The following is a 115,343-nucleotide window of genomic DNA, read 5'->3' as shown; positions in this document are numbered from 1 at the left end:
AGAACAACAACACCCAGGTGCAGGCGACGAAGGTCTTCAACGACCAGCTCAACGCGTTCGGCATCCAGACCGAAATCAGCACGGTCAGCTCGACCGACTACTACCAGCGCCTCCAAACGTACGAGGCGGACATCTTCTGGATATGGCACGTCGCGAAGGCGCTGTGGCACCCGACGGCGTACTTCTCGAACAACTTCTACGGCATCGAGGTCGGTGACCCCTCCAGTGGAAACGAGACCGGCCCGACGGGCAAGCCCTTTACGACGACCATCCCGAGCGAGGTCGGCGCGACCGAAATCTCCGGCAGCGGCAAAGAGATTCAGCCCGCACAGCTGATGAACGACCTGCCGAACTCCGAGTCCGCAGAGCAGGTCAGAGAGCGGACCCGCGACCTCGTCCAGTGGTTCAACTACGCGCTTCCCGACTTCGTCTTCGTCGAGGAGGACTCCGGCTACTGGGGCGACACGCAGGACTTCTCCATGCCGACGGGCGACGACTACGAACTCAACACGAACCGACCGGGCGAGTTCTCCTTCAAAAACGGATGGATTAGCTCCAACTCGCAGTGAGGTGAGACGGCAGCCTCGACGGGCTTAACCACCACAATTAAGCTCTCTCACGCTAGAAGCCAAACTATTAATAATGACACCAAAGTATTTGTTGAAGCGTCTCGGGCAAGCGATACTGACGTTTTTCGTCACGATGACGGTCTCGTTTCTGCTGTACCAGGCCATGCCCGGTGGCCCGACGGAAGCGATGCGGAGCGTGATCCTCTCGCAGAGCGGCGGGAGCGTCGATATCGACCGACTGAACAGGATGATACAGCTCTACACGAACGTGAACCCGGACCAGCCGATGCACGTACAGTATTTCAACTACGCGTCTGACGTGATTCTCCGGCAGGACCTCGGCACCTCGTTCTTCAAAAACGAGGAGGTCACGACGCTCATCATGCAGCGCATCCCGTGGTCGATGTTCATCAGCGTCTACGCGCTCGCGCTGGGCTACTCGCTGAGCATCTTCCTCGGCGTGATGACGGCCTACCGGGAGAAGTCGCGGTTCGACTCCACGGTGTCATCGCTCATCATCGGACTCAACTCGATTCCGTACTACATCGTCGGCGTCGTGCTCATCTACTTCCTCGCCATCCAGAACAACTACTTCCCGACCGGCGGCCGAATCGGCTCGGGCATCGCCGCGGGGTACAATCCGGAGTTCATGCTCAGTCTCGTGCAACACGCGGCGCTCCCGGCGATTTCGATGGGCGCGCTCGCGACCTCCGGCGCGCTCGCCATGCGCGGGAACGCGGTTCGCGTCCTCGGCGAGGACTACATCCGCGTGGCGCAACTCCGCGGGCTCCGCGAGACCCGCATCGCCACGCAGTACCTCGGGCACAACTCCATCCTCCCGATGTACACGCAGTTCATGATCGGCATCGCCGGCGTCTTCAGCAGCGCCGTCATCGTCGAGGAGGTGTTCGCGTACCCGGGCATGGGCCTCCTGATGTTCGAGGCGGTCAAGACGCAGGACTACCCGCTGTTGATGGGCACGCTCCTCGTGTTCACGGCGATTTCGCTGACCGCTATCTTCATCGCGGACCTCACGTACACGCTCATCGACCCGCGCATCTCGGTGGGTGAGGAGTAACCATGAGTGAAGCACATTCCGACACGTTCGACCTGAAAGACCTCTACGAGGAGGACATCGACCCGGACCCCGAATCGGGTGCCGACCGCGCAAAGCGATTCCTCGAAATGAACGTTATCGCACCCGCGCGCATCGCGGCCGACGACTGGCGCGCGCTCGTCGGCGGCGCGATTCTCGCCTTTTTCCTCCTCATGGGCACCGTCGGCGTCTGGCTCGTCGAGCGACCGACGAGCGGTGACGCGCCCGTCCTCGCCGCGCCGTTCGAATCGCTGGCGTACCCGCTCGGCACCGACGTGTTCGGCCAGCCGATTCACGCCCAGCTCATCCACGCGACGCCGGGCATGTTCAAGATGATATTCGCGGGCGCGGTCGTGAGCGTCGGCTTCGCCGCTCTCGTGGGCGTCGTCGCCGGCTTCGAACACGGCACGCGCATCGACTCGTTCCTGATGACCGTCACCGACGTGGTCATCACGATTCCGGGTCTGCCGCTCATCATCGTCATCACGGCCATCTTCCAGCCCGAGAACCCCTACATCGTCGGGGTCTTCCTCGGCATCGACAACTGGCCGGGGCTGGCGCGGACCGTCCGCTCGCAGGTGCTGAGCATCCGCGAGGAGTCCTACGTCGAGGCGTCCGAAATCATGGGCATCCCGCTGTCGTCGATTCTCCGTCGGGACATCCTCTCGCAGCTCATGCCGTACGTGATGATAAACGGGGCGCTCACCTCGCGGCGCATCATCTTCGAGTCCGTGGGCCTGTACTTCCTCGGCATCCTGCCGTTCACCACGTTCAACTGGGGCGTCATGATGAACCTCGCGTACGAGGGCAACGCGCTCACCCGCCCGGACATGCTCCCGTGGATGGTCGCGCCCATGGTCTGTATCTTCCTGCTGTCGTTCGGGCTCGTCCTCCTGTCGCAGGGGCTCGACAGCCTGTTCAACGTCCGCCTCCGGGCGCGCCACGCGAACACCTCGAAGAAAGGCACCTCGAAGAACAACCAATCGCAGGCGACCGGCGGGGACTGACCCCGTGCCAACACCTATAACCAGACGATGACTACCAACCAAGCAATGCGAACGTCGAATCAGAACGACTCGGACCCCGACCAAGACGTCGTGTTCGAAGTCCGCGACCTGGAGGTCACTTTCGGGACCAACCGAGGCGAATCGAGAGTCGTCCGCAACGTCGACTTCGACATCTACCGCAACGAGACGCTCGGGATGGTCGGCGAAAGCGGCAGCGGCAAGTCCATGACCTCGTCCGCGTTGATGAACGCGGTCGTCAGCCCGGGGGAGACCTCCGGCGAAGTTACCTACTACCCGCCCGACGGCGGCGAGCCGATTTCCGTGCTCGACCTCGACGAGGAAGAGCTGCGGAAGTTCCGCTGGGGCGAAGTCGCCATGGTGTTCCAAGGCGCGATGAGCTCGTTCAACCCCGTCAAGAAGGTCCGCGGCCACTTCAGGGAGACCCTCGAAGACCACAACCGCGACGTGGAGGCGGGGCTCGACCGCGCCCGCAAGATTCTGGGCGACCTCTACTTAGACCCCGACCGCGTCCTCGACTCGTACCCCTACGAGCTCTCGGGCGGGATGAAACAGCGCGCGCTCGTCGCGCTCGCGCTCATCCTCGAACCGGAGGTGCTCGTGATGGACGAGCCGACCGCCGCGCTCGACCTCCTGATGCAGCGCTCTATCGTCTCGCTGCTCAAGGAGCTCAAAGCGGAGTACGACCTGACGATTATCTTCATCACCCACGACCTGCCGCTTCTCACCAAGCTCGCGGACCGGCTCGTCGTGATGTACGCGTTCGACATCGTCGAAATCGGCTCGACCGAGGAGATACTGTACGACGCCGCGCACCCCTACACGCGGTCGCTCCTCAACGCGACGCCGGACCTGAACGCCCCCATCGAGGAGATGCAGTCCATCTCGGGGTCGAAGCCCGACCCGGTGACCAACATCCCCGGCTGTTCGTACCGGCCGCGGTGCCCGATGGCCGACGAGTCTTGCGCGGAGGCGGAGCCACCGATGGCGGACCGCGGCGGCGGCCACCGAACCGCGTGTTTCTACCACGACGACGTGTCCGACGAGATTCCGATTCCCGCGATGGAAGCGGCCGAAGAGGGCGGTGAGGCCGAATGAGCGTCGATAACTCCATCCTCTCGGTGGACGACGTATCGGTCCACTTCACGGACAGCAGCGGCTTCCTCGGCCTGTTCGGCGAGCGACAGACGGTCCGCGCCGTCGACGGCATCTCGCTCGACATCGGGGAAAACGACGTGGTCACGCTCATCGGCGAGTCCGGCTGCGGTAAGTCGACGCTCGGAAAGGCCATCATCGGCGCGCAGGAGCCGACCCACGGCTCGATTACCTACCGCGGACAGGATATCTGGGAGGCGAAAAACAGCCGCGACCCGGACATCCCGTTCTCGGAGATTCGGCGGTCGCTCCAGATTATCCACCAGGACCCCGGCAGCGCGCTGAATCCGAACCAGCGCATCCTCACCTCGCTGATGCTCCCCCTGAAAAAGTGGAACCCGAACCTCGGCGAGGAGGAGCGCCGAAAGCGCATCTACGCGCTCCTCGAACGCGTCGGGCTCACGCCCGCCGAGGACTTCGTCGAGCGGTTCCCCCACCAGCTCTCGGGCGGCGAGAAACAGCGCGTCGTGTTGGTTCGGTCGCTGCTTTTGAACCCGGACGTCATCCTCGCCGACGAGGCCATCAGCGCCCTCGACGTGAGCCTCCGGGTGGAGATGATGGACCTGATGCTCGAACTGCAAGACCTGTTCAACACCTCCTACGTCTTCATCAGCCACGACCTCTCGAACGCCCGGTACATCGCCGAGAAGTCCGGCGGCCGCATCGCCGTCATGTACCTCGGCCGCATCGTCGAAGTCGGGCCGATAGAGCAGGTCATCGGTGACCCTCAGCACCCCTACACGCAGGCGCTGAAGTGGGCGACCCCGAACCTCTACGAAGGAGACGAGGACGACGACCTTCCGATTCGGAAAATCGACATCCCCGACCCGACGAACCGGCCCAGCGGCTGTCACTTCCACCCGCGCTGTCCGAAGGCGCGCGAGGTCTGTGAGACGAACGACCCGGGCGCGTTCGAAGACGAGACCGGCCACGCCGCGCGGTGTTTCCGCGCCGACGAAGACCACGAGTACTGGGACAGTCCGAGCATCGTCGACGACTGAACCGGGGTCGCGGACGCCGTGCGCGGCCAACTATCGACCGCCGACCACCGACCGCTGACCGTCAGCCGCTTTCCAGCACCACGTTTTCGCCCCGCAGAGCCGTCCGAGCCGGTCGAACGACCTCCGAGCGAGCAGTATCTATTTGTGTGCGGAGAGCGACCGTGTGGGTACGTATGTCAGTCAACGCATCGCGCGTGCCTTCGCTCCGGAAGGCCGCGGCGTCGAACCGGAACTTCATTATGACCGCGCTCGCCGGCGTCTGCATGATTCTCCTCGCGCGTTTCGTCCTCGACGGGACGATTGCAGGAATGTTCGGCGTCTGGGGCATCTCGCTCGTCGGCGTCGCCGTCGGCGGCTATCTGTTGCTCCGACTCTGGGGCGCGTACAATTGACCTCCGAGACTCGGCCACCGACCGGAACGGCGAACTGAATCACCACTCGGAAAAACGGGGATAGCGTTTCGCGAGCGACCGCCGTCGCGTCGTCGTTCTCTCTCTCGTCGCACCCGGGGTCGTTCCGTCCCGCCCGCCGAGGCAGTTACGCGACGCGGTTGGCGTCGATGTAGTCCCAGTCGAACGCGTAGCCGAGGCCGGGCGTCTGCGGCAGTTCGACCACGCCGTTGTCGTCGATTTCGTCCGGCGGGTGTTCGAGACCGGGGAAGTACGTCTCGTAGTCGTGCTTCGGGTGCAGGAGGCCGCGCTCGTAGTACCGGCCGGGGAACGCCATCGTCCCGAGTAGTTGGAGGTTCGGCGCGTCGCGGCCGTGAATCTCGCACTCGATGTTGAACGACTCGCAGAGGCCGACCGCCTTCAGCGCCGGCGTGAGGCCGCCAACGTCGTAGACGCCGACGCGGATGATATCTGCGATGTCCCGCTTAATCCACTCGGCGCGGGTGTGCATCCGACCTTCGGCGGTCTCGGGGCCGACGACGGCGATATCGAGTTCGTTCGAGAGCCACTCGTAGGAGGACATCGAGTGTTCGTCCATCGGCTCTTCTATCCAGCGGAAGTCGAGGTCTTCGAGCGCCTTCCCGATTTTCTTGGCCTCGCTCCGGCTGTAAAAGTGGTGGGCGTCGAGCATGAGGTCGATGTCGTCGCCGACGCGCTCGCGGACCGCCCGGCAGGCGGCGATGTCCTGTTCGGGGTCGTCACCGAACGGCGGCATCCACGTGTGGAGTTTGACGGCCTGATACCCCTCCGCGACGAGTTCCTCGGCGAAGTCTGCGTACGCCTCGGGCGAGCCGAGTCCGTCGGGGTCGTCGTCACCGACCATCGTACTGCCGTACGCCGGGACCGAGTCACGGGCCGCGCCGATGAGTTGGTAGACCGGGAGGCCGGCGTCCTTGCCGGCGATGTCCCAGAGCGCGCAGTCGATGGGCGCGACGCGCTTGTCAGTGAGCGTTCCCTTGTTCAGTCGCTCGGCCCGACAGAGCAGTTGCCAGAGCTTCTCGCGGTACAGCGGGTTCTCGCCGACGAGGTGCTTCTTGGCGAACTCGTTGGCCGCCTCGTGGCCGCCGCGGCAGTAGCCGTCGGGGCCGCCGTCGACGACGACGTGGGTGATGGTCCGCGTCGACTCCCTCGGCTCGCCGGGGTGGCCGTGACCCTTCTCGTCGGGGTCGATGTGGGACGCACAGCTGAACCGGATGGTACGGATGTCGCTGATCTCCATTCGTGGTAGTCGGTTACGCGGAACGGTCATAAAAGTACGGCGGGAGCGACGATTTCGGGGACCGGACGGCGGGGAGAGCAGGGGGGAGAACCCGGCGACGCCGGGCCGTCAGTCCAGCACGTCCGCCGGCTCCTCGGGGTACGGCTCGCGGACGAGCCGACCCATGTCGATTTCCTGGTACGGCGCGCGTCGGAGCGTCCCGTTCTCGACGAACTCGTCCGCGCCCGCGTCGGTCAGCTTCGCCGCCAGCGCGTCGCGGAGTTCGGCGACGACCTCGGGGTTGTCGGCGGCGCACTCGTCGAGTTCGTTCGGGTCGGCCGCGAGGTCGAACAGCTGTTCGCGGCCGCCGTTGCGCATGAACACGTACTTCCAGCGACCCTCGCGGACCATTCCGGTGAAGTTCGGTGGGAGCCGCGGCGTCCGGTGGTAGCCGAACAGCCGCTCTCTCGGCTCCGCGTCGCCCCGAATCGTCCCGAGCACGTCGACGCCATCTCGGAGTTCCTGGTCGCCCGCGGCGGTCGTCGCGATACCGAACAGGTCGGTGAGTGCCACGAGGTCGTCGCGGCGGTCGCCGGCCGGAAGCTCCGCGGGCCAACTCACGAGAAACGGGACGCGACACGACGACTCGAAGAACGACGACTTCTCCCAGCCGCGGTGGTCACCGAGGAGTTCGCCGTGGTCCGAGAAGAAGCAGATGAGGGTGTTGTCGGCGTCGTCGCGGGCCTCGACCGCGTCGAGCAGGCGACCGATTCGGCGGTCGACCTCCGAAATCATCCCGTAGTAGTACGCCTTGATGACCCGGACGGTGGTGTCGTCGATGCCGCCCTCGCGGGTCGTCCAGAAGTGGTGGTTCTGGGCGGGAATCTTCTCGTCCATGTGGTCGGTTTCGAGGTCACCTTTCACCGGGTTTCCGAGCCGCTCGGGGTCGTACATCCGGTCGAAGGGCGGCGACGGCGCGAACGGCGGGTGCGGCGGTTCGTACGAGACGAGGCCGAAAAACGGCTCGTCGGTGTCGCGGCCGACGAGATCCACCGCGCGGTCGGTCATCCACGCCTCGTAGTTGTCGTCCGGCGGGAGTCGGTTCTGCTGGGGGAGATGGACCATCGCGCCCTGCCGGGCGGTCGTCTTGACCTCGTGGCCGGTCTCCTCGCGGAACGCCTCGAAACTCAGGTGGTGGTCGTAGCCGAGGTCGATGTCGCGCGGGTGGGCGTGGTACTTTCCGACGAGGAACGTCCGGTAGCCCCGCTCGCGCATGCTCCGGGCGAGGAAGGGGCCGCACCGGTCTTCGAGGTGTCGCGCGTCGCGCTTTTCGTTCCCGAGGTAGCCCGTCGAGACGGCCTCACAGCCGGTTCGAATCGTGTGCCGCGCCGGGATGCAGATCGGGTCCGGCGAGTAGGCGTTGGTGAACGAGACGCCGCGGTCGACGAGTCGGTCGATGTTCGGGGTGTGGATTCGACTGTTTCCGAGCGCCTGAATCGTGTCCGACCGCTGCTGGTCAGTCATCACGAACAGGACGTTTGGGCGAGCATCACTCACGGCCGAACTCCGACCACCAGTAGTATAAAGATAGGTCACCGCGACGGTACGGGTACATGCCACCCGCAGCGAGTGCCTTCGACGTGACAGCCTACGCCGACGAGACGGACGACCTCCAGACCGAGGCGTTTCAGACGGCCATCGACGACTGCTCGGAGTCCGGCGGCGGGACCGTCACCGTCCCCAGCGGGACGTACACCGTCGGAACCGTCCACCTCCGAAGCGACGTGACGCTCTATCTGGAAGCCGGCGCGGTCGTCAGCCCCGCGAAAGACGAATCCGAATACACGGACAAGTTCATCGGCCCCGACAACGAGCGCATCTTCTTCCTCGCCGAGGACGTGGAGAACGTCACCATCGCCGGCGAGGGCGAGTTCGACGGCCTCGGGACCGAGTTCATGCGGATGGACACGCCCATTCAGGGCCACTCCAACGAGAGCGCGTCGCACCCGCTCATCTCGAACGGCCCCCACGAGGCGCGGCAGGGCGACGCCTACCTCTCGCGGACTGAGGGGACGGACGGCTGGCCCGTCGCCAAGCCCGACTTCCGGCCCGGGCCGATGTTCCGGTTCAACAACTGTACGAACGTCCGCGTCCGCGACGTGACCATCCGCGACATGCCCGCGTGGACGCTGTCGTTCCACGGGACCGAGGAGGTCGATATCCGCGGCGTCGACATCCTCAACCACCTGCTCATCCCGAACTGCGACGGCATCGCGCTCGGCGACACGAAGAACGTCCACATCTCCGACTGCACCATCCAGTCGTGCGACGACAGCATCACCTTCGGCGCGCGCCCCGACGAGCCGGTGACCTGCGAGGGCATCGTCGTGACGAACTGCACGCTCCGGTCGAGCGCCTGCGCCATCAAGTTCGGCTCGGGCACCGACGACACGATTCGCGACTGCCTGTTCCAGAACATCGTCGTGCAGGAATCGAACCGCGGCCTCGGTATCCAGCACCGCGACTCGGGCGTCGTCGAGAACGTGCTTTTCACCGACATCGTCGTCAACTCCAACATGCTCCCCGGCCCGTGGTGGGGCAAAGGCGAGCCCATCTACGTCACGTCGGTCCCGCGGGACGGCGACACCGACCTCGGCGGGATTCGGAACGTGCGCTTTTCGAACATCGTCGCGCGCAGCGAGAACGGCGCGCTCGTCTACGGCTCCGCGGACGCCGATATCGAGACCATCGAGTTCGACAACGTCCGCATCGACCTCGCCGGAAGCGAGCACGCCGACGAGGTGGGCGGCAACTTCGACCTCCAGCCGAGTTCGGTCGTCACGCCCATCTTCGCCAACGACATCGCCGGCGTCCACGTCGAGAACGCCCGCGACGTGACGATGCGCGACGTGACCGTCGAGTGGGACGACGACGGCGACCTGCCCGACTACTACCGGAGCGGACTGGCCTGCGAGGACGTGGACGGCCTGCTGGTCGACGGCTTCGTCGGCCGACAGGCCCACCGCGACGACGACGCGGCGGCGATTTCGCTCTCCGACACGACGGACATCACGGTTCGGAACTCGCGGGCGACCGAGGGAACGGGAACGTTCCTCTCGCTGTCGGACACGGCCGACGAGCGCCTGTTCGTCAACAACGACCTCATCGACGCCGCCGACGCCGGCGACGTGGCGTCGTTCGAGCGGTCGGGGAACGCCCTCCCGCGGTAACCCGTACGTTCAAGCCGACGCGACGACGACAGGGGAACGCGAACGCGAACACGCGCAGTCGAGTCCGCAGCGTTCGATTCGGTTCGAATAGCCGCATCGCCGTCTGTGGCCGTTCCGGCGGCGGTTCTCCCCGTGAGCGGTGGATTTTTGCTCCGAGCCGCCGACGGTCGAGTCGATGGTACAAGAGCTGACGCTAGCCGAAGCCAAGACGATTCTCGACGCGATGGAGGAGAAAGCCGAGGAACTCGGCGTTCCGCTGAACCTCGCGGTGACGAACAGCGAGGGGAACCTCCTCGGCTTTCGCCGGATGGACGGCGCGAAGCTCGTCGCGAGCAACATCGCACAGAACAAGGCCTACACCGCGGCCGCGGTGAAGAAGCCCACCCACGAACTGAAGGAAGGAGCCGAACCCGGCGGCGACGTGTACGGCCTCCACACCACCGATAACGGTCGCGTCGTCGTCTTCGGCGGCGGGTTCCCGGTCGAACACGACGGCGTCGTCGTCGGCGCGGTCGGCGCGAGCGGCGGCGCGGTGTCCGAAGACATGGAAGCGTCCCAAGCGGGGCTCGACGCGTTCGAACCGCTCCGCTGAGACGCCCGCGTCGGAGTCGCCGCGGTCGGGGTCGATTCCGACGACAGCCACTCCAGCGTCTCTGTCCTCGCGGTCCCGTTTCGGTCAGAAGCGAACGTACGCCGAGCGGTCGGTCTCGGCCGCGTAGAGGCTGCCCGTCATGTCCGCGACGTAGAGCGTCGAGCCGTCCGGCCCGCCGAGCGTGCAGTTCGTCGGGCGGTTCTCGGGGAACGGGTGACGTTCGAGCACCTCGCCCTCCGGGGAGAACACGTATATCGACGGTCCCGGGCCGCCTTTCTCCCAGCCGGCGCAGGCGACGATGTCGCCCGACTCCGTGAGCGTCATGCCGTCGATACCGCGATGGTCACCGAAGTCGTGCAGTATCTCGCGGGGGCCGAGCGACCCGTCGTCGCGAATCGGATAGGCCCGCAGGTCGGTCTCTTGGTCCGGGCCGTAGGTGCATTCTGCGACGTACAGTCGCGACTCGTCCGGCGAGAGGAGGATGCCGTTCGGTCGGTCCATCTCGTCTGTGAGGCGGACAAGTCGCCAGCCGTCGCTCGCGTCCGCATCCACCCGCTCGGCGCGGAAGACGGAGGTGTGACCGAGCAGCCCCCGGTCTTTGTCGTCGGGGTCGGTGAACCAGATATCCCCGTCGCGGTCGATTTCGAGGTCGTTCGGCCCGTTGAGCGGCGTCCCCTCGAACTCGTCGACGACGACCGACGCGGATTCACCCGGTGTCAACGCGGCGATGCGGTGGCCCTCGGCCTCGCAGGCGTACAGTTCGCCGTCGCGTCCCTCGTGGAGGCCGACCGCGCCGGCGGTCGAGTCGATGTAGACGCACGTCTCTCCCGTCTCCGGGTCGTATTCGAGGACCTGATGCTCCTTTATCTCCGTGAATCGAACCGCGTCGCCGGTCCAAATCGGGCCCTCGGTGGCCCGAAACGGACCCGCGACCCGCTCGAACTCCCATGCCATCGAGTGGTCGTTCTCCCCGCGGGGACTTAAGCGTCGTCCGAGTCACTCCACGTGCCAAATTGTCAACTAGATTTCCGATTTCAGAATCACTTCTGCGAGATGGAACGGGGCGAACGAGTCGGGTGCAACCAAGCCGGAGAGACGGTTCGGAACAGCGTCTTGTGTGAGGACATAAAAAGTAAATAAACACATAGTCTTCTTAAAATATAGGATTTCAGATATATAGGCAATCAGTTGTCGAGTCACAATGATTAATAAGTATCCCGTGGTAAGGGTATAAAACCGATATTATAGCCATAAATAGGCGTTTTAGAATCCGTTTTATGAATTTATGTTAGAAATCTTATGAGACCGGGATAAATTTGTCAGGTTTCAAAATATCATTGTATTCTTATAATAATCCGTCTCGAACGACCGAGAACTGTATAGTCGGGAACGGACTCTCGTCGCAGTAGCGGGGAGAGCGCGGGCGCGAGCGGCGAGCGAGCGCCAGCGGGCGGAAAACTAATACTTCCAATCGTCCACGACAGCCGGTGACGTGCTTCGGACGGTCGTGCAGTCCGTCGATTACGGAGACACGACTAGACGTGTGGCAGACGACAGACAGCCACATTGTTCCATATTGTTCACCAAGTATTCCGTTTTGAACCAGGAATATTGTTTTAGGTTACTATACGGTATCTTTATGTTCCATTGCACCTCTGTGAGAATGAGTAACGTATGTCGAGAAAAGACATCACACAGATGCGGTCGCAGGTGGGTTCGGCGTCGGAGTCGGTCCGCGCTCGGTTCGGAGACGCGGCGAGTCGGCGGAACTTCCTCAAGGCGCTCGGGACGGCCGGAATCGCCGGTCTCGCGGGCTGTTCCGGCGGCGGCGAGAGCTACGACGGCCAAGAACAGACCACGGCCTCGGGCGGCGACGACGAGGAGACAGAGACGGAGTCGTCGTCCGGCGGCGACTCGGGCAGTTCGACGCTCCGCATGAGCGCGACCCAGCGCTTCGGGACCGTCGACCCCGCGAAGGGGACCGACTACACGCAGGTGCTCGCGTTGGTCAACCTCTACGACCCGCTCGTGTTCCCCGATACGGAGGGGAATTTGCAGGGGCACCTCGCGGAGGACTGGACCGTCTCGGACGACAACCAGACCTACACGTTCACGCTCCGCGAGGGCGCGACGTTCCACAGCGGCAACCCCGTTACGGCGGAGGACGTGCAGTTCTCGGCCGAACGCTTCCTCGATATCAACCAAGGCTACTCGTCGCTGCTCGGGAACGTGCTCTCGAAGGAGAACGTGACCGTGGAAGACGAGCGGACCGTGTCGTTCACGCTCGACCGCGTCCACTCGCCGTTCCTCGCGACGCTCGTGCTCCTGTTCGTCGTGGACAAACAACTGGTCCTCGACAACGCCGCAGACGGCGACTTCGGTGACCGCGGCGACTACGGCCAGTCGTTCCTCAACGACAACGACGCCGGCTCCGGTCCGTACGAACTCGCGGGCTTCGAGCGGCAGGCGCAGATTTCGTTCAGCCGCTACGCCGACTACTGGGGGTCGTTCAAAGACGGCGCGTACGACAACGTCACCGTCCAAATCATCACCAACGACCCGACCGTCCGCTCGCTGATGAAGACGGGCGAACTCGACATGTCGAGCCAGTACCAAAGCGAGGAGACCTACGAGGCGCTCGCTGCCGAAGACGACATCCGCGTCGAGTCGGTGCCGACGGTGACGACGTTCTACTTCAAAATCAACACCCAGAAGGCCCCGACCGACGACCCCGCGGTCCGCGAGGCGATGGCCTACGGCTTCGACTACGAGACGGCACGCAACGAAATCGCGCCGGGGTCGCTCCCCGCGCAGGGCCCGCTCCCGTCGTCGTTCGGCGTCCACAACGACGACATCGTCCAGCCGACCTACGACCCCGAGCGGGCGCGGCAGATTCTCGCCGACGCCGGCTACGAGGAGGGCGACATCACCGTCCAGAACACCTACGTGAAGGACTACGGCCTCGAAGAGAAGATGGGGCTGCTGTTCCAGCAGAACATGGACGAAATCGGCATCGACGTCGAGTTGAACCCCCAGACGTGGGGGACGATGACCGAACTCGCCACGAGCGTCGAGGACACGCCGCACATCAATCAGGTGTTCTACGGGCCGGTGTACCCCTCGCCCGACACGGTGTTTTACAACCAGTACCACTCCGAGGCCGCCTCGACGTGGATGAGCATGGAACACCTCGAAGACGAGAACGTCGATTCCCTCATCGACGAGGCGCGCTCGACGGTCGACGCCGACGCCCGCGCCGAACTGTACGCCGAGGTGCAAGAACGCATCGCGAACCAGTACCCCGACCTGTTCATCTTCGTCCAGTCGAAGAAACACGCCTTCGCCGCCGACGTGGCGGGCTACACCTTCCGGCCGTCGATGAGCTTCGACTACTGGTTCCCCGACTTCTACCAAGAATGAAGTACTGGCAGTATCTCGTGCGCCGGCTCGCGGGCATCCTCGTGAGTCTCATCGGCCTGTCGATAATCATCTTCACCACGTCACGAGTGCTCCCCGGGAACCCCGCGCGAATGGCCCTCGGCGCGCTCGCGTCCGAAGAGCAGGTGCAGGCACTCGCCGCCGAGATGGGCCTGAACAAGCCGATTCCGTTGCAGTACCTCGACTACATGCGGGGCCTGCTCGTCGGAGACCTCGGCACGAGCCTCGAAACGAAGCGCGCGGTCAGCACCGACATCGTCTACTACCTGCCGGCGACGCTCGAACTCATCACGGTGTCGATGTTCCTCACCGTCGTCATCGGCATCCCGCTGGGCGTCATCGCCGCGCAGAACAAAGACGGGCTCGCCGACAACGCGACGCGGCTCGTCGCGTTCTTCAGCGTGAGCGTGCCCGGCTTCTTCATCGCAATCATGTTCCAGCTGATATTCGGCTACCTGCTCGAATGGCTCCCCATCACGGGGCGGCTCGGCTCGGAGTTCGGCTCGGGCGTCTCGCGGTTCACGGGCTTCCTGCTCGTGGACACCCTGCTGTCGGGGAACCTCGCGGCCCACGTCGACGCGTGGGCGCACATCATCCTCCCGGCGCTCGCGCTCTCGCTCGCCGGCATCGGTCAGGTGATGCGCATCACCCGGTCGAGCATGATTGACGTGAAAGACCAAGACTACGTCGAGGCCGAACGCGGCTTCGGCCTCCCCTCGTGGCTCGTCACGTACAAGTACACGCTCAAGAACGCGTTCATCCCGACGCTCACGATTCTGGGGCTGCTGTACGCCTCGCTTCTGGGCAACGCGTTCCTCATCGAACTCGTCTACTCGTGGCCCGGCCTCGCGTCCTACGGCGTCACCGCGGTGCTGAACAACGACTTCAACGCCGTCGTCGGCGTCACGATGACCATCGGCGTCGCGTTCGTGAGCATCAACTTCCTCGTCGACGTGCTGTTGGGTCGCGTCGACCCGCGCATCAGACTGGCGATGGAGGAGGCGACATGAGCGCCGAGTCAGCGAGCGTCCTCGACCGGGTCGTCTCGGCCGAGCGCCGCGAACTCTGGCAACGGTCGTGGAAGCGCTTTACCAGCAGGCCGATGAGCGTCGTCGGTCTCGGCATCATCATCGCCATCGTCCTGCTCGCCGTCTTCGCGCCCGTCGTCGCGCCGTACCCCGAACACGCCGGGAAGTTCACCGACTTCTCGAACACGCTTCAGCCGCCGAGCGTCGACCACCCGCTGGGGACCGACCACGTCGGCCGCGACGTGCTCTCGCGCATCCTCTTCGGCTACCGGCTGTCGCTCATGCTCGTGGCCGTCGTCCTCGGCTTCGGCGTCCCCGTGGGCGTGCTGCTCGGCCTCGTCGCCGGCTACTACGGCGGCTGGACCGAGACGATTATCATGCGGGCGACCGACACGGCGCTCGCCTTACCGCCGCTCGTGATGGCGTTGGCAATCACGTCGGCCTTGGAACCGACGCTGACGAACGCGATGATAGCCATCGCGGCGCTGTGGTGGACGTGGCACGCCCGCCTCGTCCAGAGCATCGTCGCCAGCGAGCGCAGCGAGGAGTACGTGCAGGCCGCGAAGCTCGCCGGCGCGAGCACGCCGCACATCCTCTTTCGAGAGATTCTCCCGAACACGCTGTCGCCGATTCTGGTCAAGGTGACCCTCGACGCGGGCTTCGTCATCCTCATCGGCGCGGGGCTGTCGTTCATCGGCGTCGGCGTCCAGCCGCCCCAACCCGGGCTCGGTACGATGGTCAGCCAAGGAACGTCGTACCTGCCCGACTCGTGGTGGGTGAGCGTCTTCTCCGGCCTCGCCATCTTCGTCCTCGTGATGGGGTTCAACATGCTCGGTGACGGCCTCCGTGACCTGTTCGACGTGGAGGTGAACCGATGAGACTCGACGAGCCGGTCGCCGAGAACCCGCTTTTGACCGTCGAGAACCTCGAAGTCGGCTTCGAGTCGTTCGACGGCCTCGCGGAGGTCATCGACGGCGTCAATCTCTCTATCGGCAAAGGCGAGGTCGTCACCATCGCCGGCGAGACCGGCTGTGGTAAGTCGGTGACGATGAAGTCCATCCTCCGCCTCCTGAATCAGCCGCCGGCCCGCGTCAGCGGCGACATCACGTTCGACGGGACGGAACTGCTGTCGCTTTCGGACCGCGAGTTCGAGCGCGTCAAGGGCCAACGGATGAGCCTCGTCTTCCAGGACCCGATGTCGAGTCTGAACCCGACGTTCACCATCGGGGAACAGCTCACCGACACCGCACAGTTCGGCGGCGACAGCGACACGGGCGTCGTGGAGTTCTTCCGCCGCCGCTTCAGCGGCGAGCGCGACGAGGCGCGCAAGCGCGTCGTGGAGATGCTCCGCGAGGTTCAGATGCCGGACCCCGAGAACATCATGGACTCGTACCCGTCGCAGCTGTCCGGCGGGATGCGCCAGCGCGCGCTCATCGCGCAGGCCCTGCTGAACGAGCCGGACCTGCTCATCGCCGACGAAATCGGCACCGCGCTGGACGTGACGATTCACGACCAGATTCTCGACCTGCTCGCGGACCTCATCGAGAACCACGACCTGAGCGTCCTGATGATTACCCACAACCTCGGCGTCGCCCGGCAGGTGAGCGACCGCGTGTACGTCATGTACGGCGGCCGCATCGTCGAGACCGCGCCGACAGACGAGCTGTTCGAGAACCCGAAACACCCCTACACCCAGGGGCTCATCGCGTCGATTCCGCGCCTGACGGGCGACGAGATGGCGACCGGCATCGACGGCTCGATTCCCGAGTATCTCGACCCGCCGCCGGGCTGTCGGTTCGCGCCGCGGTGTCCCTACGCCACCGCCGAGTGCGAGGAGGCCCGCCCGGAGATGTACGAGCGCGGCCCCCAGACCGGCGTCGAGTGCGTCCTCTACGACGAGGCCGTCCCGGCGTCCGAGCGGCCGACCGTCGAGGAGACGCGGAGTCACATGACCCGCAGGCCGGGCAAGCAGACGGGGGGTGACTGACGTGTCCGAACCCCTGCTCGACGTCGACGACCTCGAGAAGTACTTCCCCGTCAAAAGCGGCATCATCAAGCGCACGTCCGATTACGTGAAAGCGGTCGACGGCGTCTCGTTCGACATCGAGCGCGGGGAGACCCTCGCGCTCATCGGCGAGTCCGGCTCCGGAAAAAGCACCGTCGCGCGGACGATTATCGGCCTGACCGGCGCGACCGGCGGGACCGTCAGATTCGACGGCGAGGACATCACGAACGCGACCGACGAGCAACTGGCTCGCCTCCGGTCGCGCGTCCAGATGGTGTTCCAGGACCCCACGTCGAGTCTGAATCCCCGACGAACCATCGGCAAGTCGCTCGCGGTCCCGTTGAAGGCCCGCGGCGTGCCGACGTCCGACCTCAGAGAGCGCGTGGTCGACCTGCTCGAACGCGTCGAACTGAACGACGAGTACTGGAACAAGTACCCCCACGAACTCTCCGGCGGGCAGAAACAGCGGGTGAACATCGCCCGCGCGCTCGCGGTCGAGCCGGAACTGCTCTTGCTCGACGAGCCGACGAGCGCCCTCGACGTGAGCGTGCAGGCGAAGATTATCGCGCTCCTCGAGGACTTACAGGCGGAGTTCGGCCTCACCTACCTGTTCATCACCCACGACCTCTCTCTGGTCCGCAACTTCGCCGACGAGACGGCCGTGATGTACCTCGGCGAGATTCAGGAGCGCGGCCCCACGCAGGAGGTCTTCCAGCGGCCGCGACACCCCTACTCCCGGGCGCTTCTGTCCGCGATTCCCGTCACGACCGACGAGGAAGAGGCGTACAAGCCGCGGCACGAACCGCTCCGGGGCGAAATTCCGAGTCCGCGGGACGTGCCCACGGGCTGTCGGTTCCACACGCGGTGTCCCTACGCGACCGACGCGTGTTCGGCCGACGAACCGGCGTTCGTCGCGGTCGACGCCGGCCCCAGCGTCCGGTGTCACATCTACGACGAGGCGTACGCCGACGCGTTCGACGACGCGCCCGAGGTGGCCGTCGCGGCGGTCGCCGACGAGGGGGTCGCATCGAACCAAGAGCCATGAAGATAACCACAGACAACATCGACGACTTCGCCACCGGCGCGACCGTCCTCGGGACGGGCGGCGGGGGCGACCCCTACATCGGGAAGCTGATGGCACAGCAGGCAATCGAAGAGCACGGTCCCGTCGACCTCATCGACCCGCGAGACGTGCCCGACGACGCGCTCGTCATCCCGAGCGCGATGCTCGGCGCGCCGACCGTGATGGTCGAGAAGATGCCGAAGGGAACCGAGGCGTTGGCCGCCTTCGAGGCGCTCGAAACGCACCTCGGACAGGAGGCCTACGCGACGATGAGTATCGAGGCGGGCGGGCTGAACAGCACCGTCCCCATCGCCGTCGCCGCCGCGCTCGGGCTTCCCCTCGTGGACGCCGACGGCATGGGCCGGGCGTTCCCCGAGGTGCAGATGGTGACGCTCACGATGGGCGGCGTCAGCGCGACCCCGATGAGCATCGCCGACGAGAAGGGCAACTCGCTTCTCGTGAACACCGTCAGCAACGAGTACGCCGAGGCGTTCGCCCGCGTGACGAGCATCGAGATGGGCGGCGCGTGCATGATAGGCACCTACGCGCTCTCCGGCGCGGAAGTCCGCGAGCACGCGATTCTCGACTCGATGTCGCTCGCCCACGACATCGGCGAGGCGATTCGCACCGCCAAGCACCGCTCGCGTGACCCCGTCGAGTCGGTCCTCGACCTCACCGACGGCTACGAGCTGTTCGCGGGGAAGATAACCGACGTGGAGCGCCGGACCCAAGGCGGCTTCGCCGTCGGTGAGGCGACCCTCGACGGCATCGACGACTGCGAGGGCCGGACGTTCGCCCTCGACTTCCAAAACGAGAACCTCGTCGCCCGCGACTCAGAGCGCGGCGTCGTGGCGAGCACCCCCGACCTGATTACGGTCGTGGACGCCGAGACGGGCGACCCCGTCACCACCGAGCGACTCGCCTACGGCCACCGGGTGCGGGTCATCGGGATGCCGTGTTCACCGAAGTGGCGGACCGAGGAGGGACTCGACCTCGTCGGCCCGGCGTACTTCGATTACAGCATCGACTACGAACCAATCGAAACTCTCCAGCAACCCAGACATGACTGACTACCGAATCGGAATCGACGTCGGCGGCACCAACACGGACGCCGTCGTCATGGACGGCGACGACAACCTCCTCGCGAAGACGAAGACCCCCACGACAGAAGACATCACCTCGGGCATCCTCAACGCCCTCGACGTGGTCCTCGACGACAGCGGCGTCTCCGAAAACGAACTCGACTACGTGATGCTCGGCACGACCCACGCGACGAACGCCATCACGGAGCGGCGCGGCCTCAACGAGGTCGGCGTCATCCGCATCGGCGCGCCCGCGACCCAGAGCATCCGCCCGCTCCTCGAATGGCCCGACGACCTCGCCGCGGCCATCGGCAACAACGTCGCCATCCTCGACGGCGGCCACGAGTTCGACGGCCGACTCCTCAACGACCTCGACGAGGAGCAGGTCAGAGCGCAGATTCGCGAGTTCTCCGACGTGGACGCCTTCGCCGTGACGAGCGTCTTCTCGCCCGTCCGCGACGACCACGAGACGCGGGTCGCGGAACTCATCCGCGAGGAGGTCGGTGACGACGTGCCCATCTCGGTCTCGAACGAAATCGGCAGCGTGGGCCTGCTCGAACGCGAGAACGCGACGGCGCTCAACGCCGCGCTCACGAGCGTCGCCTCGGAGGCCGCGAACGCCTTCGTCGAGGCGATGGACGAACGCGGCATCGACGCGAACCTCTACTTCGGCCAGAACGACGGGACGCTGATGAGCGTCGACTACGCCATCCGCTACCCCATCTTCACCGTCGCCAGCGGCCCCTCGAACTCGGTTCGCGGCGCGGCGTACCTCTCACAGGTCGAAAACGGCATCATCGTCGACGTCGGCGGTACGACGACCGACGTGGGCGCGGTCACCGAGGGCTTCCCCCGCGAGAGCAGCGTCGCCGTCGAAATCGGCGAGGTGAAGACCAACTTCCGGATGCCCGACATCATCGCCATCGGCATCGGCGGCGGCTCCATCGTCTCGACCGACGGCGGCGTCACCGTCGGCCCCCAGAGCGTCGGCTACAAGCTGACCGAGGAGGCGAGGTGTTTCGGCGGCGAGACGCTGACCGCGACCGACCTCGAAGTCGCCGCGGGCACCATCGACATCGGCTCCGAGACGCCGGCCGTCGACGATGAAATCGTCGAGGCCGCCCGCGAGTACGTCAGAGAGCGCGTCGAGCGCGAGGTCGACCGCATGAAGACGAGCGCCGACCCCGTCCCCGTGGTCATCGTCGGCGGCGGGAGCATCCTCGTCCCCGACGACATCGCGGGCGCGAGCGAGGTCCACAAGCCCGACCACTACGAGGTCGCGAACGCCGTCGGCGTCGCCATCGCGCAGGTCTCCGGCGAGGTCGACCGCATATACAGCCTCGACGAGATGGACCGCGAGGGAGCCATCCAACACGCGAAAGACGAGGCCACGGACAACGCGCTCGCGGCCGGCGCGGACCCCGACAGCGTGGACATCGTCGACATCGAGGAGGTCCCGCTTTCGTACCTGCCCGGCAACGCGGTGCGAATCAAGGTGAAGGCCGCCGGGGCGCTCGACCACTGATGACGGTCGAAATCGGCGTCGAGGAGATAGAGGACATCGCGCTCGGCGCGACCGTCCTCGGCACCGGCGGCGGGGGCGACCCCCACGTCGGCAAACTCGTCGCGAAGCAGGCCATCGAGGAGTTCGGCCCCGTCGAACTCATCCCCCCGGACGAGTTGGACGCCGAGGACTTCGTCGTCCCGACCGCCCAGATGGGCGCGCCCACCGTCTCGGTCGAAAAGCTCCCGAGCGGGCGGGAGGCCGTCACCTCGATGGAGCGCGTCGAGCGCGAAGTCGGGAAGACCGCCGACGCGACGATGCCAATCGAGTGCGGCGGCATCAACTCGACGTTCCCCTTCGCCGTCGCGGCCCGCCGCGGGCTCCCCGTGGTCGACGCCGACGGCATGGGTCGGGCGTTCCCCGAACTCCAACACGAGACGTTCAACATCTACGGCATCAGCGGGACGCCCGCGGCCGTCAGCGACGAGCGGGGAAACACCTGTCTCATCGAGACGGACGACAACGACCAGTTGGAGTGGCTGGCCCGCGGCGTCACGGTCAGGATGGGCGGCGTCGGCTACGTCTCCGACTACCCGATGACCGGCGCACAGGTCAAAGAGACGGCCATCCCCGGCACGATGTCGCTCGCCCGCGACCTCGGCCGCGCGCTCCGACTCGCCGAGGACGACGCGATGGACGCCGTCCGCGAGGTGACCCGCGAGTCGATATACGGCGAGGCGCGGTCGCTGTTCGAGGGGAAAATCGTCGACGTCCAGCGCCGCACCGAACGCGGCTTCGTCTTCGGCCACGTCGACATCGACGGCCTCGACGAAGACGCGGGGTCGGAGATGCGCATCGAGTTCCAAAACGAGAACCTCGGCGCGACCGTCGACGGGAGCTACGTGGCGACCGTCCCCGACCTCATCACCGTCCTCGACCGCGAGACGGGCGGGCCGATTCCGACCGAGAGCCTCCGGTACGGGGCGCGGGTCCGCGTCCTCGGCATCCGGACGCCCGAGATAATGCGGACGCCCGCCGCCCTCGACGTGTGGGGGCCGGGGGCGTTCGGCCTCGACGCGACCTACGAACCACTCGCGGACCACCCATGAGTTTCGACATCCCACACCTGACGGCGATAACGCTCGACGACCTCGAAGCGCTCGGCATCGGCGCGGGCATCCTCGGCACCGGCGGCGGCGGCAACCCCCGTCTCGGCCGCCTGCGCCTCCAGACGCTCCTCGAAGACGACGCCTACCCCGACGCGGTCGAACTGGTCGACCCGCGGGACCTGCCGGCCGACGCCACCGTGGCGAGCGTCGGCGGGATGGGCGCGCCCACCATCAGCGTCGAGAAGTTCGCCGGCGGCGACGAGGAGGTGCAGTCGCTTCGGGCCATCGAAGACCTCTCCGGCGAGACGGTCGACGCGCTCATCCCCGGCGAAATCGGCGGCGCGAACAGCATGGCCCCGCTGTGCGTGGCGGCGATGACCGACCTCCCCGTGGTCGACGCCGACGGCATGGGCCGGGCGTTCCCCGAACTCCAGATGGACACGTTCTTCATCTACGGCACGCCCGTGAACTACGCGGCGACGACCGACGAGCGCGGCAATCAGGTCGTCTACCGGGACATCGACTCGGCCAAGCGCCTCGAAGACCTCGCGCGGGCCATCACCGTCCAGATGGGCGGCCGCTCGGGCTACGCCTTCCCGCTCATGACCGGCGCGTTCGTCTCGGAGTACGCGGTTCCCCACACCGTCTCGCTCGCCACCGAACTCGGGCGGGCGGTCGAACGCGCCCGCGACGCCGGCACCGACCCGGTCGACGCCGGCCGCGAACTGCTCGGCGGCGAGGAGCTGTTCGCCGGGAAAATCGTGGACGTGCACCGCCGCAACCGCGACGGCTTCGCCCTCGGGAGCGTCACGCTCGCCGGGTTGGACGAGGACGCGACCCTCGAAATCGAGTTCCAAAACGAGTTCCTCGTCGCGCGGGACGACGACGGCGACCTCCGGACGACCGTGCCCGACCTCATCTGCCTCGTCGACACCGACACCGGCGCGCCGGTCACGACCGACGCCCTGCGGTACGGCCAGCGCGTCCGCGTCCTCGGCGTGCCCGCGCCCGAACTGCTCACGACGCCCGAAGCGCTCGACGTCATCGGCCCCGAAGCGTTCGGGTACGAGGTTCCGTACGACCCGCTACCGCGGGACGAGGCGGGGTGGTGACCCGGTGGTGACGCCTCGGTCGCGCCGGTGGCCTCGCCGCTGAACTGCCCTCGACGCCGCGTTTCGCGCGGCGTCCCACGACCGAATCGCTCGCCACCCACCACCCACCGTAAGCCGTGGACTAGCCAATTCGACACAACTATTGTGTCGTTTTGGTTCGTTTACGTCACCCGCAGTTTCAAATCGAACCCCACCAATACATCCGACCATGGAAAACCCCGACCTCACGTCCGCCGACGCGCCGCCCGACCCGAACACGCCGGAGGCGGTCCTCGAAAACTACCTCGACGAGCACGACTACGAGATATTCCGCGCGCTCAACGAGAACGGCCGCATCTCAGACACCGAACTCGCCGAGCGCGTCGGACTCTCCCGGACCGCGGTCCGTCGCCGCCGCGAGAAGCTTCAAGAGAGCGACGTGCTCGAAATCCTCGCGGTCATCGTCCTCCAGGAGGCTGACCTCGCCGACGCGCAGGTGCTCGTCTCGTTCGACCAGCACGTCTCCTCCGAGGTGCGGACCGAGTTCATCACGATGCTCATCGACGAGGGACTCGTCTACAACGCGAGTTCCTGTCTCGGCGAGTACGACCTCGTATTTAGCGCGTGGCACACCGACCTGAACACCTTGAAAGAGTACGTCTGGGACCTCTTCGACGGCGAGGAAATCGTCGACGACTACACCATCATCCCGCTTCTGAAGACGTGGAAGGCGTGGGACAAAGAGCTGGACCGCCCCTGAATCGAAGGGTCGGGTCACCCCCACGCAGCGGAGACCCCAGAACGTTAACTCGCCGGACGGCGTGATACCACACAATGGCTATCACCACGGAGTTCGTTCTTCGGTCGACTTCGCTTCCGCTGGTCAGCATTCCGACCGCGCTACGGCCGGACGAGGTCGAGTGCGTTCACGCACTCTGTCTGCAACCGGACGTGCAGATATTCACCGTGCAGTTCGAGCGGGAAGACGGCGTCACTAAGGCTGACCTCCTGACGCGCGACGAGGTCGTCGCGGCCGACGCAATCGGAGAGACCGCCGACAAGGACGTCTACAAGCTCACCGTCGAACTGGCGGAGTCGGTCTCGAAGGCGTTCGAGCCGGACTTCGGGGGCGCACAGCTCGAACCGACGGTCGTCACCGCCGACGGCTGGCACGAGACGAAAGTGTTCAAGGAGTACGAGGGGTTCAACGAGTTCCGAGAGAGCTGTGAGACCCACGGCATCTCGCTGGACCTCGTGTCCATCGCGTCGGAGGGGTCCGCGTCCGACGAACCGACGGACAGCCTCACCGACCGCCAGCGGGAGGCGCTGACGCTCGCCGTCTCGCGCGGCTACTACGAGAGTCCGCGACAGATTACGGCCGAGGAGCTGGCCGCCGAACTCGGCATCTCGCAACCGTCGCTGTCGAGTCTCCTCCGACGCGGCGAACGGGAACTGATTACCTCCTCGCTGGGCATGCAGGCGCGGATGCAACCGCCCACGCAGTGAACCGCCGCTGGGCCACGTGCCCACGCGGTCGGCTCGCTTCCCCGTGGACGAGCGGGACGGCCGCCCGGCCGCAGTTAAATGGACTGTTCATATAGCATCGCATCTATGCCCGCAAGGTCCGTACCTCACAGCGTACGTGAAATCAGCAGTCTATCGCGGTCCGGGCGACGTTCGCATCGAGGAAAAACCAGAACCGGAGCTTCAACAACCGACCGACGCGGTCATCCGCGTTACTCACACCGCCATCTGCGGGTCCGACCTCTGGTTCTACCGCGGTCACGAGGAACACGAGGAGGGCTCCGGGGTCGGCCACGAGCCGATGGGTATCGTCGAGGAAGTCGGTGAGGACGTCACGAGCGTCCAACCGGGCGACCGCGTGCTCGTCCCGTTCGCGTACAGCTGCGGGGAGTGCGAGTTCTGTCGCAAAGGCATCCACACCGCGTGTGTAGACGGCGGGTTCTTCGGTCCGCACGGCGACGAGACCGGCGGCGCACAGGCCGAGAAGGTCCGCGTCCCTCACGCCGACGGCACGGTCGTTCGGGTCCCCGAGCGGTACGCCGACGACGAAGAAACGCTCAAATCGCTCCTCCCGCTCACGGACGTGATGTCGACCGGCCACCACGCCGCCGTCTTGGCGGACCTCGAAGCCGGCGACACCGCGGTCGTCATCGGCGACGGCGCGGTCGGGCTGTGCGGCGTCCTCGCGGCGAAGCGCATCGGCGCAGAGCGAATCATCGCGGTCGGCCACCACGAGGACCGCTTGGAAGTCGCCCGCGAACTCGGCGCGACCGACACCGTCTCGTCCCGCGGCCAAGAGGCCGTCGAGGAAGTCCTCGAACTCACCCACGGCGGCGCGAACCACGTCCTCGAATGCGTCGGCGCGGCGTCGGCGCTCGAAACCGCCGCACAGGTCGCCCGTCCCGGCGGCTCCATCGGCGCCGTGGGCGTCCCGCACGTCGAGTCCGCCGACTTCCTCCAGCCGATATTCTACAAGAACCTCTCGTTCTCCGCCGGCGGCGCACCCGTCCGGAACTACATCGAGGAACTCATGGACGACGTGCTGCAGGGCACCCTCGACCCGTCGCCCATCCTGACGAAGACCGTCGACCTCGACGGCGTCCCGGAAGGCTATCAGGCGATGGACGACCGCGAGGCAATCAAGGTCATGGTGAAAGTCGACGAGTAAGACACACCCTGACCCAGACCGACGGTCGAGACGCGCTTCCGGCGGAGGCGGCCGTTTCAGCGGGGGCTATCCCTCCCCGGCACCAATCCACAACTATCACCACCGTAAGCCGCGAGACCGAGAGCAATCGAAACGAGGCCGTGAGCGGGTGTCGCGGTCGACGCAGGCGACTCAGGCCAGGTCGTCCAGCGCGGTTCGGAGCGCGTCGACGGCCTCGCCGAGCTGCGCCTGCGAAATCGTCAGCGGCGGCTGGAAGCGCATGACGTTCTTGTAGTAGCCGCCGACGCCCATGACGACGTTGGACTCCTCGCGGAGGTGCTCGCCGACCGCGGCCGCGAGTTCCTTGTCCGGGGCGGGCGCGACGTGCTGCGGGCCGGTCGTCTCGGGGTCCACGAGTTCGATGCCCTGCATCAGCCCGAGGCCGCGGGCCTCGCCGACCACGTCGTAGTCGGATTCGAGCGTGGCGAGTTCGGCCGAGAGCCACTCGCCGTTCTCGCGGGCGTTGTCGACGATACCGTTCTGGAGTTCCTCGATGGTCGCCAGCGCGGCCGCGCAGGCGACGGGGTTGCCGCCGAACGTCGAGAGGTGGTCGCCGGAGCCGAACGCGTCCGCGATGTCCGCGGGGGCCGTGAACGCGCCGAGGGGCAGGCCGTTGGCGATGCCCTTCGCCTGCGTCAGGATGTCCGGTTCGACGCCGAACTGCTCGCTGGCGAACAGTTCGCCGGTGCGGCCGTAGCCGGTCTGGACCTCGTCGGCGATGAGGAGCGCGCCGTGGTCGTGGGCGATGTCCCGAACACGCTTGAGCCACGCCTCCGAGGGAACGACGATGCCGGCCTCGCCCATGACGGGTTCGACGACGACCGCCGCGAGGTCGCCGCTGGTGTGCGAGCCGATGACCCGTTCGAGCGCGTCCGCGCAGTCCGCGCCGCAGGTGTCGCCGTCACAGCGGGGACAGCGGTAGGCGTACGGTGGCGCGGTGTGAGCCACGTCGTTGATGGTCGGAGCCATGTCCTGCTTGTAGGCCCGGTTGCCGGTGAGCGCGAGGCTCCCGAGGGTGCGGCCGTGGAAGCCCATCTCCAGCGAGATGACCTCCTTGGAGCCGGTGTACTTCCGGGCGAGTTTGATAGCTCCCTCGACGGCTTCGGTGCCGGAGTTACAGAAGAAGGTCTTCTGGAGGTCGCCCGGCGTCACCTCGGCGATGGTCTCGGCGAGGTCGGCCACCGGCCGGTTCGGATGGACGTACGAACAGCCGTGGACGAACTCCTCCAACTGCTCCGTGGCGGCCTCGACGACCGCCTCGTTGTTGTGTCCGACGTTCGTCACCGAGATGCCCGAGAACACGTCGAGATACTCGTTGCCGTCGAAGTCTTCGAGGGTACAGCCGGACGCCCGCTCGACCGGGACGTTCAGTGATTTCCAAATCGGCATGAGGTAGTCGTCGTACGCCGCCTCGACCGACGAGTTCGTCGTCCGTTCTCTCATGAACACAAGTTCTAAACTGAATCCTAATAAATTGTTCTGTGTGGAATATCATCCAGAACACTGCGGGTGTGTCGGGACGAGGGCGGTCGTTCCAGACTCGAACGCGCCTGGGAGCTCCGTACTCGACTGCGTTCGTCACCGACGCGCTTTGAACACAGTCCGAGTATTCTGCTTCGTCTGGAACATTTATCAACATATGGGACGACAGTGGGTCCAAGCGGGAGCGACGAGCGACCGCCGCGCTCCCGAGAGCCGACCATGAAATCCATCAACCCCGCGACCGAGGAGGTCATCGAGACGCACGAGGAACACGACGAAGCGACGGTCGACGCGCGATTGGACGCCGCGTGGGACCGGTTCGAATCGTGGCGCGAGACGCCGATTTCGCGGCGCGAGAAACTGCTCGCGGCCGCGGCCGACGTGCTGCGCGAACACAGCGAGGAGTACGCGACGCTGATGACCGAGGAGATGGGCAAACCCGTCGAGCAGGCGGTCTCCGAGGTCGAAAAGTGCGCGTGGGTCTGCGACTACTACGCCGAACACGCGTCGGAGTTCCTGCAGGACGAGCACATCGGAACCGTGCCGGGGTCGAAGACGTACGTCTCCTACGAGCCAATCGGCCCGGTGCTCGCGGTGATGCCGTGGAACTTCCCGTTCTGGCAGGTGTTCCGGTTCGCGGCCCCGCACATCACCGCCGGAAACGTCGCCGTGCTCAAGCACGCGCCGAACGTCTTCGGCTGCGCCGACGCAATCGCCTCCGTCTTCGAGCGGGCGGGCTACCCCGACGACGTGTTCACCTCGCTCCGGATTCCCGCCGAGCGCGTCGCCGGCGTCATCGAAGACGACCGAGTTCGGGGCGTCAGCCTGACGGGGAGCACCCGCGCCGGGCGGGCCGTCGCGGAGACGAGCGGCCGCGAACTCAAGCCGACGGTGCTCGAACTCGGCGGGAGCGACCCCTTCGTCGTCCTCGACGACGCGCCGCTCGAAGCGACCGCGAAGCGGGCCGCACGGGCGCGAACGCAGAACAACGGCCAGTCGTGTATCGCCGCGAAGCGCTTTCTCGTCCACGAGGCCGTCTACGACGAGTTCGTCGAGCGCTTCACCGAGGAGATGCGCGCACTGACCGTCGGCGACCCCACCGACCCCGAGACCGACGTGGGGCCGCAGGCGCGGGCGGACCTCATGGAGACGCTCCACGAGCAGGTCACGGCGTCCGTCGAGGCCGGCGCGACGCTCCGCCTCGGCGGCGAACCGCTGGACCGACCCGGCCACTACTACCCGCCGACGGTGCTGACCGACGTGCCCGAGGACGCGCCCGCGAGGACCGAGGAACTGTTCGGCCCCGTCGCCACCGTCATCAGAGTCGAAGACGAGGCGGAGGCGGTCCGCGTGGCGAACGACACGCCCTACGGCCTCGGCGCGAGCGTCTGGACGGCCGACGCCGAACGCGGCGAGGCGCTCACGACGAAGCTCACCGCGGGTAACGTCGCGGTCAATCACGTCGTCGCGTCTGACCCGCGGGTCCCGTTCAGCGGGACGAAGGACTCGGGCTACGGGACCGAACTCTCCCGGCACGGGATTCGGGAGTTCGTCAACACGAAGACGGTCTGGGTCGAGGACGCGCCCGCCGACGAGTAAGCGCGACGACGCCCGACCCAGCACCCGGAGCGACACCCAACGCGACACCGGGCGCGACGCCCGCGACGACGCCCGGAACGCGAATCGAGCGCGGACGCCGTTTCTTTCTGCTCGACGAGTTGACTACTATTCGAACCGACGGCCGTTTGGCGATTTTCCGGTGAATCGTCGCTCGATTTGTCGTCCCAGATGACGGATTACTATTGAACTGTGTTTCTAATAGAGACTAAAAATTGAACACAGTAAGATATATAGTGGGTAAGTTAGAATGTGGTGATGTCACTCATAACCATGACAGGAGAACTCTCACGCGTCCTCTCGAAGCGCGACGTGTTCGTGCTCGCACTCGGAGCGATGATCGGATGGGGTTGGATCGTGCAGACGGGGTACTTCATCGACCAAAGCGGCGTCACCGGCGCTATCTCGGCGTTCGTCCTCGGCGGGTTCATGGTGACCGTCGTCTCGCTCATCTACGGCGAACTCGCCTCCGCGATGCCGTTCGTCGGCGGCGAGCACGTTTACAGCATGCGGGCGTTGGGGCCGGCCGGCTCGTTCGCCTGTACGTGGGCGATAATCTTCGGCTACATCAGCGTCGTCGCGTTCGAGGCGGTCGCGCTGCCGAGCGCCCTCGCGTACATCGTCCCCGGCTTCAACGTGTTCGAACTCTGGACGGTCGCCGGCCAGCCGGTCTACGGTACGTGGGTCGCGACGGGCGTCATCGGCTCCGTGGTTATCACGTACCTCAATTATCGGGGTGTCCGGCCGGCGGCGCAGTTCCAGGCGATTCTCGCGCTCGTCATCACGCTGTCGGGGCTGACGCTCCTTCTCGGCGCGCTGTTCAACGGCACGTCGCCGTCGTCGCCGCCGCTCGCGGGAGCCGGCATCGGCGGCGTGTTCACGGTCGCCATCATGACGCCGTTCATGTTCGTCGGCTTCGACGTGATTCCGCAGGCCGCGGGCGAGGCCGACGTGTCACCGAAGCTCCTCGGCGGGCTCATCGGGCTCTCGGTCGCCTGCGCCGCCGCGTTCTACATCGCCGTCATCTGGGCGGCCGGGCAGGTCGCCACGGGCACGACGCTCGTCGAGAGTTCGCTCCCCGCCGCGACGGCGATGGAAATCGCGTTCGACAGCGTGACCATCGGCCGCATCATGGCGCTGGCCGGCCTCGCGGGCATCCTCACGAGCTGGAACGGGTTCGTCCTCGGAGCCAGCCGCGCGATTTACGCGATGGCCGACTCGCACATGCTCCCCGAGAAGCTCGCGACGATTCACGACGACCACGACACGCCGTCGACCGCAATCGTGCTCGTCGGCGGCCTCGCGGCGCTCGCGCCCCTGTTCGGCGAGCAGATGCTCGTGTGGGTCGTCAACGCCGGCGGGCTCGGCATGGTGACGGCGTGGCTTCTCGTCGTCGTTTCGTTCCTCGTGCTCCGGTACCGCGACCCCGATTTCGACCGGCCGTTCAAGCTGCCGGCGGGCTACGCGGTCGGCGCGCTCGGGCTGCTGTTGACCGTGTTCTTCGTCGGTCTCTACCTCCCCGGCTCGCCCTCGGCGCTGGCGTGGCCCTACGAGTGGGCGATGGTCGGCGGCTGGTGTCTGCTCGGCGTCGTCCTGCTGGCCGTCGCCGGCGGGCTGCCGACCCGGACGGAAGCGAAGGCGCACCTGAGCGCCCAGCAGCTCGAAGACTGATTCGCTTTCGCTTCCGGCGGTCGAAACGCGGTGCGGCGGGGTTCGTGCGGATACGGCACGGGCCGCGTCACGACACGTCGGGGAGAAGCGCCGCTTTCAGTTCTTCGAGTTCGTAGTCGTTCAGCGGGTTCGGCTCGTCCTTGATGGTCGTGATGACGAACGTCGAACTCGTCCGCGAAATCTCGTCTATCTCCTCGAACTCGGAGATGAGGTCCTCGACCATCGAGCGCGAGGCGAGATGCGAAATCAGGACGAAGTCGGTGTCGCCGAGCGTGAAGTACACCTCGTTGACGCCGGGCACCTCCCCGAGTTTGTCGCCGACCTCCTTGTGGTACTCCGAGCCGTACTCGGCCCAGACCTCGGTGATGAGCGTGAGGTTCAGCCCGGCCTTCTCGAAGTCGATATCGAAGATGTCGTTTTTGATGATGCCCTGCTCTTGGAGCCGTTCGAGGCGGTAGTGAACGGTCGACTTCGGGATGCCCGTCTCCTCGGTTATCCGGTCGGGACTCCCCGATTCGAGCGTCCCGATGGCCTTGAGGATTCGAAGGTCCTTCTCGTCCATGGACCGTAATCAGGTGTGCACCGATATTATTGTTCTGCGTTCAACCCCGCCCGCGTCGGGGAGGGAACGACAAGAGGCGGTGAGAACGGCGCGGCGCAGACACCGACGGTCGTCCCCGGGACGGTCAGTCGCGGGGTCGAACGCCGAGGTTCGACGCGTCGGGACCGAACTCCTCGGCCAACAGCGCCGGCACGTCGTCCGGGCGAACGTCCGAGTACCACCGGTTTCGGGGGTGGATGGCGACCGCGGCCCCGTCCGCACTACAGAGGCCGAGACAGCTCGTTTCTGCAACGTGGACCCGCGACCAGAAGACGCCACGGTCGCGCAACCACGAGGTCACCGCGTCGTACACCGCCGGGCCGTCGGCCTCGGCGCAGTCGGCGTACTCGGACTCGCGGCCGTTCGTACAGACCAACACGTGGTCGGTAAAGCCGTGCTCGCGGACCTCGTCGGTTCGGTCGCGCATCAGTCGGCCGCGGGAGCCGAGTCCCGGCCGGCGGTCGGAATCCCCGGTTCGGACTCGGACTCACTCGACGGCCGGAACCGCGCGTGCGCCGCCGCGAGGACCAGCCACAGGAGGACCTGTCCGAACGCGAACAGGCCGGTGAGCCCGGTTTCGAGCGCCGGCGACAGCGCCCCGCGAACCGCGTTTTCGGGGGCGACGACGGCCAGCACCGCGAGCAGGCCGAACGGGACGGCCGCGCCGACGAGAGCCGCACCGAGGCCCCGCGACTCGCGCAGGCGGGTGTAGACGTAGCCGGCCGAGAAGCAGGCGAGCGCCCCGGCGAGCATCATCCCGGCGTAGAGCGGGAGCCGCGTCGCCGTCGAGAGCGACTGTTCCGCCCCCGGCGCGACCGGCGGGAGCACCAACCACGGCGCGCCCGAAACGGTGACGAACCCCGCGAATCCCATCAGATAGCTCTTCGCGGCGTCGGGTCCGGGAATCGCCGGTTCGAGGAAGAAAAAGGCGACCCCGAAGAACGCGCCGCCGAGCACGACGCCCCACAGGCCGCCGGCCGCGACGCTCACGGCTTTCGTGACCGCCATCGACACCGCGGTGTCGTGATGGCCGCCGCTCTCGCCGGCGTGGGAGTCACCGGACTCGTGGCTGTGAGCCCCCTCGGCCTCGTGACTGTGGGCGCTTTCGGCCTCGTGAGTATGTCCGCTCTCCTCGACTGTCGCGTGGTTCAGGTCGTCCGCGTAGCCGACGAGCGGGTTGGCGACGACGGCCATGAACAGTCCGAACACCAGTCCGGCGACGACCCCCGCCTTCACTCCCCGCGTCAGGTACTCCCCGAACATCGTCAGTGGCAGGCGATGCCGGCCGCGTGGCGGAAGTTGTGCAGCGAGTCGTGGACGAGCGGGTCCTGCACGAACAGGAGCGTAAAGCCCAGCGCGACGATAAAGAGGGAACCGGCAGCCATCTGCGCGGGGGTCAGTTCCGTTCGTGCGCGTTCGATGCGACCGTTGACGGTGTTCGCCGTAGCCATGGTAAACTCGGATTGATGAAAACCAAGCACAGTTGTAAAACTTTCGAGAACAAGCGAGATTGTGTTTCAGCAATCTCGATTTAATAACTCGGGAGCGGATTTTATGAAACCCAGTTTGTGGTACAACAAGCACAATTGTTTTCAAACCGCGCCGGGATTGTCGAGTCGAATGTCACAGGTAACGCTCCCGCACGACGCCAAGGCGGGACCCACGAAACCGGAGGTAAGAGCGGTCACGCTCGATAAACTCGGCTTGCGGCCGACGGACCACTTCGTCGACGTCGGCTCCTGTACCGGCTCGGTCACCATCGAGGCGGCCCGGCGGGTCGAGCGCGTGACCGCCGTCGAGCGCAAGCCGGACCGACTGGACGTGACGCGGAAGAACCTCGCGGCGAACGACTACGACGCCGACGTGACGCTCCGCGAGGCGGAGGCTCCCGACGGTCTCCCGGCCGACGCCGACGCGATGTTCATCGGCGGCAGTCGGAACTTCGAAGCCGTGTTGGACCACGCCGTCGAGACCGGCGTCGACCGAATCGTCATGAACGTCTCGCGGGTCGAACCCGCCGGCGACGCCATCGAGGCGTTCCGCGAGCGCGGCCTGCTCTCGGCGGTCGTCCAGATGCAGGTGAGCCACGGCTACGAACTCGCCGGCGCGACGAGTTTCCGGTCGAACAACCCGGTGTACGTCGTCGTCGGCCGACGCGACGCGGAGGGGCTATGACCGTCTACGGCATCGGTCTCGGCCCGGGCGAGGCCGACCTCGTGACGGTCAAGGGGAAACGCCTGCTCGAATCGGCGGCGGTGGTTTACTCGCCCGGCCGCCTCTCGCGGACGGTCGCGCTGAACCACGTCCCCGAGGAGCGCATCGGTGACCTCGACTTCCCGATGACGCGCGACCCCGACGAACTCCGCCGCGCGTGGAAGGAGGCCGCCGCCGAGGTGGCCGCCCGCGCCGACTCCGAGGACGTGGCGTTCGTGACCCTCGGCGACCCCAACGTCTACTCGACGTTCGGCCACCTCCGCCGCACCCTCGACGCGTTCCACCCCGACATCGACCTCGAAGTCGTCCCCGGCGTGAGCGCGATGACGGCCTTCACGACCGCGCTCGGCGTCGAAATCGAATCCGGAACCGGGCTGGCGCTCCGCGAGGCCGCCAACGGTGCCGCGCCGACCGGCCCCGACCGCATGGTGCTGTTCAAGGTCACCGACGCGCCGGCGACCCACGAGAAGCTGACCGAAGCGGGCTACGACGTTCGCTTCGGCCGCCGCCTGTTCATGGAGCAGGGCGAGACGGTCGTCACCGACGACCCCGACGAACTCGCGGAGCGCGACTACTACACGCTGGCCTACGCCGAGCGCGAGGGCGTCGAGCGCGACGTGGCGACCGCCGAGTTCGACGGCGTCGAATCGGGGGGGTCGGCGTGAGCGCGGACGGCGAGGCGGACACCGGCTTCACCGACGAGGAGGGAATCCCCTTCGTCGGCGCGGGCCCGGGCGACCCGGACTTGCTCACCGTCGCCGGGCGGAAACTCGTCGAGGACGCCGACCTCGTGGTGCACGCGGGGTCGCTCGTCAACAGCGAACTGTTGGACGAGTTCTGCGCCGACGCCGAGCGGGTCAACAGCGTCGGCAAGGACCTCGAAGAGCTGATTCCGCTGATGGCCGACGCCTACGAGTCGGGCCGAACCGTCGTCAGACTCCACAGCGGCGACCCGGCGATTTACGGGGCCGCCTTGGAGCAGATGGACGCGCTGGCCGAGGCTGGCGTGCCGAGCTACCTCGTTCCCGGCGTCACCTCGGCGTTCGCCGCGAGCGCGACGCTCCGCACCCAGTTGACGCTCAACGAGGTCTCGAATCACGTCGTCTTCACCCGGCCGCGGGGCCGGACGCTCTCGGCCGAGGAGGACCACATCAGCGACTTCGTCGGCTTCGGTGACACCACGGTCTGTATCTACCTCGGCACCCACGCCGTGTCGGAGACGATGGACCGCCTGCTGGACGAGGGCCACGACCCAGACACGCCCGTCGCGGTCGTCTACCACGCCTCGTGGCCGGACGAAGACGTCATCGAGGGCACCATCGAGACCATCGGCGAGCGGGTCGAAGACGCGGGCTACCGCGCCTCGGCGCTCGTCATCATCGGCGAGGCGGTGAACGGCTCGGCGTACGAGCGGTCGTTCCTCTACGGCGACTGGGCCCGCGGCGGCGACGCACCGAACGACGAACCCGACACCGAAACACAGGAGCCAGACAATGAGTGACACAGACACCAACTCGGACACCGACTCCGGAAGCGGCCACTGTCAAACGCCAGACAGCGACGGCGAGGTTGCCGACGAAATCGCCATCGTCAGCTTCGAACGAAAGCTCGACACGGCCGAGGAAATCAAGCGCGACCTCGCGGACGACTACGACCGGATAGACGTCCTCACCTACCACGGCGACGTGTTCGCCGACCACTGGGGCGAGTACGACTGCTTCGTCGGCCTCATGGCCAGCGGCATCGCCATGCGGAAGACCGCCGGCCTCCTCGACGACAAGTGGGAGGACCCGGCGGTCGTCGTCGTCGACGAGGAACTGACGTGGGCGATTCCGCTCACCGGCGGCCACCACGGCGCGAATCAGGTCGCCCACGACCTCTCGAAGCTCGGGGCCGTCCCGGCGATGACGACCGCCTCTGAGGCCGCGGGCAAACAGGGCGTCGAGAGCAAGGCGAAGGCGCTCGACTCCCACGTCGTCAACGGCGATTCGACCGTGGCGACGAACCTCGCCGTCCTCAACGACGAACTCGGTCCCGTCGCCCGACTCGACGGCCCGAAGGCGGTCCTCGTCGACGACGACGTGACGGTCCTGAAGCGCAACGGCGACGACGGCGTCGTCCTCGGAACCGGGAGCGTCTCCGGCGCGAAGAAAGCGCAGTTCCTGACGGCGTGGGAGCAAGCGCTCGACGACGCCGACTGCGACTGGGACGACGTCGACTTCGTCGCGACCGGCACGCGAAAGGCAGACGAACCGGGGATGCTCGACGCGGCCGAGGAAATCGGCGCGGGCGTCGTCTACTTCGAAAAGGAGACGCTGACCGAGTTCGAAGGGCCGACCCCCTCGCGGTCGAAGGAACTCATCGGCTGGCCCGGCATCGCCGAGGCGAGCGCCATCGCCGGCGGCCGCGACCACGAACTCGTCGTCGAAAAGCAGCGCTACGACGACGCCGTGACCGTGGCGGTGGGACGATGAACGACGGTCGCGAGCCGACCGAACCGGCGACCGAGTCAGCGACTGAACCGGCGTCCGACGACCGCGACGAGGTCCCCGACGACTACGGGACGCTCTACGTCGTCGGCATCGGTCCCGGCCTCCCGGACCACATGACGAAGCAGGCGAAGGAACTCATTTCCACCTCGGACTGCGTCGTCGCCTCGAACCTCTATCAGGAGTTCCTCCGCGACGACGGAACCCTCCCGCCCGAGGGGAGCGACGACGGGCCGGAGGTCGTCCGCTCGTCGATGGGACAGCAGGTCGAACTGACCCGCGAGGCGTTCGAGCGCGTCCGCGACGGCGAGGACGTGGTCCACGTCTCCGGCGGCGACCCCAACGTCTACGGGAAGTCCGACCTCGTGTTCACGATGGCGAAAGGCGACGAGGCGACCGACGTGCCAATCGAAATCGTCCCCGGCGTCACCGCGGCGCTCGGCGGCGCGGCCATGATGGGCGCGCCGCTGTCGAACGACTTCTGTACGGTCTCGCTGTCCGACAAGTGGCGCGGCTGGGACGAAATCGAGGAGAAACTGCGCGCAGCCGCCATCAGCGGCTTCGTCATCGTCCTGTACAACTGCTGGCGCAACTACGAACGCGCCATCGACGTGGTCCGCGAGGAGCGGGCCGACGACGTGCCGGTCGGCATCTTCAACGACGCCGGCCGCGGCGAGGCCGGCCGGAATCTGGACGACGAGACGTTCTCGGTGACGACCCTCGGCGACGCGAAGGCCCACGACGACGACGTGGGCGGGATGGGAACCTCGATTCTCATCGGCACCCACGAGACCGAACCCTGGAGCAACGACTACCAAACGTACCTCGTCACGCCCCGCGGCGGGCGCGACGTCGACGACTTCTAACCCATGAGCGACTCAGACACGACAACCGAATCGAACTGCGGCGGTGCGACGACCGAATCGACTGAATCGACCGACACGACCAACTCAGAATCGAACTGCGGCGGGACGAAGACGGAGACCGAGACGGACACGACCTCGAACTGCGGCGCGTCGTCCTCGACGACGGACGACGACTCGGCGTCGAAGTGCGGCGGCAGTTCGGGCGGGTCGAAGAAGGAACAGACCGCAGAGAAGGTCGAAGCGACCATCGAGGACTTCGACGGCGAGCCGGGGCAGTTGGTCGCCGTCGGCCTCGGTCCCGGCCGCGCGAGCGAGATGACGACGCTGGCGAAAGACACGCTCCGCGAGGCCGACCACATCGTCGGCTACACGACCTACATCGAACTCCTCCCCGACGACGTCGTCGAGGGCGCAGAGGACATCTACTCGACGCCGATGTGCGGCGAGGTCTCCCGGACCGAGGAGGCGGTCGACCGGGCGCTCGCCGGCAACGACGTGGCCATCGTCGGCAGCGGCGACCCCAACGTCTACGCGCTGGCCGGACTCGCGCTCGAAATCCTCGAATCGAAGGGCGCGACCGCGAGCATGGTCGACTTCGACGTGGTCGCGGGCGTCCCGGCGGCGCAGTCCTGCGCGGCACGGTTGGGCGCGCCGCTCGTCAACGACACAGTGACCATCAGCCTCTCGGACCACCTAACCTCGATGCCGACCATCGAGTCGCGCCTCCACGCGGCCGCCAAGGAGGGCTTCACCATCGCCATCTACAACCCGTGGAGCCGCAAGCGCCGGTCGAACTACGAGAAGTGCTGCGAGATTCTCCTCGAACACCGCGCGCCAGACACGCCGGTCGGCATCGTCCACGGCGCGGGCCGCGACGACGAGGAGGTCGAAATCGTCGACCTCGGTGACCTGCCCGACCTCGGTGAGACCGACCTCGTGGACATGACGACGACGCTGCTCGTCGGCAACGAGGAGACGTACGTCTGGGACGACCGGATGGTGACGCCGCGGGGCTACGAGCAGAAGTACGAGTACTGAGATGTTCGAAATCGAAATCGACCGAGACGCCTGCGACGGCATCTTCGCCTGTCTCGCCCGCGACGGGCGGTTCGTCGAGGACGACGACGGACTCGCCACAATCGACCCCGACGCGGCCGGCGTCGTGCGCGTCGAGCAGACGGGCGGGCGCGTCGTCGCCGTCCTCGAAGGCGACGCGGAGTCGGACGACGACGCGACGCTCGCGGCCCGAGCCTGCCCGCCGGGCGCGATTTCGGTCCGGGAGGTGGACGCGTGAGCGACGCGAACGCCGGCGTCGCCCCCGCGGACGACCTCCTCGAAAGCGCGCCCGAGACGGCCTATCTCTGGGGCCACGTCGCCGGCGGCGGCCGAGTCGAGCGGGAGCAGTTCACCCTTTCGACGAGTGACGAGACCTGCGCGAACCGCCTCGCGGCCATCGCCGGCGGCGGCGAAATCGAGCGACGAGAGACGGAACGTGAATACGCCCACAACACCGCCGTCACCCGCGTCAAAGACGAGTACCGCGTGACGGTCGCAGGCGACGTGGTGCGAAGCGCGAGCGCCGCGTTCGGCCTCCCCGTCGGCGGCGACGCCGGCGGCTACCGCTTCGACGTGTTCGACGCCCGGCGAAAACAGCTCCTCCGCGGCCTGCTCGAATCCTGCGGGACGGTCTGTTTCAAATCCTCGTCGGGGACGGTCGGCATCTCGTTCGTCCACGACGACCGGGCGCTCCTCGAAACCGTTGACCGACTGCTCGACGCCTGCCCCGTTGACGCGCCGACCGGCGAGATTGGCGAGACCTCCTCTGGCGGCTACTGGTTCGGCATCGACGACGACGCGGCCGCCGGCTTCGGTGAGTGGGTCTACGAGGGGAGCGACGAGACGAACCTGTTCGCGCCGACGCGGCGTCGAAAGCTCGTCCGTAGCCTCGAAGAGGCGGAGAACGCATGAGCCTCGAACGACCCGACCCGGCGCTCGACGACGACGCGGTGCTCCTCGTCGGCCACGGCTCGCGCCGCGAGGAGTCGAACGAGCAGGTGCGGACCCTCGCCGCGAAACTGGAATCGCGGCTGTCGGTCCCGGTGGACGCGGCGTACATCGAACTCGCCGAGCCGTCGATAGACGACGCAATCGAGACGATGGCTCCGACCTGCCGGACGATGACCGTCGTTCCCCTCTCGCTTTTCGCCGCCAGCCACGTCAAAAACGACGTGCCGCTGGCGGTCCAGCGGGCCCGCGCGACCCACGACGACACCGAGTTCAGGTTCGGCTCACATCTCGGCATCCATCCCTCGCTCGTGGACCTGTTGGACGAGCGGGCGCGGGCGGTCGAATCCGACCTCGGCGTCGACCGCGAGGACGACGACGTGGCGGTCGTGCTCTGCGCCCGCGGGTCGAGCGACCCCGACTCGAACGGCGACGTGCACAAACTGGCGCGCCTGCTGTACGAGGGCCGCGAGTTCACCCGCGTCGAATCGGCGTTCATCGGCGTCACGACGCCCCGGCTTGAGGAGACGCTTCACACCGTCGCCAAGGACCGCCCGGACGCCGTCGTCGTCCTCCCGTACATGCTCGGTGACGGCGTGCTGACGGAACGAATCGTGGACACCGCCGAGACGTTCGACGAGGAGTACCCCTACGTCGACGCCGGCGCGTCGGGACCGCTCGGCACCGACGCCCGGGTGGTCGAGACGCTGGCCGACCGCTATCAAGAGGCGCGGTCGGGGAGCGTCGAGATGTCGTGCGACACCTGCAAGTACAAGGTCGAACTCGCCGGCTACGAGGACGACGAGGGCGGCGCTCGCGCGATGCTTCGCTCGCTCGTCCACCAGGCGGAACACGCCGACCGGAGCGACGTTGACGACGACCCGCACGTCCACGACGCCCCCGAGAAGCACGTCGCGGTCTGCACGAACCAGACCTGCGCCGCGAGCGGCGCGGCGACCGTCCTCGAACAACTCAGACAGGGCGTGCGCGACGCCGACGACTGCGATGTCCACGTCTCCCGGAGTTCGTGTCTCGGCCAGTGCGGCGACGGCCCAATCGTCGCCGTCTACCCCGACAGCGTCTGGTACGGCGGCGTGACGCCCGACGACACCGACCGCATCGTCTCGTCCCACCTCGAACGGGACCGCATCGTCTCGAACCTCGTCCACCAATCACTCTAATCATGGCCTGCGCAGAACTCGAAGCGCTCCGACTGGCGCTGTTGAACATCACCGGAACGACCGACGAACACGCGAAGCGACACGCCGAAGCCGAACTCGAAGACTACCTCGGCGACGCCGACCCCGGCCCGATTCAGGCGCTCGCGAACGCGACCACGCTCGACGAGGCCCAGCGACATCTCGACGCCGCGCTCGTCGACCTCGAATCGGAGGCGACGCGAATCGACGACGACGACCCGCAGGCCGGCTACCTCCGCGGCCGACTCGTCGCCGTCCGCGACGCCGAACGGTCGCTTCGCCGTCTCCGCGAGGGCACGGACGCGCTGCTCGACGACCTCGGAGAGGCCCACCACACGCTTCACGACGCCTTCCCCGTCGAGGACTGAACCGATGCCATCGGCTCCACTCTCGGCCCGCCGCGACCTCGGTGAAGTCGACCCCGCGAGCAGTCGCCACAACTGGACGCGCTCGGCGGTCGCCGCGACCGACGACGCCGTCTTCGTCGGAACCGCGGCCGGCCGCGTCGTCGCGCTGGAAGCCGCTGCCGACTCCGCATCCGACACCGACGACCGCTGGGAGGCGCGCGGCGACAACCTCGTCGTGTCGATGGCCGCCGCCGACGACTTCCTCGTCGTCGGCGAGCGCGGCGGCGACGGACTCGTTCGCGTCCTCGACGCCGAGACGGGCGACGCGCGCTGGACGTACGCGACGACCGACGACGTTGGCACCGCGGCGAGAGACTCGCTGTTCTTCCGACCCTACGTCGTCGACCTCGCGGTGACGGGCGACAGAGTCGTCGTCGCCGCCCGACGGTACGAACGCGACGGCGACGAGCGAGTCTGGCGGAGCGTCGTCCTCGGGTTCGGCCGCGACGGCCGGGTCGCGTGGCGCAGACGCGTCCACGCCTCGCCCATCGCGGTCGCCGCCGAGGGGGACCGCGTCGCCGTCGCGTACAACCGCTGTCCGAACCCCGAACAAGACGGCCTCGTGCTCCTCGACGCCCACACCGGAGGGCGAGTCGCGTCGTGGGACCCCGGCACCGACGGCGACCGGCGGGTCGGGGACGTGGCGTTCGCGGGCGACGCGCTGGCCGTCGCCAGCCACGGCGACAAACGCGGCTACCTCCTCGATTTCGAGGGGAGCGAGCGGTGGCGACTCGACCTCGCCACCGAGCGGCGCGTCGGCGACGAGACCGTCTACGCCTATCCGACCCACGTCTGCGTCGCCGGCGAAACCGCCGCCTTCGTCACGGGGAACACGTTCGCGGAGTCGACCCGCGACCCGGACGCGCGACATCCCGACGAACACACCGCGGTCGGCGTCTCCGTCGATGGGGGCGAGCGCCTGTGGACCCGCGACACCGGCGGGTTCGCGCGCGCCGCCGTCGCGGCCGGCTCGCGGGTCTTCGTGCCGTCCGCCCAGCACTTCCGGGAGCGAGAGGCCGACCGCCACGGCGTCCACACGTTCGGTGCGACGGCGGGGCACGTCCGGACCGACGACCTCCCCGGAATCCCGACCGCGGTCGCCGCGGGTGGGGGCGTCCTCGCGGTGGTCGAAGAGCCGGTCGAGTACCACGACGAGGGCGTCACGCGCGGAGCCTACCGACTCCGCACGCGACCGATTCGATAGAAGAAACCATGCGACACGAGACGAGCGATACCCCGCTACTGCCCGTCCGCGAAGCGCTCGGCCTCAGCGACCCGCTCGGCCGACAGGTCGGAAAGCGGGATGCGCCGCGCGTCCGTCTCGGAGACGAGGATGTCGGTCACGCCGATGCCGTCGTCGCCGGCGTCGACGACGACGACCGACGCGTCGGCGGTGGCGAGGCTCCGCGCCGCCGACCGGGTCTGTCCGGTGGGGCTGCCGTCCGCGACGGTAACCCGGCCGTCGGTGACGACGACGACGAGCGCGGCGTCGGCGTCCGAGCGGTCGATGACCCGGCGAGCGGCGTCCAACCCGGAGGGAAGCGGCGTCCGGTCGCCCGTCGGAAGCTCCTTCAGGTGCCGCGCCGCCAGCGTCACGCTGTCGGTCGGCGGGAGCAACACCTCGGCCTCGTCGCCCGCGACGGCGACGAACGCGACCTCGTCGCGTTGCTCGTAGGCGTCTTCGAGGAGCGACAGCACGGTTCCCTTCGCCTGCCGCATCGCGGCGCGCATCGACGCGCTCGCGTCCACGACGAACACGACGAGCGTCGCGGCCGACCCGCGGGAGACCGCGGTTCTGAGGTCCGACCGGGTGACGCGGGACCGGCCGGCCGAGGCGGCGACCCGGACCGACGCCGGCACGTCGATGTCGTCGGTCTCGGTCGCCGGTTCGGTTCGTACCCGCGAGCCTCGACCCTGACGCGACTCCCGAACCGCGGCGCGGCTGCCGTCACCCGGCGTCTCCGCGTCGAGGGCGGCGTCCTCGACCGGCGGGCGCTCGGCGTCGCCGACGGCGGCCCGGTTCTGACCGGGGAGAAGCGGCGTGGCCTCGTCGGGGTCGTCGCCGGAGCCGTCGGTATCGCCGTCTTCGGAATTTCCGCCTTCCGAATCACCGTTCTCGGGTCCGCGCTCGTCGGCTCCGCCGACCTCGCCGCCTCGGTCGTCATCCCCGGCGTCGTCGTCCCCGGCGTCAGAGTCGGGAGCCGCGCCGGGGGCGTCGCCGTCGGAATCGTCGGCGTCGGCGTCGCTGTCGCCTCCCTCGGCGCGTTCCTCGCCGTCGCTGGCGTCGCCGTCGTCACTCCCGCCGTCGTCGGCATCGCCCGCATCGTCACCCTCACCGTCCCCGTCGTTAGCGTCGCCGCCCCCGTCGTCGTCCCGGTCTTCGTCCTCGTCGAAGTGGTCGTCGAGCACGTCGTCGACGTCCGGGTCGTCGTCGAACGGGCGGCTCTGAAGTCGATGCGGGAGCGCGAGGGCGGCCGCTTCCCGCACGTCGCTTTCGAGCACCTTCGTCCGACCGTCGAGCGCCGCGAGGGTGCGGGCCGCGCGGGCGATGGCGATGTCGGCGCGGTGGCCCTCGACGCCGGCGTCGACGCAGAGTTCGGCGATATCGCGCTTGAACTCGGTCGGGAGGGCGACCGAGTCGAGGCGGGCCGTCGCCTCGCGGAGCGCGGTTTCGAGCGCCGCGGTCTCCTCGCGGTGGGCGTCGCCGGCCGTCGCCGGGTCGTCGCCGCCCGCCAGCGCCCGGTCGATAATCTCCACGCGGTCGTCGATGTCGCGGCTGCCGACGACGGTCGCCTGGAGGGCGAAGCGGTCCCGGAGCTGAGGGCGGAGGTCGCCCTCCTCGGGGTTCATCGTCCCGACGAGCGTGAACTCGGCGGGGTGTTCGACGCTCATCCCGTCGCGCTCGACGCGGTTGACGCCGCTCGCGGCCGCGTCCAAGAGCAGGTCGACGAGGTGGTCGTCGAGGAGGTTCACCTCGTCCACGTAGAGGATGCCGCGGTTCGCGCGGGCCAAGAGCCCGGGGTCGAACGACGCCTCGCCGTCCAGCGCGTCGGCGACGGAGAGCGTGCCCGCGACCCGGTCGCGGGTCGCGCCGAGCGGGAGCGTCACGAGCGGGACCGACCGGCGTTCGACCGCGGGGTCGTCGCGGGCCCGACACGAGTCGCACTGGCGGGCCGGGTCGTCCGGGTCCGGCGGGCAGCCGTACGGACAGTCCGCGACGACCGCCTGTTCGGGCAGGAGGTCCGAAAGCGCGCGGACCGCGGTCGACTTCGCGGTGCCCTTCTCGCCGCGGACGAGCAGGCCGTCGAGGTCGTCGTTGGCTCCGACCGCCAACAACGCCCGTTTCAGTTCGTCTTGCCCGACGATAGCCGAGAACGGAAGCGTCTGAGTCGTCATCGAATACGAAAACGTAGTTGCAGTAAGACAATAACACTTTATCAATGACACCGACAATCGGACTGTACACAGCGACCGAAAACGAGTTGGGCGCGGTCCAGCGGGCCGCGCGCCGACTCGACGGAATCGACCTCGTCGTCCGCTCCGCGAGCGACTTGGACGACGTGAGCGACGCGGACGCCTTCGTCGACGAGTTGGAGTCGACGACGGCGGCCGTCTTCTGGCTCCACGGGGCCGAAGACAGCATGCCCGGCTACGACCACGCGGTCGAACGACTCGAATCGGCGGGCGTGCCGCTCGTCGTCAAGGCCACGGGCGACGCCTTCGCTCGCCGGGACACGACCGTCGCCGACGCGGACCGCGAGCGCGTCTGCGAGTACCTCGACCGCGGCGGCGCGGTGAACGTCGAGAACCTCTGTCGGTTCCTCGCCGCCGAGTACGCCGGCGTCGAGACCGAGGTCGACGACCCTGTCGAACTCCCGACAGAGGGCGTCTACCACCCCGACTACCCCGGCGTCGAGTACGACGAACTGCTCGACACGCACGACCCGGACAAGCCGACCATCGGCGTCTGGTTCTACGAGTCCCACTGGACGCACGCGAACACCCGGTACGTGGACGCGCTCGTGGAGCGCCTCGAATCGCTCGGCGCGAACGTCCTCCCGGCGTTCTGCAACCCCGCGACCGACGAGGCCGGACAGGAGAACGCCGAGTGGGTCGCCCGGAACTGGTTTTCGGACGACGACGGCCCCGTCGTCGACGCCGTCGTCAGCTCCTTCATGTTCTCGCTGTCGATGAGCGAGCGGGGCCGCGACGCCGACGACGAGGGGTCGGCCGCCGAAGACGTGTTCCTCACCGAACTCGGCGTCCCCGTGTTGCAGGCCATCACGACCATGCGCTCTCGGAGCCGCTACGAGTCGAGCGACACGGGCGTGATGGGCTTCGAACTCGCGCTGTCGGTCGCGCTCCCCGAGTTCGACGGCAACGTCATCACCCACCCGATAAGCGGGAAAGAGCGGATGGAAGACGAGGCGGGCGTCGGGAGCGCGCCGAAACAGCACTTCCCCATCGAGGACCGCGTCGACCACGTCGCCCGCCTCGCGGTCAACTGGGCGCGGCTCCGCCACCTCCCGAACGACGAGAAGAACGTCGCGGTCGTCCTCCACAACTACCCGCCGAGCGACGACGGCATCGGGACCGCCTTCGGGATGGACAGCCCCGAGAGCACGGTCAACCTCCTGTCCGAACTCCGGGAGCGGGGCTACGCCGTCGGTGACCTCCCCGCGGACGGGCAGGCGCTCATCGACGACCTCACCTCGCAGTTGACGCTGGACGACCGCTGGGTCGCCCCCGAGGACGTGCGGGACCTGAGCGTCGACGTGGTGGCTCCCGACCAGTACGCCGACTGGTTCGAAGACGCCGACGACCGCTTCCGCGACAACGTCGTCGAGGAGTGGGGCGACCCGCCGGAGCGACCGTTTGCGATTCCGGGCGTCGAGTTCGAGAACGTCCTCGTGACCGTCCAGCCCCCGCGCGGCTTCGGGATGGACCCCTCGAAGGTGTACCACGATTCGGACCTCCAGCCGCCGCACGACTACGTGGCGTTCTACGCGTGGCTCCGCGAGTCGTTCGAGGCCGACGCCGTGGTCCACCTCGGCACCCACGGCAGCCTCGAATGGCTCCCCGGCAAGACCGTCGGGCTGAACGGCGAGAGCGCGCCGGACCAACTGGTTTCGGACCTCCCGAACGTCTACCCGTACATCATCAACAACCCCGGCGAGGGGACGCAGGCCAAGCGCCGGTCGTACGCGGCCATCGTGGACTACCTCACGCCGGTCATGCGCACCGCGGGAACCTACGACGACCTCGCGGACCTCGAAGAACTCGCCCGCGAGTACCGCGAGGCCGGCATGGACGAGGCCCGCCCCGAGCGCGGCGACCAACTCCGCGAACTCCTCGTCGACGCGGTCGACGACCTCGACCTCGCGGTCGAACTCGGGTTCGACGACGCCGAGGCCATCCGCGGCGCGGACGGCGATGTCGGCTCCGACGAGGCCGAAGTCGAGTTCGACGAACTCGTCGAGCGCGTCCACGAGTACCTGACCGACGTGAAGACGACGCAGATTCGGATGGGCCTCCACACGATGGGCGAACCGCCCGCAAACGACCGACTCGTGGAGTACCTCGTCGCGCTCACCCGCCTCCCGAACGCGGACACGCCGAGTCTCCGCGAGAGCGTCGCGGGCGTCATGGGCGTCGACTACGACCGGATGCGGGACGAGCCGGGGACGTACGACGACGACCTCGGGATGTATCTCTCGGAGGCCGCAGACCGCGTCTACGACCAGTGCGTCGAACTGGTCTCCGCACTCGCGGAACGCGACTTCGACGTGCCCGAGTCGGAGGTCGACGCCGGCCCCGACGACGAGGTGAACATGAACCTGCTCGTGGTCGATATCGACCAACTCGGCGACGCGCGGGCCAAGCGCGGCGCGCACGACGACCTCCGCGAGGTGCTGGCGTTCATCTGCGACGAGGCAGCCCCGCGAGTCGCGGCCGCGGAAGCCGAGATTCCGCAGACCGCCGACGCCCTCGACGGCGAGTACGTCCGCCCCGGTGGCTCCGGCGCGCCGACCCGCGGCGGGGTGGACCTGCTGCCGACCGGGCGGAACTTCTACACGCTCGACCCGCGGAAAGTCCCGGCCAAGCCGGCGTGGAGCGTCGGCGAGCGCGTCGCCGAGGGCGTCCTCGACCGCCACTACGACGACCACGGCGAGTATCCCGAGGAGTTCGGGGTCGTCGCGTGGGGGACGCCGACGGTCCGGACCCGCGGCGAGACCATCGCGCAGGTGCTCGCGTTCATGGGCGTCGAACCGGTGTGGACCGACGCGGGCCGCGTCGACGACGTGGAGCCGATTCCGCTGGACGAACTCGACCGGCCGCGAATCGACGTGACGACCCGCGTCTCGGGGCTGTTCCGCGACGCGTTCCCGCAGGCCGCGAGCGTCGTCAACGACGCCGTCGACGCGGTGGTCGAACTCGACGAACCCCACGAGCTGAACTACGTGAAAAAGCACGTCGAGGAGGACGCCGCCGAGTTCGAATCGGAGGGCGTGGACGCCGACGAGGCCGAGAGACTGGCCAAACACCGCGTGTTCACGACGACGCCCGGCGGCTACGGCGCGGGGACGAACAAGGCCGTCGACGAGGGCGAGTGGGACGACCGGAGCGACCTCGCGGACGTGTTCGTCCAGTGGGGCGGCTACGCCCTCGGGAGTCGCGGCAAGGTGACCGAGGCCCACGACGCCTTCGAGCGCCGCTTGAGCGGGGTCGAGGCGACCGTGAAAATCGAGGACACCGCCGAACAGGACGAGTTCGACTCCTCCGACTGGTACGCCTTCCACGGCGGGTTCGTCTCCGCGGTCGGTGAGATTTCCGGGAGCGACCCGGCGTCGTACGTCGGTGACTCCAGCGACCCCGACAACGTCAGCGTCTACACGAACGAGGAGAAAGTCCGCAAGGCGATGCGGGCGCGCGTCCTCAACCCCGACTGGCTCGACAGCATGGAGGAACACGGCTACAAGGGCGCGGGCGACCTCTCGACCACGGTCGACGTGGCACTCGGTTGGGACGCGACAACGGGCGTCGTCAGCGACACCCTCTGGGAGAACCTCGCGGACGCCTACGCCTTCGACGAGGACCGACAGGAGTGGCTGCGCGACGTGAACCCGTGGGCGCTCGAAAGCATCACCGCGACGTTCCTCGAAGCCATCGACCGCGACCTGTGGGACGCCGACGACGACGTGCGAGAGCGGTTGCAGGACATCAACCTCTCCGTCGAAGGCGACCTCGAATCGAACACGACGAACGCGATGACGCAGACCCAATCCAATGACTGAACGAGACGCCTACGCCGACCTCGGCGCGACGACGCAGGAAGCGATGGACATCGCGGAGACGAGCATGGACATCGTCCGGACGTTCGTCCCCGACGAGACGCTTAACGACCGACTCCGACAGAAGGCGGTCCACTCGACCGGCGACATCGAGTTCCAGCACCTCATCCGGTGCCAGAACGACCCGGTCGTCGCGGGCGCGAGGGCCGTCCTCGACGAGCGCCCCATCGTGACCGACATCACGATGGCGAAAGCTGGCATCACCGGCCGCGGCCACGACTGCCAGGTGCGGAAGGCAATCGGCAACGGAGCCGAACTCGCCGCCGAAACGGGCATGACCCGGACCGCGGCCGCGGTGCTCGAACTCGACAAGGAGGGCGTCTACGACGGCGCAATCGCGGTCGTCGGCAACGCGCCGACCGCCGCGTTGGCGCTCTGCGACTGCATCGAGAACGGAACCCGACCGGCGGCCGTCGTGGCGACGCCCGTCGGCTTCGTGAAGGCCGAAGAAAGCAGGAAGCGCGTCCGCGACGTAGCCGACGAGTACGGCGTGCCCGCGGTGACGAACGTCGGGAAACGAGGCGGGAGCGGCCTCGCGGCCGCGCTCACGAACGAGCTGATTCACGTCGCCAGCGACGTGCGAAACGGCGACGTAGACCTCGCAAATCATGAGTGAGGACGAGAGCGACCCGTACGACCTCGATTCGGGACCTGACCCGGCGGCGTTCGCCGCGGCCGCGCCCGAACCGAGCATCGACGAAACCGACGGGGGCGGCGAGGACGCCGACGGTACCGAGGACGCCGCCGCGCCGGTGTACGCGGTCGGCGTCGGCCCCGGGAATCTTGAGTATCTGACGCCCCGCGGGCGGCGGGCGATTCGAGAGGCCGACGTGGTCGTCGGCTTCGAGACGGTCGTCGACTTCGTCGCCGACGAGACCGACGCCGACCTGCTCACCTGCGGCTACGCCGACGAGGCCGACGCGCTGGCCGAGTTCGGGCGGCGCGTCGCGGCCGGCGACCGGGGGACGGCGGTGCTCATGGGCGACCCGAACCACTCGGGCTACCAGTTCCTCGGGAAGGTCCAGCGGGCCGTCGACCGGCCGGTGCGGGTGATTCCGGGCATCTCGTCGCTCCAGATAGCCGCGAGTCGCGCCCGGACGCCGATGGAGGACACGCGGTTCGTCACGCTCCACAAAAGCGGGTCGCTCGACGCCGACCTCGACCGATTGGCCGAGGCGGCCGGCGAGCGCCACCTGCTCGTCCTGCCGCGACCGTTCGACTGGATGCCGGGCGACATCGCCGGGTTCCTCCTCGATTCGGGCGCGGACGAGTCGCTGGACGCGCTCGTGCTCGAACGACTGACCCACGACGACGAGCGAATCACCCGGACCACGCTCGGCGGCCTGCGCGATTCGGCCGGCGGGAGCGGCCCCGACTCGACGCCGTACTCGGACCTCTCGGTGCTCGCTGTCAGAGCGCCCGTCGACGCGGCGGACTGAGCCGCCTCCTTCCCCCGCCCCGCGCGAAGGTAGTTAGGCTCGCCTAAATTCCGAAGACGTTTTAACCATTTAGGGAGGCCTAAAAGACATGGCAAACGACGGACAAAGCGGACGGGAATCGACGCGGCGCGAGTACCTCCAGTACGGCGGCGCGGTCATCGCAGGCGGCCTGCTCGCCGGCTGTACCGGCGGGAGCGGGTCGGAGACGACGACGACGGCGTCCGAGCCCGAGACGACCACGGCCGCGACGACCGAGGCGGCGACGGAGACCGAAACCGAGACAGAGACGACGACCGAGGCAGCGGAGTCCTACTCGGTGTCGATAGAGCCGGTCGGCGAGGTCACGTTCGACTCGGTCCCGGAGGCGTGGATTGCGAACAACGGCAGTTGGGCCGACATGGGCGTCGCGCTCGGGCTCGACGCGCCGATGGGCGTTTGGCTCCCCGGCCGGTACCACACGCAGTACTACGACGAGATTCCGGACGTGAGCGTCGACAAGTCGTCCATCCGCCAGCTGTGGGGAGACAGCGGCGTCGGCAAAGAGCAGTTCTACGAGCTGAACGCGGACGTGCACATCGCCGACCCGAACTTCCTCCTGAACCGCGGCCAGTGGAGCGAGGCCGACATCGAGGAAATCAGCACGCAGGTCGGGCCGTTCTTCGGCAACAGCATCTTCTCGCGCGGCTACGCGTGGCACGAGGACTACCGCTACTACACCCTCTACGAGGCGTTCGAGAAGTTCGCGCAGGTGTTCCAGCGCGAGGACCGCTTCGAGGCGTTCGAACAGGTCCACGAGGAGTTCCAGTCGAACCTCGCGCCGGTCGTCCCCGCGCAGGGCGAGCGACCCTCGGCCGCGGTCGTCTGGGCCGGCGGCGACGAGCCAGAGGAGTTCTACCCCTACGTCATCGACGAGGGGACGAGCTTCAAGCATCTCAACGACCTGAAAGTCAACGACGCGCTCGCGACGACCGAGGTGCGGGACTTCTACAGCAACCGCGGCGCGGTCGACTTCGAGACGCTGCTTGAGGTCGACCCCGAAGTGCTCCTCGTGCGCGGACAGGAGGCCAAGACACGCGAGGAGTTCCAGAACACCGTGGTCTCGTTCATGGAAAACCACGAGGTGGCGGGCGAACTCACCGCCGTCCAGAACGGCGACGTCTACCGCGCCGGCGCGCTCTATCAGGGCCCCATCACGAACCTCGTCGTGACGGACCGCCTCGCGCGGACCCTGTACGACGCCGACGAGCGCCTGTTCGACGCCCAGCGCGTCGCGGACATCGCCAACGGGAACCTGTAACTCGCCCCGGGTTCGCGGCCCCGCTTTCTCTCTTCGCCCACCCGTCGAGCGGCGCGTCCCGCCAGAACGCTTATCATATTTTAGGCTAGCCTAAAAAATATGGCAGTGAGCCAAGGTATGGGCGTGTCCCCGGCGGTCACCGCAGCGTGGTTCGTCGAGGGAGAACTCCCGCTCATGGAGGTGTTCCGCCGAGCGAAAGCGAGGTGAGTCCGCGACGGGGCGGGGTGGGGCGGGGCGGACCCCGGAACGCGACCGACCACCGACTCCGTCCGTCGGAAGAGCACCCAACTGGACCGTAGGACCGGTCGCCGCGAGTCGGTCGTCGCGGCCGACGAGCGGTTGCGCTGTCCCGAAATTTTTACTAAAAATTAGATTGCAGTAAACCTTTTGTGTTTTTAGGCCGGCCTAAAACACGCATGTTCGACAGCGATAGACTGACGACGAATCAACGGAGGGAAGCGCGATGACCGACCCGGCAGCCGGCAACGAGGCGTTGCTCGAACAGCAGGCCGCCCGCGAGTCGAGCGCGCGGACCTATCCCCGACACCTCCCGCACGCGATACGGGAGGCCTCGGGCGTCACCGTCACCGACATGGACGGCGAGGAGTACTACGACTGCCTCGCGGGGGCCGGCACGCTCGCGCTCGGACACAACCACCCGAGAGTGGTCGAGGCGATGGAACGCGTCCTCGCGGAGGACCGCCCGCTCCACACCCTCGACATCACGACGCCCGTCAAGGAGCGGTTCGTCGACACGCTGTTCGACAGCCTCCCCGACGAGTTCGCTGACAGCGCGCGGGTGCAGTTTTGTAGCCCCGCCGGGACCGACGCCGTCGAGGCCGCGCTCAAACTCGTCAAAACCGCGACGGGCAACCGGAGCGTTCTCGGGTTTCAGGGCGGCTACCACGGCATGACCAACGGCGCGCTGAGCCTGATGGGCGACACCGACCCGAAGGAGGACGTGCCCGGTCTGATGCCCGACGTACACCACCTTCCGTATCCGTACGAGTATCGGTGTCCGTTCGGCGTCGGCGGCGACGAGTGCCACGAACTCGCCGCCCGGTACGTCGAGCGCACCCTCGACGACCCCGAAAGCGGCATCACCGAGCCCGCGGGGATGGTGGTCGAACTCGTGCAGGGCGAGGGCGGCGCGATTCCCGCGCCCGACGACTGGACCCGCGAGATGCGGCGGATGACCCGCGAACGCGACATCCCGCTGGTCGTCGACGAGATTCAGACCGGTCTCGGCCGGACCGGCGAACTGTACGCCTTCGAGCACGCCGACATCGTCCCGGACGCGGTCACGCTCTCGAAGGCCATCGGCGGGTCGCTCCCGCTTTCGGTCGTCGTCTACGACGAGTCGCTCGACGTCTGGGAGCCGGGCGCGCACGCCGGCACCTTCCGGGGAAACCAGCTGGCGATGGCCGCCGGTATCGCCACCATCGAACACGTCCTCGAACACGACCTCGACGACCACGCCGCGCGCATGGGCGAGCGGCTCCGCGGCCACCTCGACGCGACCGAACGCGCCCACGACGCCGTCGGAGACGTGCGCGGTCGCGGGCTGATGCTCGGCGTCGAACTCGTCGACCCCGCGGGTGAATCCGACGCCTGCGGGCGCTACCCGGCGAATCCGGACCTCGCTGACGCCGTCCGCGAGGCGTGTTTCGACCGCGGCCTCATCGTCGAACTCGGCGGCCGCCACGGGAGCGTCGTCCGGTTCCTCCCGCCGCTCGTCGTCAGTCCGAGCGACGTGGACGCCGTCGGGAGCATCTTCGCGGACGCCGTCGAGGCCGCAATCGAGGACGCCGACGGCCGCCGGGAGGTCGCCGCATGAACGGCGTCGGCGATGTCGACGGCGCCGGCGAGCGCCGCGACCCGCGACCGGACGCCGCGAAGTGGTTCCTGAGCGGCGACGACGACGACCGGGCGCGTTACCGCGACGCGATGCGGCGGGCGTGCGACCTCGTCCTCGACGAGTTCGCCGCGGAGGCGACGCCGTACTCGGGGGCGACGCCCGAAGAAGTCGACGACGCGCTCGCCCGGTTCGAGATGCTGCCCCACGAGGGCGACGGCGTGGCCGCGGCGCTCGACCGCACCGAGCCGATTCTGCGAAACTCGGTCGGCGTCTCCGACCCGACCTGCATCGCGCACCTCCAGTGTCCGCCGACGATTCCGGCGCTCGCGGCCGAAGCGCTCCTGACGGCGACGAACCAATCGATGGACTCGTGGGACCAGAGCCCCGCCGCGACGCAGCTCGAACGGCGGTTCGTCGGGGAGCTGTGCGACCTGTTCGGCTACGAGGACGGCGACGGCGTGTTCACGAGCGGCGGCACGCAGTCGAACTTCGTCGGCCTGCTCCTCGCCCGCAACAAGGTCGTTTTGGAGGAGTACGGCGTCGACGTCCAGCGCGAGGGGCTGCCACCGGAGGCGCGGGACCTGCGCATCCTCTGTTCGGCCGACGCCCACTTCACCGCCACGCAGGCGGCCTCGCACCTCGGCCTCGGTGAGAACGCCGTCGTCACCGTCCCGACCGACGACGACCGCTGCCTGTCGATGGCGGCGTTCGACGAGGCGGTGGCGGACCTCCGCGAGCGCGGGAAACGCCCGTTCGCAATCGTCGCCACCGCCGGAACGACGGACTTCGGAAGCATCGACCCGTTAGGCCCGCTGGCCGAGCGCGCGGCCGAACTCGACTGCTGGTACCACGTCGACGCCGCGTGGGGCGGAGCGCTCGCCCTGAGCGACGACCACGCCGACAAACTCGCCGGCATCGAGGCCGCGGACTCCGTCGCGGTCGACTTCCACAAGCTGTTCTACCAACCGATTAGCTGCGGCGCGGTGCTCGTCCGCGACGCGTCGGCGTACGACCTCATCGACCGCAACGCGGCCTATCTGAACCCCGTGCGCGACGACGACGCGGGCGTGCCGAACCTCGTCTCGAAGTCGGTCCAGACCACCCGGCGATTCGACGCGCTCAAACCGTTCGTGACGATGCAGGCGCTCGGCCGCGAGGGGCTGGCGTCGATGGTCGAGTACACCATCGACCTCGCCGCCGACGCCGCGAGGCTCATCGAGGCCGACCCCGACCTGCGGCTCGTCCACGATTCCGACCTGAACGTCGTCGTGTTCCGGTACGTCCCCGACCACGGACGAGACGGCGGCGGCCCGGCCGACGGCCCGGTCAACGGCCCGAGCGCCGACGACCTGAACGAGGCCATCCGCGACTCCCTCCTCGACGACGGCGAGGCCGTGGTGGCCCGCACCACCGTCGACGGCGAGACGTGTCTGAAGCTGACGCTCCTGAACCCCCGAACGACGCGCGAGGACCTCCGAGACCTCCTGCGCGAGATTTCGGACCGCGGAACCGCTCTCGAACCGACGACCGACGACCGACACGCATGAATCCGAACGACACAGCCGAGTCAGCGACGATACACAGCTTCCTGAACTGCTACCTCCGGGAGACCGGGGACTACGCCGTCGTCCCAGCCGGGGACGTGCCGGTCGAGGCGGACGCCGAGGTAGTCGTCCACGCGCCGCTCTCTCAGCAGGGCGTGGACCTCTACGTCCCGCTTTCGTACCGGTCGCCGACGGGTCGCCACCAGTTCGACCTGCCCGGCGTCTACCGGCTTCCCGATGGCGAGACGTTCCCCCTCGACTACACCGTGCTCGTGACGCTCGTCACGAGCGAACTCAGACTCGACCGCGACGACACCGGCGCGGCCGACGAACTGCTCCTGCGGGTCGTCAAGAGCTGCCAGAACATCGAGCGGTTCGTCGAGGCCCGGCGCGGCGACGAGGAGCGACTGTACGGCTTCGACACCTCCTTCCGCGACGCCGAGCAGTCGCTCGTCTTCGGCCACCCGCTCCACCCGACGCCCAAGAGCAGACAGGGTATCCCGGCTCACGAGTCGCGGGCCTACGCGCCCGAACTCCGCGGGTCGTTCCCGCTGGCGTACTTCAGCGCCGACCCCGAGTTCGTCTCGCAGGACTCCACTCGCGAGGAGTCGGCGGCCGAGTGGGTCAAGTCGACCCTCCGCGCGGACGACTCGGTCCCCGAGTCGTTCGTCACCGAACACGTCGAGGGCGACGAGGTGCTGCTTCCCGTCCACCCGTGGCAGGCGGACTACCTCCGCTCGCAACCCGAGGTGCAAGCGCACCTCGGCGACGGCCTCGAATACGTCGGCCAAGTCGGCCGGGAGTTCTACCCTACCTCGTCGGTACGGACGCTGTACGCCCCGGACGCGCCGTTCATGGTCAAGGGGTCGCTGAACGTCAAAATCACCAACTCCGAGCGGACGAACAAGCTCCCGGAACTGGAGCGCGGCGTCGCCATCACCGAACTGCTGGACACCGAACTCGGCGGCGACCTCGAATCCCGGTTCCCGGCGTTCGACGTCGTCCGCGACCCGGCGTATCTGACGGTCGACCTCGGCGACGGCGAGTCCGGCTTCGAGACGGTCCTGCGCGAGAATCCCTTCCGCGGCAACGCGGCGGCGAACGCGACGCCCGTGGTCGGCCTCTGTCAGGACCACCTCGACGACGGGTCGTCGCGGCTGGCGACGCTCGTGGAGGGCATCGCCGACCACGAGGGACGGGCCACTCCGGCGGTCGCAGAAGACTGGTTCAGACAGTATCTCGAACTGTCGGTTCGACCGGTGCTGTGGCTGTATCTCGAACGCGGGCTGGGCGTCGAGGCCCACCAGCAAAACAGCGTGCTGACCCTCGACGGCGGCTACCCCGAGACGTTCCGCTACCGCGACAATCAGGGCTACTACCTCCCCGAGTCGATGTACGACGAGGTGGACGCGCTCCTGCCCGGCATCGGCGAGCGCGCCGACACGGTCTGTCCGGACGCCGTCGCCGACGAGCGCATCCGGTACTACGTCGTCATCAACAACGCCTTCGGCCTCGTCAACGCCTTCGGCACGGCCGGACTGGTGGACGAGCGACGCCTCCTTGGCGTCCTCCGCGACGAACTCGAATCGCTCCGTGAGTACGACCGGCCGTCGTCGTCGCTGCTCGACGACCTCCTCACCAACCCGACGATTCCGTGCAAGGCGAACCTGCTCACGCGGTTCCACGACATGGACGAACTGGAGGGGTCGCTGGCGAACCAGTCGGTGTACGCCGACATCGACAACCCGCTCGTCACGGAACTGGAGGTGCCAGCGCCATGACCGACGCACCGGCGACCGCGACCGCGAACGCGGCGACTGCCGACGCCGGCCGCGAATACGCGTATCGCGTCCGCGACGAGACCATCGACCGGACCATCGCCTTCGCGGAAGTCGACCCGGCGCTGGACGTCGACCGCCTTCACGCGTGGCTCGGCTCGGACCACGTGAAGCCGTACTGGCAACTCGACCTTCCGAAGCCGGCGTTTCGGGCGAAACTCGACGAGAAGTTGGCCGACGACCATCTCACGCCGTACGTCGGCCTGCTCGACCACACGCCGATGAGCTACTGGGAGACGTACCGCGCGGCCGACGACGTCGTCGCAGAGTGCTACGACGCCGCCCCCGAAGACCGGGGCATCCACCTGCTCATCGGGCCGCCGGAGTATCTCGGACACGGCCACTCGATACCGCTCTTGCGAGCGATGACGGCGTTTCAGTTCCGCGCGACCGACGCGACTCGCGTCGTCAGCGAACCGGACGTGCGAAACGAGCGGGTCATCCACGTCTTCGAGCGATGCGGCTACGAGCCGCAGGGGCGCATCGACCTCCCCGACAAGGAGGCGCTGTTGATGCACTGCGAGCGCGACCGGTTCTTCGACACGGTGGCCGAGAATGCGGAGGCGGAGGTGGGTCGATGAGCGAGCCCCGCGTCCGCGACGTGGTCGGAATCGGTCTCGGCCCGTTCAACCTCGGGCTGGCGGCCCTGCTCGACGGCGCGCCCGAGGACGTGGACGCGGCGTTCCTCGAACGGGACGCCGAGTTCGCGTGGCACGAGGGGATGCTCATCGAGGGGACGACGCTGGAAGTACCGTTCCTCGCGGACCTCGTGACGCTGGCCGACCCGACGAGCCCCCACAGCTACCTCAACTACCTGCGGGAGACCGGCCGCGTCTACGAGTTCTACTTCTACGAGACGTTCCAGATTCCCCGGCGGGAGTACAACGACTACCTCCGGTGGGTGGCCGACCGACTCGACGCCTGCCGGTTCGAACGCGAAGTGACCGAGGTTCGCTGGGACGACCGCGAGGAGTGGTACGCGGTCACCGCGCGGAATCCGGACACCGGCGACCGCTTCGAGTACCGCGCCGAGAACCTCGCGCTCGGCATCGGCTCCCGGCCGCACGTCCCCGAACACCTCCGTGGACACCCGACCGAAGACGTGTTCCACACGGCGCGGTATCGGCACAACCGCGAGCGCGTCGTGGAGGCGGACACGGTCACCGTCGTCGGGTCCGGGCAGAGCGCCGCCGAGGTGTTTCAGGACCTCCTGGAGCGCCAGCCCGACCACGGCTACCGGCTCGATTGGCTGACTCGCTCTGACGGGTTTTTCCCCATGGAGTACTCGAAACTCGGTCTCCAGCACTTCACCCCCGAGTACGAGCGGTACGTCTACGACCTGCCGCAGGCGGTGAAAGACGACCTCATCCCGAATCAGGACCTGCTGTACAAGGGCATCGACCCGGAGACGAGCGCCGAGATTTACGACCTGCTCTACCGGCGCTCCGTCGGCGGCCGCGACCCCGACGTGGGGCTGTTTGCGATGACCGAAGTCCGCGACATCGAGGCCGTCAACGACGCGTACGCCCTCGACTGTCACCAGTGGCAGGCCGAGGAGTCGTTCGTCCACGAGAGCGAGGTCGTGATTCTCGGGACGGGCTACGAGCGACCGATTCCAGCGTTCCTCGAACCGCTGGAAGACGCCATCGACTGGGACGAACAGGGCCGGTTCGGCGTGACCGAAGACCACCGGCTCGCGGTCGACGCGCCGGGTGACGTGTTCCTCCAGAACGCCGAGGTCCACACCCACGGCGTCGGGGTCCCGGACCTCGGCCTCGGTTGCTACCGGAACGCGAAGTTCGTCAACCGACTCGTCGGCCGCGAGGTCTATCCCGACGACGTCGACACGGTCTTTCAGGACTTCTCGGTGGCGCAGTTCCTCGAACACGCACCGAACGCGACCCGCGCGGGCGGGAGCGAGACACCACCCACGCCGACGCAGAACGACTGACGATACCCATGAATCCGAACGACAGCACGCTACGGGACGCACTGGACGCAGACGTCTGGGAGACGGTCGAACGCCGCCTCCTGACGAAGATGCTCGAAGAGTTCGCCTACGAGGAGATAATCGAGCCGCGGAAAGCCGACGCCGGCGACGACCGCCACGGCTACCGGTTCGACCTCGGCGAGGTGAGCTACCGGTTCGAGGCCGCCGACCGGCTGATGGACAGCCTCCACGTCTACGGCGACACGGTCGAGCGGCGGGCCGACGGGACGTGGGAGTCGCTCCGTGACCCCCTTCGACTGCTTCGCGACCTCGGAGAGACGACCGACCTCGACGGCCTGACCGAGGGGAACCTCGTCCGCGAGTACAAGCGGACGCTGCTCGCGGACGCCCACATCGAGTCGCGAAAGCGGGACCGGGGGGGCTTCGACCCGACGGACCTCGACTACGCCCGTCTCGAAGGCGAGATGGAGGGCCACCCGTGGATTACGTACAACAAGGGGCGACTCGGCTGGGGCTACGACGACTACAAGCGGTACGCGCCCGAGCGCAAAGCGCCGGTGACGCTCTCGTGGGCGGCGGTCCGCAAGGAGCACGCGACGTTCGTCGGAGCCGAAGGGGTCGACCACGACTCGCTCGTCAGCGGCGAACTCGGTGATCACTACGAGCGCTTCCGAAGCCGCCTCGACGCGAAGGGGTACGACCCGGACGCCTACTTCTTCATGCCGGTGCACGACTGGCAGTGGGAACACACCGTCGTCCCGCTGTTTCCCGACCACATCGCGGCCGGCGATATCGTCCCGCTCGGTGACGGGCCGGACGAGTACCTCCCGCAACAGTCGGTCCGGACCTTCGTCAACGTCGACGACGCCGAGAAACACCACGTGAAAGTTCCGATGCGGATTCTCAACACGCTCGTCTGGCGGGGGCTTCCCGGCGAGCGGACCGAACTCGCGCCGACGGTCACGGAGTACATCAAAGGCATCTACGAGCGAGACGACTTCCTCCAAGAACAGGGGTTGATTCTCCCCGGCGAGATTGCCGGGCTCAACTACGACCACGCGGACTTCACCGACATCGACGGGTCGCCGTACCAGTACCACGAACTGCTGGGCGCGGTCTGGCGGGAGTCCATCTACACGTTCCTCGAAGACGACGAACGGGCGATGACGCTCTCGTCGCTGATGCACGTCGACGGTGCGGGCGAACCCTTCGTCTCGCGGCTGGTCGAACAGTCGGGGCTCAGCCTCGACGAGTGGCTGGGCGAGTTCTTCGACACCGTCTTGCCGCCGCTCCTGCACTTCCTCTATCGCTACGGAACGGTGTTCTCCCCGCACGGCCAAAACACCATCCTCGTCGTCGAAGACGGCGTCCCCACGCGACTCGCGGTCAAGGACTTCGCGGACGACGTGAACGTGAGCGACCAGTCGCTCCCGGAGTTGGAATCGCTCCCCGACGACGTGCACGACGTGCTTCGGAAAGAGCCGCCCGAAGGGCTCTGTCAGTTTATCTTCTCCGGGCTGTTCGTCTGCGTCCTCCGGTACGTCGCCGACGTGCTCGAAGAACACGAGTCGTACCCCGAACGGGAGTTCTGGACGCACGCGCGACGCGCGGTTCTCGACTATCAAGCGCAGTTCCCCGAACTCCAATCGCGGTTCGACCTGTTCGACCTGCTCCGACCGGAGTTCACGAAGCTCAGTCTCAACCGGAACCGCATCTTCGACTACGGCTACGACGACTCCCCCGGTCGTCCGCACGCTTCCGAACACGGAACGGTGACGAACGCGCTCTACGAAGTCGCGGACGAGCGACCGGACGGCGCGAGTCAGACGGGCACGGCGGACGACTGACCCGCTGAGCGGGCCTCGAAACGTCGGCTCCGCCGACGGCGCTCCCCGATGCCGAGTCACCACCGTGGAGCCAACCGTTCGTCCTCGACTACGAGTCACGACGAGCGAGGGCCGGGAACTGAACGATGGGTCAAAGACACCAACATGGTAGTGCGCATTAATTGCACGACAACAGCAGGAGGAAGCGTCTACACTTGCCAGTCGCTGCCAACGCTACGAGACGAAACCAGCAGTCACAGACACGACAGGGAAGACATCGATCAGGACTCAAAGGGCGTTAATCCGGATTTTCAAGAATATTCGAACAACACTGGATGTTGTTTCGACGGAGAGGTGGAAGAAAAGTAAAGGCGAGAGACGAGCGGTGATGAGATGGGAACGGAAGTTCACCGCCCCCAATATTGTGGTTCAAAAGAAAAACCGCTGAGGAAAGAGAGATAGTCGAGGGACGGACAGTGGCGGTCGTGATGAAACCCCTGTTCGAGAGACTGCCGACAACGGGAGGCGGCCGGCCAGTCCACCGAGACGAAGGGGTCGGTGGCGAAACAGGTGTCTGCTGCGAGAGCATCCGCGGTCCCGCCTCAACGACAGTCCGCGTTCACAGCGCCTCGTTCTCCCGACCAGAACACTTATTCAGATACTTGATAACGAATAATCATGGACGCCAAACATCCGGTACGAACCACGGAAAAGACGCTGGCGCTCGTCGAGGAGTTGATGCAGAAAGGACCCTGCGGGGTCACGGAACTGGCCGGCGACCTCGACATGGGAAAGAGCGCGGTCCACAACCACCTGACGACGCTCCAGAAACACGGGTACGTCCTCAAGGACGGCGACGACTACCGCGTCGGGTTGAAGTTTCTCGAAGTCGGCGGCCACAGTCGGAAGTCGATGGAAGTGTATCAGGTTGCCGAGCCAGAGGTCAAATCGCTCGCCGCCGACACGGGCGAACTCGCCAACCTCCTCGTCGAAGAACAGGGGATGGGCGTCTACCTGATGCGAGCGAAAGGCGACGACGCCGTGGACCTCGACACCTACGCGGGCCTTCGGACGAACCTACACACGACGGCGCTCGGGAAGGCGATTCTCGCGAACCTCCCGGAGTCGCGGGTGGACGAGATAATCGAGCGTCACGGACTCGAACAGAAGACGCCGAAGAGCATCGGCACGCGGCAAGAGCTGTTTCAGGTGCTCGAAGGAGTTCGCGAGCGAGGCTACGCCATCGACGACGGCGAGCGTCTCGAAGGGCTGCGCTGTCTCGCCGCACCCATCAAATCCTCGTCCGGCGAGGTGCTCGGGGCCATCAGCGTCTCCGCTCCGGCTAGCCGCGTCAGCGACGAAGACCTCCACGGGGCGCTTCCCGAACGCGTCCTGAGCGCGGCGAACGTCGTCGAACTCAACATCAACTACTGACGCCCCTCGTTCGCTATCTCGGAACAGTAGCAGCTCCGCACGAATCATCGACGCAGGACCGTATTGACGTAGTTCCCGACGGACGACGACGATAGACAATTACACGAGTACGCTTGTAATTTTCACGACAATAGTTCCGTCCACTCTATTCTGATATAGAGAATAGAAAGGTGTCGAGCCGGAACAACAGCATCGGCGGGGGTGGGACACGAAAGAGGAGAGGAGAGGAGAAGAGAGGAGAGGAGAGGAGAGGAGAAGAGAAGAGGGAGCAAAATAACGAGGTGATGGCAGACGGTCGCCGTCGGCGACCGGGCGGGACGCTCAGTAGCTGTCGTAGACGGTCTTTTCGATGGTGTAGAAGTCGAGACCGGCGTCGCCCTGCTCGCGCCACGTCTCGGACGAGGAGCGCTTGAACCCGCCGAAGGGGACGTGGAGTTCGAGGCCGGTCGTCTTGTCGTTGACCTTCACCACGCCGGCTTCGACCTCGTCGACGAAGCGGTTCGCCTCGGTGTGGTCGTCGGTGACGATACTGGCCGACAGGCCGTAGTCGACGTCGTTCGCGACCGCCAGCCCCTCGTCGAAGTCACTCACTTCGATGACGGCGACGACCGGGCCGAAGACCTCCTCCTGTGCGATGCGCATGTCGGGGTCCACGTCGGTGAACACCGTCGGCTCGACGAAATGACCCGTCTCGACTGCCTCGCCCTCGGGGACGCCGCCGCCGGCGACGAGCGTCGCGCCCTCGGCCTCGGCGATGTCGATGTATTCGAGCGTCGAGGAGAGTTCGGACTCGCTGACCTGCGGGCCCATCTCGTGGTCGGTACCGGGGCCGACGTCGAGGGACTCCGCGCGGTCGACGAGCTCGGCGACGAAGTCGTCGTACACGTCCTCGTGGACGATGGCGCGGGAACAGGCCGTACACGACTGGCCGGTGGTTCCGAACCCGCCGTTGGCGACGATGTCGGCGGCTTCGGCGGGGTCCGCGGAGTCCGCGACGAGCGTCGGGTTCTTCCCGCCGAGTTCGGTCTGGACGCGCTTGCCGGCGTCTGTGGCCTGCTCGTACACCATCTCACCGACTTGACTGCTGCCGGTGAAGGAGACGAGGTCCGTGCCCTCGTTGCCGATGAACTCGCTGCCGACCGAGCTACCGGGTCCGGTGACGACGTTGAGGACGCCGTCCGGGAGGCCGGCCTCGTCGAGCGCGCGGGCGATTTCGATGACGACGCCGGGCGCGATGGAGGCGGGTTTGAGGACGACGGTGTTGCCGGCGGCGAGCGCCGGGGCGAGCTTCCACGCCGGAATCGCAATCGGGTAGTTCCACGGCGTGATGAGCGCCGCGACACCCACCGGCTCCTGTCGCGTGTAGAGGTTCGTGTTCGGCCCGCTCGCACCCTTCTTCGTGCCGCCGAGGTCGGCGGCCTTCGACGAGAAGTAGTGGAAGATGTCGATGGCGCGCTGTACCTCGCCCGCCGCTTCGGGCCGCGCCTTCCCCTCCTCGGCGATGAGAATCTCCGTCAGTTCGTCCTTCCGCTGGGCGAGGAGCGTCCCCGCCTCGCGGAGGATGCGCCCGCGCTCGGGGCCGGGCGTGTTTCGCCACTCGTCTTCCGCCGCGACGGCGGCGTCGACGGCCGCCGCGGCGTCGTTCTCGTTCGAGTGCTGATACGCCGCGACCACTTCGCTCGGGTTCGCGGGGTTCGTCACCTCGGTCGTCTCTCCGGTCTCCGAGGTCACCCACTCACCGTTGACGTAGTTTTTACTAGGGTCCGTCATCGGGTACACGTTCTGTCTTCCGACATACAACTCTTGCGAAGCTGTCACTATTTGTTGGCTGTCGACGACGGGGCGAGTTCGGGAGCGCGCGTCGGGGTGAGCGACGGACTACCGACCCACACACTTTTGTAGTGGCTTTCGAGATATACGTGCGCAATGGTTGAGCAAGCGAAGCTTAGCGACCCGAACGCGGAGTACACGATGCGCGACCTGTCCGCGGAGACGATGGACATCACGAATCCGCGAGGTGGCGTCCGCGACGCCGAAATCACGGACGTACAGACGACGATGGTCGACGGGAACTACCCGTGGATTCTCGTCCGCGTCTACACCGACGCGGGCGTCGTCGGTACCGGCGAGGCCTACTGGGGCGGCGGCGACACCGCCATCATCGAGCGGATGAAGCCGTTCCTCGTCGGCGAGAACCCCCTCGACATCGACCGCCTGTACGAGCATCTCGTCCAGAAGATGTCCGGCGAGGGCTCCGTCTCGGGCAAGGTCATCTCCGCCATCTCGGGCATCGAAATCGCGCTCCACGACGTCGCCGGAAAGCTCCTCGACGTGCCCGCCTACCAGCTCGTCGGCGGGAAGTACCGCGACGAGGTGCGCGTCTACTGCGACCTCCACACCGAAGACGAGGCCAACCCGCAGGCCTGCGCCGAGGAGGGCGTCCGCGTGGTCGAGGAGCTCGGCTACGACGCCATCAAGTTCGACCTCGACGTGCCCTCGGGCCACGAGAAGGACCGCGCGAACCGCCACCTCCGAAACCCCGAAATCGACCACAAGGTCGAAATCGTCGAGGCCGTCACCGAGGCCGTCGGCGACCGCGCGGACGTGGCGTTCGACTGCCACTGGTCCTTTACCGGCGGGAGCGCCAAGCGCCTCGCGTCCGAGCTGGAAGACTACGACGTGTGGTGGCTCGAAGACCCCGTGCCGCCGGAGAACCACGACGTGCAGAAGCTCGTGACGCAGTCCACGACGACGCCCATCGCGGTCGGTGAGAACGTCTACCGGAAGTTCGGCCAGCGGACGCTGCTCGAACCGCAGGCGGTGGATATCATCGCGCCCGACCTGCCTCGCGTCGGCGGCATGCGCGAGACGCGGAAGATTGCCGACCTCGCGGACATGTACTACATCCCCGTGGCGATGCACAACGTCTCGTCGCCCATCGGGACGATGGCCTCCGCGCAGGTCGCCGCGGCCATCCCGAACTCGCTGGCCCTCGAATACCACTCCTACCAGCTCGGCTGGTGGGAGGACCTCGTCGAGGAGGACGACCTGATTCAGGAGGGTCGCATGGAGATTCCCGAAAAGCCCGGCCTCGGGCTGACGCTCGACCTCGACGCCGTCGAAGCACACATGGTCGAAGGGGAGACGCTCTTCGACGAGGAGTAACCCGACGCCGAGAGCGAGACTGTCCCACAGCGGCCGCGACAGCCTGACATACCACACCCATAACCCGGACGCACCACCGCGGGCGAGAACCGTGAGCATCTCTCGCCCCGCGGCGCGTCCGCCGCGGCCGCGTTTTCACTCGCTTGAGTTCGAGACCGGAGCGACGCGACTCGCGGTTGCAGTCGCGACGCTGACGGCAGATAACCTGACGGCTGACAGCGGCGCGCGAACCGCGGACGAAAAGGAAACCGCGGTGACCGGTCAGTTCGAGACGAACGCGTCGATGGCGCGGTTCGACGGGAGCTCTCGGTTCTTCAGCGCGTCGCCGGTCTCCCCGTCGAACAGGTGAATCGCGTCTTCGGGGAACGAGACGGTCGTGCAGTCGCCCGCTTCGACTCTCGACTGTCCGGTGGTGGTCGCGGTGAACTGGGTCCCCTCGTCCCCGTCGACGAATCGCAGGTGGACGGCGTTCTCGTTCCCCTGCGGCTCGACGACGACGACTTCGGCGTCGAAGGTGCGCTGGCCGGAGCGCCGCTCGCCAACGGTAACGTCCTCGGGTCGGATGCCGAGCGTGAGGCCGCTCGCGCCGCCGAGTTGGTCTCTGGTCGCCCCCGAAAGCGGGTAGTCGAAGCCGTCGCCGCGGAAGGTGTCGCCCGAAAGCGACCCGTCGAAGAGATTCATCGACGGCTCGCCGATGAAGCCCGCGACGAACAGGTTGTTCGGCCGGTGATAACAGTCCAGCGGCGTGCCGACCTGCTGGAGTTCGCCGTCGTCGAGGACGGCGACGCGGTCGCCCATCGTCATCGCCTCGGTCTGGTCGTGGGTGACGTAGACGGTCGTCACGCCGAGTTCGCCTTGCAGGCGCTGGAGTTCGGTCCGCATCTCCGCCCGCAGTTTGGCGTCCAGATTGGACAACGGCTCGTCCATCAGGAACACTTCGGGGTCGCGCACGATTGCGCGTCCGAGGGCGACCCGTTGTTGCTGGCCGCCCGAAAGCTGTCCGGGCTTGCGGTCGAGCAGGTCGCTGATGCCGAGCATGTCGGTCGTCTCCTCGACCCGCTGGCGTATCTCGTCGTCCGGCAGGTCGGTCGACTCTTCGAGGCCGAACGACATGTTCCCGCGGACGCTCTTGTGCGGGTACAGCGCGTACGACTGGAACACCATCGCGATGTCCCGGTCCTGCGCGGACACGCCGTTGAGGACGCGGTCTTCGAGTCTGAGTTCGCCCTCGGTGACGGTTTCGAGCCCCGCCATCATCCGGAGCGTCGTGGATTTGCCGCAGCCCGAGGGGCCGACGAGCACGAGGAACTCCCCGTCGTCGATATCGAGCGATATCTCTTCGACGGCGACGATATCGCCGCCGCCCTCGTCGGTGTACACCTTCGTTACGTCGTCGAGTGTCAATCGTGCCATGGCTACTGTTCGAGTTGTGTGAAGTCGGCTTCCTGGTCGTGACGTCGGTTGTGCACCGCGGTTCCGGTCTCCGCGTCGAACAGGTGAATCTTGTCCGGCGGAATCGTCACCGTGACGCGGTCGCCCCGCGTGACGAGATGCATCCCCTCCGTGACCGCTTGCAGGGCGTCGTCGGCGGAGGGCTGGTCCGGGTGCGAGAGGTGGAGGACGTTCTGGTCGCCGTGGGGCTCCACGACGGTCACGTCCATCCGGAGTTCGTGGTCGCCGAGCGCGGCGTCGTCGGCGGTGTCGTCGGTGGTCGCGTCAACGACCTCGATGTCTTCCGGGCGAATCCCCAAGACGAGGTCCTCGCGGTCGCCGACGGACTCCAGCACGTCCGCGTCGAGCGGGTACGAGAAATGCTCGCCGACGAACGTCGACTCCGAGCGCGTCCCGCGGACGAGGTTTATCATCGGCTCGCCGATGAACTCCGCGACGAACAGATTGTTCGGCTCGTGGTAGCACTCGAAGGGCGAGGCCACCTGCTGGAGTTCGCCGTCGTCCATGACGGCAATACGGTCGGCCATCGTCATCGCCTCCGTCTGGTTGTGGGTGACGTAGACGGTCGTGACCGCGAGTTGGTCTTGCAGGTTCTGGAGTTCGGTCCGCATCTCCGCCCGCAGTTTGGCGTCCAGATTGGACAGCGGTTCGTCCATCAGGAACACCTCGGGGTCGCGCACGATAGCACGTCCGAGGGCGACCCGCTGTTGCTGGCCGCCCGAGAGTTCGTCGGGTTTTCGGTCGAGCAGGTCGGCGATGCCGAGCGTCTCCGCGACCTCGACGACGCGCTCGTCGCGTTCTTCAGACGTGTATCCCTCCTCTTCTTCCAGTCCGAACCGGATGTTCTGCCGGACGGTCATGTGGGGGTACAGCGCGTAGTCCTGAAACACCATCGCGATGTCGCGGTTCTGCGGGACGCGGTAGTTCATGTGGTCCCCGCCGATGTAGATGTCCCCGCTGGTCGGGGTCTCCAAGCCGGCGAGCATCCGGAGCGTCGTCGATTTGCCGCACCCCGAGGGACCGACGAGCACGAGGAACTCCTCGTCGTCGATGTCGAGCGAGAGGTCGTCGACGGCGACCGTGTCGCCGAAGCGCTTCGTCAGGTCGGTGAGTTGAATCTGTCCCATGGGTCAGGCCTCCGTGCGAAGTCCCTTCGCGAACTGTTCGGCGAACGCGACGTACAGGATGAGCGTCGGAACCGCCGCGAGGAACGCCGCGGACATCCTGATACCGAAGTCGATGCCGGAGGTCGACGCCCCGATTGCGGGCAGCACCAGCGTGACCGGTGCCGCGGGCGCGTCGGACCCGGTGACGAGCGTGAACGCGAAGAGGAACTCGTTGTAAATCTGCGTGAACTGGTAGATGAACACGACGCCGAACATCGGCTTCGAGATGGGCAGGATGACGCGCCGGTAGATCTTCGTGATGCTCGCGCCGTCGATTTTCCCGGCCTCAACGAGCGAGTTCGGGAGGCTCTGGTAGTACGACCGGAACAGTATCGTACAGATGGGAATCCCGTAGGCGATGTGGGTGATGACGAGCGGCACGAGTTCGGCGTGGTACCCCTGGAAGAAGGGTATCGACGCCACCATCGGTTCTAGCATCCGCGCGAGCGGGAAAATGTTGTTCCAGAAGCGCGCGAGCGGGACCAACACGGCCTGATAGGGGACGAAGACGCCGACGACGAACAGCATCAGCATACCCATCTGCGCCCGCCAGTTGACCATCGTGAGGCCGTAGGCTGCCATGCTCCCGAACAGGACGCTCCCGATGGTCGCCGGAATCGACATGATGAGCGAGTTGAAGAACGACCCCGAGAGCTGTTCGAGAGCGAACTGGATGTTCCCGAGGGTGAAACCCTCACCGACCGGCGGCGCGAAGGGAAGCGAGCGAGCGACCGACTCGTTCGTCTTGATGGCGGTCATGATTCCCGTCTCCAGCGGGACGAGGAAGAACCCGAGGAAGAACACGACGAGCGCGTACTGGGCGACGCGCCGGAGGTTCACGTCCTCGACGAGCGATGCGACGTCGAAGCTGCCTGTGGATGACGACTGTGACATGGTCAGAGACTCCCCTGTTTGTACTGGTAGTAGAGGTACGGTCCGATGACGCCGAGCGCCATGATGAGAAGCATGGTCGCGATGGCGGCCGAGTAGGCCCACTCACCGAACTTGAACGCGCGGCGAACCATGAGCGTCGCCAGGATGTCCGTCCCGTTCGGCGGGCGGTAGCGACCGACGAGGGCGTACAGGAAGGTGAAGGCCTTCAGCGCGAACACCATCAGCACGACGGCCGCGCTGACGGACGCCTCCTTCAGTTGCGGGACGATGATGCGGAGGTAGGTCCGAGTGATGCTCGCGCCGTCGACGCGGGCCGCCTCGAACTGGTCGTCGGGAATCGACTGGAGCCCCGCGAGGTAGACGACCATCGTGTACCCGCTGAACTGCCAGATGAGGGCGAATATCACCGCGCCGAGCGCGATTGATGGATTCCCCAACCAGTCCACCGGATTGAACCCGAGTGTCGTCACCACGAGGTTGAGGATGCCGCTTTCGACGTTGAACATCCAGAGCCACAGTTGCGCGGTGACGACGAACGAGAGGCTCATCGGGAGGAGATAGACCGTCTGGAACTTCTCGGAAAACCGGATGCCGTGGTCCAACAGGATTGCGAGGAACAGACCGAGCACCAGACAGATAGTCGTAAAGCCTACGAGGAGGACCAGATTGTTCTGCGCGGCGGCGGTGAACGCGTCGCTCGACAGCGCCTGTGCGTACATCTCCAAGTCGAGCGTGGAGTAATCGGGAGTCCCGAGGCCCTCGTAGTCCGTAAACGAGATGGCGAAGTTGTAGCCGATACCACCGTAGACGGCGATGCTCATGAGGACGAACGGGATTCCCCAGTACGGCGCGGAGCGGACGAAGTCGCTGTTGAGGAAATACCGGAGCTTCGACTCCCACCCGACCGCCTCGTCGGTCGCGTCAGAAACGTGCTCCGTGTTATCGTGTGTAGCCATGGATATACCTATATTTTATTTGTGTATAATGAGGGTGAAGTTTCAGCCGAGGTCTCACTCCGAGACCGCTGCGACGAGCGCGTCGGCGGTGGCTTCGACGTTGAACGGCCCCATGAAGTTGTCGCCGAAGGCGGTCTTACACGCGCCCATCGTCTTGGGCGTGACGGCGAGTCCGTGGGCGATAGTCGGCGGGTACGCCTCCGAGTCGGTGAGGTCCTCGTAGGTCATCGCGAGGAAGTCGGTCAGTTCGCTCGGGTCGATGTCGGTGCGGAGCGGAACCGACCCCTTGGGGTTGTTGAAGGCGATTTGCGCCTCCTTCGTGCCGACGAACTTCTGCCACGCGATGGTCTCCTCGCGGCTCGGGTTGTTGCTCGGTGCGACGATTGAGTCGACGTGGTAGAAGTAGATACTTTCCGTTCCCGGGAACGGTATCCAGTCCCACTGCTCTTTGTAGTTGAAGCTATCGTCGGCGCGGAACATCCCGTACACCCAGTTGCCCTGATGGATGGTTGCCGCGTTCCCCGAGATGACCTTCTGGCCCGCCGTCGTGAAGCTGATGGACGAGGCGTCGGCGGTGATGTAGTTCTCGTTGATGGTCTTCAGCGCTTCGAGCGCCTCGACGACGGCCGCCCTGTCGGGGTTGCCTTCGATGAAGTTCGTGTACGCGTCGACGCCGCTCTGGCTCGTCAGAATCTGCGCCCAGAGTTGGAGATTCGTCCACGGCGCGACCATCGCCTGCGCCATCGGCGTCACGTCCGTGTTCTGGTCGATAGCTTCGAGCGCGTCGAGGAGCGCGTCGACGCTGTCGAGGCTCGACGCGTCGATGCCGGCCTCCTCGAACACGGCGGTGTTGTAAAACAGGTTGTTCATCCGGTGGGAGCCGATTGGGACCGCCGGCATCTGGTCGTTGAACTTACACAGTTCGACCGCGCGGGCCTGCATGGTGTCTTTGAACCCTTCGGCGTCCCACACGTCGGCTTCGAGGTCCATGAGCGCGCCCGAGTACCGTTCGAGGTTCTTGCCCGGCCAGTTGGCGAACGAACTCATCGGGTTGTTGTTCGCGAGTCGCCGGAGAATCGTCGCGTTGAGGTTCACGTTCGCGCTCGCGCCGACCGCCTGGAAGTTCGTATCCATCTCGGGATGCTCCTCCTCGAAGGCCTCGATGAGCGCGGTGACCGCCGCCTCGCCGTCGCCGCCGGCCCACCCGTGGAGCACTTCGAGCTGCGAGTCCCACGACCCACCGGAACTGCTCCCGCTCGTCTCGGTGTCGTCGGTGGAACCGCCGGAACCGTTCCCGTTTCCGCTCTCGGTGCTCTCCGTCTCGGTTCCGCCACCGCCGGTACACCCCGCGATACCAGCGGCCGCACCCACGGTCAGGGCCTTCAAATATTTTCGACGGTTTACACTTTCATCGCTACTGTCATGCTCGACCATGTAGTACCCATGTTATCTACCCACACATATAAGTTGTGGATAGCAGATGATGATATAAAAACGGTGGGTCCCAGCAACGCGCTTCGCGATGGATTCGCCCCGAAAACTACCGCGCGAGAACCTGAACGCTCCTTCGAGAGGCGAACGAGACGCCGTTCGGGGTCGTGCGTCGTCGCCCGCGACACCGACTCGCAGTAGCGGTGCGTCGGCATCGACGAACGTCACTCCACGGTCGCTCAGCCACCGCCCCGCTCGCTCACTCCACGACGGTCGCCGAGTTGTCTCGCGGGCGGTAGCCGATGGCGCGCATCGTCTCCGTGAGCGAGAGATATCGGTCGTCGTTCGCCGAGATGAGGTTGACCGCGAGCGGCGAATCGGGAAGCGACGCCTCGACGGCCCGGCGCATCCCCTGTTCGCAGTCGCCGGGGCTGAGCCACATCGCGCGGACGTAGCGCGCGACCGACTCCTCTTCGTCCATCTTCTCGCGGACCTCGTCGGCCGTCAGGAGCCATCCGATGCGGAGATTGAGCACTTCCAGTCCGTGTCGGTCCGCGTAGTAGTTGCCAAGCGCCTCACCGAACACCTTGCTCACGCCGTAGTACGAGTCGGGGCGCGGCGGGTCCGACACGCCGACCGCCTCGGCGTCGGCCGCCAGCGTCTCCGGTCGGGTCGCGTCCGCGATGTTGTACATCTGGTGGACGTGGTTCGTGCTGGCGAAGACGAGTCGGTCGATATCGGCCGCCAGCGCCGCCTCGTAGACGTTGTACGTGCCGCCGATGTTGACCTCGTAGACGCTGTCCCACGCCGCGTCGGGGTTCGGGTTGGCCGCGAGGTGGACGACGATGTCGTGGCCCTCGAACGCCTCGGTCAGCGCGTCTTCGTCGCGCACGTCGAGGATGACGCTGTCGAGTCCCTCGCGCTCGCGATGCGTGATGGGCGTCACGTCGTGGTCCGACGCCAGCGCTTCGACCGTGACTCTCCCGACGTTACCAGCCGCTCCGGTGACCGCAATACGTGCCATACGATGACAATCGACGGAAGTCTAATAAACGTGTTCCAAGCGTCCGTCGCCAGATTCCCGTGGGGAAACACGTATGCGGCAGGGTCACAATCACGGCGTATGGTCGACCGACCAACCGCCTTGGAAGACCCGCTCGACGGCCGGACGGCGCTCGTCACGGGTGCGAGTTCGGGAATCGGAGCGGCGACCGCGCGCGTGCTCGCCGAGGACGGCGCGGACGTGTGTCTCGCCGCCCGCAGAGTCGAACGACTGGAATCGCTCGCTGACGAGATTCGTGACGCCACGGACGCCGCCGTGAGCGTCGTGCCGACGGACGTGACCGACCCCGACGCGGTCCGGGCGCTCGTCGACGCGACCGTCGAGCGGTTCGGCTCGCTCGACATCGTCGTCTGCAACGCCGGCCTCGGCATCGACAAGCCGGTCGCGGAGCTGACCGACGAGGAGTACCGCCTGATGACCGGCGTCAACGTCGACGGGATGTTCTACACGGCCAGGGAGGCGCTTCCGCACCTCGAAGCGTCCGAGGGCAACCTCGTCTTCCTCGGGAGCATGTCGGGGAACCACCCGCGGCCGCACAACCCGGTGTACGCCGCGACGAAGTGGTGGGTCCGCGGGTTCGCGTCGAGCCTCCAAGGGGCCGTCGGCGAGGAGAACGTCGGCGTGACCTGCGTCAATCCGACCGAGGTTCGGACCGAGTTCGGCTCCGAGAGCGGCGAGACGCTCGAAGCGTCGTTCGAGGAGGGCGAAGTGACGGAGGCGATAGAGGTGGCCGACGCCATCGCCTACGCGGTCCGCCAGCGGTCACCGAACACGGTGCTGTCGCTCGACCTCTACCGACGCGACAAGCTCTCGCACTTCTGAGCACCGGGAGTGTGGGGGTTCGGGGGTGCGACGGCACGGCGACACGGGGCGCGGTGGCGTAGCAGCACGGCGGCGCAGTGTCGACGTGCCGCGCCCCGAACCCGAGGGAAGCGTATTTTGCGGTCGGTTCCGAACGGGTGCCCATGACCGTCACGAGAGTGGTCGACACGTCGTGCCGACTCGGCGAGGGTCCGGTCTGGCACCCCGACGAGAAGCGGCTGTACTGGGTAGACATCGAATCCGGGCGACTCCACCGCTACGACCCCGAGACCGGAGCGCACGACTGTCCGGTCGAAACGTCGGTCATCGCCGGCGTGACGATACAGCGCGACGGGTCGCTCCTAGCGTTCATGGACCGCGGTCGCGTCGGGCGCGTCGTCGACGGCGACCTCCGGGAAAGCGCGCGAATCGTCGACTCACCGACCCGGTTCAACGACGTCATCGCCGACCCCGCCGGGCGGGTGTTCTGCGGGACGATGCCGTCAGATACGGCGGGCGGGCGGCTGTTCCGCCTCGACACCGACGGAACGGTGACGACGGTCGAAACCGGCGTCGGAATCCCCAACGGGATGGGATTCACCCGCGACCGCGAGCGGTTCTACTTCACGGAAACCGAGGCGAGCACCGTCTATCGGTACGCCTACGACGAAGAGACGGGAGCCGTCTCGGCCCGCGAGCGGTTCGTCGAATCGCCGGAGACGCCGGGGCTACCGGACGGGATGACGGTCGATTCGGCGGGGCACATCTGGTCGGCCCGCTGGGAGGGCGGCTGTGTGGTCGAGTACGACGCCGACGGCACCGAACTCGGCCGGTTCGACGTGCCGACGGAGAAGGTGACGAGCGTCGCCTTCGGCGGGCCGGACCTCGATTCGCTCTACGTGACGACCGCCGGCGGCGACGGGGACGGAAGCGCTGGCGAGGGCGACGAGAGCACCGGCGACGCTGCGGGCGCGCTGTTCCGCCTCGACGTGGCGGCGACCGGGCGGCCCGAGTTCCGCTCCGACGTTCGGTTGGGGTGAGTCGAAACGGACAGCGGCGGGCGGTCAGTCCAGCTCGACTGCGGCCCCGGTCTCGGCGCTCTCGTAAATCGCGTCGATGGTCCGCATGACCGACACGGATTCCTCGCGGTCGACGCGCGGGGTCTCGCCGGTCTCGACGGCGCGGGCGAACGCCTCGACCTCGCGGCGGTAGCTGTCTGTCGGGTCGAACGTCTCCGTGACGACGCGGCCGTCGGTCGCGTAAGTGAGTTCGGCCGCGGCCGTCGGGTCGACGTTGAACGCGGGGTTCGCCTCCAGCCAGCCGTCGGTGGTCTGGACGCGGTAGTACTGCGTCTCGGGCGTGTCGAACGACGATTCGACGCGGGCGGTCGCGCCGGAGTCGTACTCCAAGACGCCCGACATCCGGGTGTCGACGCCGCAGTCGCGCGTGTCGGTCGTGGTCGCGTACACCCGGTCGGGCGTCCCGAGGAAGAGTCGCGCCGCGCTGACGGCGTAGCAGCCCACGTCCATGACGCTCCCGCCGGCGAGGTCGGGGTCGATGCGGATGTCGTCGGCCCCGTCGGGCAGGCGGAACGAGAAGTTCGACGTGACAGAGACGACCGCGCCGAGCTCAGACGCGACGAGTTCCGCGGCCCGCTCGGTCAGCGGGTGGAACCGGTACATGAACGCCTCCATCAGCGTGACGCCCGCGTCCTCGCAGTAGTCGAAGACGGCGGCCGTCTCGTCGGCGCTGGCGGTCAGCGGCTTCTCGCAGAGGACGTGCAGCCCGCGGTCGGCGGCCGCGCGAACCCAGTCGGCGTGGAGGCCGTTGGGGAGCGGGATGTAAACCGCGTCGAGGGAGTCGTCGGCCAACAGCGCCTCGTAGCTGCCGTAGGCGGTGGGGATGCCGAGTTCGTCGGCGACGGCGCTCGCCCGCGCCTCGTCGCGGGACGCGATGGCGGCCGCCTCGTGCTCGCTCGCCTGCACCGCGGGGATGACCGATTTGACGCCGATGCCTGCCGTGCCGAGGATGCCGAACTTCATGCGGGGAACTGCGGGAAACCCGATAATAAAACTGCGGGCGACGACGCGCCGAATCGAGTCCTACGTCCCGTCGGAATCGGGGTCGGCGTCGTGGTTGGCGGCGGCAGCGTCGGCGGAATCGGAGTCGGCGGAATCGGAGTCGGCGGCGTCGACGGCGACATCGGTCCCGCGCTCCGCCGCGGCGTAAATCGCGTCCATCGCGCGCATGTCCACGAGCGCGTGGTCGCCGTCGGGCGCGGGGTCGGAACCCGACAGGAGCCGGGACGCGAAGTAGTCGAACTCCTCCGTCATCTGGTTTACCTGCTCGAAGTCGTAGTCGGCGGACTGGTCCCCCCACGACAGTCGGAATCCCCGCTTTTGGCGGTTGTAGAACGCGGGCTCGATTTCGAGTTCGCCCTCGGTGCCGGTCACCCGGAGGTGGCTCGACTGGTAAGCCGACTGGCTGGCGGTGCAGACCGCGAGCGTGCCGTCGTCGAAGTCGACGCCGAAACTGACGTGCTCGTCGCCGACGGCCTCGAACGCCTCGTCGTCGACGCGGGCGGTCGCCCTGACGCGGACGGGGTCGGCGTCGAGGACGAACCGGGCGGTGTTCAGCGGGTAGAGCCCGATGTCCATGACGGTCGCGCCGCCGGAGAGTTCGGGGTCGAGCCGCCACTGGTCGGGGTCGGGGACGACCTCGTCGAGCAGGCGCTGGGACATGTGGCCGTGGACGAACACCGGCTCGCCGATGACGCCGGCCTCGACGAGTTCGCGGGCGCGCCGGACGGCCGGCTCGGTCTGCATCCGATAGGCGACCATCAGGGGCACGTCGGCGCGGTCGCAGGCGGCGACGAGCTTTTCGGCCCGCTCGACCGACGCTTCCAGCGGTTTCTCGCAGAGGACCGCCTTCCCCAACTCGGCGGCGGTTTCGACGTACGGGAGATGCAGACCGTTCGGCGTGACGACGTACACCGCGTCGTAGGCGTCGGCGGCGACCCCCTCGTGGAACTCGTCGTAGGTGAGGCCGTGGGTTATCGACTCGGTCAACGCCGTCGCGCCCTCGGCTTTCTCCTTCGAACTGCTGACGACGACCGTCGTCTCGCAGAACTCGGACGCCTCGACCGCGGGAATCGCCTCGTCGCAGGTCCACCAGCCGAGGCCGATCATGGCGACCCGCACGGTGCCCGTCACGTCGTCTCCCTGCCAGTCGCGGCGCGTGAACTCCTCGACGATGTCGGTGGGGGCGGGGCTCATACGGTGGTGACGGAGTTCGAGAGGGTTCCGATACCCTCGATAGTGATGTCGACGTGGTCACCCTCTTGAAGGTCGAACGGCTGTTCGGGGACGAGCGACGTGCCCGTCAGGATGACCGCCAGTTCGGGCACCGTGTTGTGTCGCGTGAAGTACGACACGAGTTCGTCGCAGCTGCGGACCATCTCGCTGGTGTTCGTGGCGTCGTCGTAGATGACTTCGCCGTCGCGCTCGATAGTCATGCTCATCTCCAACTCGTGGGGGTCCTCCACGTCTTCGGGCGTCACCACACACGGGCCGATGGAACAACAGCGGTCGTACACTTTCGCCTGTGGGAGATACAGCGGGTTTTCGCCCTCTATCGACCGACTACTCACGTCGTTGCCGACGGTGTAACCGACGATTTCCCCCCGGCGAAGCACGATACCCAGTTCGGGCTCCGGCACGTCCCATTCGGAGTCGCCTCTGACGCCGATGGCGTCGCCCGGTTCGACGGTCCGAGACGGCGTGGCCTTGAAGAAAACCTCCGGCCGGTCGGCGTCGTACACGTCGAAGTACATATCGGGCATGGAGCTCTCCTCCTCGCGCGCTTGCTCGCTTATCTGGTAGGTGACGCCCGCGGCCCAGATTTCCTCGGCGTCGACGGGGACCGTCGCGTGCCGGTCGACGAACGCGTCGTCGACCACGTCGGCGTCCTCGGTCAGTTCGGCGGCGAGTCGGTCGACCGAGGTCCGGGCGATACTCGCCACCCGAGCCAAGTCACCGAACGTCCGAAGGTCCGCGTCGGCGCTCGTGAGGTCGTACGTCGTGGAGTCGCGGCTTGCCGTGAGACGACGCTCTCCCGACACCGCTAGCTGGTGGTAATGCATTCAGTATCCTCATTACCAGCGATTGTAATAAAAGTACGTCCCGGTATGAGCGGCGCGGCGCGGGCAATGCAGAAAACCCCGAGACGTCGGCGGGTTCGGTCTCGAACACCCGACCGGGTGTAGTTCGCTCGCCCGTTGACGACGAACGCGAGATGACAGGCAGAAGAGGCGACACGAGCCCGACGCGTGTGACGTAGAGAGACACACGAATTCCCAGTAACAGAACACGCCGAGTCGGCGGGTCGAATCGGCAACGCGGCGACGAGACGGCCGTGTCGGAGCCCACGAGCGCGAACTGACGACCCACACCGGTGTCGTCGAAAACGACCACCGAGAGAGACAAGTCGACTATTACGGCTCGTCTCGGCCGATAATCAGGAACGAGTGGGTCGAGAGTTCGCCAGACACTCCCGTTTTCTATCACAGAATGCAATCACAGCACGCACGAACGAGAGATTCCGGGAACAGCCCACGCGACGTGCGGTGCGCCGGTTTTAGATTACACACATACGCTTGTAATTCGGGCGGCCGACGCCGGGAAGCGGGGCGGGGTTCCCGAGAGTCCGGAGCAAGAGCGAACGCGGGGGACGAGTCACTCGGCCTCGCACCTTCGTTCCCTATTACAGAACGATTGTCCAGCAGTCTCCGGCGTCTGCCGGCGGCAAACCCGTCGGAAGCGACATCGAAACTCCCGTCGGGAGGGGCTAGCGCGCGCTCACGAGAGCGCGTCGATGGCGAAACGGGAGACGAGAGACGGGAGACGGGAGACGGGGTTAGAACGCGCTGTCCGCGAACCCGCCGTCGACGGTGACGACCTCACCAGTCACGAACGAAGACGCGTCGCTCGCGAGGAAGACCGCCGCGCCGACGATTTCCTCCCGTTCCGCGACTCTGCCGAGCGGCGTTCGCTCGTCGATTCGCTCGCGCTTTTCGGTCCCTTCGGCGTAGGTGTCGGCGTTCTGCGGCGTGATGACGAAGCCCGGTGCGATGGCGTTGACGCGTATCTCGGGGGCAAGTTCCTTCGCGGACGCGCGGGTGAACGCCTCGACGCCGCCCTTCGCCGCCGAGTAGGCGGGGAGGTTCGCCATCGAGAGCCGCGCGGCCAACGAGGAGATGTTGATAATCGACCCGCCGTCGGCGACGGCCGGGACCAGCTCCTGCGTCACGCGGCGGACGCCCCCGAGCGCGATGTCGGTGACGTGGTCCCACGCGTCGTCGTCGATGTCGCGGACCGTCTCGCGGGATATCGCGCCCTGCGAGGCGACGACCACGTCGACGCCGCCGAACTCCTCGACGGCGCGCTCGCGGACGCGTTCGAGCGAGGCCGGGTCCGTCACGTCGCAGGTCTCCCGAACCGCGTTCGCTCCCAGTTCCTCGATAGCGTCGGCCGTCTCGTCGACCGCCGACTCGCGTCGGCTGGTTGCGAGGACGTCCGCGCCCTCGCTGGCGAATCCGAGGGCGATTGCCTGACCGATACCGCTCGTCCCGCCGACGACGACGACGCGCTTGTCACTGACGGAGACTGGCGTGTGCTCGTATGCGACCATGGTCTCAGTCCGCACGGTGCCGACATGATAGTTGCGGAACGCGCGACGGGAGTGCCGCATGCAATACGTTTTTACCGACCCGTGCCACATGTGCTCTCATGCGAGGACTTGCCAAAGTAGAGCGTAGCTCCGGCGCTATGGAGTTCGTCGAGCGACAGAAACCGAAACCGGGTGCCGGAGAGGTGCTCGTCGAGGTCGACTACGCCGGCCTCTGCGGGAGCGACGCGGGAATCTACGAGTTCGAATCCGCCTTCGAGCGGATGGACCTCCCGACGGTCATCGGCCACGAGTACGCCGGTCGCGTGGTCGAAGTCGGCGACGGCGTGACGGAGTTCGGCGTCGGCGACCGCGTGGTCGAACGACCGATTCGCGGCTGCGGCGAGTGTTATCAGTGTCGCATCGGCGAGGAGAACGTCTGCCAGGACGCGGTCATCACCGGCGTCGACCACGACGGCGCGTACGAGCGGTTCATCGCCGTCCCGGAGCGCGCCCTCCACCCGATTCCCGACGACGTGAAACAGCAGCACGCCGCGGTCGCGGAGCCGACGAGCATCGCCGCGCGCGCCGTCATCGAGAACTCCCGGGTCGGCGCGGGCGACCGCGTGTTGGTCGAAGGCCCCGGGCCAATCGGTCTGCTCACGGCCCAAATCGCGGCCGCGCAGGGCGGCACCGTCGTCGTCTCCGGCGTGGGACAGGACGCCGACTATCGCCTCCCGCTCGCGGAGGAACTCGGCTTCGAGACGGTCAACGTCGCCGACGACGACACCGAGGCGCGCCGCGAGCGCCACACCGGCGGCGTCGGCTACGACGTGGTGTTCGACACGACCGGCCACCCCTCGGGGCTCACGACGGCCGTCGACGAGGTCCGCAAGGGCGGCCAAATCGTCCTCGTCGGCCAGACCGGCGAGACGTCGATGCCCTACTCCCCGCTCGTTCGGGCCGAAATCGACCTCCAGTGTTCGTACGCCTCGATGTACGAGGACTTCGAGCGCTCCTTCCGACTGATTCGCGACAGCGACGTGGACTGCGAGACGTTCGTCGACACCCGGTTTTCGCTGTTCGAAGCCGACGAAGCCTTCGAGACGTTCATCGAAGGCGGGACGTGCAAGCCGGTGTTCGATATCTCGGAGTTGGCGTAGGGAGAGCGGTCGACCGCAACCCAGACCGGATAATAGTAAATCAGTTTAAACACAATATTACATCCGGCGTAAATAGATATATCAACCATGGAACCCCGCAATATAGCTGAAGTCAGCTTTTTAGACCCATTTTGACTATTTAGGGTAGATATTAACAGAAATTTCCGGTTTTATTTGGACATCTGGGATATATTCACAAAAATAAACACATAGAAGAAACAAATATAAGTAAGTAGATTCAATAATTTGAAAACTGTTCTAATATTCTTCCTTATAATATTGTTTGTTTTATGCAATTCTAATGCGTCAGCCGAACCTCGAATCGGGACACGGAGCTACTGGGAGGTCGCTAAGGAGACGAAGCGAGGAGAGTCGAAGGGCGGCGTCAGTCGCTGGCCGAGTCGCCGCTGGCCGGGGGCGAGAACTCGGGGTCCCCGTATGTAGAGTCCGAGTGGTCGTCGGTGAGGCCGTCCGCATCGGGTGTCTCGCCGTCCGGGAAGTAACACGCAGCGCGGTGCTCACCGTCACGGACGGTATCGAGTCCGGGTTCACTCTCCCGGCACGCGTCTTCCGCTTTCGGGCACCGCGGGGCGAAGACGCAACCGGACGGGAGGTTGACCGGGTCCGGGGGCTCACCGTCGAGCAGGACGCGGTCGCGGTCGACCGTCGGGTCCTTCTCGGGGGCGGCCGCGAGGAGCGAAGTGGTGTACGGGTGTTTCGGCTCGGCCGCGATGGATTCGACGTCGCCCTCCTCGATGACCCGCCCGAGGTACATAATGGCGAGTCGGTCCGACACCTGTACCAGACTGGCGAGGTCGTGAGAGATGTAGACGATACCGATGTCCTCCGTGTCCGCGAGTTCGCGCAGGAGGTTCAGCAGGTTCACCTTCAGCGACACGTCGAGCATCGACGCCGGTTCGTCGCAGATGAGGAAGTCGGGGTCGAGGACGAGCGCCTTGGCAACCGCGACGCGCTGGCGTTGGCCCCCCGATAGCTGGTGGGGGTACTGGTCGAGGAACTTCCGCGCGGGCGTGAGCCCGACTTTCTCCAGCGTCTCGACGACGGCCCGTTCGCGCTCTTCGGTCCGGTAGTCGTGGATGGTGAGCGGCTCGCCGACCAACTGCCGAACCGTCTGTCTCGGGTTGAGCGAGTCGAAGGGGTCTTGAAAGATTATCTGGACTTTGCGGCGGAATTCGCGCATGTTCCCGTCCGCGTAGTGCTCGTAGGACTCGCCGTCGAAGACGAACTCGCCGCCGGTCGGCTGTTTCAAGAGCGCGATGGTCTCGCCGAGCGTCGACTTCCCACAGCCGGACTCGCCGGCGATACCGAGGATTTCTGACCGCCGGACGCGCAGGGAGACGCCGTCGACGGCGCGAACGTAGTTCGGGTCGTTCCCCCTGAGTTTCTCCAAGAGCGGCTGGCTCTGCTCGTAGTACTTCTCGAGGCCGTCGGTTTCGAGGAGCACCTCACCGCGGTCCGACTCGTCGTGGCTATCGGGGATACCCCACGTCTCCGGGTCGGTGGCGTCGCGCCGCATCTGGGCGGCTTTGGTGACGTGGTGGCACGCCGAGCGGTGGTTGCGGTTCGGCAGGTCGACGAGGTCCGGGTGAGACGCCTCGCACTCCTCGGTCGCGAACGGACACCGGTCCTTGAAGACGCAGGCGCTGGGTTCCTCGTTCAGGTTCGGCGGCGACCCCGGAATCGAGACGGGGTCTTGGTCGCCCTCTTCGATTTCGGGGAAGGAGTTCTTCAGCCCCATCGTGTACGGGTTCGTGGGGTTCACGAGAACGTTGTCGACGCTTCCCTGCTCCATGGCTTTCCCGCCGTAGAGTATCGAAAGCTCGTCGCACGTCTCGGCGATGACGCCGATTTCGTGGGTGATGAGAAGCAGCGAGCTGTCCATCCGGTCCTGTATCTCCAGAATCTTGTCGATTATCTTGTCCTGGACGATGACGTCGAGACCCGTGGTCGGCTCGTCGGCGATGATGAGGTCCGGTTCGAGCGCGAGCGCCATGGCGATGGTCACGCGCTGGCGCATCCCCCCAGAGAACTCGTGGGGATAGTCGTCGATGCGGTCGGGGTCGAGTCCGACGATTTCGAACAGCTCTCGGACTCGCGCACGGGCCTTGTCGTCGGTGACGTTCCGATGGGTCTGAATCGCCTGCCGAATCTGCGACCCGGTGGACATCACCGGGTCGAGCGAGTCCATCGCGCTCTGGGGGATGTACGCGATGTCCTCCCAGAGCACGTCGCGGCGCTCGCGCTCGCTGAGGCCGGTCAGGTCGCGGCCCTTGAATTCGATGCTACCTGATTCGACGGAGCCGTTGCTGGGGAGGAGACCGAGAACCGCCTCGGCCAGCGTCGATTTCCCCGACCCGGACTCGCCGGCGAGGCCGTAGTTGACGCCCTCGTCGATGCTGAACGACACGTCGTTGACGGCGTGGACGGTTCCGCTGTCGGTCGAGTAGGTGACCGTGAGGTCTGTGATGTCGAGGAGACTCATTGTTCGGTCTGAATTTCCGGGTTGATGACTTCTTCGTAGGCGCGTCCGATGAGGAACACCGAGGTGGTGATGGCCGCGATGCCGAGTGCGGGCGGGAGCACCCACCACCAAGCGACGCGCATGTTGCCCGATTCGAACACCTGTCGGAGCATTCGGCCCCAACTCGTGACGGTCGGGTCGCCGAACCCGAGGAACGCCAAGCTGGCCTGCGCGGCGATCGCCCACGCGATACCGTAGGCCGTGTAGAGAAAACCGATGGGGAGCACGTTCGGCGCGACGTGGTAGAGCATCGTCCGCAGGTCACTCGCGCCGCTGGCGCGCGCCGACTTCACGAAGGTGCGCTCTCTGACGGAGAGGACCTCGGAGCGGACGACGCGCGCGGGCATCTTCCAGAGGAACGCGACGATGATGCCCGTCATGAGCCAGACGCTCGGCGTCACGAACGTCAGGAGCAACAGCGCCATCGGCGTAAACGGCAGGGAGAACGTGAGGTCCGTGAGGCGCATGAGGACCTCGTCGACCCAGCCGCCGTAGTACCCGCTGACGAGCCCCACGAGAAAGCCGAGCGCGCCGGTCCCGATGCCGCCGAACAGGCCGACGATGAACGTCGGCTGCGCGCCGGCGAGGAACTGGCTCAGCACGTCTTTCCCGTAGGCGGTCGTCCCGAACGGGGCCGCGCCGGTCGGCTCGGATAGCCGTAGCATCGACCCGGCGTCGTCGCGGACGGTGTGCTCGATGGGGTCGTGCGGGGCGAGTGCGGGCCCGAGGAGACCGAGGAAGACGAACGCCGCGACGATGACGACGCCCGCGAACGCGAGGCGGTCGCGCCGCAGGAACGTAAACTGGTCGCGGAGCGTCTCCGCGACCCCCTCGACGCGCTTTTTCAGTTCGGCTTCGGGTTTCGTCTCGGTGCTCACGCGGCACCACCTCCGCTGGTCGAGACGGTCGGGTCGAAGTAGGCGTACAGCACGTCGGCGACGAGGTTCGCCACGATGACCGCGAGCGCCATGATGAACACGGCCGCCTGCACCAGCGGGTAGTCCTGCTGTTGGATGGCGAGCACGAGTTCGCGGCCGATGCCGGGCCAGCCGAAGACGACTTCGAGCAGGATGAGCCCCTGGAATATCATCCCGAGACGCAGCGCGAAGTAGGTCAGAATCGGCAGCATGGAGTTCCGACCCGCCCGCGCGAGCTGCTGCATCTCCGAGAGCCCCTTCGCGCGGTGGAGCTTGAGGAACTCCGACCCCCGCTTTTCGACGACGCCGTTGCGCGCCAACAGCAGGAAATCGCCGCTGTAGTACAGAACCGACACCGTAAACGGCAGGATGTAGTGGTGCAGGAAGTCGAACGAGGCGAACGTCTCGACGTAACCCTCCGGCGAGGCGCTGATAGAGCGCATGCCGAAGGCGGGCACCAGTTCGAGGTTGTACGCGAAGACGATGACGAAGAGGATACCCGTGATGAACACCGGCGTCGACCGGAGGAACGTCGTGGCGATGATGCTGAGCTTCTCCAGTTTGCTCCCGCGGTTCCAACCGACGTACATCCCGAGCAGGGAACTCAGGACCGCCGTCGTCACTAACGCGGGGACGAGCAGGATGAGCGTGTTGACGAGCCGCGGTGCCAGCACCTGCCAGACGGGCTGACTCCGCAGGATGGAGTAGCCGAACTGGAACAGCAGGATGCTCTGGAGGTAGCTGAGGTACTGTCGCCACATCGGCTGGTCGAGGCCGTACATCGCTCGAATCTCGGTGATTTGCTGCTGGCTCAGGTTGCCCGCGGTGACGAGTGACTCGAACGGGCTCCCGGGAAGCAGCCGCAGGACGACGAAGATGACCGAGACGGCCACGAGGGTGAGCACGATGGAGATGGCGAGTCGCTTCGCGAGGAAGCGCTGGAACTCGCTCATGGTCGGGCCCCCCGTCGGCGCGAGTGGGTGGTGTTCGACATGCTCGTCACCTCACGAGAAGTCCGCCTGCCCGAGTTCGTCGCGGCGCTTGTGCACGTTTCCGGGCTGGATGCGCTCGACGAAGGCGGCCCACGCGTCCCCGTTGGGGAATCGGAGGTTTCCGCCGTCGTCCCACGTGTAGCCGGCCCGTTCGAGGAGCGATTCTGCCCTGTCGATATCGAACTCGTAGTGCGTCGTCTCCGACGTGTGCCACGGCGTGAGGTCCGAAATCGGGTTCTCCCCGCTCGGGACGGTCGCGCGGTCCTGCAACACGTCGGTAGCGAAGCCCTCGGTGTCGACCGACTTGGCGAGGGCGACGCGGAACTCCTTGTCGCGAACGAGCGGACAGGAGAACATCAGCTTCGTGTCGAGCGGCGCGAAGTTGCCCGAGGTCATCTTCTCGACGCCGGCGGTGCTCGCGGCGCGGTCGGCCTGCGAGTTCGAGAGCGTCGTGCCGATAGCGTCGATTTCGCCGCCCTGCAATGAGCCGATCATGGAGTCGATGTTGCCGACGTTTATCCAGATGACGCGGTCGACGCCCTCGCCGGTCGTGGCCTGGTCGCCGAGCACGTCGGCTCGCCAGTCGTCGTCGAACATCCAGTGGCCCTCGTTTCTCGACACCTCGAAGCGGGTCCCCTGCTCCCAGTTTTCGTACGTGAACGGCCCCGTACCGACGGGTGACTCGGGGTTGTGCTGGGACGGGTTCTCCACGTCCTCCCACTCGTGCTTGGGGATGATGACGCTGCGAACGACGCGCTGGGTCATGAACGCCGCGTCGGGGCCCGTCAGGTTGAACCGAATCTCGTGGTCACCGAGCACCTCGACCGACTCGACCGGTTCGTAGAACGGCGTCTGGCTGGTCGAGGAGTGTTCCTTGTACAGTTCGACGGTGAACTTCACGTCCTCCGCGGTGAACGGTTCGCCGTCGTGCCACTCGACGCCCTCGCGGAGGGTGAGTTCGACGGTGGTGTCGTCGACGAACCCGCCGCCGGTCGCCAGCGCGGGGACGACTTCGAGGTCCGGCGTGGCGTCGAAGAGGCCGTCGTAGATGAACGTCAGTCGCTTCGCCTCCGCGCCGCCGGCGGCCCACGGGAGGTTCAGCGAGTTCATCGAGGTGGTCACGCCCTTGATGTAGGTCCGGTCGTCGGTCTGGGGCTGGAGGTTCACCTCCGACCAGACGAACGAGTCCTTCGTCGGGCCGTTCCCCGGCGTCTGGACGTAGCCGCTCCAGCGCTCCGTGTTGACCGCGGTGATGATATCGGGGAACAGCGTGATGAGCGCGCCCACGTCCTCGCTGAAGATGCGCTGGGCCTCGGCGACGAGTTCCTCGCGCTCGGGGCGGTCGGTCGCCCGACTCTGTTCCGTCAGCACCTCCTGCAGGTCGGGGTGGTAGTAGTTGTCATAGTTCGACAGGCTCTCCTCGGTCCGCCGCATCAAAAGCGGGTTCGGGTCCAGCCCGCGTTGCGGGTCCGGACCGTGGGTACTCATCGAGATTATCGCTTCGAGCCCCTTCGTGTCCCAGCTCTGGGCGTACAGTTGGTTCAGCGGTCGGTCGTTGAGTTGCGTCCTGACGCCGAGCGAATCCAGTCCCCGCTGGACCATGAGCGCGTGTTCCCGCATCCACGGGTCGTCCTCGCTCGAGAACTCCAGCGGAACGGGGTCCAACACCGCACCCGCGGTCGCGCTGTAGTCGAGCGGCGGTTCGTCGGCATCGATGGTCTCCCACTCGCGCCAGTACTTCGTCTCGACCGTCTCCGGGGTTCCGGACGGAACCTCGGGGGTGAGACTCGACCCGCCGTCGCTCCCGCCGCCCCCGTTGCCGCCACCACCGGAACACCCCGCGAGTCCGGTCACGCCGAGGGCGGTCGCCGTCGCCGCCACGTAGTCGCGTCGCGTAAGGCCAGTTCCACGTTCGACACCCGAACTATCACGATTTTTCTCCGACATTGCGACCGCTTGTTATGGAGTATCTTCCATGGTGCTGTTCCCGATACGCCCCGATAGCTATCGTTTTTTAAATACCCGGTCGGCAAAAGCCGGCAATATTCTCCAGCACGTGCAGCGCTACTCCTGTCGCGGCCCGTAGATGAGTTCGAGAAGATTTCGCTCCGCGGTCCGGAGTCGTTCGCTCAGCGTGGATTGAGCGATACCCAGTTCCTCGGCGAGTTCGGTCTCAGAGGTCTCTCGCGGAATGTGGAAGTAGCCGTGGTTGAATGCCGTCTCCAGAACCGCGAGCTGGTCGTCGGTTAGCTTGGAGATTAACACCTCCTTTAATCGGCCGCTATCGAGCGGTTCACCGGGGGCTTCGTCCTGCGTCACGGAGCGAAGTTCGAACTCCCCGAGCGTCTCCTGAATCTCGTCGGCGAGTTCCCTGAAGTGGTCCCAGTCCTGGGCGGTGGCGACGACCTCGAAGACGCCGTCTTGGAGGACGATGCGGTTCGGAATCGTCTCCTGTCTGAGCACCAGTCCGAGGATGAACGGATACGACTCGTTGGCGAGAATCGTCACTCGGCGTATCTGCACGTCGGTCGAGGCGGTCGGAATCTCCTCGTCGTAGAAGACGGTCACGCCCGAGATGTCGGCGAGGAGCGGTTCCACGTCGAAGGGGCCGTTCGAGGCGACCGTGAGCGACTCGATCCACGTCCCGTCCTCGACGTAAAACGCGTTGTCCAACTCGATGCTCCGGGCGTCTCGCAGACGGCGGTCTATCTTCGACATGACGCCGGTCGGAGCCGTCGTAAACTCAACACGTAAGATGCGAACTCACCCGTACCGGGAGATACCGTTCACCTACAAATAGCCCGGTGGTTGTCGCAACGGGGAGCGTCACCGAACCCCGGATTCGCGCGGACGGGTCGGTGCGCCGGTCGACGACTCAGGCGACGAGCGGCCAGTAAACGAGCCACGAGAGGGTCACGACGACGAGCGACAGACCCATCGTCACGAGTCCGAACAGCGTCACGTCCCGGTTGGTCAGCGGGCCGCGGTCCAGCGAGACGAGGACGGCGGTCGTGTTGAACGGGAGAATCGTCGTCGACCCCACGACGAGGAGGACCGCGAGTCCGAGGTAGAGCCGCGTCACGCCGAACGTCTCCGCGAACCGCAGGACGATGGGGAGAATCACCACGATGGCGGCCGACCCGGTGGAAAAGAGCACGCGAACGGCGACCGCGAACCCGAGGAGCAGTCCGACGAGTTGCCAGTGGCTGAACGCCTCGAACGGGACGAACCGCGCGAGGAGGTCGACGACGAGCGCGATGGTCCGCGTCGCTTCCAAGGCGTCCAGAATCGACAGCGTCGCGCCGATGAGAAAGAGGACGCCCCAACTGAGTCCCTTGACGTCGTCGGCGTCGACGACTTCGACCCCCGGGAGCGCGAGGACGGTGACCGCGGCGACCGCCGGGAGAATCTCGGGAAGTCCGACGAACGACCCGACGACCCACGCGAGGACAGTCCCGGCCATCACCGCCGCGACGAGTCCCTGTTCGCGGGTTAACTCTCCGTCGGCGGACGCATTCGCAATCCCCGACGCGCCGGGGTCGACGGTCGATTCGGCGTCGACGGTGTTGAGCAGACCGGCGGCCGCGGCGGCCAGTACGTAGAGCGCCACCGTGGGCGGGACCATCAAGACCGCCCATTCGACCCACGAGAGCGGGCGGACGCTCGTCGCGAGGATGCCCGAGGTGACGAGCGCCATCCCGCCGCCGGTCATGAGCGCCATCGACGCGATGGGGTTGATGTGGCCCAAGAGGAGATACGTCGCGCGCTCGAACCCGCTTCCCGACGGGAGGTCGAACTCCTCTGTCACCTCCTCGACGATGGGGATGAACGCGACCGCGCGGGCCATCGCCGACGGCATGAACAGCGCCAGCACGAGGACGTTCCGCGCGATGGAACGAAAGGCCCCGCGAGGGGTGCTGTCCGGGGACAGCAGTCGGTTCGCTAACTGGGTGTCCAACCCCACCGACCGGACCGCGTTGCCGAGGAGTAACAACACGAGGAGGAAGTACACGAGCGAGGAGGTGAAGCCGCTCACCGCGGCCTCGAAGGTGTCAACGACGCCGAGGGCGTACAACAGGGAGACGCAGGCCAGACTCGAAATCGCGTACGGAACCGGCTTCGTCAACCAGAGCAGGAGCGCGACGACGAAAACCGAAAGCGCGTACTGCGACCGGACAGGAAGGACGGAGACGGGGTGGAGCCCGACGACCGCGAGGAGCAAGGCGGCGGCGACCGCGAGGGTCACCGTCTGCGACGAGAGTTCGGGGGCGCGCAGCCCTCGGTCGGGCAACCAATCTGTCACGAATTTACCTGCACACAACGGGCCCAAATAGCTACTGCCGGCGACAATTCGGGCCGCCAGTCGAGGCGAGAGCGAACCGAGTCGATCAACTCGCTGAGTTTAGATTATTCAGATTATTTGGAGTGTGTGAGTTGTTCAAAGAGCTGGAGTAACCATAATTATTTCAACTACGCCGAGAATCTCGATAGTACGATATCCCCATCATGTCACGTGCAGTCAGCGTCTGTCTCCTCAAAGGCGGTATCGGCAAGTCGACGACCTCCATCAACCTCGCCCGCGAACTCGCACACCGGGGAAGCGACGTGCTGCTCGTCGACCTCGACCCGAACGGACACACCACGACGGGTCTCGGGTTCGGAGAAGAGTTCTACTCGGAGGCACATCTCGGAGACGTGCTCCTCGACGACGCCGAGTTGGAGCCGCGAGAGCTCATCTTGGAGACCGGGTTCGAAATCGACCTCCTCCCCTCGAACGACCGCATCGAACAGGTCGAATCCGACCTCGGCGGCGTGATGATGGGGTCGGCGCGGCTCAAACAGCGCGTCATCGACCCGCTTCTCGGGGACGACTACGACTACGTCGTCGTGGACTGCCCCGCGGCGCGCGGGAAACTCAACGACAACGCGCTGTACGCCACGCAGAACCTCGTGTTGCCGATGCGCCCCGAATCGGGCGCGCTCTCGGGGCTCGAAAAGACCGTCAAGCGACTCATCACGCCCGCGCGCGAGCACTTCGACCTCGAAATCCTCGCGGTCGTGCCGACCGACCTGCGGGACCGAATCGACCACGATCGCCCGACGAGACGGCTCGTGGAGGCGCTCGTCTCGAAGCCGAACATCGCCTCGAAGCTCCCGAACTTCGCGTACACCGACCCGGACGTGTTCGAGGCCATCGACGACGGCGAGTGGGACGGCGACCTGCCGAAGCCGGGGATTCGGCATCGGTCGGCCATCGACGCGTCGATTCGGGAGCACATGCCGCTGCGGGACTACGACAGCACCTGCGACCAGTTGGCGTGCTACGACGAACTCGCGCAAATCGTCGAAGAAGGCGAGGTGGCCCGATGAGCGAAGACCCCTTCGGCGACCTCGACGCCGCGATGGGGAGCGGCGAGACCGACTCCGGGCCAGAGCCGGAACCCGAACCAGCGGACGAAGACGCCGGCACCGACGACGCGGTCGAATCGGACGACGAGGCAGCGACGGAATCCGCGTCCGCCGAACCCGTCGACCCCCGCGAGCGCCCCGCCTTCGAGTTCGACGAGACCGTCCACAAGGCGCTGTACGTGCTCGAAGCGGTCGCCGACGAGTTCGACGACATCATCACCTACGACGTGGAGCGCGAACTGACCCGCGACCACGGCCTCAAGGGCGTCACGAAGAGCGAACTCCACAACGCCGCGCTCGCCGTGGCGACCGAACACCCCGAAGAAATCGTCGAGCGCGTCCTCGAACAGCGCGGCGTCGACGACGAAGATTCCGAATAATTCGGATAATCCGAGTCTGTCGGAACTCGGAGCACCGGACAGAAGTCGAGTAGCACCGACAACGGGAGCGTTCTGGAACGAGAGCGTTCTATCCGAGTGGGTGGTAAATCGGGTTATGGGGAAAATTCTTCTTTCTACCCATCGTAGTAGGCCGTATGTCCGAAGCGACGCTGGACGGTCGCGGACGCCTCACGCTCCCTAAAGAGGTCAGAGAGCGGTACGGCGAACACTACCACATCGTCCAACTGCACGACGGTATCAAGCTGATTCCAATCGAAGACGACCCGCTCGATGCGCTCCGCTCCGAGTTCGCGGACGTCGAGAAGACGGCCGAAGAACTCCGTCGCGGAGCGCGGAACGCGGCGCTCGACGAGGCCGGCCGCTGAATGTACGCCGAGACGGACTTCCTACTGGCGCTCATCAAGGACGAAGACTGGCTGGGCGACGCCGCAGAGGCGGTCTACCGAAACCATCGGGACGAACTGTGGACGTCGCAGTTCACGCTCATCGAACTCCTCATGGTCGCGTACCGAGAAGAGCGGGACACGGAGCGGGTCATCACGAACGTCGCCGCGCTGTTGGAAGTGCGCGGGGACGTAGATACGGTTCTCACGGCCGCGACCTACGTCGAAGACCACGGGTTCACACCCTTCGATGCGCTCCATCTCGTCGAATCCGATGGCGACACTATCGTTTCGAGCGACGAGACGTACGAGTCGTTTGCCCCGCGGCTCGACCTGAAGACCGTCGAAGACGAGTGACAGCGGGAGGATAGGTATTTTTCAGACAGTCCCGATTCCCAACAAATCTGCCGAGTTCAGCACGGCCTCGGCGGACAATCGGTGACTGCGGTTCGACAGCGCCGATAAATTGAGGGGGAGGCAGAGGCGGAGACGGTGGCGGAGGCGGTGACGCGACGAAATCCGGCGTTTACCGAATCATCTTGTCGCGGTCGGGGTCGAAAAGCGGCCCGGACCGGACCGTCGCGGGGTGAGCGTCACCCTCGTACCGGATTTCGACGTCCTGCCCCGAGCTGGCGTACTCCTCGGGGAGGTAGGCGTACGCGATGCCGGCGTCGATGGTGTAGCCGTAGTCGGCCCGACAGCAGTAGCCGACGACCTCGTCGTCGACGAACACCGGGTGGCCCGCGTCGACGACGGCTTCCTCCTCGTCGAGCGTTATCGGGACGATTCGGTCGCTCGGGCTGTCGTCGTTTTTGTCCGCCACGAGCGCCGCCTTCCCGACGAAGTCGGTGTCGAGGTCGACCGCGAAGCCGATGCCGGCCTCGTACGGGTTGTGTTCGGGCGTGAGGTCCGTCCCCCACAGGCGGAATCCCTTCTCCATGCTCGTCGAGTCGAGCGCGGCCCAGCCGACGGGCGCGATGTCGTACTCCTCGCCGGCCTCGCGAATCGCGTCCCAGAGCTGGCTTCCGTACTCGGTCGGGGCGTAGATTTCCCAGCCGAGTTCGCCGGCGTACGAGAGTCGGAGCATCGTCACGGGGATGCTACCGAGGTAGGTCTCCTGTGCGGAGTAGAACGGGAACTCGTCGTTCGAGAGGTCGGCCTCGACGAGGTCCGAAAGCACCTTCCGGGAGTCGGGTCCGAAGACGCCGATACCGGTCCGACTGGAGACGTGTGCGGTCACGTCGACGGAGCCGTCGTCGGGCGCGTGCTCTGTGACCCACCGCGAGTGGAGCGTCGCCGAGCTTCCGCCCCCGGTGAACAGCACGAACCGCTCGTCGCCGAGGCGGGCGACGGTCAGATCGGCGAGTACGCCGCCGTCCTCGTTGAGCATCGCGGAGTAGCGCATCCGGCCCGGCGTGACATCCATGTCGTTCGTCAGGAGCCCTTGCAGGAACTCAAGCGCGCCCGGGCCCGACACTTCGATGGGCGTGAACGTCGTCATGTCGACCATGCCGACTTTCTCGCGGAGATGCTGGTGTTCCGCGCCCTGGACCTTCGACCAGTTCTGCGAGAGCCAGTCGGGGCGGTCCGGCACGTCGTACGTTTCGAGGAGCGTCTCGTTGGACTCGTACCACTGCGGGACCTCCCAGCCGTCGCTGTCGTAGAACTCCGCGCCGAGGTCGGCCTGCCGGTCGTAAAACGGACTCCGGCGGAGCGCGCGCTGTCCGTCCGGCTGTTCGCGCGGGTGGATGAGTTGGTACACCTCGCGGTACTGCTGCGCGCCGCGCCCGTAGGTGTACTCTCGGCTGCCCGTGTGCGACTGGAACCGGGAGACGTGCGCGCCGGAGGCGTTGACGCGGGAGCCGTCGAGCCGCGGCGTCCCGTCTTCCATCCAGCTGGCGACGATGTCGCCCGCGCCGCCGGACTGCGTGACCCAGACGGCGAGCGCCCACCAGAGACCCTCGGTGTCCTCGTCCGGCCCGAGGATGGGCATGCCGTCGGGCGTGAACGAGAACATGCCGTTGATGGCGGAGGTCCACTCGCAGTCCTCGAAGCCGGGGACGAGTTCGCTGGCGGCGTCGAACGCCGACCGGTCGTGGTCCGGGTGGGTGTTCTCGTAGAAATGCTCCTCCGTGAACTCCCGGAGCGACGGGTATTCGAGTCCGAGGTCGTCGAGCTTGTCGGGCCCGTAGATGTCCGCCGGGTCGACCAGCAGCGACTCGTGGTTGTACGAGCCGATGCCGTAGCGCTCGCCGTGCTGGCGGTAGTACAGCGAGTGGTCCTGATGCCGGAGGAGCGGCTGTTCGATTTCGCGCTCTGCGCCTTCGAGCTCGTCCAGTTCGTCGGAGACGAGATACTGGTGCGCGCAGGGGACGAGCGGGATGTCCGTGCCGACCATCTCGCCGAACAGCGGCCCCCAGATGTTCGTGGCGACGAGCACCTCGTCGGCCTCGATGCGGCCGTGTTCGGTTTCGACCGCGTCGACGCTGCCGTCGGTGGTGTCGATGTCCGTGACCTCGGTGTGGCCGTAGAACTCGACGCCCGCCTCGCGCGCCTCCTCCGCCATCGACTCGGCGGCGCTGACGGCGTCGGCCTTCCCGTCCGAGGGGACGTAGTAGCCGCCGTAGATGACGTCGGCGTTTATCTGCGGGACGCGCGATTCGACCTCCTCGGGCGTGAGGAGTTGGCCCTCGTCGATGCCGTAGGACTGACCCCACTCGCGCTTGCGTTTGAGGAAGTCCCAGCGGTCTTCGGTGTAGGCGACTTCGATGCCGCCGCACGTCCGGAAGTCACCGAACCCGTCGTAGAGGTCGCGCGTGTACGACGCCATCTCCGTCATCAGCTTGTTCCCGGCCGTCTGGAACACGAGTCCGGGGGCGTGAGAGGTCGACCCCCCGGTCTCGAACAGCGGACCCCGGTCGAGGACGACGACGTCTTCGCGACCCGACTCGGCGAGGTGATACGCCGCGCTACAACCGACACAGCCGGCCCCGACGACGACCGTTCCGGCGCGTTCGGGAAACGTAGACCATGTGTTCATGTACCAAACAGTAGTGACTGCGGCCTTCGGATATCTCTCCGGGTCCACTATCTGAGGTGTATAGATACCGGGGGGTGACGAGGGAGGGGCCTCACCACGGGTGCGTCGCGTGGTCCGACGAGAATCAGCGTCAGAGAGCGACGAGTACACGCGCGGCGACGAAAGCCGTGCGCCGACGAGGAGCGCACTGACCGGAGTCACCCGCCGACGAAGTCACTCGCCGACGAGGTGCTTCTCTCTGAGGTAGATGACGAGACTGGCGCTCAGGAACGCGAGACCTGCGCCCCGTAGCTCACCGGCCGTCATCGCGAACAGTGCAACGACGAAAAGGAAGACCGCGAACGCCGCCGAAACGACAGCGAGCGCGTTCATCGATAGCGTCGAGTCATCGGTTCGGTGGCTCCGCGGTCAGTCGTCCGTCGTGCCGGGGTTCTGCCGGACGTTGGTCACGACTGACGTCCGAGAGCGACCGACGTCGATGTCGATGTCCTCGTCCGCCAAGTCCTCGATTCGCTCGGCGAACTCCTCGGATTGCAGGAGTTCGTACTCCTTGTCGAGGCCGAGATAGACCGTGTAGCACATGATGACGAGGACGACGGCGAACGGGAACCCCGTCGCGATGGCCGCCGTCTGGAGCGCGCCGAGACCCCCGCCGTAGAGGAGAAGCGACGCGACGAGGCCCTCGATGACCGCCCAGAAGATGCGTTGGGTCCGCGGCACGTTGTGCTTGCCGCCCGACGTGAGATGGTCGACGACGAGCGACCCCGAGTCCGAGGAGGTCACGAAGAACGTGACGATGAGCGTCACGGCGAGCAGCCCCGAGACGGCGCTGAACGGGAACTGTTCAAGGAGCGCGAACATGGCGACCGTCTGGCCGGCCTCGTTGTAGGTCGCGAGGACCGCGCCGTTACCCTGAAGCGAGTTGAACAGCGCGCTCCCGCCGAACGCCGAGAGCCAGACCGTCGAGAACAGCGACGGCAGGACGAACACGCCGAAGACGAACTCGCGGACCGTCCGCCCCTTCGAGATGCGCGCGACGAACATCCCGACGAACGGCGACCAAGCAATCCACCACGCCCAGTAGAACACCGTCCAAGCGTTGACGGTGGACGCGCCGTCGCCGAGCGTCCCGGTGAAGAACGCGAGCGAGAGGAAGTCGCTGAAGTAGTTCCCGAGGCCCTGCACCCACGCGCCGAAGATGCTCATCGTCGCGCCGGCGGCGAGCACGAACGTCAACAGCACGAACATCAGAAAGACGTTCACCGTGCTCAGACGCCGGATACCGCCTTCGAGGCCGGCCGCGACAGAGGCGGTAGCGATGAGTGTAATCACGGCGATGAGCGCGATTTGCATCCCGGTGTTGTTCGGAACGCTCAGGACGCCGAGCATGCTCCCGCCGAGGATGTACGACAGCCCGGTGTTTATCTGTGCGACCCCGAGGCCGAGCGACGTGGCGAGGCCGAACAGCGTCGCGAACACCGCCACGAGGTCGATGAGGTGGCCCGGCCAGCCGTAGATTCGCTCGCCGAGGAGCGGCCAGAAAATCGACCGGAACGTGAGCGGCAGCCCCCGATTGAACGAAAAGAACGCGAGTCCCAAGCCGACGAGGCCGTAGATGGCCCACGGGTGGAACCCCCAATGGAAGAACGTCTGCGTCATCGCGGCGATACCCGCACCGCCGGACCCGGCCTCGGCGTCGAAGAAGCCGGGGACGTTACTGAAGTAGTACAGCGGCTCCGAGACGCTGTAAAACATGAGCCCGATACCCATGCCCGCGCTGAACAGCATCGCCATCCACGAGAAGTCGCTGAACTCCTTTTCCGCCTCGACGCCGCCGAGGGTTATCTTTCCGTACTTACTCAGCGCGAAGTACGCCAAGACCACGATAAAGAGGTTCACCGACAGGAGGAAGAACCACCCGAAGTTCCCCTCGAAAAAGCCCCTGATACCCGAATAGACGCTCGCCGCCTGCTCACCGAGAATGAGCGTCGCAGCGACGAAGACGCCGATTATCAAGAGCGCGGCCGGGAAGACGACGGGATGGATATCGAACCCCAACCCCTGGATGTTTCTGTCACCGGGTTCGCGCTCCATATCGGGATAAAACAGGTCTTCCTGTAACTCGCTCGTCGACCGACCGGTCGAGTCGTTGCTATTCGCCATTCGATACAGCCTCCATTGACGACCGCCAGATGAATTCGTGTTCGGTCATATCGTTGTCCCCGCTTTGGGGCCACCCACTGTCACCGTCGAGAGACGACCCGCGTCGGATTCGACGCGTCCGCTCCGACCGTGACACGAGTCCACACCCCTCACGATTCAACCAACCCATTGGGGTTACACATCATAACAAGTCGGCTTCGATAATAGTGGCATTTATACGCAAATGAAGAAAACTTACGGAAGTTATATCGTCAAATCGGTTGACGAGCGGCAAGCTCGACCGCCCGTCGTCACTCGAACCGGTCGAGCGAGAACATATCGAGCGGCAGGTCGCTCTCGCCGTCGACGGCGAGGTCAGCGAGGATTTCGCCGATGACGCTGGCGAACTTGAAGCCGTGTCCCGAAAAGCCCGCGCCGACGGCGACCTGCGGGTGGTCCGGCAGCGTGTCGAGGATGAAGTGCTCGTCCGGCGAGTTCGTGAACATACACGTCGCGAGCGACATCGTCGGCCCCGCGGCCTCCGGGAAGTACTTCTCCGTGACATCGCGGAGTATCGCCGCGTCGGCGCGGTTCGGCTCGCGGTCGAAGTCGTCGGGGTCGACCTCCTCGTCGCGGTGGTGGTACTTGCCGAGTTTGAACCCCGGCACGTCGTGGACCGGGAAGCCGTAGAACCGACCCTCGGGGACGCTGAGGTTCCAGACGGGGAACTCCTCGGGCGCGAACGTCGCCGGCGACTCGGGTTGGAACCACGCGAGCGCCTGTCGCTCGGGGATCGCGAGGCCGTCGAGCGCGTCAGCGAGTTTGTAGTTCCACGCGCCCGCGGCGAGCACGAGCGCGTCCGCGACGTACACGCCGCGGTCGGTGCGGACGCGCACGCCGCCGTCGTTCGTCTCCGCCCAGTCTTCGACCCGTTCGCGGGCGCGGATTTCGGCACCCCGGGCCTGTGCCGCTTCGGTATAGCCAATAATCGACTGCTCGGGGACGACGAACCCGCCGTCTTCCTGATAGACCGCGCGGTAGTCCTCGGGGAGTTCGTAGCCGGGGAATCGTTCGTTGACCTCCGCGCCGGTCAGCACCTCGTGCGGGATGTCGTGTTCCTCACAGGAGCGTTTCGAACCCGCGAACACGTCGTTGTCGACGGGGCCGGCGTCGATGGAGCCGGTTCGGTGGATGATATCGCGGCCGGTCTCGCCGGCGAGGTCGTCCCAGAGGTCGTACGCCCGCTCGATGAGCGGGACGTACGACGGGTGTTCGTAGTACGCGCGGCGGATGATGCGGGTGATGCCGTGGGACGACCCCTGCGAGTGAGGGATGTCGTAGCGTTCGAGACCGACGACGTCGAGGCCGCGGTCGGCGAGGTGGTACGCGGTCGCGCTCCCCATCCCGCCGACCCCGACGACGGCGACATCGTATCGGTCGTCGCGGACACTCATTGTGCCCGGCGGTTCGGAACGTCCCCCCTTGACTCTTGACCTGTATCACGGAGCCCCTTTTTCAGAGGAACGACGCTCGGCCCGCCGAGAGCGGCGCTCGCCGCCGAACGGCGGCCGCTCGCGGATATCCACCGCCACTTATACGGGTCCACTATTTCCGACGAATCCTTTTCCACAGATGTGTGTTTCTTCCTCCCATGACACGGTGGAACAACAATCGTGACGAAATCGGTGCGGTAAGTGCCGACATCACCGCGGAAACGAACGCGCTGCCGGCGAGGTACTTCACCGACCCGGAGGTCCACGAGATGGAAAAGGAGAAAGTGTTCGGTCGGTACTGGGTCTACGCGGGCCACGAGACCCACATCCCGGACGCGGGCGACTACTTCACGCGAACCATCGGTGACAAGCAGATAATCGTCACCCGCGACGGCGAGGGCGACGTGCGGGCGTTCTACAACGTCTGTGCCCACCGCGGGTCGAAGATGCTCGACGACACGCCGATGACCGACCCCGGCAGCCTCAGCCGCATCACCTGCCCGTACCACCTCTGGGCGTACGAACTCGACGGGTCGCTCCAGAGCACCCCCAAGAGCTTCGAGGAGGCGAGTCTGAATCCCGACCTCGACGACGACGCCGTCAGCGAACTCGACCCCGAAGAAAACGGCCTCATGGAGGTCAACACCGACGCCATCGGGCCGCTCGTGTTCGTCAACTTCGAGGACGAACCGAGCCTCTCGCTTGCCGAACAGGCCGGGGAGATGAAGACGGAACTCGAAGACCTGCCGCTCGGCGAGTACGAACACGCCCGGCGCTACGTCTCCGAAGTCGAGTGCAACTGGAAGACGTTCAGCGGGAACTACTCGGAGTGCGACCACTGTCAGGCGAACCACCAAGACTGGGTGCAGGGACTCGAACTCATGGAGTCCGAACTCGAAGTCAACGACTACCACTGGGTGCTTCACTACAAGCACAAAGAGGACGTCGACGACGAGATGCGCATCCACCCCGAACACGAGGCCAAGTTCTACTACTTCTGGCCGAACTTCACGGTCAACATGTACGGCACCGCCGACGGCTACGGCACGTACATCATCGACCCCATCGACGAGGGGCGCTTCCAGCTCATCGCGGACTACTACTTCCGCGACTCCGAGCTGTCGGAAGAAGAAGAGAAGTTCGTCCAGACGAGCCGGCAGCTCCAAGAAGAGGACTTCGAGCTCGTCGAACGCCAGTACGAGGGGCTCACGTCCGGCGCGCTCGGGCAGGCACAGCTCGGTCCGAACGAACACACCGTCCACAAACTGCACCGCCTCGCGCAGGACGCGTACAATGCCTGACGACGAGAGTGCCAAACTAGCCGAAAAACCACACGCCGGCGTCGTCACCTGCCCGGCGTGCGACCTCCACGTCTCCGTCACGGAGCCGAACGACGCCGTCGACCTGTACCGTCGACACGCGAACGTCACCGGCCACGACGTCGAGTGGGAGCGCGTCGCGTTCGACGTCGAGGCCGAGAGCGACGACGTGAAAACGGCGCTCACCGAACTCGGTGAGGACCACCCCGACGGCGTCGAACTCGGGCGGCTCGCCGCGGCGCTCGCGGACAACGGCGTCGCCATCGGCGAAACGCTCGACGCCGTCCGCGACCTGCGGATGAGCGGCGAAATCTACGAACCGCAGGACGACTACGTCCTCGCGGTCTGACTCCCGCCTTTCTTCGGGGGTTATTCCGTCACTCGTCGAGGAGAATCGACTCGACCAGCTCCGCGGTCCCCCGCCTGATGCGTCCGCTGACGGCCGTCGGCGAGATGTCGAGTACTTCGGAGAGGTCGTCCAGCGCCGCCTCTCGCGGCTCCTCGAAGTAGCCGTGTTCGTAGGCGGCGACGAGCGCGTCGCGCTGGGCGTCGGTCAGCTTGCTCGGCTCGCCGTTCATCCAGCCGTCCTGTCGGAACATCCGGTTCAGCTCGAAGGAGATGTCGTTCGCCTCGCAGTACTCCCACACCTCTGAGAGCGCCTCGCGGTCCGAAAGCTGGAGCCGAACCCGCCAGCCCGCCGTGTCGTTGCTGCACGCGTCGAGCATGAGCCCGCCGAGTTCCGTGATGATAGGCGAGAGAAGAATCGTGTCGGGCGTGTGTCCGATGCGATACACCGCCGACTCCTCCCGCTCGGAGACGAGCTGCCAGTCGCTGACCGTGTGGTCGACCTCCAGCGCCGCTTCGAACGCCGAGACGTCCGCGCCCTTCACGACGAAGAAAAACAGGCCGGTCTCGGGGTCGGTCGCGGATTGAGAGATGACGTCTATCTCGCTCGCGGCCTCCGACTGAATCGTCGGCGTCAGCGCGAGGTCGTCGTGCGCGATGTCGGCAACGGTTATCAGACTCATCGTGTCTTCACCTCGTGGATACAGAGATTCGACACCGGGGAAGCCGGACTGCCGGTTCGGTTGAAGGTCGCGAACTCGCGTCGACACTCGCGACAGAAGCGTTTCTCGTGGGCACGATATAGTAGTGTGAACATTAGATTTTTGTTTATAGTTTTCGCCGCATATTCTGTGGGGCTATATAAACTGACTCAGTATTCCACACCGCTTTTCAGGGAGTCTCGGCGCGTCCGTCGAAACGGACAATGAGCGTGGGTACATCGCTTCGGCGGCTGGGCGAATTCCTCGAAGAGTGCGAGCGGACGGACGCCGCGAGCGTCCGCGAGTCGTCCGTGACGGTCACGGACTCGGGCGCGTCCGCGGATGTCGAGTTCGCGCTCTCGTCGGACGCCGACGGCGACATCCCCGTTCGAATCCGAGGGGCGTCGCTCGACTCCGACGGGTCGATTGGGCTCACGCTCGGCGTCGACGACGTGCTGCCGAGCGACCGCGAGCACGTCGCCGTCGACGCCGCGGACGTCTCGCTCGACGGCGACCCGGCGGTCGTCGTCACGGTCGCGACCGATGCGCCGACGACGAGTTCAACCGAGACGGCCGACGACGACGCCGATTCCGAACCGCCCGAAGCCGTTCGGAACCCGAACGTGCCGGCGTTCGAAGACACGACGTACCTCGAAGCCGTGTACGCGCGGTACGAGACGTTCGAGCGGATGGCCGACGCCTTCGAGATGGACGTGACGGACGAGACGGTCCGCAGGTACATGATCGACCAAGGCGTCCACGAACCGTCGTCGTACGAAACGTCGCTCGCCGGCGACCCGACGGGCGTCGAGCGACCACCGGCACCCGCGGCGGACGGCGACGGGTCGCCCGAGGCGCTCGCCGACGGCATCGGCCTCCCCGAGTCCGTCACAATCGACCAACTCGCCGACGCCGCCAACGACGCCAAGACCGTCTACGAGTTCGGCAAGGCGCTCGACCTCGAACGCATGGACGCGCTCGACCTGCTCCAAGACCTCGACCTGCTCGAATTCGTGATGGGCCGACTCACGACCGACGACGACCCCGACGTGAGTCGGGCAGACGTCGTGGCGCGCATCCGGCAATCGGCCGGAGAGACGTAGCGGACGCGTCGTCGGTATCGGTGAGTCGCTTCGCGGAGAGGACATCAGCGCGTTCGTCGTTCAAGCCGCGTCCCGCCGCATCTCACACGTCGTGTCAAATCGAGAGGCATTCGAGATTCGGCTGCGAGAACGGTCGAAACCGAGGAACCGGGCGCTAGCTCGGCTCCGAAACGTCGTCGACCGCGTAGCCCGCGTCCTCTATCGTGTCCACGACGGCCGCCGCGTGTTCGGCTCCCTTGGTCTCGATGCGGAACAGGAGGTGGGCCTCGCCGACGTCGAGGGCGTCGACGGCGCGGACGTGGCGAACGTCGTGAATGTTCGCGTCGCGGTCGGCGATGAGCCGGGAGAGTCGCGCCATCTCGCCGGGTTCGTCCCGGATTCGAACCCGGAGACGGAGCGTCTGGCGACGGCTGGTGAGCGCGTGGACGAGCACCGTCTGGAGCATCGTCATGTCCAGATTGCCCCCGCAGAGAAGCGGCATGACGGTCTCGCCCTCGACGTCGAGGTCGTCGCTCAGCACGGCGGCGACGGAGGCGGCACCGGCACCCTCGACGACCTGCTTGGCGCGTTCGAGCAACAGCAGAATCGCCTCCGCGATTTCCCCGTCGGAGACCGTGACGACCTCGTCGACGTGTTCCTCGATGGTTCGGAGCGTCAACTCGGAGATGCCGCCGGTGGCGATGCCGTCCGCGATGGTGTTGGTGTCGTCGAGCGTCACGGGAACGCCCTTGTCGAGGCTCTCGTGGACCGTCTCCGCGCCCTCAGCCTGCACGCCGACGACGCGAATCTCGGGGTCGTGGTGCTTGATGGCGGTGGCGATACCCGAGATGAGCCCGCCGCCGCCGATGGGGACGACCACGGTGTCCATCTCGGGGAGGTCGCGGTACATCTCGACGCCGAGCGTTCCCTGTCCGGCCACGATGTCGCAGTCGTCGTACGCGTGGACGAACTCGGCGTCCGACTCCTCGGCGAGCGACTGGGCGTACGCCATCGTCTCCTGGAAGTCCTCGCCGACGAGTTCGACTTCCGCGCCGTAGTCGCGCGTCGCGTCGATTTTCGTCTGCGGGGCGTTCTCCGGCATCACGACCGTGGAGTCGGCCCCGCACTCGGTCGCCGCGAGCGCGACGCCCTGCGCGTGATTGCCGGCGCTCGCGGCCACGAACTCGTCGATGCCGCGGTCGGTATCCTGTCGAATCTTGTTGTACGCACCGCGCGTCTTGAACGACCCCGTCCACTGGAGGTGTTCCATCTTCAGGTAGACGTCCGCGCCGACGAGGTCACCGAGCGAGGTGCTCCGCTCTATCGGCGTCCGCTTGACGACGCGGTCGTTTTCGAGTCGCTCGCTCGCGCGCTCGATGTCGCTGTACTGCACCGGGAGGGACTCGACCTCACTCATCGGCGGCTCACCTCGGCGGTCGGCCGAACGGCTCGCCGGGGCGTGCGCGTGTCCCCTCGGTTCCGGGACGTTCCGTGGTCTGTGATAGTTCTTGGCACGGTATGTGAGAGACGTGACGAAGTTCCAATATAGAGCTATCGCCGGTGGGTACTCGTCTCGGTGAGAACTGAACACGTAATACGTCGATTTCGGCCGTGAGCGAACCCAATTCAGGATATCTTTCGAAGATATCCAAGCGGCACTCACCGCGCTCATCGACCCGAACACAGAACGTGCGCGTCCTGTCACGTTGTGGTTCTGGTTCGGCGTGCCGGCCTCGTCTCGGGGGACGGCGAAGCGTTATACCGCAGAGTCGAGATGCACCCACGATGCCTTACGACACCGTTCGAGAGACCGATCCGGCCGTCGCCGACGCGCTGGCGGGCGAACGCGAACGACAGAACGATACGCTCGCCATGATAGCGAGCGAGAACCACGTCAGCGAGGCGGTCATGGAGGCCCAAAGCTCGGAACTGACGAACAACTACGCCGAGGGCTACCCGGGGAGCCGGTACTACGGCGGCTGTGAGTACGCCGACGAGGTCGAACAGCTCGCCATCGACCGCGCCAAGGAGCTCTGGGGCGCCGACCACGTCAACGTCCAACCGCACTCGGGCTCGCAGGCGAACATGGGCGTGTTCCTCGCCGTGCTCGAACCCGGCGACAAGATTCTCTCCTTGGACCTGACCCACGGCGGCCACCTGAGCCACGGCCACCCGGTGAACGTCGCGGGGAAGACGTACGAGGTCGAACAGTACGAGGTCGACGCCGAGACGGGCTACGTCGACTACGACCAACTCGCCGCGAAAGCCGAGGCGTTCGACCCGGACATCATCATCTCGGGCTACTCCGCGTACCCGCGAGAGGTCGAGTGGGAGCGCGTACAGGCCGCGGCCGACTCGGTCGACGCGTACCACCTCGCCGACATCGCCCACATCACGGGCCTCGTCGCCGCGGGCGAACACTCGTCGCCCGTCGGCACCGCGGACTTCGTCACCGGCTCGACCCACAAGACGATTCGGTCGGGTCGCGGCGGCATCATCATGTGCGACGAGGAACACGCCGACGACGTCGATTCCGCGGTCTTCCCCGGCCTCCAAGGCGGACCGATACTGCACAACGTCGCCGGCAAGGCCGTCGGCTTCGGCGAGGCGCTAACCCCCGAGTTCGAGGAGTACGCCTCGCAGGTCGTCGATAACGCCGCCGCCCTCGGCGAGCGGTTACAGGAACGCGGCCTCGAACTCGTCTCCGGGGGGACTGACACGCACTTAGTTCTTGTCGACCTCCGGCCGTCGCACCCGGACACGACGGGCAAGGACGTGGAAGCGGCGCTCGAAGAGGTCGGTATCGTCCTCAACGCCAACACGGTTCCCGGCGAGAGTCGTTCGGCGTTCAACCCGAGCGGGATTCGCGCCGGCACGCCCGCGTTGACGACCCGCGGCTTCGACGAGGAGGCCTGCCGGACCGTCGCGGACCTCATCTACGAAATCGTCGACGCGCCGCACGACGAGTCGGTCAAGGGGTTCGTCGACCAGAAGGTCGACGAACTAACCGCCGAGTACCCGCTGTACGACTGACCGGCTATCGGGTCGGTTCGCCTCGAACCGAACGTCTTCTCGATGCGTCTTCGACCCGATTCCGAGGGTTGACAATAAGTATAAGATAACCAATAATTGTTGTTCTCCCGTCAGCGTCGTTCGAGGGTCACTCAGACGCCCGAAATCGGGAGAGAAGAGCGAAATCGGCCGCTCGTTCGAGACCCGCGGCGCACGTATAAGTAGGGCCGTCGAGACCGGTTTCGACGAAGCGATATGTCCGATGCAATCAATCTCGAGACGGCGAAGACACTCATCGAAGCGGCGGAAGCGGAAGCCGAGTCGATGGGGCTGCGAATGGTGATTACGGTCGCGAACCCGGAGGGTAACCTCATCGCACAGCACCGAATGGACGACGCGTGGCTGGCGAGCGTCAACATCTCTCGAAACAAGGCGTACACGGCGGCCGCGCTGCAGATGCCCACGCACGAACTCGCCGAGGGGAGCCAGCCCGGCGAGTCGCTGTGGGGCCTCCAGACGACGGACGAGAATCGACTCGTCGTCTTCGGCGGCGGCTATCCGCTCGAAGTCGACGGCGAACTCGTCGGGACCGTCGGCGTCAGCGGCGGCGAGGTGTCCGAAGACATGGCGGTCGCGAGCGCCGCGGTCGAGCGGTTCGAAGAACTCGTCGAATAGCCGAACGCGGCGTCACGTTTTTTCAGCCCGTCAGCCGACAGTCGGTGTCAGTCTGCGCCGGCCTCGAACAGCCCGCGGAGCGCCGTGCGGAGGATGTCGTACCCGGCTTCGACCTCCGACAGTTCGATGTACTCGTCGTAGGCGTGGGCCTGCGCCATCGACCCCGGCCCCCACGTAATCGCGTCCATCCCGGCGTCGTTGACGAGGTTCCGAACGTCGGTCGCCGCCCGAATCCCCCACGGCTCGGGGTCGATATCCGCCCGCTCGGCGGCCGCGTCCCGAAAGCGCGCCGCGATGTCGCTGTCGGTCGGAACCGCCGCCGATTCGTAGACTCGCGTTCGCGTCCACTCGACGTTCAGGTCGTGTTCGGCCGCCACGTCGGAGAGCAGCGCGTCGATTTCGGCGTCGACTTCCTCGACTGTCTCAGCGGGGACGAACCGCCTGTCGACCGTGATGGTCGCGCTCTCCGGGACGACGTTCTCCTTCGTCCCCGCCTCGAACCGCGTGACGGTCGCGGTCGGATGACCGACGAGCGAGTCGGCGCGCGCTCGAATCTCCTCGTCGTACGCTTCGAGCGCGTCGAGAACGGGCCGGGCGTTCCCAATCGCGTTGTCCCCCTCGTCGGGCCGGCTCGCGTGCGACGGGTCGCCGCCGACGGAAATCTCGTACCAGCCGAGGCCCTTCGCGCTCGTCGCGGTCCGCAACGCCGTCGGTTCGAGCACGACGCCGTAGGTGCCGTCGTAGCCGCGTTCGAGGAGCGTCTTCGTCCCCGGTTCGGCCGTCTCCTCGCCGACGGCGGCGTGGAACACGAGCGAGCCGTCGAGCGCTCCGGACTCGAACGCGTCGGCGAACTCGACCGTCGCGAGCATCGCGAGGGCGACGCCGCACTTCATGTCCGCGCTCCCGCGACCGTACAGTCTGCCGTCTCTGACGGTCGGGTCGTACGGTGGATGGGTCCACTGGTCTCGGTCGCCCGCCGGGACCACGTCGAGGTGGCCGTTGAGGACGACCGAGGGTTCGCCGTCGCCGACGCGGGCCGCGACCTGCGGTCGGTCGGGGAACGGTTCCTCGACGAGCGTCGCCGAGACGCCTCGGGAGTCCAGCCAGTCGGACACGAACTGCGCCGCCGCCGCCTCGTCCCCCGGCGGATTCTCCGTCTCGATTTCGACGAGACTCGTAAGCAACGAGCGTAACTCTTCGTCCATGGTTTCGGTCGTCTATCGACAGAGACGGACGTGTGTTAAGGGTTCGTGCGGTAGCTTTTTTCCGACGCGGCCGACAGCATCGGAGACCCGTGCGGACGCAGGCGTCGCGTGCCGTGCGTCGCTATTCGAGCGTGGAGATACGGCTGTCCCGGAGGAGCACTCGCTTGACGATGTCCGGGTCCTCGAGCAGGCGGTGGGTCCCGTGGACGCCCTGTCCGCGGCCGCGCCCGCGGACCTCCGACTGGATGACGTTGAGGAAGTCGAGTTCCTGCAGGAGTTCCTGCACGCGGCGCTCGGAGAGTTGGTCCATGTCGAGGTCGTCGGCGACGGTGAGATACTGTCGGTAAATCTTGTTCGTCGTAATCTCGGCGGTCTTCCGGCCGCCGGTCTGGAGGACCAGCGAGTAGAGGACGGCCTTCGACTGCGTGGCGGTCCCTTCGAGGAGTTCGCTGAAGCGGTCGGCCTCGCTTTTCTCCTTGGCCGCCCGCACGTGGTCGTCGGTGACGGTCTCGGCGCTCTCGTTTCGCGCGATTCGGCCGGCGTTGCGCAGGATGTCGATGGCCTTCCGGGCGTCGCCGTGTTCCTGGGCGGCGAGCGCGCTCGCGAGGGGAATCACGTCGTCGGTGAGGACGCCGGGCTTGAACGCGTCCTTCCGGTTTTCGAGGATTTCGCGGAGTTGGTTCGCGTCGTACGACGGGAAGACGAGTTCGTCGTGGGCGAAGCTCGATTTGACGCGCTCCGTGAGTTCCTCGGGGTAGTCGATTTTGTTCGAGATGCCGATAATGCCGATGCGCGAGTCCACTATCTTTTGATTCTCGCCCGCGCGCGAGAGCTTTCGGAGCACCTCGTCGTCGCGGAGCATATCGATTTCGTCGAGGATGACGATGGTCACGTCGGAACAGGTGTCGAGCACCTGCCACAGGCGGTTGTAGTAGTCGCCGGTCGACAGCCCGCGCTCGGGAATCGTCATCCCGCTTTTCGACGGGTCGTTGACCTGCGAGGCGAGCGTCTTGATGACCGAGGCCTCGGTGTGCTGTTCGCCGCAGTCGATGACGGCGATGCGGACGTCGACGTCCTCGCGGACCGCCTCGTGCTGGAGTCGCTCGCTCACGAGGCGAGCGGTGAGCGTCTTTCCCGACCCGGTCTTGCCGAAGATGAACAGATGGGTCGGTTCGCGTCCGAAGATGGCGGGGTTGAGCGCCTGTGCGACTTTCGACATGTGCTCGTCGCGGCCGACAATCTTGTCGGGACCGGGGAGATGAGAGATTTTGAGGATATCCTCGTTCGCGAAGATGGGTTGGTCATAGCGGAACAGCGGGTCGCGGGTCCCACCCTCGCTCTCGTCCGATGTCATGTGAGTTCGGTATTCATACTCACCCGTAATAAATGTGAAGGGGTGGACTCGCGTTTGTAACAGCGACAAATACGGCCGTTTGAACGGCACTTCGGACCCGGTTTTGGATTCGACGATCAACGAGTAGTATCGCGCAAGTAAGACCGTCAGACACCACCCTCGCGTTTGTAACGGCAGAGGCGGTCACGAGGAAGACACAGTCGGTGGGGGGTACACTCGCGTTTGTAACTCGGCCTCCGAGAGACCACCCTCGCGTTTGTAATCGAACGGGGGAGTACCGTCGCGTTTGTAACGTCGAGTGGTGAAAGGGGCAGTGCAGACACACCACCCTCGCGAATGTAACGCGAATCGGCGTGGGGGGTGGGCCGACGGGTGAGGTGTTATCGGTTGATTTTGCCCCTATATTTACAAACGCGAGGGGGGTGTGTCGAATCTCCCTAGGGACTGGCGTAGCCGTTACAAACGCGAGGGGTGTGTGTGTTCCCGAGGACAGATGGTCTACTCGTGAGTGACACCCGGTCCTCGAAGAGTAGTCATGGTATCTCGACATCACACTATCACTAGTAGCTAGACTACTAGTTCTACTACTCAACACAACAAAAAACAATAAAACAACAGCAACAAAATAATAACAACAACAAAATAACAAAGCAGCACAAAATCCAACAACAAACAACGAACAACGAATCCGTGACCGGTCTGCCGGCTTCCAGTTCACTACCCCCCAACCACGCCAACACGTCGGGCAACACCCCGTCGCTCACCGCCGACCGAGCACCCGACGAGTTCTCACCCGAGTAGTCCGAGTTCGCGAACGTCATCGTCGACGGTTTCGAGGGCTGCTTCGGCGTCGCCAACCCGCTTCGCCCCCGTAATCACGATTTTCCCGCTCCCGAACATGAGGACGACGACGCTCGGTTCGTCGAGGCGGTAGACGAGTCCGGGGAACTGCTCGGGTTCGTACTCGACGGCTTCGAGACCGAGGCCGATAGCCAACGCGTTCAGGTTGAGCGCCGCCCCGAGGTCGGCGCTCGAAACGATGTTTTGGACGGTGATATCCGGGTCGTCGGGAATCGGGATTCCGAGTTCGGTGAACTCGTCGAACAGCGTTTCGATGGCCGTACTCACGTCGTCGACGCTGTCCGCGCCGGTGCAGACGACTTTGCCCGACCGGAAGACGAGACACGCCGACTTGGGATTTCGAGTCCGATACACGAGTCCGGGGAAGTTCTCGGGGTCGTAATCGGTCCCGTTCATGTCGAGCGAGAGTCGTTCGAGGTCGAGCTCGACCGGAACTTCCGTCGAAGCGACGACGTTCTGAATCTCGATGGACCCGATGGCGTTCACCTGCGACATCTTGTGAAATAGTTGACACTCATTCGCCTTAAACTACCGGGGTCGTTTCTCCCCGTTAACCACCGGACAACTGGACAACCGGGCGGCTAATCGGCCGTCGACCGGACAACAGTCCGGATTTGGAACACAGTCCGGACTTAGAAACCGTCGAACGGTGGCGACCCCGTTGAACACATCCGATACGCTGGTCCGAGACGCCGCTCTCCCGCACGAATAACTAATGAATACTACCCCATCATAATTCTTTTCAGCGTCTTCTTCGATTACTCGCTATGGCGTTCACAGACACGATTCACGACGAGGCCGACGAGTTCTGGTCGGCCATCCTCGACCATCCGATGGTCGTCCGACTCGGGGAGGGGAGCCTCGACGAGGAGCCGTTCCGCTACTGGGTGCGGCAGGACTACGTCTACCTCGTCGAGTACAGTCGTCTCTTCGCGCTCGGTGCCGCGAAGGCCCCGACGCTCGACTCGATGGGGACGTTCGCGAGCCTCCTCGAATCGACCGTCAACGAGGAGATGGACCTCCACCGGAGCTACGCCGCCGAGTTCGGCATCGACACCGACGAACTCGAAGCCACGACGCCGTCACCGACGACCCGGGCCTACACGGATTTCCTCGTTCGCACCGCGACGCTCGGCTCGTTCGGCGATATCGTCGCCGCCTTGCTCCCCTGCATGTGGGGGTTCAACGAGACGGGACGCCGCCTCGCGGACGCGGGTGTCCCGGACCACGACCAGTACGCCGCGTGGGTCGAGATGTACGCCGGCGACGAGTTCACCGAACTCACCGACTGGTGTAAGGCGCTCATGGACGACGTGGCCGCGAGCGCGACCGAGTCGGACCGCGAGCGCTACCGCGACCTGTTCCGCACGTCGGCGCAGTACGAGTACCTGTTTTGGGACGCCGCGTGGCGGCAAGAGGAGTGGCCGCTATGACCGACGGCGACCCGTCGGACTCGGTCGGCTCGCCCGGTGAGAGCCAGCCGGCCCCCGAGACGTACGACGAGTTCGCCGCGTCGCGGTCGGACCCGCGCTTTACCGACTGGCTCCGCGACCGCGCGGGCGAGTCGTGGGACGACGCGACCGCGCACCGACTGACGCGGGAACTCGCCGCCGACGAACTCGCGGACGACGTGTTCAGGCAGTATCTCGTGCAGGACTACGCCTTCGTGGAGACGCTCGTCGGCGTCTTCGGTCACGCCGTCGGCACCGCGCCGACGATGTCGTCGAAGTCGGAACTCGTCTCGTTTCTCGGCGTCCTGACCGACGACGAGGACGACTACTTCCTGCGGGCGTTCGACGCGCTCGACGTGCCCGAATCGGTCTACTCGGAGCCGAAAACCACGCCGACGACGCGCGCCTTCATCGACCTCCTCGAACGCGCCGCGGGGCAGGGCGGGTACGCCGAGACGCTGGCAGTGCTCGTCCCCGCCGAGTGGGTCTACCTGTCGTGGGCGACCGCCGCGGCCGACGCTGACGACTCCCCGTCTCGATTTTACCTCTCCGAGTGGGTCGACCTCCACGCAGTCGACGACTTCGCGTCGTTCGTCGAGTGGCTCCGAACCGAACTCGACCGCGAGGGTGCGGCCGCCTCGCCGCGCCGACAACGGCGGCTCGAACAGCTGTTCCGTCGCACGGTCGAACTGGAGGTCGCGTTCTTCGACGAGGCGTACGAACTGGGCCGAGGTTCGTCCCGACCGGGTGACGACCGATGGTGAGTTCGACCGTCGCGCTCGGGCTAACCGTCGCGACGCTCGTCGCGTTTACCGGCGTCGGCGTGTGGTTCTCCCGGGGTCGCGTCGGCTCCGTCGAGGACCTCATCAGCGCCCGCGACTCCGCGGGAAGCCGGCGGACGACGTCGACGCTCGTCGCGTCCGTCATGGGCGTCTGGGTGCTGTTTTCGGCCCCCGAAGCGGGCGCGAGCTTCGGTATCGCGGCCGTCGTCGGCTACGCGGTCGGCGAGGCCGTCCCGATGCTCGTCTACGCCCGCCTCGGCCCGCGAATCCGGGAACTCATCCCCGAAGGCCACTCGCTGACCGAGTACGCCCACGCCCGATACGGGACCGCGATGTACGCCTTCGTCCTCCTCGTGAGCGCGCTCTACATGTTCATCTTCCTCGCCGCCGAACTGACCGGCATCGCGGGCGCGCTCTCGCTCGTCGCCGGCGTCCCGCAGTGGCAGACCGCGCTCCTCGTCGGCGGCTTCGTCCTGCTCTACACGAGTTACGGCGGCCTCCGGGCCAGCATCGCGACCGACGCGGTCCAAGCGGTCGTCGTCATCCCGCTCCTCTTGCTCGCGTTCGCCGGCGCACTCGTCGCGCTCGGCGGCCCCGCCGCCGCCATCGACGGCATCACGGCGACGAACCCCGCGCTCCTCGACCTCGGGGCGGTCGCCGGCCTCCAGTTCGGCCTCGCGCTCGCGTTCGCCATCCTCGGCGCGGAACTCATCAACCAGACCTGGTGGCAGCGCATCTACGCGGCCGACTCGTCGGAGACGGTCGGGCGGAGCTTCCGGACCGCGGCGCTCGCCAACGGAGCTATCGTGTTCGTCACCGCCTTCTTCGGCGTCGTCGCGGTCGGCAACGCCGCCGTCGTCACCGACCCCGCGAGCGCGGGCTACAACGCCGACGCCGCCTTCTTCGTTCTCCTCGGCGAGGCGTTCCCCGAGTGGCTCGTCCTCGCGGCGGTCCTCCTCGCGCTCCTGCTCGTGATGAGTTCCATCGATACGCTGTTCAACGCGCTTTCGAGCCTCGTGACCGCGGACCTCGCCCGCCTGCTCGCGGAGCCGAGCGACCGCCGCCTCGCCCTCGGGTCGCGGGCGCTCACCATCGCCGTCGCGGCCGCCGCGATTTACGTCAGTCTCCGTGCTCAGAGCGTCCTCCGACTGTTCTTCTTCGCTGACCTGCTCGGCGCGGCCGTCGCCTTCCCGCTCGTCTACGGGCTGTACTCGACGCGAATCACCGGCCTCGGGGCGCTCGCGAGCAGTCTCACCGGGCTCGCCGTCGGCCTCGCGTTCTTCCCCGACCTCCGCGGCGTCATCACGTCGATTCCGGTCGTCGGCGGCCTGCTCCCCGCGGCCGACCCGCTGTATCTCACCTCCTTCGGCGGGGCGTTCGTGGTGTCGACGGCGGCGTCGCTCGTCGCCGCCCGATTCGCGGACGCCGGGTTCGACCTCGGGCGGCTCTCGCGGGAGATTCGGCGGTTCGACGACGGCCAAACTGACGCGCCGTCGTCCGACTGAACGACTTCAGTACTCGCTGACCGTCGCGGTCCCCACCGAGATGCGGACCAACTCGTTTTCGGGCCACGCCGACTCATCGGCCCCGTACTTCCGATTGATTCGCCGCGTGGCGGCTCGCAGGGCGTCGTCGTCGGTGACGACGGTGGCCGTTCCGAGAACCGTCACCTTCCATTGCGCCTGTCCCTTCTCGTCCTTCTGGATGGAGAGCGCGACGCGCGGGTTCTCGCGGATGTTAGCGAGCTTTCGGCCCGTGGTGAGCACTTCGATTACCCCGCGGTCGGCCGCGTAGTCGAACCAGACGGGCGCGACGTGGGGGCGGTCGTCGACGCTGGTCGCGAGGTGCGCCATGAGCGGTTCGCTCGTCACGAGCGACGCGGCGCGTTCGGAGAGACCGGCCATGGTCGAAGTTCGGTCTCACCGCGTAAAACGGTGGCTTCGACCCGGCGTTACAAACGCGAGGGTAGTCCCCGCTTTGACGGCTTCCTCCCGACTCGTCGACTTCCGACCCGCGAACGTTTGCACCGTCGTCGGATTCTTATCTGAGATTTGCCGTTAACGACTGCCGTGATGCGGTTGTGAGCCGTCCGAAGCGGGTCAAATCACCCGCATAACGGGCGCATAACAAAGAGGGCTGACGCGACAGTTCAGGCACCTTACTCATGAGTATCGAGGTTCGGCGGGCGACTGGAGACGACGTCCACGGCTGGGACGCGTTCGTCGAACAGTCACCGCATGGCAACGCGTTCCATCAGTACGACGCGCTGGAGATTCAGGCGGCGCACGCGGGCGCGGAGTTGGTTCCGCTCGTCGGACGAAAAGGCGAGGAGGTCGTCGGACTGTTTCCGGTGTTCCGAATCAACAAGGGGCCGATAGCGACGGTGTTTTCGCCGCCGCCGGAGCTTCGCGTCGCGTACCTCGGTCCGGTCCTCCTGAACATGGACCACATGAAACAGCGAAAGCGCGAGGGCCGACACCACGAGTTCATCGACGACTGTCTCGCATGGGTCCGCGACGAGATTCGGCCGCGCTACGCCCACATCCGACTCGACGGCCGGTACGACGACCTCAGGGCGTTCTCGTGGAACGACTACGCGATAACGCCGCAGTACACCTACCACGTCGACCTCTCGCCCGGCGTCGACGACGTGTTCATGAGCTTCAGCAGCGACGCCCGGTCGAACATCCGGAACGCGCCCGACGACGCGTACACCATCGAGGAGGGCGGCCCCGAAGCAATCGCGCGCATCGTCGAACAGGTCGCCTCGCGCTACGAAGCGCAGGGCATCTCCTATCGGTCGTCGCCGGAGTTCGTCAGGGACCTCTACGCCACCCTTCCCGAGGGACAGATTCGCCCCTACGTCCTCCGAATCGACGGCGAGTTCGCCGGCGGAATCCTCGCCGTCGACTACAAGGAGACGGTGTCGCGGTGGCAGGGCGGCGTCCGGGCCGACGTGGACTCAGACCTCGCCATCAACGACCTGCTGGACTGGCGCATCATGCGCGACGCGATGGACCGCGGGCGGACGACTTACGACCTCGTCGGCGCGAACAACCGCCGCATCAACCGATACAAGGCGAAGTTTAACCCCGAACTTCACCCCTTCTACTCCCTCGAACGGAACGCGCCGGGGATGAAGACGCTCGCGCACCTCTACAAGACGATTCGCGAGGGCGTGTAATACTGCCCAAATAGGCCGTTAGAGCCCCGCGTAGGGGTCGGGCTTCGCCCCAGTCAGGCGGTCGACCTGCTCGTCCGTGAGGTCGATGGTCGCGGCTTCGAGGTTCTCGGTCAGCTGTTCGACCGTGCGCGCGCCGACGATGGGTGCGGTGACGCCGTCGCGGTGCATGAGCCACGCGAGCGCCGTCTGCGCGGGCGTCGCGTCGACTTCTCCGGCGACCGCATCGAGTTCGTCGTGCACGTCGAAGTTCTCCTCGGTCAGATACGACTCCTCGAATCGGCTGGACTCCGCGGCGCGGGACTCGCCGGTGAGACCGTCCTCGCGGGTGTACTTTCCGGTGAGAAAGCCCTGTCCGAGCGGGCTCCACGGGCAGACCGCGATGCCGTACGAGCGGGTCATCTCCAAGTAATCCCCTTCGATTTCGCGGTCGACGAGGTTGTACCGCGGCTGTGCGACCGTGAACGGCTCCCAGCCCTCGGCGCGGGCGATTTCGTTCGCCCTCGCCACTTTCCAGGCGTTCGGTCGGAGCGTCGACGCGCCGAGGTAGTGGACCTTCCCGTCTTCGACGAGACCGTTGAGCGTCTTCATCATCTCGCGCGTGGGCGTCTCGTCGTCCCAGCGGTGGATGTAGAGCACGTCAACGTAGTCGGTGTCGAGGCGGTCGAGTAGGGCGTCGATGCGGTGGCGGACGTTCTTCCGGTTCGTCCCGCGGCTGTTCGGGTCGCCGTCGCGAATCTGCCAGTAGATTTTGGACGCGATGGTGAAGCGCTCTCGGTCTCGGTCCTCGAGCCAGTCGCCGATCCAGCGCTCGCTCGCGCCGCCGCCGTAGATGTCTGCGGTGTCGATGAAGCGCCCGCCGGCCGCCTCGTAAGCGTCGAGCAGTTCGTGCGCGCGCTCCTCGTCGATTTCGACGTTGCCCTGTTCGGTCTTCTTGCCGAACCGCCACGTCCCGAACTGGAGTTCGCTCGTCTGGAGGCCCGTCTCGCCGAACGGGACGAAGTCCAGGTCGATGTCTTCGAGTGTCGTCATGCCGGCAGAGATACGCCGAATCGACGCAAAAACGTTGGGTCGCCGGAAGTGAGTTGGGGTAATTCGTCCCGTGCGCCGCCGTCAGGCGTTGGCGCGAATCAGCGACTCCAGCTCGTCGCGCACGTCGCTCACGTCGGTGGTCCGAACCGTCGTCTGGACGGTCCGCTCGTCTAAGTCGCTGAGCTCGCTCAGCACGCCGCCGCGGCGGTCGACTTCGAGGAACAGTTCGAGCGCGTCTTCGTCCGGTCGCGGCACGACTTCGAGTTCGTCTACATCGCCGGCGAACGGACCCGACGTGGGTCGGAACTCGAACTCTTGGACGAAGCGCCGCGACGAGGTGAACACGCCGTGGGGGTCGGCCTCGCACTCGGCGGTGTGCAGCGAGAAGCCGAGGTCGTCGAGCGCGTCGAAGACGGCTTGCAGCCGCGGCGTCGGCTGGACGTTCAGGTAGTCTTTGTCTTCGGGGTCGACGGCCAGTTCGATGTCGAGTTCGGTCTCGACCCACACGTCGACGTTCCCGAGTGTGACGGGCGTCCCGTGGGGAATGTCGAGTGACACGTCCCGTGTCTCTTGTTCGTCCGGTTGGACAGTGAGGCTCTCCGCGAGGGTGTACTGCGCGATATCGACCTCTCGGTAGCCGTCGTCGGTTCGGTAGCGGGTCTCCAGCTCGAACCGAACCTTCCCGATTTCCTGTTCCGCCGACCCGCCTTCGATGCGAACCTCTGCGTCGACCGTCTCGCCGGGGCGGACGGTATCGGAGGGGAGGACGGTATCGACGGTCGCGTTGCCGATTCCGATTCGTGCGAGGACCTTCTTCATGATGCACCCCGCACGTCTCGCTCGCGGTGTAAGTATCTCGTGGCTCCTCTCGATTCTCGTGACGGATATGTGCGTCTCACGAGTCGCACGGGAGCTATATAGCCGAAAATCTTCGCGTGTCACAGGATAGTCGCACCCGACTCCCGCGAGCGGGTCGCGGTCGGCGCGGCCTCGCACTTCGTCGCGTCCGGTTCGGCGGTCCGCCTTCGCGTCCGGTCAGGCCGGCGCGGCAGCGCTCACGTCACGAACACGTCGCCTTCGACTTCGTAGAGATAGCCCTTGTTCAGGAGTTCGTCGACGGCCGCGGGGTCTTCACCCGCCGAGCGAACTCGTTGGCGCGCGTCCGCCACGGGCATCCCGGCGTCGCGGTCAGCGACGAGGGGCCGAAGGTGCTCGAACGCTCGCGTCGCGCGAGGAGAAAGCGGTGTATGTCCACCCTGTTTCGGTGTCATCGAGTCCTCTGTTCGCGACCACGGAACGCTCCGTAAAGAAGGTGGGTGCCGATTCGGATGTTTCGCGGAACGGCGACTCGCCGTCGAATGGGCAAACTTGAGGCGTACGGATGACGCCTCGCACTCGGCGGACGATTCTGATTCGTGACGCAGTACAGCACGCACCCCGAGCGGAACGCGCTCACCTCTCGGCGGACAGTTCGTCTCTTTTCACGAGCAGAACGACCGCGATAATCGCTGCGAATATCGTGTGTGACTGCCGCAGCGTGCTGGTTTCGATGACAGCCGAAAACTGAGTTACCACGATTACGAACGCGGCAGCGTAGAGCAGACACGGAACGATGAGATACATCGTCAGCGCCCTGGTTCGCCTCATGGGAACCCGTTTCTGTTAAAAAACATATATTCATCGGCGGTCTGTCGTCTCCTCCTCGTCGTCGTTGTGTACGACGCTTTCATTCGACACGTCCATACTGTCACCGCGCCTCGCGCGCCGCGGGGACAGAGGCTCTTGAGGTTGTTGTAACGCGAGCAGTTCTCCCCATTACGGCCCCATTTATCCCGCCGTCCCCAACTCACGACTGCACATGGTCGACGACATCGCCACCGACGCCGATTGGAACGCGCTGTACATCGACGGCGAGTGGACCGAAAGTGAGAGCGGCGAGAGCATCGCGGTCGAGGACCCGTCGACCCGCGAGACGGTCGCGCACGTCCCTCGCGGGACGGAGGCCGACGTCGACGCCGCCTACGAGGCGGCCGCCGAAGCCCAGGAATCGTGGGCCGAAGCGCCGCCCGCGCGGCGGCAGGAGGTCGTCGAGCAGTTCCTCCAGGCGCTGAACGAGTACGAAGACGAGATTATCGACCTCCTCGCACACGAGGTCGGCGGCTCGCGCATCATGGGCGAGACCTCCATCCAAATCGCCTCCGACCACGCGAGCGAGGCCGCGACGCTGCCCCGTCGGATGCGTGGCGAGCACGTCGCCTCCAACATCCCCGGCAAGGAGAACATCGTGCAGAAGAACCCGAAGGGCGTGGTGACGGTCATCTCGCCGTGGAACTTCCCGCTGAACCTGTCGATGCGGGCGGTCGCGCCCGCCGTCGCCGCGGGGAACGCGGTCGTACTGAAGCCCTCGACCAACTCCCCCATCACGGGCGGGTTGCTGTTCGCCAAGCTGTTCGAGGAGACCGACCTCCCCGAGGGCGTCGTCAACGTCGTCACCGGCCGCGGCTCCGAAATCGGTGACCGCGTCGCCGGCCACCCCGAGAGCGACGTGGTGGCGTTCACCGGCTCCACCGAGGTCGGCAAGCGCGTCTCGGGCATCGCCGGCGAGAACCTCGCCGTGCCCGCGATGGAACTCGGCGGCAACAACGCCCACGTCGTGACCGAGGGTGCGGACGTCGACCGCGCGGTCGACGCCGCGGTCTTCGGGAGCTTCGTCCACCAGGGACAGGTCTGTATCTCCATCAACCGCCACATCGTCCACGAGTCGGTCTACGACGAGTACGTCGAGAAGCTGACCGAGCGGGCCGCGGAGCTGCC

102 protein-coding genes (2 of these 102 cut by a window edge) are annotated in these 115,343 nt (G+C 66.2%); 62 read left to right on the top strand and 40 right to left on the bottom strand.

The genetic code is table 11. The features are described 5' to 3' along the window. The 6 genes from DEQ67_RS19160 to DEQ67_RS19135 all read left to right on the top strand — a co-directional run. Positions 1-569, top strand: the 3' portion of a protein-coding gene (locus DEQ67_RS19160; RefSeq protein WP_115861496.1) for an ABC transporter substrate-binding protein. 1,231 nt of this gene lie to the left of the window's left edge; only the last 569 of its 1,800 coding nucleotides appear in the window; its start codon lies off the left edge, out of view; its stop codon occupies positions 567-569. Positions 570-702: 133 nt separating this feature from the next. Continuing rightward, entirely contained in the window at positions 703-1,647 is a 945-nt protein-coding gene (locus DEQ67_RS19155) for an ABC transporter permease (protein ID WP_004041063.1), read from the top strand. A gap of 2 nt (positions 1,648-1,649) precedes the next feature. Continuing rightward, complete coding sequence (locus DEQ67_RS19150) at positions 1,650-2,672, top strand: ABC transporter permease (protein WP_008573163.1); 1,023 nt, start codon at positions 1,650-1,652, stop codon at positions 2,670-2,672. A 45-nt stretch (positions 2,673-2,717) separates the two neighbouring features. Beyond that, entirely contained in the window at positions 2,718-3,788 is a 1,071-nt protein-coding gene (locus tag DEQ67_RS19145; protein WP_004041065.1) for an ABC transporter ATP-binding protein, read from the top strand. Further along, the gene (locus DEQ67_RS19140; protein WP_006599995.1) at positions 3,785-4,846 is read left to right on the top strand and encodes an ABC transporter ATP-binding protein; all 1,062 of its coding nucleotides are present in this window, start codon (positions 3,785-3,787) and stop codon (positions 4,844-4,846) included. The genes DEQ67_RS19145 and DEQ67_RS19140 overlap by 4 nt, the downstream gene beginning before the upstream one ends. 173 nt (positions 4,847-5,019) lie before the next feature. Continuing rightward, entirely contained in the window at positions 5,020-5,238 is a 219-nt protein-coding gene (locus DEQ67_RS19135) for a hypothetical protein (RefSeq protein WP_004041067.1), read from the top strand. Positions 5,239-5,383: 145 nt separating this feature from the next. Here DEQ67_RS19135 and DEQ67_RS19130 read toward each other — a convergent pair whose 3' ends face one another. Continuing rightward, complete coding sequence (locus DEQ67_RS19130; RefSeq protein WP_006599996.1) at positions 5,384-6,514, bottom strand: enolase C-terminal domain-like protein; 1,131 nt, start codon at positions 6,512-6,514, stop codon at positions 5,384-5,386. A gap of 108 nt (positions 6,515-6,622) precedes the next feature. Further along, positions 6,623-8,017: a sulfatase family protein gene (locus tag DEQ67_RS19125; protein ID WP_424020190.1), complete on the bottom strand. Its 1,395-nt coding sequence runs from the start codon at positions 8,015-8,017 to the stop codon at positions 6,623-6,625. Between the two features lie 89 nt (positions 8,018-8,106). Here DEQ67_RS19125 and DEQ67_RS19120 point away from each other — a divergent pair, with 89 nt between their 5' ends. After that, complete coding sequence (locus DEQ67_RS19120; RefSeq protein ID WP_304999676.1) at positions 8,107-9,723, top strand: glycosyl hydrolase family 28 protein; 1,617 nt, start codon at positions 8,107-8,109, stop codon at positions 9,721-9,723. Positions 9,724-9,898: 175 nt separating this feature from the next. Then, positions 9,899-10,315 (top strand): GlcG/HbpS family heme-binding protein, encoded by a 417-nt coding sequence (locus DEQ67_RS19115; RefSeq protein ID WP_004041071.1) that lies wholly within the window; start codon positions 9,899-9,901, stop codon positions 10,313-10,315. Between the two features lie 84 nt (positions 10,316-10,399). On the opposite strand, the gene DEQ67_RS19110 is transcribed toward DEQ67_RS19115, so the two are convergent. Beyond that, complete coding sequence (locus tag DEQ67_RS19110) at positions 10,400-11,269, bottom strand: SMP-30/gluconolactonase/LRE family protein (RefSeq protein ID WP_115891568.1); 870 nt, start codon at positions 11,267-11,269, stop codon at positions 10,400-10,402. Positions 11,270-12,013: 744 nt separating this feature from the next. Here DEQ67_RS19110 and DEQ67_RS19105 point away from each other — a divergent pair. The 12 genes from DEQ67_RS19105 to DEQ67_RS19050 all read left to right on the top strand — a co-directional run bounded on the left by DEQ67_RS19105 (position 12,014) and on the right by DEQ67_RS19050 (position 25,327). Beyond that, positions 12,014-13,735 carry an ABC transporter substrate-binding protein gene (locus tag DEQ67_RS19105; RefSeq protein ID WP_008609275.1) on the top strand — a complete coding sequence of 574 codons (1,722 nt, stop codon included), beginning with the start codon at positions 12,014-12,016 and terminating at the stop codon, positions 13,733-13,735. After that, positions 13,732-14,763 carry an ABC transporter permease gene (locus tag DEQ67_RS19100; protein WP_004968525.1) on the top strand — a complete coding sequence of 344 codons (1,032 nt, stop codon included), beginning with the start codon at positions 13,732-13,734 and terminating at the stop codon, positions 14,761-14,763. Before DEQ67_RS19105 ends, DEQ67_RS19100 begins: the two co-directional genes overlap by 4 nt. After that, complete coding sequence (locus DEQ67_RS19095; protein ID WP_004061713.1) at positions 14,760-15,659, top strand: ABC transporter permease; 900 nt, start codon at positions 14,760-14,762, stop codon at positions 15,657-15,659. Before DEQ67_RS19100 ends, DEQ67_RS19095 begins: the two co-directional genes overlap by 4 nt. Further along, positions 15,656-16,768: an ABC transporter ATP-binding protein gene (locus tag DEQ67_RS19090; RefSeq protein ID WP_115891569.1), complete on the top strand. Its 1,113-nt coding sequence runs from the start codon at positions 15,656-15,658 to the stop codon at positions 16,766-16,768. The genes DEQ67_RS19095 and DEQ67_RS19090 overlap by 4 nt, the downstream gene beginning before the upstream one ends. After that, the gene (locus DEQ67_RS19085; protein ID WP_006600002.1) at positions 16,761-17,831 is read left to right on the top strand and encodes an ABC transporter ATP-binding protein; all 1,071 of its coding nucleotides are present in this window, start codon (positions 16,761-16,763) and stop codon (positions 17,829-17,831) included. Before DEQ67_RS19090 ends, DEQ67_RS19085 begins: the two co-directional genes overlap by 8 nt. Continuing rightward, complete coding sequence (locus DEQ67_RS19080; RefSeq protein ID WP_115803566.1) at positions 17,828-18,919, top strand: DUF917 domain-containing protein; 1,092 nt, start codon at positions 17,828-17,830, stop codon at positions 18,917-18,919. Before DEQ67_RS19085 ends, DEQ67_RS19080 begins: the two co-directional genes overlap by 4 nt. Continuing rightward, a complete protein-coding gene (locus tag DEQ67_RS19075; RefSeq protein ID WP_006600004.1) occupies positions 18,912-20,456 on the top strand; it encodes a hydantoinase/oxoprolinase N-terminal domain-containing protein in 1,545 nt (514 codons plus the stop codon). The genes DEQ67_RS19080 and DEQ67_RS19075 overlap by 8 nt, the downstream gene beginning before the upstream one ends. Beyond that, a complete protein-coding gene (locus DEQ67_RS19070; RefSeq protein ID WP_115861490.1) occupies positions 20,456-21,544 on the top strand; it encodes a DUF917 domain-containing protein in 1,089 nt (362 codons plus the stop codon). Before DEQ67_RS19075 ends, DEQ67_RS19070 begins: the two co-directional genes overlap by 1 nt. Next, a complete protein-coding gene (locus DEQ67_RS19065; RefSeq protein ID WP_115803568.1) occupies positions 21,541-22,656 on the top strand; it encodes a DUF917 domain-containing protein in 1,116 nt (371 codons plus the stop codon). The genes DEQ67_RS19070 and DEQ67_RS19065 overlap by 4 nt, the downstream gene beginning before the upstream one ends. Positions 22,657-22,864: 208 nt before the next feature. Next, positions 22,865-23,395, top strand: coding sequence for an Lrp/AsnC family transcriptional regulator (locus DEQ67_RS19060; RefSeq protein WP_115803569.1), 531 nt, complete (start codon positions 22,865-22,867; stop codon positions 23,393-23,395). 74 nt (positions 23,396-23,469) lie between these two features. Further along, the gene (locus DEQ67_RS19055; protein ID WP_006600006.1) at positions 23,470-24,141 is read left to right on the top strand and encodes a helix-turn-helix domain-containing protein; all 672 of its coding nucleotides are present in this window, start codon (positions 23,470-23,472) and stop codon (positions 24,139-24,141) included. Positions 24,142-24,277: 136 nt separating this feature from the next. Next, a complete protein-coding gene (locus DEQ67_RS19050) occupies positions 24,278-25,327 on the top strand; it encodes a zinc-dependent alcohol dehydrogenase family protein (protein WP_115803570.1) in 1,050 nt (349 codons plus the stop codon). 171 nt (positions 25,328-25,498) lie between these two features. Here DEQ67_RS19050 and DEQ67_RS19045 read toward each other — a convergent pair whose 3' ends face one another. Further along, positions 25,499-26,809 (bottom strand): aspartate aminotransferase family protein, encoded by a 1,311-nt coding sequence (locus DEQ67_RS19045; RefSeq protein WP_049896012.1) that lies wholly within the window; start codon positions 26,807-26,809, stop codon positions 25,499-25,501. Between the two features lie 258 nt (positions 26,810-27,067). Between DEQ67_RS19045 and DEQ67_RS19040 the strand changes: the two genes are divergently transcribed. Further along, on the top strand, positions 27,068-28,447 hold the full coding sequence (locus DEQ67_RS19040; RefSeq protein WP_004041086.1) for an NAD-dependent succinate-semialdehyde dehydrogenase: 1,380 nt from the start codon (positions 27,068-27,070) through the stop codon (positions 28,445-28,447). Positions 28,448-28,723: 276 nt separating this feature from the next. Continuing rightward, complete coding sequence (locus DEQ67_RS19035; RefSeq protein ID WP_004061736.1) at positions 28,724-30,136, top strand: APC family permease; 1,413 nt, start codon at positions 28,724-28,726, stop codon at positions 30,134-30,136. A 67-nt stretch (positions 30,137-30,203) separates the two neighbouring features. On the opposite strand, the gene DEQ67_RS19030 is transcribed toward DEQ67_RS19035, so the two are convergent. The 4 genes from DEQ67_RS19030 to DEQ67_RS19015 all read right to left on the bottom strand — a co-directional run bounded on the left by DEQ67_RS19030 (position 30,204) and on the right by DEQ67_RS19015 (position 32,188). Then, positions 30,204-30,698 (bottom strand): Lrp/AsnC family transcriptional regulator, encoded by a 495-nt coding sequence (locus tag DEQ67_RS19030; RefSeq protein WP_004041088.1) that lies wholly within the window; start codon positions 30,696-30,698, stop codon positions 30,204-30,206. A 124-nt stretch (positions 30,699-30,822) separates the two neighbouring features. Next, a complete protein-coding gene (locus tag DEQ67_RS19025) occupies positions 30,823-31,164 on the bottom strand; it encodes a (2Fe-2S) ferredoxin domain-containing protein (RefSeq protein ID WP_006600010.1) in 342 nt (113 codons plus the stop codon). Then, positions 31,164-32,000: a CbtA family protein gene (locus DEQ67_RS19020; protein WP_115861488.1), complete on the bottom strand. Its 837-nt coding sequence runs from the start codon at positions 31,998-32,000 to the stop codon at positions 31,164-31,166. Before DEQ67_RS19020 ends, DEQ67_RS19025 begins: the two co-directional genes overlap by 1 nt. 2 nt (positions 32,001-32,002) lie before the next feature. Continuing rightward, positions 32,003-32,188, bottom strand: coding sequence for a CbtB domain-containing protein (locus DEQ67_RS19015; protein WP_004041091.1), 186 nt, complete (start codon positions 32,186-32,188; stop codon positions 32,003-32,005). Between the two features lie 169 nt (positions 32,189-32,357). On the opposite strand from DEQ67_RS19015, the gene cbiT reads away from it, so the two are divergent. From cbiT to DEQ67_RS18960, 11 genes are read left to right on the top strand one after another with little or no spacing between them, the layout of a single operon-like run. Next, positions 32,358-32,912: a precorrin-6Y C5,15-methyltransferase (decarboxylating) subunit CbiT gene (cbiT, locus tag DEQ67_RS19010; protein ID WP_115861486.1), complete on the top strand. Its 555-nt coding sequence runs from the start codon at positions 32,358-32,360 to the stop codon at positions 32,910-32,912. Continuing rightward, positions 32,909-33,616, top strand: coding sequence for a cobalt-factor II C(20)-methyltransferase (locus tag DEQ67_RS19005; RefSeq protein WP_006600012.1), 708 nt, complete (start codon positions 32,909-32,911; stop codon positions 33,614-33,616). The genes cbiT and DEQ67_RS19005 overlap by 4 nt, the downstream gene beginning before the upstream one ends. Continuing rightward, positions 33,613-34,452, top strand: coding sequence for a precorrin-4 C(11)-methyltransferase (gene cobM, locus DEQ67_RS19000; protein ID WP_004041094.1), 840 nt, complete (start codon positions 33,613-33,615; stop codon positions 34,450-34,452). Before DEQ67_RS19005 ends, cobM begins: the two co-directional genes overlap by 4 nt. Then, positions 34,445-35,425, top strand: coding sequence for a cobalt-precorrin 5A hydrolase (gene cbiG, locus DEQ67_RS18995; RefSeq protein WP_115861484.1), 981 nt, complete (start codon positions 34,445-34,447; stop codon positions 35,423-35,425). Before cobM ends, cbiG begins: the two co-directional genes overlap by 8 nt. Then, positions 35,422-36,306: a precorrin-3B C(17)-methyltransferase gene (locus DEQ67_RS18990; RefSeq protein ID WP_115861482.1), complete on the top strand. Its 885-nt coding sequence runs from the start codon at positions 35,422-35,424 to the stop codon at positions 36,304-36,306. The genes cbiG and DEQ67_RS18990 overlap by 4 nt, the downstream gene beginning before the upstream one ends. A 3-nt stretch (positions 36,307-36,309) precedes the next feature. Next, positions 36,310-37,344, top strand: a complete 1,035-nt coding sequence (gene cobJ, locus DEQ67_RS18985) for a precorrin-3B C(17)-methyltransferase (protein ID WP_004041097.1) — start codon at positions 36,310-36,312, stop codon at positions 37,342-37,344. A 1-nt stretch (position 37,345) separates the two neighbouring features. Continuing rightward, positions 37,346-37,600, top strand: a complete 255-nt coding sequence (locus tag DEQ67_RS18980) for a ferredoxin (protein ID WP_004572753.1) — start codon at positions 37,346-37,348, stop codon at positions 37,598-37,600. After that, a complete protein-coding gene (locus tag DEQ67_RS18975; protein WP_115861480.1) occupies positions 37,597-38,274 on the top strand; it encodes a cobalamin biosynthesis protein in 678 nt (225 codons plus the stop codon). Before DEQ67_RS18980 ends, DEQ67_RS18975 begins: the two co-directional genes overlap by 4 nt. Beyond that, complete coding sequence (locus tag DEQ67_RS18970; RefSeq protein WP_004041100.1) at positions 38,271-39,491, top strand: CbiX/SirB N-terminal domain-containing protein; 1,221 nt, start codon at positions 38,271-38,273, stop codon at positions 39,489-39,491. The genes DEQ67_RS18975 and DEQ67_RS18970 overlap by 4 nt, the downstream gene beginning before the upstream one ends. Positions 39,492-39,493: 2 nt before the next feature. After that, positions 39,494-39,877, top strand: a complete 384-nt coding sequence (locus DEQ67_RS18965; RefSeq protein ID WP_004041101.1) for a DUF3209 family protein — start codon at positions 39,494-39,496, stop codon at positions 39,875-39,877. 4 nt (positions 39,878-39,881) lie between these two features. Continuing rightward, complete coding sequence (locus tag DEQ67_RS18960; protein ID WP_115891570.1) at positions 39,882-41,120, top strand: PQQ-binding-like beta-propeller repeat protein; 1,239 nt, start codon at positions 39,882-39,884, stop codon at positions 41,118-41,120. A 35-nt stretch (positions 41,121-41,155) separates the two neighbouring features. Here DEQ67_RS18960 and DEQ67_RS18955 read toward each other — a convergent pair whose 3' ends face one another. Next, on the bottom strand, positions 41,156-43,312 hold the full coding sequence (locus DEQ67_RS18955) for a VWA domain-containing protein (protein ID WP_115891571.1): 2,157 nt from the start codon (positions 43,310-43,312) through the stop codon (positions 41,156-41,158). Between the two features lie 44 nt (positions 43,313-43,356). Between DEQ67_RS18955 and cobN the strand changes: the two genes are divergently transcribed. The 11 genes from cobN (at position 43,357) to xacR (ending at position 60,455) form a co-directional block, all read left to right on the top strand. Continuing rightward, positions 43,357-47,211 carry a cobaltochelatase subunit CobN gene (gene cobN / locus DEQ67_RS18950; protein ID WP_115803579.1) on the top strand — a complete coding sequence of 1,285 codons (3,855 nt, stop codon included), beginning with the start codon at positions 43,357-43,359 and terminating at the stop codon, positions 47,209-47,211. Then, positions 47,204-47,884: a precorrin-8X methylmutase gene (locus DEQ67_RS18945; RefSeq protein WP_115803580.1), complete on the top strand. Its 681-nt coding sequence runs from the start codon at positions 47,204-47,206 to the stop codon at positions 47,882-47,884. Before cobN ends, DEQ67_RS18945 begins: the two co-directional genes overlap by 8 nt. Then, positions 47,877-48,707, top strand: coding sequence for a cobalt-precorrin-7 (C(5))-methyltransferase (locus tag DEQ67_RS18940; protein WP_115891572.1), 831 nt, complete (start codon positions 47,877-47,879; stop codon positions 48,705-48,707). Before DEQ67_RS18945 ends, DEQ67_RS18940 begins: the two co-directional genes overlap by 8 nt. An 88-nt stretch (positions 48,708-48,795) precedes the next feature. Beyond that, positions 48,796-50,004, top strand: a complete 1,209-nt coding sequence (locus DEQ67_RS18935; protein ID WP_008605878.1) for an ABC transporter substrate-binding protein — start codon at positions 48,796-48,798, stop codon at positions 50,002-50,004. A gap of 463 nt (positions 50,005-50,467) precedes the next feature. Then, the gene (locus DEQ67_RS18930; protein WP_004061752.1) at positions 50,468-51,841 is read left to right on the top strand and encodes a diaminobutyrate--2-oxoglutarate transaminase; all 1,374 of its coding nucleotides are present in this window, start codon (positions 50,468-50,470) and stop codon (positions 51,839-51,841) included. Beyond that, a complete protein-coding gene (locus DEQ67_RS18925; protein WP_115861473.1) occupies positions 51,838-53,409 on the top strand; it encodes a pyridoxal phosphate-dependent decarboxylase family protein in 1,572 nt (523 codons plus the stop codon). Before DEQ67_RS18930 ends, DEQ67_RS18925 begins: the two co-directional genes overlap by 4 nt. Further along, positions 53,406-55,187, top strand: a complete 1,782-nt coding sequence (locus DEQ67_RS18920; RefSeq protein ID WP_115803584.1) for an IucA/IucC family protein — start codon at positions 53,406-53,408, stop codon at positions 55,185-55,187. Before DEQ67_RS18925 ends, DEQ67_RS18920 begins: the two co-directional genes overlap by 4 nt. Then, positions 55,184-55,825 (top strand): GNAT family N-acetyltransferase, encoded by a 642-nt coding sequence (locus DEQ67_RS18915; RefSeq protein WP_115803585.1) that lies wholly within the window; start codon positions 55,184-55,186, stop codon positions 55,823-55,825. Before DEQ67_RS18920 ends, DEQ67_RS18915 begins: the two co-directional genes overlap by 4 nt. Further along, on the top strand, positions 55,822-57,195 hold the full coding sequence (locus DEQ67_RS18910; RefSeq protein WP_115861467.1) for a lysine N(6)-hydroxylase/L-ornithine N(5)-oxygenase family protein: 1,374 nt from the start codon (positions 55,822-55,824) through the stop codon (positions 57,193-57,195). Before DEQ67_RS18915 ends, DEQ67_RS18910 begins: the two co-directional genes overlap by 4 nt. Positions 57,196-57,203: 8 nt before the next feature. Beyond that, positions 57,204-59,042, top strand: coding sequence for an IucA/IucC family protein (locus DEQ67_RS18905; RefSeq protein ID WP_115861465.1), 1,839 nt, complete (start codon positions 57,204-57,206; stop codon positions 59,040-59,042). A gap of 657 nt (positions 59,043-59,699) precedes the next feature. Then, a complete protein-coding gene (xacR, locus tag DEQ67_RS18900; RefSeq protein ID WP_004041114.1) occupies positions 59,700-60,455 on the top strand; it encodes an HTH-type transcriptional regulator XacR in 756 nt (251 codons plus the stop codon). A 321-nt stretch (positions 60,456-60,776) separates the two neighbouring features. On the opposite strand, the gene DEQ67_RS18895 is transcribed toward xacR, so the two are convergent. After that, the gene (locus DEQ67_RS18895) at positions 60,777-62,225 is read right to left on the bottom strand and encodes a 2,5-dioxovalerate dehydrogenase (protein ID WP_115861463.1); all 1,449 of its coding nucleotides are present in this window, start codon (positions 62,223-62,225) and stop codon (positions 60,777-60,779) included. A gap of 156 nt (positions 62,226-62,381) precedes the next feature. On the opposite strand from DEQ67_RS18895, the gene DEQ67_RS18890 reads away from it, so the two are divergent. Further along, positions 62,382-63,620, top strand: coding sequence for a xylonate dehydratase (locus DEQ67_RS18890; protein ID WP_115891573.1), 1,239 nt, complete (start codon positions 62,382-62,384; stop codon positions 63,618-63,620). 261 nt (positions 63,621-63,881) lie between these two features. On the opposite strand, the gene xacK is transcribed toward DEQ67_RS18890, so the two are convergent. The 6 genes from xacK to DEQ67_RS18860 form a co-directional block, all read right to left on the bottom strand. Then, complete coding sequence (gene xacK, locus DEQ67_RS18885; protein ID WP_049896013.1) at positions 63,882-65,033, bottom strand: xylose/arabinose ABC transporter ATP-binding protein XacK; 1,152 nt, start codon at positions 65,031-65,033, stop codon at positions 63,882-63,884. Between the two features lie 2 nt (positions 65,034-65,035). After that, the gene (gene xacJ, locus DEQ67_RS18880) at positions 65,036-66,199 is read right to left on the bottom strand and encodes a xylose/arabinose ABC transporter ATP-binding protein XacJ (RefSeq protein ID WP_115891574.1); all 1,164 of its coding nucleotides are present in this window, start codon (positions 66,197-66,199) and stop codon (positions 65,036-65,038) included. A gap of 3 nt (positions 66,200-66,202) precedes the next feature. Continuing rightward, on the bottom strand, positions 66,203-67,132 hold the full coding sequence (gene xacI, locus DEQ67_RS18875; RefSeq protein ID WP_004061770.1) for a xylose/arabinose ABC transporter permease XacI: 930 nt from the start codon (positions 67,130-67,132) through the stop codon (positions 66,203-66,205). A 2-nt stretch (positions 67,133-67,134) separates the two neighbouring features. Beyond that, a complete protein-coding gene (xacH, locus tag DEQ67_RS18870) occupies positions 67,135-68,088 on the bottom strand; it encodes a xylose/arabinose ABC transporter permease XacH (RefSeq protein WP_115891575.1) in 954 nt (317 codons plus the stop codon). A gap of 54 nt (positions 68,089-68,142) precedes the next feature. Next, positions 68,143-69,459 (bottom strand): ABC transporter substrate-binding protein, encoded by a 1,317-nt coding sequence (locus tag DEQ67_RS18865; RefSeq protein WP_115891576.1) that lies wholly within the window; start codon positions 69,457-69,459, stop codon positions 68,143-68,145. Between the two features lie 319 nt (positions 69,460-69,778). Then, positions 69,779-70,543, bottom strand: coding sequence for an L-arabinose 1-dehydrogenase (locus DEQ67_RS18860; RefSeq protein WP_004041122.1), 765 nt, complete (start codon positions 70,541-70,543; stop codon positions 69,779-69,781). 99 nt (positions 70,544-70,642) lie between these two features. On the opposite strand from DEQ67_RS18860, the gene DEQ67_RS18855 reads away from it, so the two are divergent. Together DEQ67_RS18855 and xacC are read left to right on the top strand one after the other, a co-directional pair. Beyond that, positions 70,643-71,404 carry an SDR family oxidoreductase gene (locus DEQ67_RS18855; RefSeq protein ID WP_004061776.1) on the top strand — a complete coding sequence of 254 codons (762 nt, stop codon included), beginning with the start codon at positions 70,643-70,645 and terminating at the stop codon, positions 71,402-71,404. Between the two features lie 143 nt (positions 71,405-71,547). Further along, on the top strand, positions 71,548-72,423 hold the full coding sequence (gene xacC / locus DEQ67_RS18850; RefSeq protein ID WP_115891577.1) for a pentonolactonase XacC: 876 nt from the start codon (positions 71,548-71,550) through the stop codon (positions 72,421-72,423). Between the two features lie 24 nt (positions 72,424-72,447). Here xacC and DEQ67_RS18845 read toward each other — a convergent pair whose 3' ends face one another. From DEQ67_RS18845 to DEQ67_RS18830, 4 genes are all read right to left on the bottom strand, one after another. Then, positions 72,448-73,425, bottom strand: a complete 978-nt coding sequence (locus tag DEQ67_RS18845) for a D-xylose 1-dehydrogenase (protein ID WP_004061781.1) — start codon at positions 73,423-73,425, stop codon at positions 72,448-72,450. Between the two features lie 60 nt (positions 73,426-73,485). Further along, positions 73,486-74,658, bottom strand: a complete 1,173-nt coding sequence (locus DEQ67_RS18840) for a D-xylose 1-dehydrogenase (RefSeq protein ID WP_115891578.1) — start codon at positions 74,656-74,658, stop codon at positions 73,486-73,488. Further along, on the bottom strand, positions 74,655-75,524 hold the full coding sequence (locus DEQ67_RS18835; RefSeq protein WP_004061785.1) for a fumarylacetoacetate hydrolase family protein: 870 nt from the start codon (positions 75,522-75,524) through the stop codon (positions 74,655-74,657). Before DEQ67_RS18835 ends, DEQ67_RS18840 begins: the two co-directional genes overlap by 4 nt. 773 nt (positions 75,525-76,297) lie before the next feature. Next, positions 76,298-77,071: an SDR family NAD(P)-dependent oxidoreductase gene (locus tag DEQ67_RS18830; RefSeq protein ID WP_115803594.1), complete on the bottom strand. Its 774-nt coding sequence runs from the start codon at positions 77,069-77,071 to the stop codon at positions 76,298-76,300. Between the two features lie 98 nt (positions 77,072-77,169). On the opposite strand from DEQ67_RS18830, the gene DEQ67_RS18825 reads away from it, so the two are divergent. Continuing rightward, the gene (locus tag DEQ67_RS18825; RefSeq protein WP_115861459.1) at positions 77,170-78,210 is read left to right on the top strand and encodes a zinc-dependent alcohol dehydrogenase; all 1,041 of its coding nucleotides are present in this window, start codon (positions 77,170-77,172) and stop codon (positions 78,208-78,210) included. Between the two features lie 385 nt (positions 78,211-78,595). Here the strand turns inward: DEQ67_RS18825 and DEQ67_RS18820 are convergent, their stop codons facing one another. The 6 genes from DEQ67_RS18820 to DEQ67_RS18795 all read right to left on the bottom strand — a co-directional run bounded on the left by DEQ67_RS18820 (position 78,596) and on the right by DEQ67_RS18795 (position 86,907). Next, on the bottom strand, positions 78,596-80,713 hold the full coding sequence (locus tag DEQ67_RS18820; protein WP_006600033.1) for an ABC transporter ATP-binding protein: 2,118 nt from the start codon (positions 80,711-80,713) through the stop codon (positions 78,596-78,598). Then, complete coding sequence (locus DEQ67_RS18815) at positions 80,710-81,630, bottom strand: ABC transporter permease (protein WP_006600034.1); 921 nt, start codon at positions 81,628-81,630, stop codon at positions 80,710-80,712. The genes DEQ67_RS18820 and DEQ67_RS18815 overlap by 4 nt, the downstream gene beginning before the upstream one ends. Continuing rightward, entirely contained in the window at positions 81,627-82,622 is a 996-nt protein-coding gene (locus DEQ67_RS18810; RefSeq protein WP_004061794.1) for an ABC transporter permease, read from the bottom strand. Before DEQ67_RS18810 ends, DEQ67_RS18815 begins: the two co-directional genes overlap by 4 nt. Positions 82,623-82,673: 51 nt before the next feature. Next, entirely contained in the window at positions 82,674-84,542 is a 1,869-nt protein-coding gene (locus DEQ67_RS18805) for an ABC transporter substrate-binding protein (RefSeq protein ID WP_115861457.1), read from the bottom strand. A 183-nt stretch (positions 84,543-84,725) separates the two neighbouring features. Beyond that, positions 84,726-85,379, bottom strand: coding sequence for a helix-turn-helix domain-containing protein (locus DEQ67_RS18800; RefSeq protein WP_004061798.1), 654 nt, complete (start codon positions 85,377-85,379; stop codon positions 84,726-84,728). A gap of 157 nt (positions 85,380-85,536) precedes the next feature. After that, positions 85,537-86,907, bottom strand: coding sequence for an SLC13 family permease (locus tag DEQ67_RS18795; protein WP_049896025.1), 1,371 nt, complete (start codon positions 86,905-86,907; stop codon positions 85,537-85,539). A 260-nt stretch (positions 86,908-87,167) separates the two neighbouring features. Between DEQ67_RS18795 and DEQ67_RS18790 the strand changes: the two genes are divergently transcribed. From DEQ67_RS18790 to DEQ67_RS18775, 4 genes are all read left to right on the top strand, one after another. Further along, positions 87,168-88,031, top strand: coding sequence for a ParA family protein (locus DEQ67_RS18790; protein WP_004041136.1), 864 nt, complete (start codon positions 87,168-87,170; stop codon positions 88,029-88,031). Further along, the gene (locus DEQ67_RS18785; protein ID WP_115861455.1) at positions 88,028-88,450 is read left to right on the top strand and encodes a hypothetical protein; all 423 of its coding nucleotides are present in this window, start codon (positions 88,028-88,030) and stop codon (positions 88,448-88,450) included. The genes DEQ67_RS18790 and DEQ67_RS18785 overlap by 4 nt, the downstream gene beginning before the upstream one ends. 155 nt (positions 88,451-88,605) lie before the next feature. After that, complete coding sequence (locus DEQ67_RS18780) at positions 88,606-88,836, top strand: AbrB/MazE/SpoVT family DNA-binding domain-containing protein (protein WP_004061804.1); 231 nt, start codon at positions 88,606-88,608, stop codon at positions 88,834-88,836. Continuing rightward, entirely contained in the window at positions 88,837-89,211 is a 375-nt protein-coding gene (locus DEQ67_RS18775) for a type II toxin-antitoxin system VapC family toxin (RefSeq protein WP_115861453.1), read from the top strand. It abuts the gene before it with no gap. Between the two features lie 169 nt (positions 89,212-89,380). Here DEQ67_RS18775 and DEQ67_RS18770 read toward each other — a convergent pair whose 3' ends face one another. The 4 genes from DEQ67_RS18770 to solA all read right to left on the bottom strand — a co-directional run bounded on the left by DEQ67_RS18770 (position 89,381) and on the right by solA (position 95,490). Beyond that, complete coding sequence (locus DEQ67_RS18770; RefSeq protein WP_115861451.1) at positions 89,381-91,894, bottom strand: GcvT family protein; 2,514 nt, start codon at positions 91,892-91,894, stop codon at positions 89,381-89,383. A 213-nt stretch (positions 91,895-92,107) separates the two neighbouring features. Further along, positions 92,108-92,266 (bottom strand): hypothetical protein, encoded by a 159-nt coding sequence (locus DEQ67_RS18765; RefSeq protein WP_004041141.1) that lies wholly within the window; start codon positions 92,264-92,266, stop codon positions 92,108-92,110. 36 nt (positions 92,267-92,302) lie between these two features. Then, complete coding sequence (locus DEQ67_RS18760) at positions 92,303-94,057, bottom strand: BCCT family transporter (RefSeq protein WP_115803599.1); 1,755 nt, start codon at positions 94,055-94,057, stop codon at positions 92,303-92,305. A gap of 290 nt (positions 94,058-94,347) precedes the next feature. Continuing rightward, positions 94,348-95,490: an N-methyl-L-tryptophan oxidase gene (solA, locus tag DEQ67_RS18755; RefSeq protein ID WP_115891579.1), complete on the bottom strand. Its 1,143-nt coding sequence runs from the start codon at positions 95,488-95,490 to the stop codon at positions 94,348-94,350. Positions 95,491-95,687: 197 nt separating this feature from the next. On the opposite strand from solA, the gene DEQ67_RS18750 reads away from it, so the two are divergent. Together DEQ67_RS18750 and DEQ67_RS18745 are read left to right on the top strand one after the other, a co-directional pair. Continuing rightward, complete coding sequence (locus DEQ67_RS18750) at positions 95,688-96,830, top strand: aromatic ring-hydroxylating oxygenase subunit alpha (RefSeq protein WP_004041144.1); 1,143 nt, start codon at positions 95,688-95,690, stop codon at positions 96,828-96,830. Further along, entirely contained in the window at positions 96,823-97,197 is a 375-nt protein-coding gene (locus DEQ67_RS18745) for a hypothetical protein (protein WP_004061816.1), read from the top strand. The genes DEQ67_RS18750 and DEQ67_RS18745 overlap by 8 nt, the downstream gene beginning before the upstream one ends. Before the next feature lie 28 nt (positions 97,198-97,225). Here DEQ67_RS18745 and DEQ67_RS18740 read toward each other — a convergent pair whose 3' ends face one another. Continuing rightward, a complete protein-coding gene (locus tag DEQ67_RS18740; protein ID WP_004061817.1) occupies positions 97,226-97,876 on the bottom strand; it encodes a helix-turn-helix domain-containing protein in 651 nt (216 codons plus the stop codon). A 242-nt stretch (positions 97,877-98,118) separates the two neighbouring features. On the opposite strand from DEQ67_RS18740, the gene DEQ67_RS18735 reads away from it, so the two are divergent. Further along, positions 98,119-98,997: a hypothetical protein gene (locus tag DEQ67_RS18735; RefSeq protein ID WP_115891580.1), complete on the top strand. Its 879-nt coding sequence runs from the start codon at positions 98,119-98,121 to the stop codon at positions 98,995-98,997. Between the two features lie 154 nt (positions 98,998-99,151). Here DEQ67_RS18735 and ilvA read toward each other — a convergent pair whose 3' ends face one another. After that, on the bottom strand, positions 99,152-100,393 hold the full coding sequence (ilvA, locus tag DEQ67_RS18730; protein WP_004041148.1) for a threonine ammonia-lyase: 1,242 nt from the start codon (positions 100,391-100,393) through the stop codon (positions 99,152-99,154). 368 nt (positions 100,394-100,761) lie between these two features. Here ilvA and glyA point away from each other — a divergent pair, with 368 nt between their 5' ends. Then, complete coding sequence (gene glyA, locus DEQ67_RS18725; protein WP_008608059.1) at positions 100,762-102,009, top strand: serine hydroxymethyltransferase; 1,248 nt, start codon at positions 100,762-100,764, stop codon at positions 102,007-102,009. A gap of 234 nt (positions 102,010-102,243) precedes the next feature. After that, positions 102,244-102,663, top strand: coding sequence for a GlcG/HbpS family heme-binding protein (locus tag DEQ67_RS18720; protein ID WP_004041150.1), 420 nt, complete (start codon positions 102,244-102,246; stop codon positions 102,661-102,663). A 47-nt stretch (positions 102,664-102,710) separates the two neighbouring features. On the opposite strand, the gene DEQ67_RS18715 is transcribed toward DEQ67_RS18720, so the two are convergent. The 3 genes from DEQ67_RS18715 to DEQ67_RS18705 all read right to left on the bottom strand — a co-directional run bounded on the left by DEQ67_RS18715 (position 102,711) and on the right by DEQ67_RS18705 (position 106,578). Beyond that, positions 102,711-103,868 carry a M20 family metallopeptidase gene (locus DEQ67_RS18715; RefSeq protein WP_115861449.1) on the bottom strand — a complete coding sequence of 386 codons (1,158 nt, stop codon included), beginning with the start codon at positions 103,866-103,868 and terminating at the stop codon, positions 102,711-102,713. 121 nt (positions 103,869-103,989) lie between these two features. Further along, the gene (locus DEQ67_RS18710; RefSeq protein WP_004041152.1) at positions 103,990-105,222 is read right to left on the bottom strand and encodes a Cdc6/Cdc18 family protein; all 1,233 of its coding nucleotides are present in this window, start codon (positions 105,220-105,222) and stop codon (positions 103,990-103,992) included. Positions 105,223-106,011: 789 nt separating this feature from the next. Beyond that, positions 106,012-106,578, bottom strand: a complete 567-nt coding sequence (locus DEQ67_RS18705; RefSeq protein ID WP_004061821.1) for a TATA-box-binding protein — start codon at positions 106,576-106,578, stop codon at positions 106,012-106,014. A gap of 272 nt (positions 106,579-106,850) precedes the next feature. On the opposite strand from DEQ67_RS18705, the gene tenA reads away from it, so the two are divergent. The 3 genes from tenA to DEQ67_RS18690 are packed head-to-tail and all read left to right on the top strand — an operon-like array spanning position 106,851 to position 109,821. After that, the gene (gene tenA, locus DEQ67_RS18700; protein WP_004041154.1) at positions 106,851-107,516 is read left to right on the top strand and encodes a thiaminase II; all 666 of its coding nucleotides are present in this window, start codon (positions 106,851-106,853) and stop codon (positions 107,514-107,516) included. Next, a complete protein-coding gene (locus DEQ67_RS18695) occupies positions 107,513-108,298 on the top strand; it encodes a TenA family protein (RefSeq protein ID WP_115861623.1) in 786 nt (261 codons plus the stop codon). Before tenA ends, DEQ67_RS18695 begins: the two co-directional genes overlap by 4 nt. Beyond that, the gene (locus tag DEQ67_RS18690; RefSeq protein WP_115803605.1) at positions 108,292-109,821 is read left to right on the top strand and encodes a sodium:solute symporter family transporter; all 1,530 of its coding nucleotides are present in this window, start codon (positions 108,292-108,294) and stop codon (positions 109,819-109,821) included. Before DEQ67_RS18695 ends, DEQ67_RS18690 begins: the two co-directional genes overlap by 7 nt. Before the next feature lie 6 nt (positions 109,822-109,827). Here the strand turns inward: DEQ67_RS18690 and DEQ67_RS18685 are convergent, their stop codons facing one another. After that, complete coding sequence (locus DEQ67_RS18685) at positions 109,828-110,220, bottom strand: pyridoxamine 5'-phosphate oxidase family protein (RefSeq protein ID WP_004041157.1); 393 nt, start codon at positions 110,218-110,220, stop codon at positions 109,828-109,830. A 260-nt stretch (positions 110,221-110,480) separates the two neighbouring features. Between DEQ67_RS18685 and DEQ67_RS18680 the strand changes: the two genes are divergently transcribed. Further along, positions 110,481-111,500: a lipid II:glycine glycyltransferase FemX gene (locus tag DEQ67_RS18680; RefSeq protein ID WP_006600047.1), complete on the top strand. Its 1,020-nt coding sequence runs from the start codon at positions 110,481-110,483 to the stop codon at positions 111,498-111,500. Between the two features lie 18 nt (positions 111,501-111,518). Here DEQ67_RS18680 and DEQ67_RS18675 read toward each other — a convergent pair whose 3' ends face one another. The 4 genes from DEQ67_RS18675 to DEQ67_RS18660 all read right to left on the bottom strand — a co-directional run bounded on the left by DEQ67_RS18675 (position 111,519) and on the right by DEQ67_RS18660 (position 114,176). After that, a complete protein-coding gene (locus DEQ67_RS18675) occupies positions 111,519-112,529 on the bottom strand; it encodes an aldo/keto reductase (protein WP_115861445.1) in 1,011 nt (336 codons plus the stop codon). An 81-nt stretch (positions 112,530-112,610) separates the two neighbouring features. Then, the gene (locus tag DEQ67_RS18670; protein ID WP_004041160.1) at positions 112,611-113,348 is read right to left on the bottom strand and encodes a sporulation protein; all 738 of its coding nucleotides are present in this window, start codon (positions 113,346-113,348) and stop codon (positions 112,611-112,613) included. A 236-nt stretch (positions 113,349-113,584) separates the two neighbouring features. Continuing rightward, on the bottom strand, positions 113,585-113,800 hold the full coding sequence (locus tag DEQ67_RS18665) for a hypothetical protein (protein ID WP_049897149.1): 216 nt from the start codon (positions 113,798-113,800) through the stop codon (positions 113,585-113,587). A gap of 181 nt (positions 113,801-113,981) precedes the next feature. Then, positions 113,982-114,176, bottom strand: a complete 195-nt coding sequence (locus DEQ67_RS18660) for a hypothetical protein (RefSeq protein WP_115861443.1) — start codon at positions 114,174-114,176, stop codon at positions 113,982-113,984. Between the two features lie 211 nt (positions 114,177-114,387). Here DEQ67_RS18660 and DEQ67_RS18655 point away from each other — a divergent pair, with 211 nt between their 5' ends. Then, positions 114,388-115,343: the 5' portion of an aldehyde dehydrogenase family protein gene (locus DEQ67_RS18655; RefSeq protein ID WP_115861441.1), read on the top strand. 535 nt of this gene lie beyond the right edge of the window; 956 of the gene's 1,491 nt are visible here — the first part of the coding sequence; the start codon lies at positions 114,388-114,390; its stop codon lies beyond the right edge, outside the window.

It is taken from the genome of Haloferax sp. Atlit-48N (genome assembly GCF_003383015.2).
In the GTDB taxonomy this organism is placed as follows: domain Archaea; phylum Halobacteriota; class Halobacteria; order Halobacteriales; family Haloferacaceae; genus Haloferax; species Haloferax volcanii.
Note: the sequence above shows the minus strand (reverse complement) of the source record. Positions and strands in the feature narration are given on the sequence as shown.

Coding starts and splice junctions, on each gene's coding strand:
- DEQ67_RS19155 (WP_004041063.1), top strand. CDS start 703: ATGACGGTCTCGTTTCTGCTGTACCAGGCCATGCCCGGTGGCCCGACG.
- DEQ67_RS19150 (WP_008573163.1), top strand. CDS start 1,650: ATGAGTGAAGCACATTCCGACACGTTCGACCTGAAAGACCTCTACGAG.
- DEQ67_RS19145 (WP_004041065.1), top strand. CDS start 2,718: ATGCGAACGTCGAATCAGAACGACTCGGACCCCGACCAAGACGTCGTG.
- DEQ67_RS19140 (WP_006599995.1), top strand. CDS start 3,785: ATGAGCGTCGATAACTCCATCCTCTCGGTGGACGACGTATCGGTCCAC.
- DEQ67_RS19135 (WP_004041067.1), top strand. CDS start 5,020: ATGTCAGTCAACGCATCGCGCGTGCCTTCGCTCCGGAAGGCCGCGGCG.
- DEQ67_RS19130 (WP_006599996.1), bottom strand. CDS start 6,514: ATGGAGATCAGCGACATCCGTACCATCCGGTTCAGCTGTGCGTCCCAC.
- DEQ67_RS19125 (WP_424020190.1), bottom strand. CDS start 8,017: ATGACTGACCAGCAGCGGTCGGACACGATTCAGGCGCTCGGAAACAGT.
- DEQ67_RS19120 (WP_304999676.1), top strand. CDS start 8,107: ATGCCACCCGCAGCGAGTGCCTTCGACGTGACAGCCTACGCCGACGAG.
- DEQ67_RS19115 (WP_004041071.1), top strand. CDS start 9,899: ATGGTACAAGAGCTGACGCTAGCCGAAGCCAAGACGATTCTCGACGCG.
- DEQ67_RS19110 (WP_115891568.1), bottom strand. CDS start 11,269: ATGGCATGGGAGTTCGAGCGGGTCGCGGGTCCGTTTCGGGCCACCGAG.
- DEQ67_RS19105 (WP_008609275.1), top strand. CDS start 12,014: ATGCGGTCGCAGGTGGGTTCGGCGTCGGAGTCGGTCCGCGCTCGGTTC.
- DEQ67_RS19100 (WP_004968525.1), top strand. CDS start 13,732: ATGAAGTACTGGCAGTATCTCGTGCGCCGGCTCGCGGGCATCCTCGTG.
- DEQ67_RS19095 (WP_004061713.1), top strand. CDS start 14,760: ATGAGCGCCGAGTCAGCGAGCGTCCTCGACCGGGTCGTCTCGGCCGAG.
- DEQ67_RS19090 (WP_115891569.1), top strand. CDS start 15,656: ATGAGACTCGACGAGCCGGTCGCCGAGAACCCGCTTTTGACCGTCGAG.
- DEQ67_RS19080 (WP_115803566.1), top strand. CDS start 17,828: ATGAAGATAACCACAGACAACATCGACGACTTCGCCACCGGCGCGACC.
- DEQ67_RS19075 (WP_006600004.1), top strand. CDS start 18,912: ATGACTGACTACCGAATCGGAATCGACGTCGGCGGCACCAACACGGAC.
- DEQ67_RS19070 (WP_115861490.1), top strand. CDS start 20,456: ATGACGGTCGAAATCGGCGTCGAGGAGATAGAGGACATCGCGCTCGGC.
- DEQ67_RS19065 (WP_115803568.1), top strand. CDS start 21,541: ATGAGTTTCGACATCCCACACCTGACGGCGATAACGCTCGACGACCTC.
- DEQ67_RS19060 (WP_115803569.1), top strand. CDS start 22,865: ATGGAAAACCCCGACCTCACGTCCGCCGACGCGCCGCCCGACCCGAAC.
- DEQ67_RS19055 (WP_006600006.1), top strand. CDS start 23,470: ATGGCTATCACCACGGAGTTCGTTCTTCGGTCGACTTCGCTTCCGCTG.
- DEQ67_RS19045 (WP_049896012.1), bottom strand. CDS start 26,809: ATGAGAGAACGGACGACGAACTCGTCGGTCGAGGCGGCGTACGACGAC.
- DEQ67_RS19040 (WP_004041086.1), top strand. CDS start 27,068: ATGAAATCCATCAACCCCGCGACCGAGGAGGTCATCGAGACGCACGAG.
- DEQ67_RS19035 (WP_004061736.1), top strand. CDS start 28,724: ATGTCACTCATAACCATGACAGGAGAACTCTCACGCGTCCTCTCGAAG.
- DEQ67_RS19030 (WP_004041088.1), bottom strand. CDS start 30,698: ATGGACGAGAAGGACCTTCGAATCCTCAAGGCCATCGGGACGCTCGAA.
- DEQ67_RS19025 (WP_006600010.1), bottom strand. CDS start 31,164: ATGCGCGACCGAACCGACGAGGTCCGCGAGCACGGCTTTACCGACCAC.
- DEQ67_RS19020 (WP_115861488.1), bottom strand. CDS start 32,000: ATGTTCGGGGAGTACCTGACGCGGGGAGTGAAGGCGGGGGTCGTCGCC.
- DEQ67_RS19015 (WP_004041091.1), bottom strand. CDS start 32,188: ATGGCTACGGCGAACACCGTCAACGGTCGCATCGAACGCGCACGAACG.
- cbiT (WP_115861486.1), top strand. CDS start 32,358: ATGTCACAGGTAACGCTCCCGCACGACGCCAAGGCGGGACCCACGAAA.
- DEQ67_RS19005 (WP_006600012.1), top strand. CDS start 32,909: ATGACCGTCTACGGCATCGGTCTCGGCCCGGGCGAGGCCGACCTCGTG.
- cbiG (WP_115861484.1), top strand. CDS start 34,445: ATGAGTGACACAGACACCAACTCGGACACCGACTCCGGAAGCGGCCAC.
- DEQ67_RS18990 (WP_115861482.1), top strand. CDS start 35,422: ATGAACGACGGTCGCGAGCCGACCGAACCGGCGACCGAGTCAGCGACT.
- cobJ (WP_004041097.1), top strand. CDS start 36,310: ATGAGCGACTCAGACACGACAACCGAATCGAACTGCGGCGGTGCGACG.
- DEQ67_RS18980 (WP_004572753.1), top strand. CDS start 37,346: ATGTTCGAAATCGAAATCGACCGAGACGCCTGCGACGGCATCTTCGCC.
- DEQ67_RS18970 (WP_004041100.1), top strand. CDS start 38,271: ATGAGCCTCGAACGACCCGACCCGGCGCTCGACGACGACGCGGTGCTC.
- DEQ67_RS18965 (WP_004041101.1), top strand. CDS start 39,494: ATGGCCTGCGCAGAACTCGAAGCGCTCCGACTGGCGCTGTTGAACATC.
- DEQ67_RS18960 (WP_115891570.1), top strand. CDS start 39,882: ATGCCATCGGCTCCACTCTCGGCCCGCCGCGACCTCGGTGAAGTCGAC.
- DEQ67_RS18955 (WP_115891571.1), bottom strand. CDS start 43,312: ATGACGACTCAGACGCTTCCGTTCTCGGCTATCGTCGGGCAAGACGAA.
- cobN (WP_115803579.1), top strand. CDS start 43,357: ATGACACCGACAATCGGACTGTACACAGCGACCGAAAACGAGTTGGGC.
- DEQ67_RS18945 (WP_115803580.1), top strand. CDS start 47,204: ATGACTGAACGAGACGCCTACGCCGACCTCGGCGCGACGACGCAGGAA.
- DEQ67_RS18940 (WP_115891572.1), top strand. CDS start 47,877: ATGAGTGAGGACGAGAGCGACCCGTACGACCTCGATTCGGGACCTGAC.
- DEQ67_RS18935 (WP_008605878.1), top strand. CDS start 48,796: ATGGCAAACGACGGACAAAGCGGACGGGAATCGACGCGGCGCGAGTAC.
- DEQ67_RS18930 (WP_004061752.1), top strand. CDS start 50,468: ATGACCGACCCGGCAGCCGGCAACGAGGCGTTGCTCGAACAGCAGGCC.
- DEQ67_RS18925 (WP_115861473.1), top strand. CDS start 51,838: ATGAACGGCGTCGGCGATGTCGACGGCGCCGGCGAGCGCCGCGACCCG.
- DEQ67_RS18920 (WP_115803584.1), top strand. CDS start 53,406: ATGAATCCGAACGACACAGCCGAGTCAGCGACGATACACAGCTTCCTG.
- DEQ67_RS18915 (WP_115803585.1), top strand. CDS start 55,184: ATGACCGACGCACCGGCGACCGCGACCGCGAACGCGGCGACTGCCGAC.
- DEQ67_RS18910 (WP_115861467.1), top strand. CDS start 55,822: ATGAGCGAGCCCCGCGTCCGCGACGTGGTCGGAATCGGTCTCGGCCCG.
- DEQ67_RS18905 (WP_115861465.1), top strand. CDS start 57,204: ATGAATCCGAACGACAGCACGCTACGGGACGCACTGGACGCAGACGTC.
- xacR (WP_004041114.1), top strand. CDS start 59,700: ATGGACGCCAAACATCCGGTACGAACCACGGAAAAGACGCTGGCGCTC.
- DEQ67_RS18895 (WP_115861463.1), bottom strand. CDS start 62,225: ATGACGGACCCTAGTAAAAACTACGTCAACGGTGAGTGGGTGACCTCG.
- DEQ67_RS18890 (WP_115891573.1), top strand. CDS start 62,382: ATGGTTGAGCAAGCGAAGCTTAGCGACCCGAACGCGGAGTACACGATG.
- xacK (WP_049896013.1), bottom strand. CDS start 65,033: ATGGCACGATTGACACTCGACGACGTAACGAAGGTGTACACCGACGAG.
- xacJ (WP_115891574.1), bottom strand. CDS start 66,199: ATGGGACAGATTCAACTCACCGACCTGACGAAGCGCTTCGGCGACACG.
- xacI (WP_004061770.1), bottom strand. CDS start 67,132: ATGTCACAGTCGTCATCCACAGGCAGCTTCGACGTCGCATCGCTCGTC.
- xacH (WP_115891575.1), bottom strand. CDS start 68,088: ATGGCTACACACGATAACACGGAGCACGTTTCTGACGCGACCGACGAG.
- DEQ67_RS18860 (WP_004041122.1), bottom strand. CDS start 70,543: ATGGCACGTATTGCGGTCACCGGAGCGGCTGGTAACGTCGGGAGAGTC.
- DEQ67_RS18855 (WP_004061776.1), top strand. CDS start 70,643: ATGGTCGACCGACCAACCGCCTTGGAAGACCCGCTCGACGGCCGGACG.
- xacC (WP_115891577.1), top strand. CDS start 71,548: ATGACCGTCACGAGAGTGGTCGACACGTCGTGCCGACTCGGCGAGGGT.
- DEQ67_RS18845 (WP_004061781.1), bottom strand. CDS start 73,425: ATGAAGTTCGGCATCCTCGGCACGGCAGGCATCGGCGTCAAATCGGTC.
- DEQ67_RS18840 (WP_115891578.1), bottom strand. CDS start 74,658: ATGAGCCCCGCCCCCACCGACATCGTCGAGGAGTTCACGCGCCGCGAC.
- DEQ67_RS18835 (WP_004061785.1), bottom strand. CDS start 75,524: ATGCATTACCACCAGCTAGCGGTGTCGGGAGAGCGTCGTCTCACGGCA.
- DEQ67_RS18830 (WP_115803594.1), bottom strand. CDS start 77,071: ATGGTCGCATACGAGCACACGCCAGTCTCCGTCAGTGACAAGCGCGTC.
- DEQ67_RS18825 (WP_115861459.1), top strand. CDS start 77,170: ATGCGAGGACTTGCCAAAGTAGAGCGTAGCTCCGGCGCTATGGAGTTC.
- DEQ67_RS18820 (WP_006600033.1), bottom strand. CDS start 80,713: ATGAGTCTCCTCGACATCACAGACCTCACGGTCACCTACTCGACCGAC.
- DEQ67_RS18810 (WP_004061794.1), bottom strand. CDS start 82,622: ATGAGCGAGTTCCAGCGCTTCCTCGCGAAGCGACTCGCCATCTCCATC.
- DEQ67_RS18800 (WP_004061798.1), bottom strand. CDS start 85,379: ATGTCGAAGATAGACCGCCGTCTGCGAGACGCCCGGAGCATCGAGTTG.
- DEQ67_RS18790 (WP_004041136.1), top strand. CDS start 87,168: ATGTCACGTGCAGTCAGCGTCTGTCTCCTCAAAGGCGGTATCGGCAAG.
- DEQ67_RS18785 (WP_115861455.1), top strand. CDS start 88,028: ATGAGCGAAGACCCCTTCGGCGACCTCGACGCCGCGATGGGGAGCGGC.
- DEQ67_RS18780 (WP_004061804.1), top strand. CDS start 88,606: ATGTCCGAAGCGACGCTGGACGGTCGCGGACGCCTCACGCTCCCTAAA.
- DEQ67_RS18775 (WP_115861453.1), top strand. CDS start 88,837: ATGTACGCCGAGACGGACTTCCTACTGGCGCTCATCAAGGACGAAGAC.
- DEQ67_RS18770 (WP_115861451.1), bottom strand. CDS start 91,894: ATGAACACATGGTCTACGTTTCCCGAACGCGCCGGAACGGTCGTCGTC.
- DEQ67_RS18765 (WP_004041141.1), bottom strand. CDS start 92,266: ATGAACGCGCTCGCTGTCGTTTCGGCGGCGTTCGCGGTCTTCCTTTTC.
- DEQ67_RS18760 (WP_115803599.1), bottom strand. CDS start 94,057: ATGGCGAATAGCAACGACTCGACCGGTCGGTCGACGAGCGAGTTACAG.
- solA (WP_115891579.1), bottom strand. CDS start 95,490: ATGAGTGTCCGCGACGACCGATACGATGTCGCCGTCGTCGGGGTCGGC.
- DEQ67_RS18750 (WP_004041144.1), top strand. CDS start 95,688: ATGACACGGTGGAACAACAATCGTGACGAAATCGGTGCGGTAAGTGCC.
- DEQ67_RS18745 (WP_004061816.1), top strand. CDS start 96,823: ATGCCTGACGACGAGAGTGCCAAACTAGCCGAAAAACCACACGCCGGC.
- DEQ67_RS18740 (WP_004061817.1), bottom strand. CDS start 97,876: ATGAGTCTGATAACCGTTGCCGACATCGCGCACGACGACCTCGCGCTG.
- DEQ67_RS18735 (WP_115891580.1), top strand. CDS start 98,119: ATGAGCGTGGGTACATCGCTTCGGCGGCTGGGCGAATTCCTCGAAGAG.
- ilvA (WP_004041148.1), bottom strand. CDS start 100,393: ATGAGTGAGGTCGAGTCCCTCCCGGTGCAGTACAGCGACATCGAGCGC.
- glyA (WP_008608059.1), top strand. CDS start 100,762: ATGCCTTACGACACCGTTCGAGAGACCGATCCGGCCGTCGCCGACGCG.
- DEQ67_RS18720 (WP_004041150.1), top strand. CDS start 102,244: ATGTCCGATGCAATCAATCTCGAGACGGCGAAGACACTCATCGAAGCG.
- DEQ67_RS18715 (WP_115861449.1), bottom strand. CDS start 103,868: ATGGACGAAGAGTTACGCTCGTTGCTTACGAGTCTCGTCGAAATCGAG.
- DEQ67_RS18710 (WP_004041152.1), bottom strand. CDS start 105,222: ATGACATCGGACGAGAGCGAGGGTGGGACCCGCGACCCGCTGTTCCGC.
- DEQ67_RS18705 (WP_004061821.1), bottom strand. CDS start 106,578: ATGTCGCAGGTGAACGCCATCGGGTCCATCGAGATTCAGAACGTCGTC.
- tenA (WP_004041154.1), top strand. CDS start 106,851: ATGGCGTTCACAGACACGATTCACGACGAGGCCGACGAGTTCTGGTCG.
- DEQ67_RS18695 (WP_115861623.1), top strand. CDS start 107,513: ATGACCGACGGCGACCCGTCGGACTCGGTCGGCTCGCCCGGTGAGAGC.
- DEQ67_RS18690 (WP_115803605.1), top strand. CDS start 108,292: ATGGTGAGTTCGACCGTCGCGCTCGGGCTAACCGTCGCGACGCTCGTC.
- DEQ67_RS18685 (WP_004041157.1), bottom strand. CDS start 110,220: ATGGCCGGTCTCTCCGAACGCGCCGCGTCGCTCGTGACGAGCGAACCG.
- DEQ67_RS18680 (WP_006600047.1), top strand. CDS start 110,481: ATGAGTATCGAGGTTCGGCGGGCGACTGGAGACGACGTCCACGGCTGG.
- DEQ67_RS18675 (WP_115861445.1), bottom strand. CDS start 112,529: ATGACGACACTCGAAGACATCGACCTGGACTTCGTCCCGTTCGGCGAG.
- DEQ67_RS18670 (WP_004041160.1), bottom strand. CDS start 113,348: ATGAAGAAGGTCCTCGCACGAATCGGAATCGGCAACGCGACCGTCGAT.
- DEQ67_RS18665 (WP_049897149.1), bottom strand. CDS start 113,800: ATGACACCGAAACAGGGTGGACATACACCGCTTTCTCCTCGCGCGACG.
- DEQ67_RS18660 (WP_115861443.1), bottom strand. CDS start 114,176: ATGAGGCGAACCAGGGCGCTGACGATGTATCTCATCGTTCCGTGTCTG.